Raw genomic sequence first — 115343 nt, forward strand, 5'->3', positions numbered from 1 at the left:
CATCAGGCACAAGATCAGCAGACACCCAGCAGATCCTGCCGACACAACACTCAACTGCCAAGCCAACACACCGATCTCATTCTGAAATGATCAGTAAACCCCGCTGTCACCCAACCCTGCAGCAGTCCCTTCTACACGACCGTTGCTGTTCTGGGTGACACGGTGATCTACTGCATGCTCCGAAGTGGCTTTGGGGGGAACTGTGCGTGCAGGCCATTTTGCCGTGAATCGAAGGTCCAGTGCCGTGGGCCAGTGCACACGAGGCGGCCGTGACTCTCGCGCCTGCTGACGGCGGTCGCCGGAGCAGGCGGGGGTTCGCATATCAGGATGCCGTCACGTTGTTGGACTGCCTGGACATGCTTGAGGGGCAGTGGACGGCGATCTCGTGGGAGGACCTGGAGGACATCCTGTGTCATCGAGACGGCGCACCTGTGTACCGGCAGGTCAAGACGATCGAGGAAGCCGGGACGCGCCACAGTATCGCCAACGTCTGCCGACCGGAGGAGAAGAAGGCCGCAGACAGCAGCTACCTGGGCAAGCTGTTTCTGGGCAAGCCGCTGCCGGACGGCACTCGGTTCACCTTCATCGTCAACGAGACGCCTCAGCGGGACCTTTATGAGTTTGTCGCGGAACGTGATCGTCCTCGCGGCCCTGTAAGCGCGTCCGCCCGCGCGGACATCGTCAGGAGACTCGTAGGGATACAACTGCCGGACAGCAGGGACATCGGGTGGTGTGTCGACCGTCTGGACGTTCTGGTGGAGGCGCGCACCATCGACCAGGTCGAGGCCGAGGCCATGACGAGACTGGCACCACTGGTGGAAGCATGCCTGGGCGAGAAGCCGCTGTACGAGGAAGTCGAGGAGGTCATGATCTGGCTGATCTCCCGGTACATAGCCCGCAGCGCACTTGAGCTGCGACCGAAAACCTTCACTGCGGACGAGTTCGGCCGCGCCCTGGACGACAGCGTGCGCAGAGCAACTGGGCGACGGCGAGACGGTTCCACCGAACTGTTGATGCAACTCAAGTTCAAGCTGCGGGCTGCCGAAATACCTGAGCCCGAGGCGGAAGCCCAGCACGATGCCATGCTCGCCTACCGACGGACCTACCGCGCCAGTGTCGGTACCCGGCGCCGCGCGTACGACAATTTGGCCGATCAGATCAACGCCATCTGCACACTCACGATGGCGAAGCGACGCGCCGGACGTCTCGACGCCGGCTCGGCGGCGTACTTCGAGACGCTGGTGGCGGTGAGCGAGCTGCCCGAGGTGACCAGCCGGCAGTTCACCCTCGCTGAGGCCCACGCAGTGCTTTCCGACATCACGGCACGCTGCCTGAACAGGTACGCCGATGCCTCATAAGATCGGCAGCAGCGCGGTGCCCCCGCCGTATCGCGCCTGGGACCCGGACGACTCCCCCGACTTTCACGCAACACGGCTGCTGCTGCTCATCTACCTCTGTGGTGAGGAGCCCGGTCCCTACATCGAGGGACGGACAAAGTTCGCCAAGCTTGATTTCTTCGTGCGCTACCCAGGATTCCTGGAGCGGGCCCACACCGCGATGCCGGAAGCCGTCGATACCGAAACCGCGTTTCTCGCCCCCGACTCGTCCGAGGTCGAGGCACCGATGATCCGCTACCGCTACGGGCCCTGGGACCAGCGCTACCGGCAGTTCCTCGCCTTCCTCGTTGCCAGGGACCTCGTGACCATCACAAGCCACCGGGTTGAACGAGTGAAACTCAAAGCCGCCGGCAAGAGGACCGCACAACGCCTCACCGAGGCGGCCCAGTTCCAGCCACTCGTGCGGCGCTGTCAGGCCATGCGAGGAAATCTGGCTGCGATGTCGGGTACTGACCTGAAGAACCTGATCTACGACCTGTTCCCAGACGAGGTCGGCAACGCGCCCTTCCGGCAGGAGATCCGGCCATGACAAAACCCGTGACCGCCCACCCCGACCGCGGGATCAGGATCGACTCCGTCAAACTCGTCCACAACACCGCAGAGATCGACGAGTACGCCTTCGGAACCGGCGGGCTAAACATCCTCAGCGGCCCACGCAACAGCTCCAAGACGACCACGCTGAAGATCATCGACTACTGCTTCGGCGACCGTGGCGGGATGATCGATGCTCTCGGCGCCGCCGTATCCGACGAGTACATCGAGGTCTCCACCGCGATACGGCTCAACGGCCACCCTCGCGTCCTGACCCGTCTCCTCCAGCACGGGCGCATGAACAAGGTGTACGTCGACGGAGACGAGCTGACCGACGCCGACTTCTCCGACTGGATCCTGCGCGAACTGGGCTGGCCCAACCTGCGCATACCCAAGGGCCTCCACCCGGCCACAGCCAGTGAACTGATGCCCCTTTCCTTCCGGAATCTGCTGCGCCACTTCTATCGCAACGAGGAATCCTGGACGACCTTCGCCAACAAGGAACAGGAATTCATCCGGCGCGGCGTCGTCAGCATGCTCCTCGGCTTCGCCCGCTCCCGCTACGACACCAAGGACTTCGCCGTCGCCCAGGCCAAGCGGCGCCTTGCCGTAGCCCAGACAGTAGAGCGCGACGTGCAGGACAGCACCTTGCAGGCCGTCACCGCCATCTCTGAACGGCTCGGCATCCCCATCGCCCGCGCCCTCGACCAAGTAGCGGCCGCACGGGAAGAGGTCACTTCCCAACTCGACGGGGTTCGCCAACGACGTCACGAACTGACGCAGGAAATCAACAGCCTCTTGCAGGGAACGTCTACTACCGAGACGGCAGCCGGATACGACTCGTCCCTGACGAGCTTGTACGAAGACATATCCAGGCGGCTGCAACTCGCAGTGGACGAAGTCGTCGCGCTCGAACAACTCGGCAGCGAACACGCCTACTCCGCCCAGACGGTCACCTCCGAGGTAACCCGCATGGAACGCCTCATCGCTTCCGTGGAGATCTTCGACGCCCTCCCCGTACGGCTATGCCCGGCGTGCGAGCAACGGGTCAACCCACACCGAGAGCACGACGAGAGCGCCTGCTACCTGTGCTTCCAACCGGTCAACGACGACCAGCGTCGCCGGCGGGCACAAGTGGAGATCCGGTCACTCAAGTCGGAACTCGCCGACCTCGAAGACGTCACCGCCCGCACTGCCGTCGATCTGCACACAGCCCGCGCCCGCCGAGCGGAGCTTCAAGAGGAACAGACACGACTCGCGCACCGCATCAATGAACAACGCGCCGCGCAGCTGGCGCCTTTCATGGCCACTCTCGAGAATCTGGCCGGCCAGATCGCCCAGCTCGAACAGAAGATGACAGCCTTTCCCGCTATCGAGGAAATCCTACAACGCCGCTTGGTAGCCAGTCAGGCCGTCACCGCTGCACAACAAGCCGTCGACGCGCTCGACCAAGAGCCAGCCACCGTTACCACGGCTTCGCTCACCTCTATCGAACGATGCGCCGTGTTCGCCGAGCGCATGAACGAATTTCTTCACCGCTACCGTGAACGTGGCTGGGTCAAGGGCGCCATCACCATCAATGACAGTGACCTCACCTTTTACGTCGGCACCCGCCCCTGGGATCAAGCCCTTGGGGCAGAGACAAAGGTGCTCTTCTTCTTGGCCTACAGCTACGCCACTCTCTTCCTGGCATCTGACCTCGACGAAGAAGCCGCTTTCCCCGGCCTGCTGCTCCTGGACAACCCATACCAGCAGGGCATCGGCAACACCGTGATCAACGACGTCCTGCGAGACCTGGCAAACGCTGCTCAGGCCACGGGCACCCAGGTCATCAGCACCCAGGCCGTTCCGGTACCGCGGGACCCGGCGAACACACACGTAATCCGCATGCCCACGGAGCATGAAGCGCCGTAGACAGACTTGCAGCAGTGTTGATGGCTTCGCGGTCGACCTGCCGGATACTTCCGGGTCCTGCGACGCCTCCGGCTGCGTTGACCGCGAGTTCCGGGCGCGATGCTCGGGCGTAGCCCTACGACGCCGAAAGTTACTGAACCGTGTGATAGGCCCCATCGGTGCAGCTCAGAGGGGATCCCTGGTTGCCGTGGTCGAACGCGCAAAGAAGAGAAAGCGCGGAGCGACCGAGAGGTGACGCATTCGCCGCTCCTCTGCCGTGTCGCTCGCGGACTGGTGACGCCGTGCTGCGGGAGACATGCAGACCCGCCGCAGGTCAGTTGGCGCCAAGGTTGTCGTCCGTCACGTCGTAAGGGCCTTCGTCCAGGTCTTCGACGGCCCGCATGGAGCTGTCGGAAAGTTCGGGCATCTCGAAGGCGTATCGGCCCTTCATGTGGATGTGCCGATAGAGGAAGGGGGACAAGCTCCTGACGACTTCGTCGGGAACGGGCCGCAGGTGGCTGGCCTTCTTCTGAAGAAACAGGTCGATGTAGGCGGTGTTGAAGAGCACCACCATGTTGACGATCAGTCCGAGTGCGCTGAGTTGTTCCTCCATGCCGGTCTGGTAGCGGTGGATGCGGTCTTCGGTACCGTGATAGATCTTCGCGGCCAGCTCGTGGCGTTGGGCGTGGCGGAGGCTCTGTGTTTCGATCTGACGGCGGTAGTTAGGGTTGTCCATGAGATCCAGGATGTGTGCGGTCTTGAAGATCTTCCCGTAGTGGGCGAGCGCCTTACCCAAGGGGGTGGGGGTGCCGTTGCGGACCACCATGCGGATCGCGTCCGCGGATCGCACACGACCGAGGTGGACAGCTCCGACGAGACGGAGCATGTCGTCCCAGTTTCGTTCGATGAGTGCAGAGTCGATCTTGTTGCGGGTGGCATGCTGCAGGGGGCCATAGTCCTCGCCAGAGGCGGTGTCCATGCGAGCGAGGGTCATGCCGGTGACGTCGGCGGCTGTGGGGGTGTAGGTGTAGCCGGAGAGCGCGAGCAGGCCGAAGATGATCTCTTGGTGTGGCCCGGCCTCGGCGACGATCTTCCGTTGGCGGTTCTCATTTTGGGTGCTGGTGGCTTTGAGGGCGCTGGTGCGTCGGTCGTTGAGGACGTCGAGCACGTGCAGGCAGGTGTGGACGGATCCGGCAACGACCTTATCCGTGAGTCCCATGGCCTGATCCGACAGAAGAGTGAGGTGGGTGACGTGGGCGGTGCCGTGGGCAGACAGGCGCGCCTTGATGGCGGTCGGGGGCGCGACCATACGCTGGCCCTCTACGGATGCCATGTGGCCGCCGTCCCATGTGGCGGCAACAGAAAGCTGTGACTGCCGTGTCAGCAGGCGGTGGTTCAGTGTTTCCAGACGGTCCGGTCGCAGGAAGTTGTCGATGACGTAGGTGATGTGCCTTCGGTCCAGGGCAGGGAAGTTGCTGGCGACGGCCTCGACACCGACGTTGCAGCCGAGCGCGACCAGTGCGGCGGACAGAGTGATGTCAAAGTCGCGTTGGCGTGGGGTCGATCCGCCTGGTGTCGTGAACACCTCGGTGCCCTTGGTCCAGGTGAGGACTTCCAGAATGAGTTGGGGAAGGTCGCCCTTGGGCAACCAGCCCGCGAGTTCCGCGGTCACTTTGCGCAGCCTGGGATCTGGCGAAAGAGGTGCCGTGGACAGGACGAGCCGACCGCCGTCACCGACTTCGACCTGTCGGTCTTTCGGCAGGCGCTCTGCGATCGCATGGGTCTTGGTGTGGAGCTCGTGGCCCAGTCGCTTCAAGTGGGCGACCGCATCCAAGGGAAGCCCCAAGCTCTTGGCCACTGAGACCCGCAACGCCGCCCACTCTGCCGACGACGGCAGGCCCGCTTCCGGGTTACCCCACTTCGATGCCCCCTCGACAAAGATTTCACGCCGCAGGAGGCGAGAGTAGAACCTCTCCACCACGCAGAACGCGTAGGCGGCGGTGTCGACCGTATCGGGCGCCAGGTGCGGCGCGTAGAGCGCCAGCTCTTTCCAGGACCCGGTCAACAAGCGCTCATCGACCTCGGCGCGGCTGATCGCGGGTCGGGCAATCAGGTCCGTCAAAGACCACAGGGCGTCCAGCACATGTCTGGCTTCCTGTGTGCCGGACCGGTACGGCAGCCCTCCGACGATGTGTGGCAGGTAGGTCTTCAGGAGATCGATCCGTTTGATCATTTTGGCGCGGCGAGCCTCCTCTGAGTCCGATCCCGCCGCGGGGGCCAGCTCGCCGGCCACCGTAACGGCTGCCTCGAACGCGGGCAGATCCTCGAGTTGGTCGAGGAATTCGCGCACCGTCAAGGTGTCTGCCGCAGGGGGGATGATCTCTCCCGTCGCAGTGTCAACCTGTTCGTGCCTCGCGTCGAGAAGGTCTTTGCCTACCTCCCTCATGACAGCGGCAGCATGGGCCAGGTCGGGGAAGATCGCGGAACGCTCCTTCTCGGTCTTGCGTCGCGCTCGTCCGATGAGGTCGTTGGCGATCAAGTGCACCAGCATGTCGACCGCGTCGTCCGCAGCAGTCTCGGTAAGGCGGCCCACTGCTGCGACGGTCGCGGCGCGCCGCTTCATCCTCTGCGTCTCTTGGTCTGCGGCGAACCGGGCGAGATGCGAAAGGCGTCGCGGGGAGAAGGCCCGGGTGTCGACGGGCTGCAGTTCTAGAGAGAGGACTTCGTTGTTCCGCTCGATGGCGCGCACGAGGTTCGCCCAGGCGGGCTTGCCGGGCCCTCGCTGCATCTCGGCCAGCGGCGACTTTCGTTCATCATCCGGGACTGCCGTCAGCCGATCGAGTTCGGACAGCTGGTCAGCGTACGGGGCCAAGAGCGCCTGCCACATACCTTGGTCGGCTTCCGCCCGTACCGATCGCACCAGGTCGGTGAGAGTGCGCTCGCCGGGCAGCTCGATACGTTGCTTCCGCAGCCAGTCAATTGCGCGCCGCAGGAGGGCCTTGACTCCTTCCTCCGTGAACGTGGCGCGGGACATCACCATGCTTTTCAGTGCGGCCTCGCCCTTGCTGTACGGCTTCCAGCCACATACCGACCTGATCTCCTGCGCATGCCGCCGCGTCAGCCCGTCGTGCGCGCCGTACACGGACAAGACCGCCATGCCGTCGCTGATGTCGAGCTGGGTCGCCAGGTGCTCCACGACCGGTCGCGGCAGGGAAGCAATCTCCTGGGGTTTGGGGAGCCGGCCCAGGGACCGCAGGCAGGTGAGCTGGATGGCGAAGCCCAACCGGTTCTGCGGCCCGCGTTTCTTCAGGATCAGTTCGGTCTCGGCCTCGGTGAGGTCGAAGAGAGCCAGCAGGCCGTCTGGCAGGTCTCCTTCGGGAATTGACGGGTAATCCCGGCCCAGGGGAAAGCTCGGGCTCGTGCTCATCTTGTACGCCTCGCTGCAAATCCGACTACGACGACGTGCAGATTCGAGGCATACGGTGCTACCAGTCAAACGGCTGCCTCCCCGGTACGGCGCCTAACACACGGTTCTGCAATCTTCGTCGTCGAAGAGATTTCGCCTGGTCCGATCCGGGGATACGCCGCTCCTGCGGCAGCTGGGACCACCTACGGTCCTCGGCCATGGAGAACGTATGGATCAAGCCGGGCGGGATTACCGATCCCGGCTACACCGACGATCAGCTCAGACGCGCGAGAACTTTCGCCGAGACGGACCTCCGGGCCTCCCGGGCACAGCTGGCGGCTCGCTTCGGCCTCGGTGACGTCTGCGCCGAAATCACCGACGGGTCGCCTCCAGGCGCAAGCCTCGCCTTGGAGCAGCTGGCCCAGCAGCTCGGGTACGCGACAGAGACACTGGAGCGATACCTGCGGGTTACCCGCCTCGCGGGAACCGCACTGCGCGAACGTCTGCTCGCCTCTGCCGTCCAGGTCCCATGGAGGTGCGTGACCACCGCCTGCGTCACCGACTCCCAAGAGCGTTCCCGACGTGTCAGTTTGCTGCTGGAACGACTCGACAGCGCGGAACGGGCGGGATGGCCCATGGCTCTGGATGCGGCGCAGTACCGCAGGGCATTGAGCCTGGCGGCCGGAGCGGAACCGCCCGGCGAGATTGTTGCGCAGCTCGACCGAGAAGAGGTCCGGGAGGCGCTCCTGGCCGAGCTGACGAAGAGTCCGGCGGCGGTGCTGGCCGTGCTGCGGGAACCTGCAGTGCGGGAGGTCCTGAAGGACAAGGGCGTCGCCCGCTATGTCCGCGCACAGATGCGACCGGCTCCCAGCCCGGACGAAGCCCTGCTCGACGAGCTCATCGGCAGTGACGAACGCGACCCGCACGCCGACTGGACCATCCGCTACTTCGGCCTGGCCCACAAGGCCAGGGAAATCCTGCTGCTCGGTCCTGAGGACTTCGCGAACGTCAACGACCCCGAAGTGTGGGAGTCCGTCGAGTCCATCCGTGACTCGGTCACTTCCTGGGCCGACCGGGTCTTGCAACAGCGACCCCGTACCATCCGACTCCTGACAGGAAAGTAGAAATCCATGCCCAGCGCCGCAGGCCGCTATTCGAACACCGTGCGCGACGTCCTCGACCGTGAAGCCCTCCGCTGCATCCTCGCCGGCGGGAGCGAGAATGAGCAGTTTGCCCGGCTTCAGGGGATCGTCCGATCCAAGGTCAAGGTGCTGTCGGCCGAGTACCACGCGGTCTTCGACCGCGCGGTGAAGTCGATGTGCACCACGTCCTTCAACAAGGTCACCAAAGAGATCCGAATCGCTGCCATGGCCGGACCGCCCGGCCCAACGCCCACCGAACCGACCCTTCAGGGCCCCGGCTGCGGTGCCACCCCCACCGGCCCGGACGAGGCGAGCGTTCCCGGTCCACGCGCCGGAGTCACCGACGAAAGGGTCGTCGCGAAGGTCGTGCTCGGCGAGGGCGGCGAACTGACGGAGAAGACCGCCCGGCAACTCGTGTTGCAGGACCTCGACCGCATCATCGACGTTCTTCCCCCACTCGCCGAACGCGATTTCAGAGAGGCCGACCGGCTCGACCAGCAGGCCAAGGAGTCCACTCAAGGAGCAAAAAGGCACCGAGCCCGCGGAAACCGCATCATCGCCCTGGTTGAACGCTACGACCGCCTGATCGCCGGCATCGACAACCTCCCCGGCATCTTCACCGTCGCAGACCTGCTCACGGAAGTCGGGCCGCAGGCCCTCGGCCTGGACGAGGACGACGCCGAACTCCTCCGCTACGCAGGTGCCCTGTGACCGAGTCTGCCTGGCACAAGGAGATCAAGGGCTGGGGTGTGGCCACCGAGATTCCCCTCGGCAACCGCCGCGCCGACTGCCAACTACGCTGCGGCAAGCGGGCTGAGGTACAAGCCCGCCCGCTTCCCCCCGGCGAAGTCGCCGGCCGGGAAGCGCACGCCGACTTGTGGTTCCTGGATTGCCGTGCCGCTCACCGCTCGCGGCGCCTGATGGTCTGGAGCGACCCACAGTTCGGCACACTGTTACGCTGGGAGCGGGCCTGGCAGGGGTTCGCCATCTCCAAGCGCCCCATCTTCCTCAACCTTGAGTTCGATCTGCGAACCGGACAGGGCACCTTCCTGGAGGTGACCGGCTGGACCTTCGACGGATACCGTGCCACGGGCACCGGCCAGATCCACACCGCGGCTTCCCTCCAGTCATGGATGCGCTACGGTCTCCCGCTCGCGGGCCACCAGGCAGTGGCGCTATGACCCTCTACCTCCTCCTCCGCCAGCGACACCGCACCGTCACGATCGAACTCGACGGCCTCCTGCAACAGCTGCCCGCCGAGTACCACCCCACCGGTCCGCTGGTGGGACGCATAGTGACCACCCCGGCCTTCCACGCCCAGTGTGTGTTCGGCGAGTGTCCAGTGCCGGTAGCCATGCCCCTACACCGCCCCACCGCTCGCACCGACCCACGGCTGATCGTCGTAGACGACCTGTCCGAGGAGTGGGTCATGGGCTTCCGAGTCCACTACCAGCAACAGCTTTACCGCATCACCGGCTTCTACCCGCGATAGTCCGCACCGCCGTCGCAAACCCCGGCACAACGGAATGCCACACGCTCTGGAGCGCATCCTCAGCACCGGCCTCGCCACTTCGCCCATGCGCATTGCGTGCTACGTGCGCGCCCTGACGCACGTTGGTCCGTCAGGGCGTCGCGCAGCATCCGTCAGCAGTGGGAGCCCTCTGGGACTTCCGATCCCGTCAACCTGACGAACATGAAACAGCTGAATGGCCATTCGCATAGGTCAGCAGCCACCAGCCACTCATCGCGGCAGGTCACCGCGCTGGCTGGTCTCTTCCGCGACATCTGATCTGCAGGACCCGGCGACTCTGGATTGAGCGTCACCAGCCCTTGGCGTTGCATCGTCACTCGCAGGCTTGACGCCGCCTGACCTGCCCAACGTGCTCCTGACAACCCATCAGAACGAGCGTCAAATGAGCGTCACGAGCGTCATTTCAGCGTCAAGATATCGCCCGTAACGCCCACACCGCACATAATGCGCACACGCAAAACCGCAGGTCAGGAGCCCTTCGCGACCGGCTCCAGGATGGCAACGCACTCCACATGGTGCGTCATCGGGAACAGGTCGAACGCCCGCAGGGTCCGTACCCGGTAGCCGCCGTCCCGGAAGTACGCCAGGTCGCGGGCCAGGGCGGCCGGGTCGCAGGCCACGTAGGCGATGCGGCGGGCTCCGAGGGAGGCCAGGTGCTTGACCGTGGCCTTGCCGGCGCCCGCGCGGGGCGGGTCGAGGACGATCAGGTCGCATTCGGTGATGCCCGTGCGCGGGAGGACCTGGTCGACCTTGCCGTGTTCGATGCGGACCCGGTCCAGGTCCTTCAGGTTGTGCCGGGCGTCCTCGACGGCGCGCTTGCCGGATTCGATGCCGAGGACTGCGCCCTTCTCGCCGATGCGCTGGCCGATGGCGCCGGCGAACAGGCCGACGCCGCAGTACAGGTCGAGGGCGGTGTCGTTCTTGCGGGGCAGCAGGCCCTGCATGACGGCGCGGACGAGGGTGTCGGCGGCCTGCGGGTGGACCTGCCAGAAGCCGCCGGAGCCGACCCGGTAGGTGCGGTCGTCGGCGCGTTCGCGGACGAAGGCACGGCCGTGCACCCGGTGGACGCCGCCGTCGCGTTCGTCGACGCGCATCACGGAGACCGGCTTGTCCAGCTCGACGAGCGGGAGGCGGGCGCCCGGGCGCGGGGTGAGGATGACCTGGCGGTCGTGGGAGCCGGTGGCGGCGATGGCCTCCACCGAGGCCATTCCCGGCCAGTCCCGCTTCTCGACGCCGAGCTCCGTGACGCCGGGGGCCGCGATCAGGCAGCGGTCGACGGGCTCCACGTCGTGGGAGCGGTGCTTGCGCAGGCCGGCCCGGCCGTCCTCGTCGACGGCGTACTGGACGCGGGTGCGCCAGGCCGGTACCTCGCCCGCCGGGAGCTTGTCGCCCTCGGCCGGCATGACGGTGCCGTCCCAGCCCGCCTCCTCGGGGGTGAGGCCCGCGAGGCGCTGGAGCTGTTCGGCGATGACCTCGCCCTTGAGGCGGCGCTGGGCGCCCGGCTTGGCGTGCTGCCAGTCGCAGCCGCCGCACTTGCCGGGACCGGCGTACGGGCAGGGCGCCTCGACCCGGTCCTTGGACGCCTCGACGATCCGGACCGCGTCGGCGCGCAGGAAGCGGGAGTCGCTCTCGCCCTCGGTGACCCTGGCGACGACCTTCTCGCCGGGGAGCGTGTGCCGTACGAACAGGACCCGGCCCTCGGAGGTACGGGCGATGCAGTGCCCGCCGTGTGCGACGGGGCCGACCTCGACCTCGTACTCCTCCCCGACCAGCGACGACGTGGGTTCGTTCTGCATGAGGGGGTGGCTCCAGAGCTCAAGAGGAAACGGCGGGGGGAAACGACGGGGCGGGACGGCGAAGAGGAACGGCCGGACAACAACCTACGATTCTACGTGGGTGTCGTCCGGCCGTTTACCACGAGCGGAACACGCGTGGGGCGGGGAGGAGCGGTCAGACCTTGCTGCCGGGTTCCTTGGGCCTGCGCTCCACGGGACCGCGGCGCACCGAGCCCGGCGCGTTCCACTCGGCGCGCTTCCTGGCGCGCTTCTTGGCCGCCTCGGAGGACTCCAGCTGGTACGGCACGGAGGTCACCATCACGCCCGGGGTGAACAGCAGCCGCCCCTTGAGGCGCAGGGCGCTCTGGTTGTGCAGGAGGTGCTCGTACCAGTGGCCGACCACGTACTCCGGGATGTACACGCTCACGACGTCGCGCGGGCTCTCCCGGCGCAGGCCCTTCACGTAGTCGATGACCGGGCGGGTCACCTCGCGGTACGGGGAGTCGAGGATCTTCAGCGGGATGTCGATGCCGCGCCGCTCCCAGTCGTCCTTGAGCGCCTTGGTCTCGGACGGGTCGACGCTGATGGAGAGCGCCTCCAGCCGGTCGGAGCGGATCAGCTTGGCGTAGGCGAGGGCACGCAGCGTGGGCCGGTGGAGCTTGGAGACCAGGACGATCGAGTGGACCCGGGAGGGCCGGATCGTCTCGTCGGACGGGGTCTCGTCGGCGGCGATCTCCTCGGCGACCCGGTCGTAGTGCCGGCGGATCGCGGTCATCGTCCCGTAGAAGATCACCATGCCGAGCAGGGCGACCCAGGCGCCGTGGGTGAACTTGGTGGCGAGCACGACGACGAGGACCAGGCCGGTGAAGAACGCCCCGAAGGTGTTGATCGCACGGGAGCGCATCATGTGGCGGCGCTTGGCCGGGTCCTTCTCCGTCGCCAGGTGGCGGTTCCAGTGCCGGACCATGCCGGTCTGGCTGAGGGTGAAGGAGACGAACACGCCGACGATGTAGAGCTGGATGAGGCGGGTGGAGTCCGCTCCGTAGACCCAGGTCAGCAGGATCGCCGCGCCGGCCAGCAGCACGATGCCGTTGGAGAAGGCGAGCCGGTCGCCGCGGGTGTGGAGCTGCCGGGGCAGGTAGCGGTCCTGCGCGAGGATCGAGCCGAGCAGCGGGAAGCCGTTGTACGCGGTGTTGGCGGCCAGGAAGAGGACGAGTGCGGTGGCGGCCGCGAGGGCGACGAAGAGGAACGTGCCCTCGCCGAAGACGGCGGCCGCGACCTGCGAGATCACCGGGTCCTGGACGAAGCTCGCACCGACCGGGACGCCGTGGTCGATCAGGTCCTTGGCCGGGTTCTCCGCCATCTTCACGTCGGTGGCCATGGCCAGGCCGATGATGCCGCAGAACATGGTGACGGCCAGCAGGCCCATCATCGCGAGGGTGGTGGCGGCGTTCTTGCTCTTCGGCTTGCGGAAGGCGGGCACGCCGTTGCTGATCGCCTCGACGCCGGTGAGGGCGGCACAGCCGGAGGAGAAGGCCCGCAGCAGCAGGAAGACCAGCGCGAAGCCGGCCAGCCCCTGGTGCTCCGGCCTGATCTCGTAGCCCGAGGTCGGGGCGTGCATGGTGTCGTCGAGGACCAGGCCCCGGAACGCGCCCCAGGCGATCATGATGAAGACGCCGGCCACGAAGAGGTACGTGGGGATGGCGAAGAGCTTGCCGGACTCCTTGACGCCGCGCAGGTTCATCAGCGTCAGCAGCACGATGGCCGCGATCGCGCACATCGTCTTGTGCTCGACGACGAACGGGATCGCCGACCCGAGGTTCTCCACCCCGGAGGAGATCGACACGGCGACGGTCAGCACGTAGTCGACCAGCAGCGCGCTGGCCACGGTCAGGCCGGCCTTGGGGCCGAGGTTGGTGGTGGCGACCTCGTAGTCGCCACCACCGCTCGGGTAGGCGTGCACGTTCTGCCGGTACGAGGCGACGACCGTGAACATCAGCACCACGACGGCGAGCGCGATCCAGGGGCTGAAGCTGTAGGCCGACACGCCCGCGATGGAGAGCACCAGGAGGACTTCTCCGGGCGCGTACGCCACCGAGGACAGCGGGTCGGACGCGAAGACGGGGAGTGCGATGCGCTTGGGGAGGAGCGTTTCTCCCAGCTTGTCGCTGCGCAGCGCCCGCCCGATCAGGATCCGTTTGGGCACGTCGGTCAGTTTGGACACGCTGAGGATCGTAAGCGTTCCGTATGGGCCTCACGGGACCTGTCGGGCGCGTGGCCTCGCAATCTCCTGCGCTCGGCGGAAGGAGCCGCGAAATCCTTAACGAAATCCTTGCGCCCGGGGCAGGCCCCGGGCAACCGAACCCTTTGAGCCGTTACACCCGGAATCCGCCGGGGACGGCCCCGCGCTCAGGCATCCGCGAACAGGGCGCTGTAGCCGTTGAGCGCGGGCTGGCCGCCGAGGTGGGCGTAGAGGACGGTGGAATCGCGGGCGATCTCGCCGCGCGCCACCAGGTCGACGGTGCCGGCCATCGACTTCCCCTCGTACACCGGGTCGGTGACCATGCCCTCGGTGCGGGCGGCCAGGCGCATCGCGTCGAGGGTGGTGTCGTCGGGGATGCCGTACGTGCCCGCGTGGTAGCGCTCGTCCAGTTCGACGTCCTCGACGGTGATCTCCCGGCGCACCCCGATGAGCCGGGCGGTGCCGGCCGCGATCCGGGCGATCTGCTCGCGGGTACGAGTGGGTTCGGCGGAGGCGTCGATGCCCAGGACGCGCCGCGGACGGCCGCCCGCCTCCTCGATCGCGGCGAAGCCCGCGACCATGCCGGCCTGGGTGGAGCCGGTCACCGAGCAGACCACCACCGTGTCGAAGAAGACGCCGAGCGCGCGCTCCTGCTCGGCGACCTCGTACGCCCAGTTGGCGAAGCCGAGCCCGCCCAGGGGGTGGTCGGAGGCGCCCGCGGGGATGGCGTACGGCCGGCCGCCACCCTCCTCGACCTCGCACAGCGCCCGTTCCCAGCTCTCCTTGACGCCGATGCCGAACCCGGCGCGCACCAGCCGGACGTCGGCGCCGGCGAGACGGCTGATGAGGATGTTGCCCACCTTGTCGTAGACGGCGTCGGGCCACTCGACCCAGCTCTCCTGGATCAGTACGCACTTGAGGCCGGCGCGGGCGGCGACCGCCGCGACCTGGCGCGTGTGGTTGGACTGGACGCCGCCGATGGAGACGAGGGTGTCGCAGCCCTTGGCCAGGGCGTCGGCCACGAGGTATTCGAGCTTGCGGGTCTTGTTGCCGCCGTAGGCGATGCCGGAGTTGCAGTCCTCCCGCTTGGCCCAGACCGCGGCGCCGCCGAGGTGGTCGGTGAGCCGGTCGAGACGGTGCACCGGCGAGGGACCGAAGAGCAGGGGGTAGCGGTCGTACGAGGAGAGGGAGGCGGATGCGGGCTCGGGTGTGGACGTGGGCGCGGGGGTGGGCGATGCGGCGTTCACGGGGCTCCCTTGGTCGGGGTGGGTGAGCTGCGGGGACGGGGGCGCGGGCGGTGTGGCGTCGGGGCGTTCGGGCCGGAGCCGGCCGGGCCGTTCGGACAATCAGGTCTGTTCGGCGGGTTCGGCCGGCTCGGCGGGTGCGGCGGGTGCGGCGGGTTCGTCGGCGAGTTCTTCCAGCGCACGCCAGATCTCGGCCGTGATCCGGGCCGCGGCCTCGGCGTCCCGTTCGGCGCACGCCTCGATCAGCCGGTCGTGCAGTTCGGCCGAGCCGTGCGCCGCGCTCGCCGTGCCGAACTGCCGCCACTCCAGACGTCGGATCAAGGGGGTGTACCGCTCGACGGTGGCGGCCACGGCGCGGTTGTCGCAGGCGGTGACCAGGACCTCGTGGAGCCGGTCGTCGGCGCGCAGCGCCTCGGCGACGTCACCGCGCCCGGTCGCGTCCCGGAAGCGGTCGTTGGCCTCGCGCATCGCGGTGACGTCCGCGTCCGTGAGACGGGGCACCGCGGTCCTGGCGGCCAGTTCCTGCATGGCCCGTACGACCGCCGCCGCGTCCCGGACGTCGCGCGGCACCAGCCGGGTCACCCGGGTGTAGCTCTGCGGCTTGGACTCGACGAGGCCCTCGCCGGAGAGCCTGGACAGCGCGTCGCGGACCGGGGCCCGGGAGAGGCCGAGGCGTTCGGCGAGATCCGCGTCGCGGACGGGGGCGCCGGGCGGGATGTCGCCGCGGACGATGGCGTCGCGGATCGCCTCGTACGCGGTGTCCCGCAGCAGGGTCCGTCGGACGGGTCGCAGAGTCTCCATGAACTGACATGTTAGATGTCTGTTCGGGTCGCGCTCAAGACCCCGCCCCATGCGGAAAGCCCTTCGTGTCCGGGGCCCCGGCTCCCGCGCGGCGAAAGCGCACTCGGATGAGGTCTCGCACTCCGGGCCGCATAAGCTCATCCTGGGCAACGGGACGAACCGTTGCCCCGTTGTTTGCCCGGCAAGCTGAGAAAGAAGTGTGAGCAGGGTGTTTTCGCAGGTCAGCCGGACGACCAGGAGTGCGAGGTAGGCGCAAGGTGCACATCGTCATCATGGGCTGCGGGCGAGTAGGAGCCGCTCTCGCGCAGACCCTGGAACAGCAGGGGCACACGGTCGCCGTCGTCGACCAGGACCCCACGGCGTTCCGCCGCCTCGGATCCGGGTTCGGCGGACGACGCGTCACGGGTGTCGGCTTCGACCAGGACACCCTCCGCGAGGCGGGTATCGAGGAGGCCGGTGCGTTCGCCGCGGTGAGCAGCGGCGACAACTCGAACATCATCGCCGCCCGGGTGGCCCGCGAGATGTTCGGCATCGAGAACGTCGCGGCGCGGATCTACGACCCCCGGCGCGCCGAGGTCTACCAGCGGCTGGGCATCCCCACGGTCGCCACCGTGCGCTGGACCGCCGACCAGATGCTGCGCAGGCTGCTGCCGTCGGGCGCCGAGCCGCTGTGGCGGGACCCGAGCGGCGGTGTGCAGCTCGCGGAGGTGCACACCACGCCGTCCTGGATCGGCCACAAGATCAGCACGCTCCAGGAGGAGACGGGCGTCCGCGTCGCGTTCCTCACCCGGCTGGGCGAGGCCATCCTGCCCACCTCGCAGACGGTTCTGCAGGAGGGCGACCTGGTCCACGTGATGATGCGTACGGACGAGATCGCGAAGGTCGAGGCGGCCTTCGCCGAGGGTCCTGAGGAGGGCGGTCACTGATGCGTGTCGCGATTGCCGGGGCCGGTGCGGTGGGGCGTTCCATCGCGGGCGAGCTGCTGGAGAACGGGCACGAGGTGCTGCTCGTCGACAAGGCGCCGACCGCCATCTCGGTGGAGCGGGTGCCGATGGCCGAGTGGCTGCTGGCCGACGCCTGCGAGATCACCTCGCTCGACGAGGCGGCGTTGCAGCGCTGCAACGTCGTGATCGCCGCGACCGGGGACGACAAGGTGAACCTGGTCGTCTCGCTGCTCGCCAAGACCGAGTACGGCGTGCCGAGGGTGGTCGCCCGGGTCAACAACCCGAAGAACGAGTGGCTGTTCAACGAGGCATGGGGCGTCGACGTGGCGGTCTCCACGCCGCGGCTGATGTCGGCGCTGGTCGAGGAGGCGGTGAGCGTCGGCGATCTGGTCCGGCTGCTGCGCTTCAGCCACGGCGACGCCAACCTGGTCGAGCTGACGCTGCCGCCGGAGTCGGCGCTGGCAGGCACCCGGGTCGGTCAGGTGGCCTGGCCCGAGGACACCTCGCTGGTCACCATCATCCGCGGGCAGCGCGTGCTGACGCCGAGCACCGAGGAGACCCTGGAGGCCGGTGACGAGCTGCTGTTCGTGGCCGCGCAGGCGCGCGAGGAGCAGTTGGAGGACCTGCTGTCGGTGCGCCGGGGCGACGGTTCGGACGACTGACCGCGTACGACCGACGGGAGGGCCCGGACCGTGTGACACGGTCCGGGCCCTCCCGTCGGTCGTCGTGCGGGACGCGTGACGTCCCGGTGCCTCAGTACTCCCGGTACTCCCCGTCGCGGGCCGCGGCGGCCGCTGCCGCCTCTCGCTCCTTCTCGGCCTTGCGCTCCTTCTCGGCCCGCTCCTCGGCCTCCATCTCGGCGAAGACGTCGATGGGCGGCGGCGCCTTGGCAAGGAAGACCCAGGTCAGATAGACCGCGAGGAGGAACGGCGGGATCTTCAGGGCGACCAGGACCCAGCCGAACTGGGTCGTGTCGGCCCACCAGTACAGCGGGAAGAGGATCGCGCACTTGGCGAGCAGGATCAGTCCCCAGGCATAGCTGGCCTTGGCGTACGCCTTCTTGCGGCCGGGGTTCCTGGTCCGCCAGGAGAGGTTCTCCTTGAAGACCGGGCCCAGGATCAGGCCGATCAGCGGCACCCCGGCGAGGGTGGTGATCAGATAGGCGAGCGCCAGGCCGAGCGTGTAGAGCATGCCCGGCAGATAGAAGTCCTTGGCGTTGCCCGTCATCTTCGCGAAGGCCACGCCGAAGGCCACGCCGAAGACGCCGCTGAAGGCGTGCTTGACGGTGTCCTTGCGGATCAGCCGGACGACGACCAGGGCCAGGGAGACCGCCAGGGCCGCGACGGCCGAGGCGGTCAGATCCTTGTTGATCGTGAAGACGGTGACGAACAGCAGTCCGGGAACGACCGTCTCCACCATGCCCCGGACGCCGCCGAACGCCTCGAAGAGCGCGGCCTCCGTGACGGCCTTCGTATCGGCGTCCTGCGAGTCGGGGCGGGTGGTGGGGTCCGTGTCGGACGACGGCTTGTCGGAAGACGTCACCGGCTACTCCTTGCCGAGCGGTCGGAGTTCGTATTTGGGGTTGAACAGCACCCGGCGCCCGTGGCTCATGGCGATCCGGCCCGAGGCGATGAGCCTGCGGCCCGGTTCTATGCCCACGATGGAGCGCCGGCCCAGCCAGACGACGTCCAGCGGTGCGGTGCCGTCGAAGAGCTCCGCCTCCAGGGCGGGCACTCCGGCGCGCGGCCGCAGGGTGACGGTCCGCAAGGTACCAGTCACCTTCACGATCTGCCGGTCGGTGCATTCGGAGATCCGCGTGCAGCCCGAGGCCTGCGCGTCCTCCTGAAGCTCCTCGGACTCCAGGTCCTCCTGGGAGCTGGACAACCGGTCGAGCATCCGACGGAAGCGGCTCGACGGCTTGTCCGCCTTGCCCTGCTTCTCGGATCGGGGAACAGCACTCATACCCGAAGGGTACCGGTCCCGACTGCTCCGAGCGGGTGTCCCGGGTCTCACCCGACCGGGTGAGAAGCCCGGGTTCACCGCACGGCACGGAAGGGGCACGCGACGGGTCCGGCCCCGGGTCAGCCGCGCTCGAAGCGGTAGCCCATGCCCGGCTCGGTGACGAAGTGCCGGGGGTGCGAGGGGTCGGCCTCCAGCTTGCGCCTCAGCTGGGCCATGTAGACCCGCAGGTAGTTGGTCTCGGTGCCGTACGAGGGTCCCCAGACCTCCTGGAGCAGCTGCTTCTGGCTGACCAGCCGGCCGCTGTTGCGGACCAGGACCTCCAGCAGGTGCCATTCGGTGGGGGTGAGCCGCACGTCGCGTCCGTCGCGGTGGACCTTCTTCGCCGCGAGGTCGACGGTGAACCCCTCGGTCTCGACGAGCACCACGTCGTCGGAGCCCTGCTGTCCGACGGGTTCGGCCCGGCGCACGGAGGCGCGCAGCCGGGCGAGCAGCTCGTCCATGCCGAACGGCTTGGTGACGTAGTCGTCGGCGCCCGCGTCCAGGGCCTCGACCTTCTCGTCGGAGGTGTGGCGGGCGGAGAGCACCAGGATCGGCACCCTGGTCCAGCCGCGCAGCCCCTTGATCACCTCGACGCCGTCCATGTCGGGCAGTCCGAGGTCGAGGACGACGACGTCGGGGTGGCGGGTGGCGGCGAGCTGGAGGGCGGTCGCACCGTCGGGCGCCGCGTCCACCTCGTACTTGCGCGCCTTCAGGTTGATCACGAGGGCGCGTACGATCTGCGGCTCGTCGTCGACCACGAGCACCCGGGTCATGGGGGCCCTGCCTTTCTGCTGTACGGCGGTCTCCCCGGACCTCGTGGGGACCGGGGACTTCGTCGCGGGAATCGTGGGGTCGGGAATCATGGGGCGGGGTGCGCGGGCGCGGCGCGGGGTGCGCGGCACGGCGCGCGCCGGGTGCTCACGGGACGGTCCGCGCGGGCAGGCCGGGGCCGACCGGGACGTGCCCCGGCGCCGCCTTCAGGGTCAGCACCATCGTGAGGCCGCCGCCGGGGGTGTCCTCGGCGTCCAGGGTGCCGCCCATGGACTCGACGAAGCCGCGGGCCACGGCGAGACCCAGTCCGACGCCGACGCCGCGCGGGGCGTCGCCGTAGCGCTGGAACGCCTCGAAGATGCGTTCCTTGGCCTCGTCGGGGACGCCGGGGCCGCGGTCGGCCACCCGCAGTTCGACGCGTTCGCCGAGCGCGCTGGCGGCCACCGTGACGCGCTGCCCGGGAGGGCTGTACTTGACGGCGTTCTCGACGATGTTGGCGACGGCCCGTTCCAGCAGGCCGGGGTCGACCGCGACCATGGGCAGGCTCTCGGGCACGTCCAGGTCGGCGCTGTCCTCCGGTACGCCGCCGAGCGCCATCGGGACCACCTCGTCGAGGTCGATCTCGCGGATCAGCGGGGTGACGGTGCCGGTCTGGAGCCGGGACATGTCCAGGAGGTTGCCGACCAGGTGGTCGAGGCGGTCGGCGCCGTTCTCGATGCCCTCCAGCAGCTCGGCCTCGTCCTCGTCGGACCAGGCGACGTCGTCGGAGCGCAGGGAGCTGACGGCGGCCTTGATGGCGGCGAGCGGGGTGCGCAGGTCGTGGCTGACGGCGGCCAGCAGCGCGGTCCTGATCCGGTTGCCCTCGGCGAGCCGGCGGGCCTCCTCCGCCTCGTCGACCAGCCGCTGCCGGTCCAGTACGACGGCTGCCTGGGCGGCGAACGCGCCGAGCACCCTGCGGTCCTCGGCGGGCAGCACCCGCCCGGAGAGCGCGAGCGCCATGTGGTCACCGACGGGCATGTCCGCGTCGGCGTCCTCCGGCCGGGCCACCGGGCCCGGCCCGACGCTCCCGGCACACGTCCAGGGATCGACGTCGCTCGTGCGCTCCAGCAGGGCGACGGACTCCATGCCGAAGGTCTCGCGGACCCGGTCCAGCAACGCGTCCAGCGTCGTCTCGCCGCGCAGCACGCTGCCGGCCAGGAAGGAGAGGATCTCCGACTCGGCGCGCAGCCGGGCCGCCTGGTGCGTGCGGCGCGCCGCCAGGTCGACGACCGAGGCCACCGCGACCGCCACCGCGAAGAAGATCACGATGGCGACGAAGTTCTCCGGGTCCTGGACGGTCAGGGTGTGGGTGGGCGGCGTGAACCAGTAGTTCAGCAGCATCGAGCCCACCGCGGCCGACGCCAGGGCGGGCAGCAGTCCGCCGATCAGCGCGGCGCCCACGGTCAGGAAGAGGAAGAGCAGGACGTCGTTGGCGAGTCCGGGGCCGCTGTCCAAAGTGGCCAGGAGCAGCGTGAGGAGGGCCGGGCCGCCCACACCGACCAGCCAGCCCCAGATGATCCGGGCCCGGCCCAGCCGGGCCCCGCGGGCGATGGGCAGACCGCGCCCCTTGGCGACCTCCTCGTGGGTGACGATGTGCACGTCGAGGTCGGGTCCGGACTCGCGGGCCACGGTGGCGCCCACACCCGGTCCGAAGACGTACTGCCATGCCTTGCGGCGGCTGGAGCCGAGGACGATCTGCGTGGCGTTCACCCCGCGTGCGAATTCCAGGAGCGCCGACGGTATGTCGTCGCCGATGACGTGGTGGAAGGTGCCGCCGAGGTCCTCCACGAGGGTGCGCTGGACGGTGAGTTCCTTGGGCGAGGCCGAGGTCAGTCCGTCGCTGCGGGCGATGTAGACGGCGAGGATCTCGCTGCCCGAGCCCTTGGCCGCCATCCGGGAGGCGCGGCGGATGAGCGTGCGGCCCTCGGGTCCGCCGGTCAGGCCGACGACTATGCGTTCGCGGGCCTGCCAGGTGGTGCGGATGTTGTGTTCGCCGCGGTACTGCTGGAGGTACTCGTCGACCCGGTCGGCGACCCAGAGCAGGGCCAGCTCGCGCAGGGCGGTGAGGTTGCCGGGGCGGAAGTAGTTGGACAGGGAGGCGTCGATCCGGTCCGGCTTGTAGATGTTGCCGTGGGCCATCCGGCGGCGCAGCGCCTGGGGCGACATGTCGACGAGTTCCAGCTGGTCGGCCCTGCGGACGACCTCGTCGGGGACGGTCTCGCGCTGCCGTACGCCGGTTATCGACTCGACGACGTCGCCGAGCGACTCCAGGTGCTGGATGTTGACCGTGGAGATCACGTCGATGCCGGCCTGGAGGAGTTCCTCGACGTCCTGCCAGCGTTTGGCGTTGCGGGAGCCCGGCACATTGGTGTGTGCCAGTTCGTCCACCAGGGCGACGGCCGGGGCGCGTTCCAGGACGGCGTCGACGTCCATCTCGGTGAAGACGGTGGAGCGGTACTCGATCTCGCGCCGCCGGACCTGCTCCAGGCCGTGCAGCATGACCTCGGTGCGCGGCCGGTCGTGGTGCTCCACGAAGGCGACGACGCAGTCGGTGCCCCGTTCCACCCGTCGATGGGCCTCGGAGAGCATCGCGTACGTCTTGCCGACGCCGGGTGCCGCACCCAGGTAGATCCGAAGCTTGCCGCGTCCCATGGCCCCATTGTCTTCTGCGCGAGCGACTGCGTCCGATCCGGCAGTCGCTTCGACGCTACCCCGAGGATTCCCGGCGAATGGGACACGGGGGTGGGGCCGGGGACCGAATTGACAGGATTCTGACGCCCCGGCCCGGGCGGCGGGGCCGTCCCGCCGCGTCGCGGGCACCTCTCCCCCGCCCCGGCCGTCCCCCGCCCGCCGCCGGCAGGCGTGCCCCTCGCTCAGTTCTCGACGATGTGCCCGTCGCTCAGCTCCAGCACCCGGTCCGCCAGCCCCAGCAGCTGGGCGTCGTGGGTCGCCACCAGGGCGCTGACGCCCTCGCTCCGCACCACCGCCCGCAGCAGTTCCATCACCGCGAGCCCGGTCTCCGCGTCGAGCTGGCCGGTCGGCTCGTCCGCGATCAGCAGCGCGGGCCGGTTGGCGAGCGCCCGCGCGATCGCCACGCGCTGGCGCTGGCCGCCGGAGAGCTCGCCGGGGCGCTGGGCCGCGTGGTCGGCCAGGCCGACCAGGGAGAGCAGCAGGGCCACCCGTTCCTCGCGCTCGCGCGGATCCTCCTTGCGCAGCCGCATGGGCACGCCGACGTTCTCCGCCGCGGTCAGGATCGGGATCAGGCCGAACGACTGGAAGACGAAGCCGATCCGGTCCCGGCGCAGTTCCAGCAGTCCGTCCTCGCCGAGCTCGGCGAGGTCCGTGCCGTCGATGGTGATCCGTCCGCTGTCGGGGCGGTCGAGCCCGCCGAGCAGGTTGAGCAGGGTGGTCTTGCCGGAACCCGAGCGTCCCTTGAGCGCGACGAGTTCCCCCCGCGGCACCTCGAAGGACACCCCGCGCAGCGCGTGGACGGCTCCGGCGCCGGAGCCGTAGGAGCGGTGCAGGTCCTCGACCCGGACCATGGGCCCGCCGGTCGGTGCCTCGGCGACGGCGGTGCCACCCTGTCCGTCCGTACCCGTCCGGCCGTTGGTCTCGGTCATGTCTCTCCCCGTACGTGCGAGATCCCGTCGGCCGCCAGTATGTGCAATGGGTGCGGGCCGGACAATCGCCGGGGCGGTGACCGGCGATCGTCCGCCGCCGGTTTCCTGTCCGCCGGCACCGCTCCGGGCGGGAGGGGCGCGAGGGGTACGGGGCCCCGGGCGGAGCGGCGACAGGCCTCCACCCCATTACTGACTTCCCATCAATTCCCTTTGTTCGCAGGCTCGTACGGCTTCCTCATCGGAGCACTACCGCTTCCCGACAACTTCCTGACACCGGACGGCCAGCCTTGCCCGGGTCCACCGGGGCGCCCCGCCCCGTACCCGAAAGGCTGCGCGATGCCACGAAGAATCCTGTCCCGGCCGGCCGTCGGAGCCCTCGGGCTCGCCCTGGTCCTGTCGGCGGTCCCCGCCGCCGTCGCGGACGCCCGGGCCCCCGCCGCCGCCCCGGCCGGCACGGCCGCCCCGACGGTCCCGGAGCAGCGGGTGATGTCCCACCTCCGTGCCCTCCAGCGCATCGCCGACCGCAACGGCGGCAACCGCGCGCACGGCACGAAGGGGTACGCGGCCTCGGTGGCGTACGTGAAAAGGGCCCTGGACCGGGCCGGTTTCCGTACGGCGCTGGTGCCCTTCGTCCACGACGGCGTCCCCGGGCACAACCTGATCGCCGACTGGCCGGGCGGGGACCCGGACCACGTGCTGCTGACCGGCGCCCACCTCGACAGCGTCGCGGAGGGCCCGGGAATCAACGACAACGGCTCGGGGTCGGCCGCGGTCCTGGCCGCCGCCCTCCAGGTGGCCGAATCGGGGCTGAGGCCCGAGCGGCACCTCCGGTTCGCCTGGTGGGGCGCCGAGGAGCCGGGGCTGATCGGCTCCGCGGACTACGTGAAGAAGCTCTCCGCCACCGAGCGCCGCAGGATCGACGTCTACCTCAACTTCGACCAGACGGGCAGCAGGAACACCGACAAGTGGCTCGTGGTCCACGACGACGAGCACGGCGGGACCGAGGCCCGGCAGGCGTTCGAGGAGTGGTTCGCCGCGCGGGGCGTCCCCACCTTCGAGATCGGGGTCGGCGGCTCGGACCACGAGTCGTTCGGCGACGCGGGCATCCCGTCGTCCGGCTTCAGCACCGGCATCTCCGACTGCATCCACGAGGCGTGCGACGACCTCGCCAACGTGGATCCGGGGACGGAGAAGACCAGCACCGACGCCCTCGTGGGCGTGCTGTGGAAGCTCGCCGCCACCACTCCCCGGAACTGATCCCCCGAATCCCGCAGGAGACAAGACATGCGCAGACCGCTGAACCGGCGCCTCAAGGCCGCCCTCGTGGCCGCGGCCGTGAGCGGCGTCGCCCTGACCACGCTCCCCGCCTCGGCCGCCCCCGGCGGGCCGGGCGTCGGCGACCCGTACTTCCCCGACGACGGCAATCCGGGCTACGACGTGTCCCACTACGACGTCCGGATCGCCTACGACCCGGCGCGCCCGGACCGTCTGGACGGCGTCACCACCGTCACCGCCCGTGCCCTGCACGGTCTGGACCGCTTCGGCCTGGACCTCAAGGGCTTCGCCGTGGCATCGGTCGAGGTGAACGGCGCCCCGGCGAAGTCCTTCTCCCGGTCCGGCGCCCACGAGCTGGTCGTCACCCCGGCCCGCCCGGTCGCGAAGGGCTCGACGTTCGCGGTCCGGGTGGCGTACGCGGGCAGGCCCGACCCGGAGGGCTGGCACACCCTGCGCGACGGCGGCGCGTACGTCGCCGGCGAACCGCACTCGGCGACCTCCTGGTACCCCGCCAACGACCATCCGTCCGACAAGGCCACTTTCGCCCTGACCGCGACCGTGCCCGAGGGCTGGACGGTTGTCGGCAACGGCCTGCCGGGGCCGGTCACCACCGACCGCGGCGAGAAGACCTTCCGCTGGTCCGAGGACCGGCCGATGGCGACGTACCTGAGCACGGTCGCCGTCGACCGGTTCACCGTCCACCGCGGGCTGACGGCCGCCGGGACACCGGTGATCACCGCGTACGGCCGGGACACCGTCATCGATCCGGCGGCGGAGGCCGAGCAGACGGAGATCCTGGACTTCCTGACCACGAAGTTCGGCCCGTACCCCTTCTCGTCGGCGGGCGCCGTCCTCGTCGGTGCCACGAAGGAACCCACCGACGCCCCCCTCGCCCTGGAGACGCAGACCCGCCCCACGTACGGCGGCGGCATGCTCTTCGACGCCTCGGTGGTCCACGAGAACGCCCACCAGTGGTTCGGCGACAGCGTCTCGTTCAAGGACTGGCGGGACGGCTGCATTGCGGAGTGCTTCGCCCAGTACGCCGGGCAGTTGTGGGAGGAGCACAAGGGCGCCGACCTCGACGAGGACTACTACCGGTCCGAGGTCGGGGCGAGCGCGGACGACCCGTCGTTCTGGTCCGTCCGGCTCTACGACCCGGGCCCGGGAAGGGAGTTGGACCCCGCGCTGTACTCCAAGGGTTCGCTGATGCTGCACGCCCTGCGGCGCACGGTGGGCGACGGGGCGTTCTTCGGGATGCTCAGGACCTGGACTCGCGTCCACGCCCACGGCAACGCCTCGTTCCGGCAGTTCGAGGCGCTGGCCGCGAAGGTCTCGGGCAAGGACCTCCGGGGCTTCTTCGCGGCGTGGGTGGACGGCACGGTCGTCCCGCCGCGGAAGTACCTCTACCCCGGCTCCCTGGGCACGCCGGGGCGGTGAACGGGCGGGCGGGGCGCGGGGATCCTTCCCCGCGCCCCGCTGCTCGCGCGCGTCCTCAGCCTCCGTTCACCAGCCGGTCGAGGGCAATGTTGAGCCGGAGGACGTTGACCCTCGGCTCCCCGACGAAGCCGAGGATCCGGCCGTCGGTGTGCTGCTCGACGAGCTTCTCCACCCGGTCGACGGGCAGGTGGTTGCGCTCGGCCACCCGGCGTACCTGGAGCCGTGCGTACTGCGGGGAGATGTCCGGGTCGAGGCCGGAGCCCGAGGAGGTGACGGCGTCGGCCGGCACGTCCGAGGGGCTGACGGGGTGGCCGGGGACGGAGTTGTCCTTCACGACGGCGGCCTTGGCGGCGGTGACCTGGTCGACGAGTTCCTCGCTGTCGCCGGAGCGGTTGGTCGCGCCGGACAGGAGCAGCTTGTACCGGGTGTTGACGCTGTTGGTGCCCAGGCCGTCGGAGGGGCGCGGCTGGAACCACTTGAGGTCCGGGGCCGCGGTCTCCTGTCCCTTCTCCAGCGGGAGGTCGTAGCGCTGGCCGATGAGTTCGGAGCCGACGACCTCGCCGTTCGCGGTGATCTCGGAGCCGTTGGCCCGGTCGGGGAAGACGCCCTGGGCGACGCCGGTGACGGCGAGCGGGTAGAGCACGCCGCAGACGACGGTGAGGACGAGCAGGGCGCGCAGCCCGGCCCAGAGCAACCGGGCGGTGTTTGCTACGGAGTTGTTCATGGCAGGTCAGCCGATTCCTAGATTCAGTGCAGCCCGGGTACGAGGGAGATGATCATGTCGATGATCTTGATGCCGATGAACGGGGCGACCAGTCCGCCGAGTCCGTAGATCCCGAGGTTGCGCCGGAGCATCGAGTCGGCGCCGCTGGGCCGGTAGCGCACGCCCTTCAGGGCGAGCGGCACCAGGGCGACGATGATCAGCGCGTTGAAGATCACCGCCGAGAGGATCGCGGACTGGGGCGAGGACAGCTGCATGATGTTGAGCCTGTCCAGGCCCGGGTACACCACGGCGAACATCGCGGGGATGATCGCGAAGTACTTCGCGACGTCGTTGGCGATGGAGAAGGTCGTCAGCGCGCCCCGGGTGATGAGCAGTTGCTTGCCGATCTCGACGATCTCGATCAGCTTGGTGGGGTTGGAGTCCAGGTCCACCATGTTCCCGGCCTCCTTGGCGGCCGAGGTGCCGGTGTTCATGGCCACCCCGACGTCCGCCTGGGCGAGGGCGGGGGCGTCGTTGGTGCCGTCGCCGGTCATGGCGACGAGCTTGCCGCCCGCCTGTTCGCGCTTGATGAGGGCCATCTTGTCCTCGGGCGTGGCCTCGGCGAGGAAGTCGTCGACGCCGGCCTCCTCGGCGATGGCCTTGGCGGTCAGCGGGTTGTCACCCGTGATCATGACCGTCCTGATGCCCATCCGGCGCAGCTCGGCGAATCGTTCCCGCATGCCCTCCTTGACGACGTCCTTGAGGTGGATGACGCCGAGGACCCGGGCGCCGCGCCCGTCCTCCACGGCCACCAGCAGCGGTGTGCCGCCCACCGAGGAGATCGTGTCGGTGAGTTCCTGCGCCTCCCGCGCGACGGTGCCGCCACGTTCCTCGACCCAGGCGACGACCGAGCCGGTCGCCCCCTTGCGGACCTTGCGTGCGTCCACGTCGACGCCGGACATCCGGGTCCGGGCGGTGAAGGCCACCCACTCGGCGCCGGACAGCTCGCCCCGGTGGCGTTCGCGCAGCCCGTACCTCTCCTTGGCGAGCACGACGATCGAGCGGCCCTCCGGCGTCTCGTCGGCGAGCGAGGACAGCTGGGCGGCGTCGGCCAGTTCGGCCGCGGTCGTGCCCTTCACGGGTACGAACTCGGCGGCCTGCCGGTTGCCGAGGGTGATGGTGCCGGTCTTGTCGAGCAGCAGCGTCGACACGTCCCCGGCGGCCTCGACGGCACGCCCCGACATCGCGAGGACGTTGCGCTGGACGAGGCGGTCCATGCCGGCGATGCCGATGGCGGAGAGCAGCGCGCCGATGGTGGTCGGGATCAGGCAGACCAGCAGCGCGGTCAGCACGATCATCGACTGTTCCTGCCCGGCGTACACCGCGAAGGGCTGGAGGGTGACGACGGCGAGCAGGAAGACGACGGTGAGGGAGGCGAGAAGGATGTTCAGCGCGATCTCGTTGGGCGTCTTCTGCCGGGCGGCGCCCTCGACCAGGGCGATCATGCGGTCGATGAAGGTCTCGCCGGGCCTGGTGGTGACCTTGACGACGATGCGGTCGGAGAGCACCTTCGTGCCCCCGGTGACGGCGCTGCGGTCGCCGCCGGACTCCCGGATGACGGGGGCGGACTCGCCGGTGATCGCGGACTCGTCCACGCTCGCGACGCCCTCGACGACGTCTCCGTCGCCCGGGATGATGTCGCCGGCCTCGCAGACCACCAGGTCACCGACGCACAGCTCGGTGCCGGGCACCCGCTCCTCGTTCCCGCCGGTCAGCCGCCGCGCGACGGTGCCGGTCCTGGCCCTGCGCAGTGTGTCGGCCTGCGCCTTGCCGCGTCCTTCGGCGACCGCCTCCGCCAGGTTGGCGAAGATCGTGGTCAGCCACAGCCAGGCCGCGATCGCCCAGCCGAACCACTCCCCCGGCTCCAGGCACGCCAGCACGGTCGTGAACACCGAGCCGACCAGTACCACGAACATCACCGGGGACTTGGCCATCACCCGGGGGTCGAGCTTGCGCACGGCGTCGGGCAGGGACCGGACCAGCTGCGCGGGGTCGAACAGGCCCCCGCCGACGCGTCCTTGGCCCCGCTGTTCCGCGGGCGCGTCCCGGTGCGGTGCCCGGGTGGGGGTGACGGTGGACACCGGGTCCTCCTGTTCCGTACGAGTGATCATGACGCCAGCCCTTCGGCGAGCGGTCCCAGCGCGAGCGCCGGGAAGTAGGTGAGACCGGTGATGATCAGGATTGTGCCGGCCAGCAGGCCGCTGAACAGCGGCCGGTGCGTGCCCAGGGTTCCCGTGGTGACCGGTACGGGTTTCTGCTCAGCGAACGAGCCGGCCAGCGCGAGGACGAACACCATCGGCAGGAACCGGCCGAGCAGCATCGCGAGGCCGATCGTGGTGTTGAACCACTGCGTGTCCGCGCTCAGCCCGGCGAACGCGGAACCGTTGTTGTTCGCGCCCGAGGTGTAGGCGTAGAGGACCTCGGAGAAGCCGTGCGCGCCGGAGTTCAGCATCGAGTGGGGCGGGGTGGGCAGTGCCATCGCCGCGGCGGTGAAGCAGAGCACCAGCGCCGGGGTGATCAGGATGTAGCAGGCGGCGAGCTTGATCTCGCGGGTGCCGATCTTCTTGCCGAGGTACTCGGGCGTGCGGCCGACCATCAGTCCGGCGATGAACACGGCGATGACCGCCATGACCAGCATGCCGTAGAGGCCGGAGCCGACCCCGCCGGGCGCGATCTCGCCCAGCTGCATGCCGAGCATGGTGATGCCGCCGCCGAGACCGGTGTACGAGGAGTGGAAGGAGTTCACCGCGCCGGTGGAGGTGAGTGTGGTGGCCACGGCGAAGATCGACGAGCCGGCGATCCCGAACCGGGTCTCCTTGCCCTCCATCGCCCCGCCCGCGATGTCGAACGCGGGGCCGTGGTGGGCGTATTCGGCCCACATCATCAGGGCGGTGAAGCCCAGCCAGATGGTGGCCATGGTGCCGAGGATCGCGTAGCCCTGCTTGAGCGAGCCGACCATCCGGCCGAAGGTGCGGGTCAGCGCGAAGGGGATGACCAGGATCAGGAAGATCTCGAAGAGGTTGGACAGGCCGTTGGGGTTCTCGAACGGGTGGGACGAGTTGGCGTTGAAGTAGCCGCCGCCGTTCGTGCCCAGTTCCTTGATGACCTCCTGGGAGGCCACCGCACCGCCGTTCCACTGCTGCGAACCGCCGGTGAACTGCCCGACCTCGTGGATGCCGGAGAAGTTCTGGATCACGCCGCAGGCGACGAGCACCAGGGCTCCGACCACCGCGATCGGCAGCAGGATCCGCACGGTGCCACGCACCAGGTCGGCCCAGAAGTTGCCGAGTTCACCGGTGCGGGACCCGGCGAAGCCCCGTACCAGGGCCACCGCGACGGCTGTGCCGACGGCGGCCGAGACGAAGTTCTGCACGGCCAGGCCGCCGGTCTGCACGACGTGGCCCATGGCCTGTTCGCCGGAGTACGACTGCCAGTTGGTGTTCGCGACGAAGGACGCCGCCGTGTTGAACGCCTGGTCCGGGTCGATCGAGACGAAGCCGAGCGAGCCGGGCAGGGCGCCCTGGAGCCGCTGGAGCAGGTACAGGAAGAGGACGCTCACCGCGGAGAAGGCGAGCACACCCCGCAGATACGCGGGCCAGCGCATCCGGGTGTTCGGGTCGACGCCGATGGCCCGGTAGATCCACTTCTCGACGCGGAGGTGCTTCTTCGAGGAGTAGACGCGGGCCATGTGGTCGCCGAGCGGGCGGTACACCAGTCCCAGCGCCACGACGAGCGCGAGGACCTGGAGCACACCGGCGAGGACGGGGCTCATATCGTGCTCAGAACCTCTCCGGGTACAGAAGGGCGAGGACGAGGTAGCCCAGCAGGGCGGCGGCCACGGCGAGGCCGACGACGTTTTCGACGGTCACAGCCTGGCCACCCCCTTGGCGACCAGAGCCACCAGCGCGAACACCGCGATCGTGGTGACGACGAAGGCCACATCGGCCATCGTGTGCTCCTAGATGAGGTACGGATTTCTCTGACCTCTTGAGCAAACCTCCCGCCGCAGCCGCTCCGGCCTGCGTTGATGGCTTCCTTACGGGGAACGGCGGGCCTTTGACGGCGCGCATACGTGGCCGATACGCGCCCCATACACGCGCCTTCCGCACACCGCCGGTCCTCCGTTCCCGGACGCGGAACGGCCGGTGGGCCGCACCCCCTCGAAGGGGATGCGGCCCACCGGCCGAAGCCGTGCCGGGCGGCTGCCCGGCCCTGCTCAGCGCACCTCGGTGATCTCGGGGCCGCGCTGGAGCCGGCCCATGTCACCGGAGAACCTGGAGCTCTCCTGGTCCTCCTGCTGGACGCCCTCGGGCACCATCTGGGCGTCGTTGGGCAGCTTGAGGACGATCGGGTCGCGCGGGGCCATCGGGCCCTCGCCACGGACGACCACGGTGTCCCGGAAGATCGTCTCCAGCAGCCCGGCGGCCTCCGGCTGGACGGCGCCCTGGCCGGAAATGACTCCGCGCAGGAACCAGCGGGGTCCGTCGACACCGACGAACCGCACCAGCTGCACGCCGTTCGTGCCGTCCGGGAGCTGTACGGGCACCTGGGCACGCAGCTCCCAGCCCAGCGGACCCTCGACCTCGTCGATGATCCCGCCCTGCTGGGTGATGCCGGTGGCGATCTCCTCACGGACCTCGCCCCAGATGCCCTCCTTCTTGGGGGCGGCGAAGGCCTGCAGCTGGATGGCGCTGTCGCGCAGCACCACGGTCGCGGCGACGATCGCGTCACCGGCCACCTCGACGCGCAGCTCCATGCCCTCGACGCCGGGCACGAAGATGCCGCCCAGGTCGACCCGGCCCTCGCCGGGCTGGGAGACCTCGGAGACGTCCCACGGCCCGTCCGGCCGCGGTGCCGGCGGGAGATTCACCCGCTGCGGGCCGCTGTCGGCCCCGTCCGCGTCATCGAGCTCGTCGACGACCTGCTCGGCCTCGCGCGCTTCGCCCGCCACGTCCTCGGCGGAACCACTCTTCTTGCGACGTCCGAACACGTCACTGTCCTTCCCGGTCGGGTACGACCGAAGCGTAGCTGTTCCCGCCCCGGGTGATCCCGTCCCCGACACCATCGACATCACCGGAAGCATGTCCTCCGGTGGATCCGAAGCCTCCGGCGCCGCGAGCCGAGCCGGGAAGCTCCGCCACCTCGTGGAAGCGCACCTTCTCGACCTGCTGGACAACCAGTTGGGCAATCCGGTCGAACCGGTCGAACCGCACGGGCTCACGCGGGTCGAGATTGATGACGATCACCCTGATCTCTCCACGGTACCCGGCATCAACCGTCCCCGGGGCATTCACCAGGGCGACTCCGCAGCGGGCCGCGAGGCCGGAGCGCGGGTGCACGAACGCGGCGTACCCGTCGGGCAGCGCGATCGCCACGCCGGTGGGCAGCACCGCCCGCTCGCCCGGAGCGAGTTCGACGGCCTCGGTGGTCACCAGATCGACTCCGGCGTCGCCCGGGTGCCCGTAGGCCGGAATCGGCACTTCCGGGTCGATCCGGCGGATCAGTACGTCCACGGGGTGGCGCATCAGGGGTTCACCTCGAATGCACGGGCGCGCTTGACCTGGTCGGGGTCGGCCATCGCGGCCCGGATCTCGGCCGGGCGGCCGTTCTCGATGAAGTGGTCGACCTTGACCTCGATGAAGAGGGCCTCGGCTCGGACCGCCACGGGCCCGTCCGGGCCGCCGATCCGGCCGGTCGCCCGTGAGTAGATCTTCCGGCCGTGCACCGCGACGACCTCGGCGTCGAGGTGCAGCACGGTGTCCACCGGCACCGGGCGCACGAAGTCGGTCTCCAGCCGTCCGGTCACGGCGATCACCCGCAGCAGCCAGTTCAGCGAGCCGAGCGTCTCGTCCAGCGCGGTGGCCAGGATGCCGCCGTGCGCCAGTCCCGGGGCGCCCTGATGGGCGGCCTGCACGGTGAACTCGGCGGTGACGCGGACACCGTCGCCGGCCCGCGTCTGGAGGTGCAGCCCATGCGGCTGCCCCTCTCCGCAACCGAAACAGTGTTCGTAGTGCGCACCGAGGAGTTCGCCCGGGGCCGGGGCTTCGGGATGCCGGACCGGTTTCACCGCGTCGGCCGGGGGCTTCAGGGCCTCAGATGTTCCACTCACAGGCGCAGACCTTACCCGCGCGGCTGTCCGCGGGCCGCACCGTGCCAAGCTTGGGACCATGCAGCCTTCCCCGCCGCCTTTCGACGAACGACTGACCGCGCCCCGCTCCTGGTGGCTCATCGCCTTCCTGGTCGGCATCGCCTGCGCCCTGATGCTGCTACCGCTGGGCACCGTGCCGCTGCTGGCCGGTCTGGTGGGCGGCACGGCCCTGACGGCGGTCGCGGTCAGCTCCTACGGTTCGGCCAGGGTCCGGGTGGTGGGGGGCGCCCTGGTGGCGGGCGACGCGCGGATCCCGGTGACGGCGCTCGGCGAGGCCGAGGTGCTGGAGGGGGAGGAGGCGCGCGCGTGGCGCTCGTACAAGGCGGACACCCGCGCGTTCATGCTGCTGCGCAGCTACATCCCGACGGCGGTCCGGATCGAGGTCACCGACCCGCAGGACCCGACTCCGTACGTCTATCTGTCCACCCGTGAGCCGCAGGCCCTGGTGGCGGCGCTCACGGCCGTACGGGCGTAGCCGCCGGGCGGAACCCGCCGGGCCCTTCCAGGGCCCGGCCGCGGCCGTCGCACGCCCTTCCCGGCGTGCCCGGGCCGGCCCGGGGCCCTCAGCCCTCCAGCTCGCCCCGGATCACCTCGTGCGGGTGCTGCGGCTGCTCCAGTGGGGGCAGCGCCGGCAGCCGGTCCCAGGGGACCTGGCGCTCGCGCAGGTCCTTCCTGACCCGTTCGGCGAGCTTCCTGGTGTCGCGCCGGTTCATCACCGCGCCGACGGCGGCGCCGATCATGAAGGGCATCAGGTTGGGCAGGTCGCGCACCATGCGTTTCATGATCTGCTGGCGCAGCTCGCGCTTCATCTGGCCGCCCAGCGCCGCGTTCACCGTCATGGGGCGGCTGACGTCGATGCCGCGTTCCTCCGTCCAGGAGGTGAGGTAGGCGCCGGAACGCTGGACGAGTCCGCCCGGCGGGCGCAGCCCGTAGACCTCGTGCAGCTCGGCGACGAGCTTCATCTCTATCGCGGCCACCCCGGTGATCTCCGCCGTCAGCTCGGCGAGCATGACGGGCGGTACGGGCATCATGGCCGCCGCGCCGATACCTGCGCCGACGGCGGCGGTGCCCTTGCTCGCGCCCGCGATGAGCTTGTCCGCGAGTTCCTCCGGCCCCAGGCCGGGGAACTGCCTGCGCAGTGTGGCGAGGTCGCGCACGGGGACGCGGGGAGCGGTCTCGATGATCAGATCGGCGATGTGGCCGATCACCGCCTTGGCGCTCTCCCCGCTCCTGCGCACACCTCGTTTCATCGAATTCAGACGGCCTGCCCCGGTCACGGGCTCCGTCCTGCCGATCCGTTCGACCCCTCCGGCCGGGCCGGCTCCTTCGGTCGCCATGACCGCCGGGGCCGCTTCGAGCGAGGCCGGTCGGCCCCGCCCGTCGTCCCACCCGTCCGGGGAGTGCGGCAGGGCGGACCGCTCGGCGGACGCTGTCGCGCCCTCTGCCGGGCCTGTGCCGCCCTGATGCGTCTCCGACGACCTCTTGCGCCGCAAGCGTCGCTTCCGGAAGGGTGTGTCGCCTGCCACGGTCGGCGCGACCTAGTCGCAGTCGCGGCAGATCGGCTGGCCGTTCTTCTCGCGCGCGAGCTGGCTCCTGTGGTGTACGAGGAAGCAGCTCATGCAGGTGAACTCGTCGGCCTGCTTGGGCAGGACCCGGACGGCGAGTTCCTCATTGGACAGGTCCGCGCCGGGCAGCTCCAGTCCTTCGGCCGCGTCGAACTCGTCGACGTCGACGGCGGAGGCGGTCTTGTCGCTCCGGCGAGCCTTGAGCTCCTCCAGGCTGTCCTGATCGACGTCGTCGTCGGTCTTGCGTGGGGTGTCGTAATCCGTTGCCATGTCGCTCTCCCCCTCTGGGTGTCTGCGGTGTCTCAGCGCTCGTAACGCGTGAGAGGCCGGACTTGTGCCCGACCCGAGGCGGAGATTTTGCCTCACATCAAGGTCTGTTACTCAATCGACACCCAAAAGGACCGCTCGGGAGCGATCAGCTTGGGTGGCGAAGGGGACCGTACACGGTCCCCGCGTCGTGCTCCACGGGCGCCACCCCGTGTACTTCCCGTGACCCCAAGCCTCGAAAACCCCGACTTTTACGGGTTTTCGGGCAAGGTTCCTGATCACGGAGCGTTGACGGGCAGAAATTCGCTTCTGTGATCGATCACACACGGCACTCCCGGGAGCGACTCCCGAAAATTCCGCTCAAAGCGAACAAACTGCTTCGCCCAAGGATCGGTCCGACCTGCCGGTCAGACCGGCAGTGAGACGCGCATCACAAGCCCCCCGCCCTCGCGGGGCTCCGCGATGATACGGCCGCCGTGGGCGCGCGCCACGGATCTCGCGATCGACAGGCCGAGTCCCACCCCCTTGTCGCTGCCCGTCCGCTCCGTACGCAGCCGTCTGAAGGGCTCGAAGAGGTTGTCGATCTCGTACGCGGGCACCACGGGACCCGTGTTCGAGACCGTCAGCAGGGCCTGCCCGCTCCGCAGCTCGGTGGCGACCTCCACCCAGCCGCCCTCGGGGATGTTGTAGCGCACGGCGTTCTGCACGAGGTTCAGCGCGATCCGCTCCAGCAGGACGCCGTTGCCCTGGACGACCGCCGGGGCCCGCTCGCCGCGGATCTCCACCCCCCGGTCCTCGGCCTCGCCCCGCGTCTGGTCGATCGCGCGCGAGGCCACCTCGGCGAGGTCGACCGGCTTGCGCTCGACGATCTGGTTGTCGCTGCGGGCCAGCAGCAGCAGCCCCTCCACGAGCTGCTCGCTGCGCTCGTTGGTGGCCAGCAGCGTCTTGCCCAGCTGTTTCAGCTCCGGTGGGGCCTGGGGGTCGGAGAGGTGGACCTCCAGCAGCGTGCGGTTGATCGCGAGCGGGGTGCGCAGCTCGTGCGAGGCGTTCCCGACGAACCGCTGCTGGGCCGTGAAGGCCCGCTCCAGTCGGTCGAGCATCTCGTCGAAGGTGTCGGCGAGCTCCTTCAGCTCGTCGTCCGGGCCGTCCAGCTCGATCCGGCGGGACAGATCGGTTCCGGCCACCTGGCGGGCGGTCCGGGTGATCCGGCCCAGCGGGGAGAGCACCCGGCCGGCCATCGCGTAGCCGAAGGCGAAGGCGATGACGCTGAGGCCGACCAGGGCCAGCAGCGAGCGGTTCAGGAGGGTGTCCAGCGCCTGCTGGCGCTGGTGGTTGACGCACGAGTTCATCGCCGCGTTGAAGGCCTCCGGGGACGCCTTCTCGGGCAGGTTGCAGACCTCGCTGGTCACCTGACCGTTGACGATCTTGAACGGCAGCTCGCTGCCCACGTGCAGGGCCTGCGCGGCCAGCATGTAGATGATCGAGAGCAGCAGGATGCCCGCGATCAGGAACATGCCGCCGTAGAGCAGCGTGAGCCGTATCCGGATGGTCGGGCGCAGCCAGTAGGGCGGCTCCTGCGGTTTGGGCTCCCAGGTGGGCTTCGGGGGCGCCGTCGGCGGCGCGGGAACGGGGGGCACGGGCGATCAGATCCGGTAACCGGAACCGGGCACGGTGACGATCACCGGTGGCTCGCCGAGCTTGCGCCGCAGCGTCATGACCGTGACCCGTACGACGTTGGTGAACGGGTCGGTGTTCTCGTCCCAGGCCTTCTCCAGCAGCTGCTCGGCCGAGACGACGGCGCCCTCGCTGCGCATCAGGACCTCCAGCACGGCGAACTCCTTCGGCGCGAGCTGGATCTCCACGTCGTTGCGGAAGACCTCGCGCCGGTTGGGGTCGAGCTTGATGCCCGCGCGCTCCAGGACGGGCGGCAGCGCCACCGTCGTACGCCTGCCCAGGGCCCGGACCCGGGCGGTGAGCTCGGTGAAGGCGAACGGCTTGGGCAGGTAGTCGTCGGCCCCCAGCTCCAGGCCCTCGACCCGGTCGCTGACGTCCCCGGAGGCCGTGAGCATCAGCACCCGGGTGGGGATGCCGAGCTCGACGACCCGGCGGCAGACGTCGTCGCCGTGCACCAGGGGCAGGTCCCGGTCCAGCACCACGACGTCGTAGTCGTTGACCTCGATGCGCTCCAGGGCCGCGGCACCGTCGTACACGACATCGACGGCCATGGCCTCCCGGCGCAGTCCGGTGGCCACCGCATCGGCGAGCAGCTGCTCGTCCTCCACGACGAGTACGCGCACGGCGCTGTCCTTCCTAGGAAAAACTCAGTGAGTGTCGAAGCGAACACGGTCCGCGACACGGACGGTGATCGGCACGGGTCCGTGCGGCTCCATCCTGCCCGCAACGCGCATAAACCGGCGGTAAGGCGACCCCCGCCGACCCGTGCCCCGGGGGAATTCACCGGATTTTCGGGCCAGTTGAGGTTTCCCTGAGCTTTGGCCCGGGGAGGACGCATTCACACCCGCGATCGCGCCTTGAATGTGGCGTGCCACAGGCCACTCCGTCCCCGGAGAGCGCGTGATCACCCGCCCTACCGCCTCGGCGCGGAGGGAAACCCGGGCACACCCCCGTGCCACCGACCCACGATGAGGGGGCGCATTATGGACGCTTTCACCGCAGGTCTGCTGCAACGCATCAGGACCACCGAGTCCGACCTCACGAGAGCCCGCGAGACGGGCGACGACTTCCTCGCGGACGTCGAGCAGAGCGAGCTGGACGATCTGCACCGCCTCGCCGCCGAGCACGGCGTGGAGATCGGCGCCACGAGCGCCTGAGCAGCGCGTGAGGAGGGCCCCCGACGGCGTCGGGGGCCCTCCTCACGCGTGGGGCCCGGGAGGCCCTCCGCGGGCGTTCCCGGCCGGGCCCGCAGGGACGGCCCTCAGTCGTGCCAGGCCCCGTACTCCTCCAGGAGGGCCTGCAACGGCTCGAAGACGCCGGGGGACGCGGCGATCGCCAGGTCGCCGTCGGCGGGCAGCCCGGGACGGCCCCCGGTGAGCGCCCCCGCCTCCCGGGCGATGAGGTCGCCCGCGGCCAGGTCCCAGGGGTGCAGGCCGCGCTCGTAGTAGCCGTCGAGCCGGCCCGCCGCCACGTCGCAGAGGTCCACGGCGGCCGAGCCGCCGCGCCGGATGTCGCGCAGCCGCGGGATCAGCCTCCGGGCCACGTCCGCCTGGTGGGCGCGGACGAGACCGACGTAGTTGAACCCGGTCGAGACGAGCGCCTGGTCGAGCGGCGGCGCGGGGCGGTGGCGCAGCGCGGTGTCCTCGCCGTGCGCGTCGCCCCGTACGTACGCCCCGCCGCCGAGGACCGCGTGGTAGGTCTCGCGGCGCATCGGGACCTCCACCACGCCCACGATCCGCTCGCCGTCGCGTTCGGCGGCGATGGAGACGGCCCAGGTGGGCAGCCCGTACAGGTAGTTCACGGTGCCGTCGAGCGGGTCGACGACCCAGCGGATCCCGCTGCTGCCCTCCGTGCCGCCCCCCTCCTCGCCGAGGAGGCCGTCCTGCGGGCGGTGTCCGGTGAGGAAGTCGGTGATCAGCTTCTCGGCGGCGATGTCCATCTCGGTGACGACGTCGATCGGGCTGGACTTGGTCGCGGCCACGCCCAGGTCGGCCGGGCGGCCGTCGCGGAGCAGCGCGCCCGCGCGGCGGGCTGCCTCCAGGGCGAGGTCGAGCAGTTCGGTCGGGTTCGGGTCGGTCACGGCGCTCCCGGGATCGTGGGCGTACGGCGGTCTCTCGGCGCGGCGGGCGGCGGGGCTACTCCGGGCCCCGCCGCCGGCCGGGCTCACGCGTAGGGGCTGTCCAAGCCCGCCGCGGCGGGCTTGGGGGCCCTGGCCGGGCAGCAGCCGACCGGGCACAGGTCGTAGCCGGGGCCGAGCGCGCCCAGGGCGCAGCGCTCCCGTACCTGTCCCCGCTCGGTGGCGGCCCGTTCCAGCACCAGGTCGCGCACCGCCGCGGCGAACCGGGGGTCGGCGCCCACGGTCGCGGACCGGCGCACCGGCAGGCCCAGCTCGGCGGCCTTCGCGGTGGCCTCCGTGTCGAGGTCGTAGAGCACTTCCATGTGGTCGGAAACGAAACCGATGGGGGCCATCACCGCGGCGGGCACGCCGTCCGCGTGCAGCGCCTCCAGGTGGTCGCAGATGTCGGGTTCCAGCCACGGGATGTGCGGGGCGCCGCTGCGCGACTGGTAGACGAGCTTCCAGGGGTGCTCGACGCCGGTCTCCTCGCGCACCGCGTCGACGATCAGCCGGGCGACGTCGAGGTGCTCGGCCACGTAGGCGCCGCCGTCGCCGTGCGCGTCCGCGGGGCCGGAGGTGTCGGCGGCGGAGATGGGGATGGAGTGCGTGGTGAAGGCGAGGTGCGCCCCGGCCCGTACGTCTTCGGGGAGGTCGGCCAGGGCGGCGAGGACGCCGTCCACCATGGGGGTCACGAACCCGGGGTGGTTGAAGTAGTGCCGGAGCTTGTCGACCCGCGGCACGGGCAGCCCCTCGGCCTCCAGGGCGGCCAGTGACTCCGCGAGGTTCTCCCGGTACTGCCGGCAGCCGGAGTAGGAGGCGTAGGCGCTGGTGGCGAGGACGGCGACGCGGCGGCGCCCGTCCCGGACCATCTCGCGCAGGGTGTCGGTGAGGTACGGCGCCCAGTTGCGGTTGCCCCAGTACACCGGCAGGTCCAGGCCGTGCTCGGCGAAGTCCTCGCGCAGGGCGTCCAGCAGGGCCCGGTTCTGGGCGTTGATCGGGCTGACGCCGCCGAACAGGAAGTAGTGCTTTCCGACTTCCTTCAGCCGTTCCTCGGGGATGCCCCGGCCCCGGGTCACGTTCGCCAGGAACGGGACCACGTCGTCCGGGCCTTCGGGGCCGCCGAAGGAGAGCAGCAGCAGGGCGTCGTAGGGAGCGGGATCGCGCAGATCGGACATGACGTCGATCCTGCCACCCGCCCCGGACGGTGCTCCCACCGACATCGCCGCCGGGCGCCCGTCCCCGCCCCGGATCCGAAGGTTCCGTCGGCCCCTCGCCCTGCTGCCCGCTCCGGGCGAGCCGTAGGCTGTATCGGCCACATACCTGCATGACGGGCGCGGACGGCCGCGCTGTTCCGGAGCTCCCCTTGCCCAGTCCCTATCGCGCGATATTCGCCGCCCCCGGCACCAAGGCGTTCTCGGCGGCCGGATTCCTCGGCCGGATGCCGCTGTCCATGATGGGCATCGGTGTGGTCACCATGATTTCCCAGCTCACCGGCCGTTACGGGCTCGCCGGCGCGCTCTCCGCGACGCTGGCGATGTCCGCGGCGGTGGCCGGGCCGCAGATCTCCCGGCTCGTCGACCGGCACGGCCAGCGGCGCGTCCTGCGGCCCGCCACCCTCGTCGCGCTGGCGGCGGTGGCCGGACTCCTGATCTGCGCGCAGCGGCGCATGCCGGACTGGACGCTCTTCGTCTTCGCGGCGGGCGCGGGCTGCGTGCCCAGTGTGGGCTCGATGGTCCGGGCCCGCTGGGCGGAGATCCACCGGGGGTCGGCGCAGCTGCACACCGCGTACGCGTGGGAGTCGATCGTCGACGAGGTGTGCTTCATCTTCGGGCCGATCATCTCGATCGGCCTGTCCACCGCCTGGTTCCCGGCGGCCGGGCCGCTCCTGGCGGCCGGGTTCCTGCTGGTCGGCGTCTTCTGGCTGACCGCCCAGCACGCCACCGAGCCGGCCCCGCATCCGCGGGCCGCGCACACCGGCGGCTCCGCGATGCGCTCCCCGGGCCTCCAGGTCCTCGTGGTGACGTTCGTGGCCACCGGCGCGATCTTCGGGGCGATCGACGTGGTCACGGTGGCCTTCGCCGAGGAGCGGGGCCACAAGGCCGCGGCGAGCCTCGTGCTGGCCGTGTACGCCCTGGGGTCCTGTCTGGCCGGGGCGGTCTTCGGGCTGCTCCGGCTGAAGGGGAGGGCGTCCACCAGGTGGCTGGTGGGCGTGTGCGCGATGGCCGTGAGTATGATCCCCCTCCAACTGGCCGGGAACCTGCCGTTCCTGGCCGTGGCGCTCTTTGTCGCGGGCCTCGCCATCGCACCGACGATGGTCACCACCATGGCCCTCGTCGAGCAGCACGTCCCGCGCACGGAACTGACCGAGGGCATGACCTGGACCAGCACCGGGCTCGCCGTCGGTGTGGCGCTCGGCTCATCGGCCGCCGGCTGGGTGGTCGACGCGTCGGGTGCCGGCGCGGGGTACGTGGTGCCCGTCGTGTCGGGAGTGCTCGCGGCCGCGGTGGCGTTCCTGGGGTATCGCCGGCTCAACGAACCGGTCCTCACGGAAGGTCGCGCGGAACATGATCGAGACCGACGACACACGGACGACGACGAACGCGTGGCGTAACTGGGCGGGAAACGTCAGTGCCCGGCCGTCCCGGGTCGTGTCCCCCGCCTCCGTCCCCGAGCTCGCCGAGGTGCTGCGCCGGGCGTCCGAGGACGGGCTGCGGGTGAAGCCGGTCGGCACCGGGCACTCCTTCACCGCGACGGCGGCCACCGACGGCGTGCTGATCCGCCCGGACCTGCTCGGCGGCATCCGGGAGATCGACCGCGAGGCGATGACGGTGACCGTCGCGGCCGGCACCCCGCTGAAGCGGCTCAACGCCGCCCTGGCCCGCGAGGGCCTCTCGCTCACCAACATGGGCGACATCATGGAGCAGACGGTCGCCGGCGCCACCTCGACCGGCACCCACGGCACCGGCCGCGACTCGGCGTCCATATCCGCACAGATCCGCGCCCTCGAACTGGTCACGGCCGACGGCACGGTGCTGACCTGCTCGGAGACGGAGAACGCCGACGTCTTCGCCGTCGCCCGGATCGGGCTCGGCGCCCTGGGGGTCGTCACGGCGATCACCTTCGCCGTGGAGCCGATCTTCCTGCTGACCGCCCGCGAGGAGCCGATGGGCTTCGACCGGGTCATGAGCGAGTTCGACGAGCTGGTCGCCGAGAACGAGCACTTCGAGTTCTACTGGTTCCCGCACACCGGCAACTGCAACACCAAGCGCAACAACCGCAGCGCGGGCCCCGCCGCCCCGCCCGGAAAGGTCAGCGGCTGGATCGAGGACGAGCTGCTCTCCAACGGGATCTTCCAGGTGGCCTGTTCGCTCGGCCGGGCGGTGCCCGCCACCATCCCGTCGATCGCCAAGCTCTCCAGCCGTGCCCTGTCGGCCCGTACGTACACCGACATCCCGTACAAGGTCTTCACCAGCCCGCGCCGGGTCCGCTTCGTGGAGATGGAGTACGCGGTGCCGCGCGAGGCCGCCGTGGAGGCGCTGCGCGAGGTCAAGGCGATGATCGAACGGTCGCCGCTGCGGATCAGCTTCCCGGTGGAGGTCCGCACCGCCCCCGCGGACGACATCGCGCTCTCCACTGCCTCGGGCCGCGAGAGCGCGTACATCGCCGTCCACCTCTACAAGGGCACGCCCTACCAGGCGTACTTCACGGCGGTCGAGCGGATCATGACCGCCCACCGGGGCCGTCCGCACTGGGGCAAGGTCAACACCCGCGACGCCGAGTACCTGGCCGGGGTGTACCCCCGGTTCGGCGAGTTCACCGCCGTGCGCGACCGGCTGGACCCGGACCGCCTCTTCGGCAACGACTACCTGCGCCGGGTCCTGGGCGACTGACCGGCCCCGGGCGGCCCCCGGAGCCGGTCACTGCCCGGTCTCCGCTCCGGCGGCGCCCCGGTCGCCCTGCGCCGGGGCCTCGCCCGTGCCCGCGGGCGCCGGGTCGGTGGGCGCCCCGCCGTCGCCGGACGCCGCCGGGGAGGGCGTGGTCGCCGGGGCCGGGCTCGTACGGTCGCCGGTGTCGCCGGACGGGGTGGAACCGGTCGTCGGAGCGGTGGACGGACCGCCGCCCCGCCCGGTCTCCGGGGCCCCGCTCCGGCCGTCCTGCGGGGCCGTGCCGGGCGTCGCCGTGCCGTCGCCCCGTTCCGTCGTCCCCTCCCGGCCGGGGCCGGTGTCCGTCGCCGGTGCCGGGTCGTCCTTGCCGGAACTCCGCTCCCCGCCGCGCACGACGGAGCCGACGGTCGTGCCCTTGCCGCCGCTCAGGTCGCCGCCGGAGAGCAGTTCGTAGGTGGTGATCCCGGCCATCGTCAGCGCGAAGACCACGACCGCCCCGAGCGCGGACCGCTTCCAGCCGCGGACCCGGGTGCCGTGGGTGGTGGCCTCGGAGAACTCCTCGTCCACCACCGGACGGCCGGTGGCGGGCGCCCCGGAGCCGTCGGACACCGGCAGCATCCGGGTGCGCTCCGGGTCCCCCGGGACGCCGCGCAGGAACATCGTGCCGTCCGTGTCGCGCGAGGCCGCCGCGCCGTCCGCACCGCGCAGCAGCATCGTCCCGTCCGCTTCGCGCGGCCCGGTCGCGGCGTCCACGGCGCGCATCACCGCGGTGGCGTCCACGGCCCCGCCCGACGTCCCGCGTGCTCCCTTCGGGTCCCGCCCGACGACCGACTCGCGCGCGTGCACGGACACTTCGCGGTCCGGATGCTTCACCTGGACGGTGACCTCGCGGATCTGCTCCCCCGTACGGCGGAAGAAGTGCTGGAAGACCGAGCCGCCGCAGGTGGCCACGACGCTCATCACACCGGCGCCGAGAACCGTTCCGTACACGCCCAGCTGAGAGGCCGCCACCGCTGCCGCGACCGCCGCCACGGCGCTGCCCGCCACCTGCGGCACGCTCAGATCTATGCGCCTTTCCTTGGGTTCCGTGTCGCTTTCCGGCTTCTGCACCATTCCCAGCCCTTGATTGACATCTCTCCCACCATGCAACAAGAAGGGACATTTGAGCGAAGTCGATAGTTCCGGTTCCGGGGATTGTGTGAAGGAGGACACGCCCGGGGAGTAGCCCGCGCACGGAGGGGTGACCCAACTCCCCCCTCCGGCGAGAACTTGGGCGGCGCGGCGCTCCACCCTCATGGCCCGAATGGAGTACTGTTGCGAGCCCTGGGGCAGGATTCCCTCACGGGCGTCCGGGATCTTCGGGAGGGGGCCGAAGGAGGCACTCGATCCGGCGGCGCCACGGCATCGCACGGGGACTGGCCACACGAAGTGACCGATGGTCACTTTCTGTTGCAGAATGGGTCACCGTGTCATACCGGCGATCAAGGGCTCACGCCCGACACGCCGGGTACCACGGCAATGTTGTGGCAGGCTGCAGCCGGGCAGGCCACACTCGACTAGCGGAAGCAGCGACGCACGTGACGTCGGCAGGCACCACCCGGGAGGTCCCCATGCCCGAACTGCGTGTCGTGGCCGTCTCCAACGACGGCACACGACTGGTGCTCAAAGCTGCGGACAGCACGGAGTACACGCTTCCGATCGACGAGCGGCTCCGGGCCGCCGTGCGCAACGACCGCGCGCGCCTCGGCCAAATCGAGATCGAGGTGGAGAGCCACCTCCGTCCCCGCGACATCCAGGCCCGGATACGAGCCGGCGCCTCCGCCGAGGAGGTCGCCCAGTTCGCCGGTATTCCGGTCGACCGCGTCCGCCGCTTCGAGGGCCCCGTGCTCGCGGAGCGCGCTTTCATGGCGGAGCGGGCCCGGAAGACTCCCGTGCGCCGTCCCGGCGAGAACACCGGCCCCCAGCTCGGCGAGGCGGTGCAGGAGCGGCTGCTGCTGCGCGGCGCCGACAAGGAGACCGTCCAGTGGGACTCCTGGCGCCGGGACGACGGCACCTGGGAGGTCCTCCTGGTCTACCGGGTCGCGGGCGAGCCGCACTCGGCGAGCTGGACGTACGACCCGCCCCGCCGTCTGGTCCAGGCCGTGGACGACGAGGCGCGTTCGCTGATCGGCGAGACCGACGACGTCGCCGCGCCGGAACCGAGCTTCCCGTTCGTGCCCCGGATCGCCCGGCTGCCGCGCGACCGGCCGCTGGACCGGGCCCTGGACCGCCAGATCGAGCGCCCCACGGCCCCCGCGCCCGAGCCCGAGGAGCACATCGCGGGCATCTCCGCCGGCGAACGCGATTCGCTGACCAGCCTGCTGGAGGCGGTGCCGAGCTTCCGCGGCGACATGGTGGTGCCGGAACGGCCCGCGCCGCCCGAGCCGCCCGCGATCGAGCCCGCCGTGCAGGAGCCGGCGGCCGACGAGTCGTCGGCCGCCGCGGCCTCCGCGGGTGCCGGTTCCGCCTACGCCGACGTGCTGATGCCGCGGGCGGTGGCCGGTCACCGCGACCGGCTGACCGGGACGACGGACCGCCAGGCCGAGGCCGACGGGGTCCGTCCGGGCCGCCGGGCCGCCGTGCCGAGCTGGGACGAGATCGTCTTCGGCACCCGCCGGAAGAAGCAGGACTGAGCCGGGGTGACCACGGCGTGACGAGGGCCCGTACGCCGCTGCGTACGGGCCCTCGTGCCGTGTGCGCCTTCCGCACCGCACGATTACCGGGCCCGGGGCCCGGCTTCCGGCGGCCCCGGTCGGCGCACGTTCCGTTACCGGGGTTCGGGCCCCGTGACTACCGGGCGGGACTCGTCGGCGGACCACTCGGACCAGGAGCCCGCGTACAGCGCCGCGGGGATCCCGGCGACGGCCAGGGCCAGCACCTCATGGGCGCCGGAGACACCGGAACCGCAGTAGACACCGACCTCCTTCGCCCCGTCGGCGCCGAGTTCCCCGAACCGGGCGGCGAGCGCCTCCGGGGCCAGGAAACGGCCGTCGTCCCCGGTGTTCTCCGAGGTCGGGGCCGATACGGCGCCCGGGATGTGGCCGCCCACCCGGTCGATCGGTTCCACATCGCCCCGGTAGCGCTCGGCGGCCCGGGCGTCGAGCAGCAGCCCCGAGTCGGCCAGGGCCGCCGCCCCGTCCGCGTCCAGCAGCGGGAGCCCGCCGGGGACGGGCCGGAAGTCTCCCCCGGCCGGGGCGGGGGTCTCCTTCTGGAGTTCGCCCGGCCACGCGGCGAGCCCGCCGTCCAGGACCCGGACGTCGTCGTGGCCGGTCCAGCGCAGCAGCCACCAGGCCCGCGCCGCCGCCCAGCCCTGGCCGCCGTCGTACACGACGACGGGGGTGTCGCCGGACACCCCGGCCCGGCGCATCACCGCACCGAATTCCTCCGGGTCGGGCAGCGGATGACGGCCCCCGCTGCCCGGCGGACCGGCCAGTTCCGCGTCCAGATCCACAAAGACCGCGCCGGGGATGTGCCCGGCCTCGTAATCGGGCCGGCCATGCGGGCCGCCCAACTGCCAACGTACGTCCAGGAGCACCGGCGGACGTGGCCCCGCCGACTCGCTGGCGTATTCGGATGCGGTGATGATGGGCTTCATGGGTGCCATCCTCGCTCAGGAGCCACCCCGCCCGTAGCACCTTCGAGGCGGCCGTACCGCGGCGAATCGATCCTCCGGGGCCGGGATTCCCGGAATCCCGGTGAGTGCGGCGCGGCCGGACGCATCGCGCGCCGGGTGGTGCAACCATCTCCACGGGGCGTACACATCCCGTGCCGCATGACGGCACGCGGGCCCCGATCCCCCGTACGGCCACACAATGGTCCGAGGAGAGAGTGACGATGACCGAGGCTGCCACCGCGCGTACGCCCGGAACGCCCTGCTGGGTGAGCCTGATCGTGCACGGGCTGAGCACGACCCGGAGCTTCTACGCCGATCTGTTCGGCTGGGAGTTCGTGCCGGGTCCGGACCAGCTGGGTCCGTACGTCCGTGCGCTGGTCGACGGGAAAGTGGTGGCGGGACTCGGGCAGTTGCCGCCGGAGCGGCATCTGCCCGTCGCCTGGACGACCTATCTGGCCACCGACGACGCGGACGCCACCGCGGAGACCATCCGGTCCTGCGGCGGCACGGTCGCCGTCGGGCCGCTCGACGCGGGCGAGGCGGGCCGGATGGCCATCGCCTCCGACCCCGGAGGCGGGGTCTTCGGGATCTGGCAGGCGGCCGCGCACATCGGCACGGCACTCGCCGGGGCTCCCGGCACACCCGTCTGGAACGAGCTGGTGACCCGCGAGACCTCGACGGTCTGCAAGTTCTACCAGACGGTCTTCGGCTACGAGGCCGAGGCGGTCGTCTCGGCCGACTTCGATTACCAGACCCTGCGCCTGGAGGGCCGGCCGGTGGCTTCGCTGCACGGCGTCGGCCACGCCCTGCCGCGCGACCGGGGTCCGCACTGGATGACGTACTTCGAGGTCCTCGACACCGACGAGGCCGCCCGGCGCGTGGTGGAGCTCGGCGGGTACGTCCTGCAACCGCCCCGGGAGGGTCTGGGCGGACGGGTGGCGACCGTGGCGGATCCGGAGGGCGCGGCGTTCACGATCATCCGGTCCGCCGAGGGCTGAGGGCCCGCCGGGCGGCGGCCTCCGGGCGCGGTCTCAGCCGGTCCTGACCCGTTCGACGTGCCGCCCGGCGGGACCGGCCAGCCGGGCGTGCAGCTCGCCGAAGAGCTCGGATGCCTCCGTTCCGCTCCATTCGGCCGGCAGCAGCTCGCGCGCGACACCGGGGTCGAGGTAGACGAGCCGGCGCCAGTCGGTGAGCACCCTGATGTACGTCGTGAACGCCTCGCGGTCCGTCACCGTCGCCCCGTTCGCGATCCGCCGGGCGAACGGGCGGTGCGCGTCGAGGAATTCGACGTACAGCCGCTGCAACCGGGCGGTGTCCCACCACGAACCGACCTTCTCCGCGAGCTCCTCGCCCCCGCCGGCCGGGAGGTGTTCGGCGCGGAAGAGGTCGGCGTACGAGCGCAGTCCGTGCCGGGCCAGCACGGCCTCGGCCTCGGCGTGGACATGGCCCGGTGCGATCCACACCCCGGCGGAGACGGAGCCGAAACCGAGCCGGGTCAGCTGGGTGCGCAGGGTGTGCCGCCGGGCACGTTCGGATTCGGGCACCGAGAAGACCACGAGCACCCAGCCCTCGGCCAGGGTGGCCCGCCGGGTCGCGAAGATCCGCGGATCGCCGTCGCGCAGCATCCGCTCGGTCCCGGGCGAGATCCGGTATCCGGCCGCTCCGGAGACCGTCCGGGCCTCCAGCAGTCCGACGCGCTTCAGCCGGGAGACGGAGGAGCGTACGGTCGGTGCCTCGACGCCGAGGTCGGCGAGCAGCCGGATCAGCGAGGCCACCGACATCCAGCCCGCGGTGTCGCGTGCGTACAGCCCGTAGACCGTCACGATCAGCTGTCTCGGCTGCACCTTGCCCGACGGGCCCGGCCCTGACTCGGCCTCTTTCCCGTTCACCCTGTTCACGGCGTCATCCTAAGCATCCGCGCCGGACGCCGTCGGGGGCGGTTCAGGCGTGGGTGACGGGCAGTACGTCCGGTGAGAGGGCGGCGGCGCGGGCGCTCGCGCTGGTGGTCCTGCGCTGGTGGTGGCGCCGGCACAGCACCTCGTAACCGACCTCGCCCGCCTGCTGGTTGACGTCCCCCACGACCACCTGGGCGCCTTCGACGACCATCTCGCCGCCGACCGTCCGGGCGTTGTGCGTGGCCCGTGCGCCGCACCAGCAGAGCGCTTCGACCTGGAGCGTCTCGACCCGGTCGGCCAGCTCGATCAGCCGCTGGGAGCCGGGGAACAGCTTGGTCCGGAAGTCGGTGGTGATGCCGAACGCGAAGACGTCCAGATCGAGGTCGTCGACGATCCGGGCGAGCTGGTCGATCTGCTCGGGGGCCAGGAACTGCGCCTCGTCCACGATCACGTAGTCCGCCCGGCCGCCGCGGCTTATCCGGTCGACGAGATGGGCGAACAGGTTCATGCCCTCGTCGGCCTCGACGGCCTCGGTGACCAGTCCCAGGCGCGAGGAGAGCTTGCCCTCCCCCGCCCGGTCGTCGCGGGTGAAGATCACGCCCTGCAGGCCGCGTGCCGAACGGTTGTGGCCGATCTGGAGCGCCAGCGTGCTCTTTCCGCAGTCCATCGTTCCGGAGAAGAACACAAGCTCGGGCATGAGGAACTGAGCACCTTTCGGGCTGGGCGGAGCGGAGCGGGAACGACGGTGACGAAGGCGGTGGAGGAAAAAAGCGGTTACGAGCGTACTTCGAGGAGGGGCACGAGCTGCTCGACGGGGGTCATCGAGCCGTGCATGCCCACCATCACGGACTCGTGCGGCTCGTTGACGGACGCGGTGATCACCACGTCGTCACGGGCCGCCGCGACGACGTCCCCGATCCTGCCGTGGACCCGTTCGTCGATCCTCGGGCCGAACCAGCCGGCCTCGATCGCCTCGTCCCGGCTCGCCACCCAGAACTGCTCGCCCAGCACTTCCCGCCAGACGGTCAGGACGTCCGCCTCGGCCCCCGGGACCGCGTAGACGTGTCGGGCCCGGCCCTCGCCGCCGAGCAGGGCGACGCCCGCGCGCAGCTCCCAGTCCTCGTCGAAGTCGATCCGGGACTGCTCGTCGAAGGGGATGTCGATCATGCCGTGGTCGGCGGTGATGTACAGCGCCGAGCGGGCCGGGAGCTGTTCGGCCAGGCGCCGGGCGAGACCGTCCACGTACATCAGCTGGCCGCGCCAGGCGTCGGAGTCGATGCCGAAGCGGTGCCCCATGCCGTCGACCTCGCTGTAGTACGTGTAGACCAGCGACCGGTCGCCCGCGGCGAGCCGTTCGGCCGCCGTGTCCATCCGCTCCTCGCCGGACAGCCGTCCCAGGAACGATCCTCCGCTCAGCGCGACCTTGGTGAGCGGGGTCTGCTCGAAGGCCGGGGCGGAGACCTGGGCGGTGCGCACGCCCGCGGCGTCGGCGAGCCCGAAGACGGTGGGGTGCGGCTGCCACGCCTTCGGCGGGGTCCAGGGCCTCCAGCGGAGCTGGTTCATCAGCTCGCCGGTCCCGGGGTCGCGCACGGTGTAGCCGGGCAGGCCGTGCTCGCCGGGCGGGAGGCCGGTGCCGACCGAGGCGAGCGAGGTCGCGGTGGTGGCCGGGAAGCCCGCGGTGATCGGGCGGCCGGTGCCGCCGCGCGAGGTGGGGAGCAGGGAGTGCAGGAACGGCGCCTCGTCGGGGTGGGCCCCGATCTGCTCCCAGCCGAGTCCGTCGATCAGGAACACGCAGTTCCGGTCGGCGGGGGTGAGTTCGGGGATCGCCGCGGTGAAGCCGGGCACGCCCTGTCCGGCGACGAGCGTGGGCAGCAGGTCGCAGAGCGATCCGCTGCCGTACTCCGGGACGGGGGCGGTGTCGACGGGGAGCAGCACGGGCTCCTGCCAGGCCGGCTGCACCATCAGCGGCCGGTCGCCGCGGTCGCGGCCGTGGCCTCGGAGAGCGACTGCGCGAAGGCGAGGGTCTGGCGCACGGTGTCCGGGCCGTCGCCGGCCTCGCTGACCCGCAGGCTCAGGTCGTCGGCGGTGGAGCTGCCGGTGTAGCCGTGGTCGGCCTCGCAGTTGGGGTCGCCGCAGGCGGCGGGCTCCAGGTCGATCCGGGAGACCGCGCCCCAGCCGATGGTGAGGACGACCTCGCGGGGCAGGGTGCCCGGTACGTACTTCTCGGGGTTGGCCACGACCCGGCTGACCACGACCGACGAGATCCGGTCGAGCTTGACCGACTCGGTGGAGGTGGTGGCGTACGGCGTCGGGGAGCTGGTGTCGGCGTTCTGCTCGTCGGTGTGGCTGACGATGAAACGGTTGTCCGTCAGGACCAGGACCGTGACGTGGCGACGCACCTCGTTGGAGTCGAAGGTGGTCTCCTGGTGCACCAGGTACGAAACGACCGGCTCACCGCCCACGGCGGCCTCCACCGCCTCGGCCACGAGGGCCGGGTAGTAGCCGCTGCGCTCGATCGCCGCGCGCAGCCCCTGGGTCGTCGTACCGGTCTTAGCCATGGGCACCATCCTACGGGGGACGGATGGCTGCCGGGGACGTTGCACCGGGGGCGGGACCGGAACCTGCAGCGTACGGGCCTCCGCCCCGCGGGGCCGGGGCTTCCCCGGTCCCGCGGGGTCAGTAGTTGGGGAGGCGGCGGGGGCCGAGGTCGGTGCGGGCCGGGGGCGGCGAGAGGCGGACGCTCGCGCCGAGCACGGTCAGTCCCTGGGTGGCGACCACGACGGGTTCCAGGGCGACGGAGACCACCTCGGGGTGGTCGTCGACCAGCCGGGAGACCCGCAGCAGCAGCTCCTCCAGCGACGCGGTGTCCACGGGCGCCGCGCCCCGCCAGCCGAAGAGCACCGGGGCCGCCCGGATGGACCGGATCAGCTCGGCGGCGTCGCGGTCGGTGGCCGGGACGAGGCGGTGGGCGGTGTCGCCGAGGAGTTCGGAGGGCGCGCCCGCGAGGCCGAAGGAGAGTACGGCGCCCGCCGCCGGGTCGATCGTGGCCCGCACCACGGTGTCGACGCCGCGCGGTGCCATGGCCTGGACGACGGGCTGGAGTTCGACCGGCTTGCCGAGCAGGTCGGTCAGCTCGCCGTACGCCCGGCGCAGCGCGGCCTCGTTGGCGAGGTCCAGCCGGACGCCGCCGAGGTCGGCCCGGTGGCGCAGATGGGGCGCGGTCGTCTTGAGCGCCACGGGGTAGCCGAGCCGGGCCGCCGCGGCGACGGCGGCGTCCGGGTCGGGCGCGGGGAGCGTCGGCCGCACGGTGATGCCGTAGCGGCCCAGGAGCTCGCGCGCCTCGGCGTGGGTGAGCGATCTGCCCCGGGGGTCGGGGTCGGGGCCGAGGAAGGTGTCGATGAGGCCGGCCGCGCCCGGCCCGTCGATGGTGTCGTCGAGGAACTCGGGCACCTTGCCGGGCAGAGCGGCCTGTCGCCGCCACTGCGCGTACCGCACCGCTTCGGCCAGGGCCCGCACGGCCCGTTCGGCGGCGGGGTAGGCGGGGATCCGGCCGGGCCCGGTGCCGGGGGCGGAGTCGTGCCCGCGGTCCGGGCCCGCGGGGGCGGCGGGGTCCGGGGCCGGCGCCGTGGTGGGCGCCGTGGCCGAGGGGGATCCGGTCGCGGTGCCCGGCTGGGTGACGGTGCTGGTGGCCGCGGCGAGGGCCTCCGCCAGTCCGCCGATCTCCACGTGCACGACGGCCACGGGCTTGGCCGGGCCCGCGGCGGCGGCCGTGTGCAGCGCGGCGGCGAGCACCTCCCCGTCGCCCGCCTCCGCCTCGCCGTCCTCGCCCACCCACGGGATCGCCGTCACGATCACCGAGTCGCAGCCCTCGTCGGCCAGCGCCCGGCCCAGGGCGTCCCTGAAGTCCTGCGGGGTGGCCGCGGTGGTCAGGTCGAGGGGCGGGCGCGGGCGCAGCCCCTCCGCGAGGCAGGCGTCGTACGTGAGGAGGCCGAGCGACTCCGAGTTGCCGAGGATCGCGACCCGGGGACCGGCCGGGAGCGGCTGGTCGGCGAGGAGGAGCCCGGCGTCGACCATCTCCGTCACGGTGTCGACCCGGATCACGCCCGCCTGCCGCATGAGCGCCGAGACCGTGGCGTCCGGGATCCGGCTGACCGGCACCGCGTGTCCCGGCGGGGTGGAGCCGCTGTGCCTGGCGCCCTTGACCACGACCACCGGCTTCACGGCCGCGGTGCGCCGCGCGAGGCGGGTGAACTTGCGGGGGTTGCCGATCGATTCGAGGTACAGCAGGGCGACGTCGGTGTTCGGGTCCTCGTACCAGTACTGCAGGAAGTCGTTGCCCGAGATGTCGGCGCGGTTGCCCGCGGAGATGAAGGTGGACAGGCCCGCGCCGCGCCGGTACAGCCCGGAGAGCAGGGCGATGCCGATCGCTCCGGACTGGGTGAAGAGCCCGATGCGTCCGGGGGCGGGTGGTTCGGGGGCCAAGGAGGCGTTCAGCCGGACGGTTTCGGCGTTGTTGATGAGGCCGAAGGCGTTCGGGCCGATGATCCGCATGCCGTACGAGCGGGCCTGGCGGACCAGCTCCCGCTGCCGTTCCCTGCCCTCGGCGCCCCATTCGGCGTATCCGGCGGAGAGGACGACCAGGCCCTGCACGCCGTGCTCACCGCAGTCCTCGACGGCTTCGGGGACCCGGTCGGCGGGCACGGCCACGACCGCGAGGTCGACCGGTTCCCCGATCTCGCCGATCGAACGGTGGGCCGGGACGCCGTCGACCGTGTCCCGGTCCTCGGCGAAGGCGTGGTTCACGGCGTACGTGCGGCCGGTGAAGCCGGCCCCGAGGAGGTTGCGCAGCACCGTGCGGCCGACCCCGCCGGGGGTCCGGCCGACGCCGATGACGGCGACGGATCCCGGGGCCAGCAGGCGCTGCACGGACCGCGCCTCGGCGCGGTGCTCGCGGCCGCGCTGGACGGCGAGGGACTCGGCGGTCGGTTCGAGGTCCAGGGTGAGGTGGACGGAGCCGTCCTCGAAGCTGCGCTGCTGGGTGTAGCCGGCGTCCCGGAACACCTTGATCATCTTGGTGTTGGCGGGCAGCACCTCGGCGGCGAAGCGCCGGATGCCGCGCTCGCGGGCGACGGCCGCGATGTGTTCGAGGAGGGCCGAGGCCACTCCCCTGCCCTGGTGCGCGTCCTGGACGAGGAAGGCGACCTCGGCCTCGTCGGCGGGGGCGGAGGCGGGCCTGCCCCGCCCGTCGATCCGGTCGTAGCGGACGGTCGCGATGAACTCGCCGCCGACCGTGACGGCGAGTCCCACCCGGTCGACGTAGTCGTGATGGGTGAAGCGGTGCACGTCCCGGTCGGACAGGCGGGGGTACGGGGCGAAGAACCGGTAGTACTTCGACTCGTCGGAGACGTGCTCGTAGAAGCTGACCAGCCGTTCGGCGTCGTCCGTGGTGATGGGCCTGATCCGTGCGGTTCCCCCGTCGCGGAGCACCACGTCGGCTTCCCAGTGGTCGGGATAGGCGTGATGCGGGCTCTGCTCCGGCGCGGGCTGCATGGGCAAAGACTACGGCGCCGCCAGCGGTCGCGTGGGGCCCGGGGCCGGGGCAGGCTGAGAGGGCCGTTCGGCGCTGCCGCGGGCGTCGCGGGCATGTTCCGGGCCGTTCGGAGCACCGCGCACCGCGTGAGAGAATGGTCTAGACAACTGTTGATTCATGAAGGGCAGAACCATGGCTGAGCGCCGCGTCAACGTCGGTTGGGCCGAGGGCCTGCACGCCCGCCCCGCTTCCATCTTCGTCCGTGCCGCCACGGCTTCCGGCGTTCCCGTGACGATCGCCAGGGCCGACGGCAACCCGGTGAACGCCGCCTCCATGCTCGCGGTGCTCGGTCTCGGCGCACAGGGGGGCGAGGAGATCGTGCTCGCGTCCGAGGCCGACAACGCCGAGGTCGCCCTGGACCGTCTGGCGAAGCTGGTCGCCGAGGGGCTCGAGGAGCTCCCGGAGACCGTCTGAAACATTTTCTGCGAGAGAGCCGCGGCACCCTGAACCGGAGCCGCGGCTCTTTTGTTTCCTCCGGCCGAAATCATGTGGAGGGACCCGAGTGGGCCCGGCTCCCGGAATGACGGCCCATGGAATCGGGGCAGGGGAATTCGGACGGGTGGAATTATCGCGGACCGGGCCCGCTTCCCTCCGGAATCACACTTCACCCCTTTTTATACGGCCCGATTGTTAATGCCGCGCGCCCGTGGTGTTTACGGGATGTTGCGAGGTCCTCACCCGGTCGGTGCGCGGTACGGCGGGCCGCCGGGCCGTGCGGCCCCCCGGCCGGTCCGTCCGGCGCAGCCGGTGCGCGGCCGCGGCCCGTTCGACGTGCTGGGCGGCCAGCGCCCTGGCCCGGTCCGCGTCACGGCGCGCCACCGCGTCCACGATGGCCCCGCGCTCGGCCCAGGAGTCCATCGGCCGGGCGGGCGGCTCGACCGTGTACATCCAGGCGGTCTTGTGTCGGAGCTGGGTGAGCAGGGCGGTCAGACCGGGGCTGCCCGATGCCTGCACCAGCGTCTCGTGGAACCAGCCGTCCAGCGGGCGCAGGTCCTCCGTCTCGCCCCGCCCGGCCCGGTCCCGGCCGAGCCTGACCAGGCCGCGCAGCACCTTGAGGTGTGCCTCGGTGCGGCGCCGGGCGGCGCGCGCGGCGCCCAGCGGCTCCAGCAGCATCCGGACCTCCAGGAGATCGGCGGCCTCCAGCTCGGTGGGCTCGGCGACACAGGCGCCCGCGTGACGGCGGGTGACCACGAACCCCTCCGACTCCAGGGTCCGCAACGCCTCCCGCACCGGGACCCGGGAAACCCCGTACCGGCGCGCCAGCAACTCCTCGGTGAGTCGGCTGCCCCGCTCGAAGAAACCCGAGACGATGTCGTCACGAATTGCCGTGCATACCGAATGCGCCGGAATGCGCATGTCCGAACCTCCGCCTCGATCCCCCGCACACCGCGGCCGGCCGATACCTGCCCCGTGACTCTATTGCAATGCGACCGTGTTTCCGATGCCGGACGGAAATTCATGAATATCTTTTGGCCGCGGGGCGGTTCGGCGGGCGGGCACCCGCACCGGGCCCCTTGACGGATACGCCGATGGCCCCGGCGGGCTGCCGGGGCCATCGGAAGGGCGTGGAGGGTGCCGCGGGGTGCTCGGGTCAGACGTTGACGCCGTGGGCGCGCAGGTACGCGACGGGGTTCACGTCGGAGCCGTACTCCGGGGTCGTGCGGGCCTCGAAGTGGAGGTGGGGCCCGGTGGAGTTGCCGGTCGAGCCGGAGAGGCCGATCTGCTGGCCCGCGCCGACGCGCTGGCCGACGGAGACGCCGATCGAGGAGAGGTGCCCGTACTGCGTGTACGTCCCGTCCGTCATCCGGAGCACGACGTTGTTGCCGTACGCGCCGCCCCAGCCGGCCTCGACGACCGTACCGGCGCCGACGGCGACGACGGAGCTGCCGGAGGCGGCGTGGAAGTCGACGCCCGAGTGGCTGCCGGAGGACCAGAGCGAGCCGCCGGCCTTGTAGCCGGTGCTGATGTACGAACCGGCGAGCGGCAGCTGGAAGGCGCCCAGCCGGGCACGCTCGGCGGACCGGGCGGCACGCGCCTCCTCGGCACGCTCCTCGGCCGCGCGCTTCGCCTCGGCCCTGGCCTTCGCCACGGCCTTCTTCCTGGCTTCGGCCTTCTTCTCGGCCTCCGCCTTCGCCTTCGCCACGGCATCGGCCTGGTGCTGCTGGGCGTCGGCCTGGGCCTCGATCTGGTCGGCGAGGGTCGCGTCGATGGCGATGACCTGGTTCAGGCCGGCCCCGCTCGCGGAGGGGGCGTCGGAGCCCGCGGCGAGGGCAGGGGAGGCCAGGCCGCCGATGACTCCGGTGGTGGCCAGGGTCGCGACGCCGACGGCCTTCGCGCTCCCGCGCGTCAGGCGGCTCGGGGCACGATGCTTCCCGGTGGCACGGGTGAACGCCATGAAGTGGCTGGTCCTTTCCTTCCTTCTCGCCTACCGGGTTAGCTGACGGGTTCGGAGCAGGAAGGTCTCCTACGGACGCCCCGGCCGTCGCGGCTCGGGCCTCCGATTCACCCCAGGGACTTCATGGGTCCCCGGCTCCCCTGGCTCGCGCCGTACGGGGACTCGGCGATGACTGCCCGGTACGTCGCGGTTGCGGCATACAAGTGGCGGACAGCCGAGCCGACGCTAAGCGGGACCGCTTACGTTCACCAAACGGACAGGCCGTTTTGTAGCGCATCCCACAGGGCAACCAGGCAACCTCTCCCCAAGAGCGGACAAAAGGGAGGGTTGCGGCGAAACCCTCTTCGCCGCAACCCTCCCTTCGTCCCGATATGCGACTATCCGGCCTTCTGTCTTCCGGCAGGGCCGCTCGTCAGCCGGAGACCACCGAGACCTCTCCGATGCCCAGGGCGCGGACCGGCTCCGCGATCCGGGCCGCGTCACCGACGAGGATCGTGACCAGCCGGTCCTCCGGGAACGCGTTGACGACCGCCGCGGTCGCCTCGACCGTGCCGGTCTCCGCGAGCCTGGCGTACAGCTGTGCCTGGTAGTCGTCGGGGAGGTGCTGCTCGACCTGGTCGGCGAGGGTGCTCGCGACGGAGGCCGCGGTCTCGAACTTCAGGGGCGCCACGCCCACGAGGTTCTGCACGGCCGTCTCGCGCTCCTCGTCCGTCAGTCCCTCCGCCGCCAGGGTCCGCAGGACCGTCCACAGGTCCTTGAGCGCCGGCTCGGTGGACTCCGTGTCCACGGATCCGCTGATGGCGATCATCGAGGCACCGGTCGCGCCCGACTCGGAGTCCGGGGCGGACGACCGCAGCACCTGGGCGAAGGCCCGCACGCCGTAGGTGTAGCCCTTCTCCTCGCGCAGCACCCGGTCCAGCCGGGAGGTGAGCGTGCCGCCCAGGCAGTACGTGCCGAGCATCTGGGCCGGCCACACGCTGTCGTGCCGGTCGGCGCCGATCCGGCCGATCAGCAACTGCGTCTGCACCGCGCCCGGACGGTCGACGATCACGACCCGGCCGGTGTCGTCGGCGGTGATCGGCGGGGCGGTCCGGGGCACGGCGGGCTCGCCCGACCAGTCGCCGAGCGTGTCGGCGAGCAGGGCGTCCAGGTCGATGCCGGTGAGGTCGCCGACGACCACGGCGGTCGCGGCGGACGGCCTGACGTGGGCGTCGAAGAACGCGCGCACCGCCGCCGAGTCGATCCGCTCCACGGTCTCCTCGGTGCCCTGACGCGGGCGCGACATCCGCGCCGCGGCCGGGAACAGTTCCTTGGAGAGCTGCTTGGCGGCGCGCCTGGCCGGGTTGGCCTGCTCGTGCGGGATCTCGTCGAGCCGGTTGCGCACCAGCCGCTCGATCTCGCCGTCCGGGAAGGCGGGCGCCCGGAGCGCCTCGGCGACCAGGGCCAGGGCCTTGGCGAGCCGGGAGGCCGGGACCTCCAGGGAGACCCGGACGCCGGGGTGGTCGGCGTGGGTGTCGAGAGTGGCGCCGCAGCGCTCCAGCTCGGCGGCGAACTCCTCCGCCGTGTGCTTGTCCGTGCCCTCGGAGAGCGCCCTCGACATGATCGTGGCCACGCCGTCGAAGCCCTCGGGCTCGGCGTCCAGCGGGGCGTCGAGGAAGATCTCCACCGCGACGACCTGCTGGCCGGGGCGGTGGCAGCGCAGCACCGTCAGGCCGTTGGGCAGGGACCCCCGCTCCGGGGCGGGAAAGGCCCAGGGCCGTGCGACGCCGGGGGCCGGCTGCGGGTGGTACTGCATCGAAACTCCAGTCGCGGCGTCGGTCACTTGCCCGCTCCTTCGTGCGCGTCGGTGTCGTCGGCGTCGGTCTCGTCGGCGGCCTCGGCCGACTCGACCGGCTCGTAGACCAGCACCGCCCGGTTGTCCGGGCGCAGCTGGGCCCCGGCCGCGGCCCGGACCTCCTCCGCAGTCACGTCGAGCACCCGCTGCACGGCGGTCAGGGCGAGCTGCGGGTCGCCGAACAGCACGGCGAAGCGGCACAGTTCGTCCGCGCGGCCCGCGACCGTGCCGAGCCGGTCCAGCCACTCGCGCTCCAACTGGGCCTGCGCCCGCTCCATTTCCTCGGGCGTGGGGCCCTCGGCGGCGAACCGGGCGAGTTCCTCGTCGACCGCGGTCTCGACCTCCGGCACCTCGACCCCGCCGGACATCTTGACGTCCAGCCAGCCGAGCGAGGGCGCTCCGGCCAGTCGCAGCAGTCCGAACCCGGCCGCCACGGCCGTGCGGTCGCGGCGGACGAGACGGTTGTACAGCCGCGACGACTCGCCGCCGCCGAGCACGGTCAGCGCGAGGTCCGCCGCGTCGCACTCCCGGGTGCCGTCGTGCGGCAGCCGGTAGGCGGCCATCAGGGCGCGCGCCGGAACCTCCTCGCGCACCTCCTCGCGCAGCTGCTCACCGATGATCTCGGGGAGCGTGCCGTCGCGCGGCGGCTGCTTGCCGTCGTGGGACGGGATGGAGCCGAAGTACTTCTCGATCCAGGCGAGGGTCTGCTCGGGGTCGATGTCGCCGACGACCGAGAGCACCGCGTTGTTGGGCGCGTAGTACGTACGGAAGAAGGTGCGCGCGTCCTCCAGGGTCGCGGCGTCCAGGTCGGCCATCGAGCCGATCGGCGTGTGGTGGTACGGGTGGCCCTCGGGGTAGGCCAGGGCGGTCAGCCGCTCGAACGCCGTGCCGTAGGGGACGTTGTCGTAGCGCTGGCGGCGCTCGTTCTTGACGACGTCCCGCTGGTTCTCCATGGACTCCTCGTCGAGCGCGGCGAGCAGCGAGCCCATGCGGTCGGCTTCGAGCCAGAGGGCGAGCTCCAGCTGGTGGGCGGGCATGGTCTCGAAGTAGTTGGTGCGCTCGAAGCTGGTGGTCCCGTTGAGCGAGCCCCCGGCCCCCTGCACCAGCTCGAAATGGCCGTTCCCCTTGACCTGGCCGGAGCCCTGGAACATCAGGTGCTCGAAGAGGTGAGCCAGGCCGGTGCGTCCCTTGACCTCGTGGCGCGAGCCGACGTCGTACCAGAGGCAGACTGCGGCGACCGGGGTCAGATGGTCCTCGGAGAGCACCACGCGCAGGCCGTTGGCCAGGCGGTGCTCGGTCGCTGTCAAGCCGCCGGAGCCGGCCTGAGCTGTGGCCGTGTGACCCATGGGCATGTACGTCCCTTCGATCGCGATACTGGATTTCCTGCGAGACCTGCCACTGTAAGCAAGCGCACACGCGCCTGGCGAAGTTCCCGTACCGCGGAAGTTCGCGTGAAAGGGGGGCGCACCCCCGCGCGAGGGGGCGGGAAACCCCGTCGGCGGGCGCCCCGAACGCCCTTTGGGCCGGGTCGAGGTCGGGGATGTCAGTGCGGCGGTCCACAATGGTCCGCGTCAGAACCTGAGGTTGCCCGAACAGAATCCGTGAAGGAGTCGCAGCAGCGATGGCCCGCCGCAGCACGAAGACCCCGCCGCCGGACGACTTCGAGGAGAAGATCCTCGACATCGACGTCGTCGACGAAATGCAGGGCTCCTTCCTCGAGTACGCGTACTCGGTGATCTACTCCCGGGCCCTGCCCGACGCCCGGGACGGCATGAAGCCGGTGCACCGCCGCATCGTCTACCAGATGAACGAGATGGGCCTGCGCCCCGACCGCGGCTTCGTGAAGTGCGCCCGCGTGGTCGGCGAGGTCATGGGCAAGCTGCACCCGCACGGCGACGCGTCGATCTACGACGCGCTGGTCCGTCTGGCGCAGCCGTTCTCCATGCGGCTCCCCCTGGTCGACGGCCACGGAAACTTCGGCTCGCTCGGGAACGACGACCCGCCGGCCGCCATGCGGTACACCGAGTGCCGGATGGCCGACGCGACGTCGCTGATGACGGAGTCGATCGACGAGGACACCGTCGCGTTCCAGTCGAACTACGACGGTCAGGAGACGGAGCCGACCGTTCTCCCCGCCGCGTACCCGAACCTGCTGGTCAACGGCTCGTCCGGGATCGCGGTCGGCATGGCGACCAACATGCCGCCGCACAACCTGGGCGAGGTCGTCGCCGCCGCCCGGCACCTGATCAAGCACCCGGGCGCGGACCTGGAGACCCTGATGCGGTTCGTGCCCGGTCCCGACCTGCCCACGGGCGGCCGGATCGTGGGCCTGGGCGGCATCAAGGACGCGTACGCCCGGGGACGCGGCACGTTCAAGATCCGCGCGACCGCCTCCGTGGAGAACGTGACGGCCCGTCGCAAGGGGCTGGTCGTCACGGAACTCCCCTTCACCGTCGGCCCGGAGAAGGTGATCGCCAAGATCAAGGACCTGGTCTCGGCGAAGAAGCTCCAGGGCATCGCGGACGTGAAGGACCTGACCGACCGCGAGCACGGCCTGCGCCTGGTCATCGAGGTGAAGAACGGCTTCGTGCCGGAGGCCGTGCTGGAGCAGCTCTACAAGCTGACGCCGATGGAGGACTCCTTCGGCATCAACAACGTGGCGCTGGTCGACGGGCAGCCGCTCACGCTGGGCCTCAAGGAGCTGCTGGAGGTCTACCTCGACCACCGCTTCGACGTGGTGCGCCGGCGCAGCGAGTTCCGCCGGGGCAAGCGCCGCGACCGGCTGCACCTGGTCGAGGGCCTGCTCGTCGCGCTGGTCGACATCGACGAGGTCATCCGGCTCATCCGGTCCAGCGACAACTCGGCGCAGGCGAAGGAGCGGCTCATCGAGCGGTTCTCGCTGAGCGAGGTCCAGACGCAGTACATCCTGGACACCCCGCTGCGCCGGCTGACCCGGTTCGACCGGATCGAGCTGGAGAGCGAGCGGGACCGGCTCAACGCCGAGATCGCCGAGCTGACGGCCATCCTCGAATCGGACACCGAGCTGCGCAAGCTCGTCTCCACGGAACTGGCCGCGGTCGCCAAGAAGTTCGGCACCGCCCGGCGCACGGTACTGCTGGAGTCGGCCGGTACGCAGGTCGCCGCGGTGCCGCTGGAGGTCGCGGACGACCCGTGCCGGGTGCTGCTCTCCTCGACCGGTCTGCTGGCCCGTACCGCCAATGACGAGCCGATCGTCCTCGCCGAGGACGCCAGGCGGGCCAAGCACGACGTGATCGTGTCGGCCGTGCCCGCGACGGCGCGGGGCGATGTGGGCGTGGTGACGTCGACGGGCCGACTGCTGCGGCTCCCGGTGATCGACCTGCCCCAGCTGCCGGACACCCACGCGGCGCCCAACCTGTCGGGCGGGGCGATGATCTCCGAGTTCCTCACGCTGGAGAACGACGAGACGGTCATCTGTCTGACGACGCTCGACGAGGCGTCCCCCGGCCTGGCGATCGGCACCCTTCAGGGCGTCGTCAAGCGGGTGGTGCCGGACTATCCGGCCAACAAGGACGAGCTGGAGGTCATCACCCTCAAGTCCGGTGACCGGATCGTCGGTGCCGCCGAGCTGCGGACCGGCGAGGAGGACCTGGTGTTCATCACCTCCGACGCGCAGTTGCTGCGCTACCCGGCGGCGCAGGTGCGGCCGCAGGGCAGGCCCGCCGGGGGCATGGCGGGGGTCAAGCTTGCGGCGGACACCGAGGTGATCTCCTTCACCGCGGTGGATCCGGCGGCGGACGCGATGGTGTTCACCGTCGCGGGCTCGCACGGCACGCTGGACGACTCGGCGCAGACGTGCAAGCTCACCCCGTTCGACCAGTACCCGCGCAAGGGCCGGGCCACCGGCGGGGTGCGCTGTCAGCGGTTCCTCAAGGGCGAGGACGTCCTGGTGTTCGCCTGGGCGGGTGAGGTGCCCGCCCGTGCCGCGCAGTCCAACGGCACGCCGGTCGAGCTGCCGGAGCCGGACCCGCGGCGCGACGGTTCGGGGACGCCGCTGGTCAAGCCGGTCGCGGTGGTCGCGGGCCCGGTGTAGCCGACCGGTCCGACGGCGCGGGGCCGAGCACGGCCTACGCGTCGTCGGGCCGCCGCACGTACCGCAGGACGCCCCACATGCTCCGTTCGTGTGCGGCGTCCTGCGTCGCGTCCGGGCCCGGTGCGGCGCTCTCGCGGCAGCCGTCCAGCTCCTTGCCCAGGGCCTCCGGGTCGATGCCGGAACCGATCAGCACCAGCTGGGTGAGGCGCGGCTCGTCGCGCGTCCACGGCCGTGGGTCGAACCGCAGGAACCTGCCGACCGTGTGCAGGGCGTACTTGTTGGCCCGGTCGCCCACGCCGAAGTCGACGAATCCCTTGATCCGGTAGAGGCCCTGTGGACGGGAGTCGAGGAAGTCCATCAGTCGGCGGGGGTTCATGGGCACGTCCGCGGTGAAGGACACGCTCTCGTAGGCGGCGTGGAGGTGGTGTCCGTGCCCGTCGTGGCCCTCCTCCTCGGCCCGCTCCGCCAGGAGCAGGTCCTCGAAGGTGAGCTGGCGTGCCTTCTCCGCGCCGTCCGGTCGCAGTGCCGGGTCGAAGAGGAGTTCCGGATCGATGCGCCCGTAGGTGGCGCGGATGACCGCGGGTCCGCCGACGGCCGGCCTGCCGTCGGAGGCCGGGATCCCGGCTTCGGTGACGGCCTTCCCGATCCGGTCCAGCTCCTCGCTCCCGACCAGGTCGGTCTTGTTCAGCACGACGAGATCGGCGACGGCGAGATGGCGGTCGATCTCCGGGTGGCGCTGCCGGGTGGCGTCGAATCCGGCGGCATCGACGACCTCCACCAGTCCCCCGTAGACGATGTCCGGGTTGTCGCTGGCCAGCAGCATCCGCACGAGTTCCTGCGGCTCGGCCAGTCCGCTGGCCTCGATGACGATCACGTCGAGGCGGGCGGAGGGCCTGGTCAGCATGGCGAGGAAGGTGTCGAGTTCGCTCGCGTCGACCGCACAGCACAGGCACCCGTTGCCCAGCGAGACGGTGGAGCCGACCTGTCCCGAGACGGTCATGGCGTCGATCTCGATCGAGCCGAAATCGTTGACGATCACGCCGATCCGGTTTCCCGCGCGGTTGGCGAGGAGGTGGTTGAGCAGTGTCGTCTTGCCCGATCCCAGGAACCCCGCGAGGACGATGACCGGAATCTGCTGCTTGCGGGGCGGGGACGACGGGTTCAACGGAAACCTTCCTCGATGGCCTCAGGGCGCCGGGACCGGCTGCGGCGGGGGCGTGCCCACGTAGCGGGCCGCCGGGCGGATGATCTTCGAGTCCTCCGCCTGCTCCAGGATATTGGCGCTCCAGCCGACCACCCTCGCCGCGCAGAAGGTCGGCGTGAACATCTCGCGCGGCAGTCCGCACAGCTCCATGACGACCCCGGCGTAGAACTCCACGTTGGTGTGCAGCTCACGGCCCGGCTTGAGTTCGGCGAGGATCGTCTCGACCTGTCGTTCCACCTCGACGGCGAAGTCGACGAGCGGGCCGCCGAAGCCCTGGGCGATGCCCCGCAGCATGCGTGAGCGGGGGTCCTCGGTGCGGTAGACGGGATGTCCGAAGCCCATGATCCGCCCGCCCGCGAGCACCTGCTCGCGGATCCAGCCGTCGATGCGTTCGGGGGTGCCGATGGCGTCCAGGGTGTCGAGCGCGCGGCTGGGCGCCCCGCCGTGCAGCGGTCCGGAGAGCGCGCCGACGGCGGCCACCAGGCAGGCCGCGACATCGGCGCCGGTGGAGGCGACCACGCGGCCGGTGAAGGTCGAGGCGTTGAAGCCGTGGTCGATGGTGGAGATCAGGTACTGCTCGACGGCCCTGACGCGTGCGGCGTCCGGCACGGAGCCGGTGAGCATGTAGAGGTAGTTGGCGGCGTGGGGCAGGTCGTCGCGCGGCTCGACCGGTTCGAGGCCCCGGCCGAGCCGGTGCAGGGCGGTGAGCACGGTGGGGACGGCCGCGCAGGCGGCCAGGGCGTCCTCGCGGCGCCGGCCGGCGTCGATGTCGTACACCGGCCGGAATCCGGCCGATGCGCCGAGGAGCGAGAGGGCGGTGCGCAGCCCTGCCAGGGGGCCGGAGGCGGCTCCCGCACGCGCTATGGCCGGCAGCGCATCGCGCACCTCGGCGGGGAGCCGGCGCAGGGCGGCGGTACGGGCGGCGAACTCGGCCCGGGCCCCGGCGTCGGGCAGCGTGCCCTCGAACATCAGGTACCAGACGTCCTCGAAGCTGCGGGTCTCCGCCAGCTCGATCGCCGAGTACTGCCGGTAGTGGTAGAAGCCCTCGCGTCCGCGGACGTCGCCGAGGGCCGTGTCGGTGACGACGACCCCCGCCAGCCCTCGGGGTACGTCGAGCGGGGTTTCGCCGGTCGTGGTCGGCATCGTTTCCTCCGTGGTGTCCGGGGTTCATCAATATTGATTCGACCATCTAAGATTGACGCAATCTCTGTCAATATTGATTGAATCAATGTGTATACGGTTGGCGACATGACGGATCGAGCAGCACCCGACGACGGTTCCGGGACGACGGCGCCACGACGGCTCAGCACCCGGGAGACGGCCGAGCGCCTCGGGGTGAAGCCGGAGACGGTGTACGCCTACGTCAGCCGGGGCCAGCTGAACAGCACCCGCGCCCCCGGCGGGCGCGGCAGCACGTTCGACGCGGCGGAGGTAGACGCGCTGGCCCGGCGCACGGGCCGTCGGGAGCCCCCGCCCGCCCCCGGCGACCTGGTCTTTCGCACCGGCATCACCCTGATCGAGGGCGACCGCTACTACTTCCGCGGTGTCGACGCGACCGAACTGGCCCGGGAGTACGCCTACGAGGAGGTCGCCGAGTGGCTCTGGACCGGTGAGCTGCGCCCCGGCAGCCGCCTCGCGGCACCCGGCGAGGCACTGGCCGCGGCACGCGGGGCGGTCGACGCCCTGCCCGCGCACAGCAGCCCGACGGACCGGCTGCGGGTCGCGGTGATCGCCGCGGCGAGCGCCGATCCGTTCCGCTTCGACCTCTCGCGCGAGACCGTGCTCGCCGCTGCGCGCGGCCTCGTGCCGACCCTGGTCGGCGCGCTGCCCCCGGCGGCCGGCGGGGCCGGGGAACGGCCGGAGGAGAGGGACGCCGGGCTGGCCCGGCAGCTGTGGTCGAAGCTCACCGCCCGGCCCGCCGACGCGCCCTTCGTCACCGCGCTGGACGGCGCCCTCGCCCTGCTGATCGACCACGACCTCGCGGCGTCGACATTGGCCGCCCGGGTCGCCGCGTCCGCCCACGCCCATCCGTACGCGGTGGTCTCCGCAGGGCTCGGCGTGCTGGAGGGCCCCCTGCACGGAGCCGCGAGCGGGTCGGCCCACCGGATGCTGGCCGAGGTCCTGGAGCGGGGCAGCGCGGTGCCGGTGGTCGCCGACCACCTCCGCGCCGGGCGCAGGATTCCGGGGCTCGGTCACCGGCTCTACAGGACCGAGGACCCCCGGGCACAGGCGCTGTTCGCCCTGCTCGCGAACGTTCCGCAGGCCGCAGGGGCGCTCGCAGCGGCGCACGACGTGGTCGCCACGACCGCCCGGCACGCGCCCCTGCCCGCCAATGTGGACCTGGCGCTCGCCGTGCTCTCGGTCTCCTCCGGCATGGCCGCGGAAGCCGGGGAGACGGTGTTCGCGGTGTCCCGCACGGCCGGATGGATCGCGCACGCGCTGGAGGAGTACGGGGAACGCCCCCTGCGCATGCGCCCCAGCGGCCAGTACTGCGGCCCCCGTCCCCCTCAGCCGCTGCCCGCCGCCGCGGACGCCCCACGACGGTCCGCGCCGTGACGGGGGCGACCCCAGGACGGACGGACCACACCGTGAACGCGGTGGCCTCGGGACGGCGGCGTGGGAAGAAGCGGGAAGAATTTCCGAAAGGGCCATAACGCCGCTTACCGTTCATACGATGAGCGCCCCACCGCCCGTTCCCGGAAGAGCACGCCGTTTCGGCTGGCCGCAGCGGGTCTTCTCCCAGGTCCTGCTGATGCAGCTGGCCATCGTCACCGGTGTGACCGCGCTGGCCACCGGCCTCTTCCTGGCGCCGCTCAGCGCCCAGCTCGACGACCAGGCGATGCGCCGCGCCCTGGCCATCGCGCAGAGCACGGCGGCCCAGCCACGGGTCACCGAGTCGCTGCTCGCCACGGCCCCGTCCCCCGCCGGGCCCGTGCAGTCGGCGGCCGAACGGGTCCGGCGGGCCACCGGCGCCGAGTACGTCGTCGTCATGGACCGGCGCGGGGTGCGCTGGTCGCACCCCGACACCGGCAAGATCGGCAAGGTCGTCTCCACCGACCCGAGCGACGCGCTCGCGGGCCGGGACGTCATGGAGATCGACAGCGGGACACTCGGCCGGTCGGCCCGGGGGAAGGTCCCGCTCCGTGACGGGTCGGACCGCGTCGTGGGCGCCGTCTCGGTCGGCATCGCGTACGACAGTGTCCGCGCCCGGCTGCTCGCGGCAATCCCGGGGCTGATCGCCTACGCGGGCGGCGCGCTCGCCGTGGGGGCGCTGGCCGCGTACCTGATCTCCCGACGGCTCCAACGGCAGACCCACGACCTCGCGTTCTCCGACATCTCCGCGCTGCTGACGGAGCGCGAGGCGATGCTGCACGGCATCAGGGAGGGCGTCGTCGCGCTGGACCGGGCCGGGCGGGTACGGCTCCTGAACGACGAGGCGCAGCGCCTGCTCGGGCTGGGCCCCGATGCCGCCGGCCGCCCGCTGGACTGCGTGCTCGACGCGGGGCGGACGGCCGACGTGCTGGCCGGACGGGTGCTGGGCGACGATCTGCTGACGGTGCGGGGCAACCGGGTCCTGCTGGTCAACCGGATGCCGACCGACGACGGCGGCGCCGTCGCCACCCTCCGCGACCGCACCGAGCTGGAACATCTCGGCCGCGAGCTCGACTCCACCCGTGGTCTGATCGACGCGCTGCGGGCGCAGGACCACGAACACGCCAACCGGATGCACACCCTCCTGGGGCTGCTGGAACTGGACATGCACGAGGACGCCATGGAGTACGTCACCGAGGTCGTCGGAGTCCACCGGGCGACGGCCGAGCAGGTCACCGAGAAGGTGCGCGACCCCTTGCTGGCCGCACTCCTGGTCGGCAAGGCCACCGTCGCGGCGGAACGCGGGGTCGCGCTGCGCGTGGCACCCGGAACCCTGCTCCCGGACCGGCTGGTGGACCCGCGCGGACTGGTCACCGTCGTCGGCAACCTCGTGGACAACGCGCTGGACGCGACGACCGGCACGGACGGCGCCCTGGTCGAGGTGGGGCTGCGCGCCGAGGGCCGTACCGTGGTGCTGCGGGTCCGTGACAGCGGCCCCGGCATCCCTCTCGGACAGCGCGAAGCGATCTTCACGGAGGGCTGGTCGACCAAGGAGATCCCGGCACACGGCAAACGCGGCCTCGGCCTCGCTCTGGTGCGACGGCTGGCGGAACGGCAGGGTGGCGGCGTGACCGTCGACGAAGCCGTGGACGGCGGCGCCGAGTTCACCGTCGTACTGCCGGAGGCCCTGACCGACGCGGACATGGCGGAACCTGACCGAACCGGTCCCTCGCCCGCGAACGCCCCCGGGACACCCGGCCCCGGGACGACCGCACCGACAACCGGAACCGTGGGAGAAACTCAGTGATCGAGGTCCTGGTCGTGGACGACGACGTCCGCGTCGCGAAGGTCAACGCTGCCTATGTCTCCAGGGTGCCGGGATTCCGGGTGGTCGATGAGGTCCACTCCGCCGCCGAGGCTCTCCTCGCGATCGAGAGCCGACGCGTGGACCTGGTCCTGCTGGACCACTACATGCCCGGCGACAACGGCCTGGCCATGGTGCGCGAACTGCGCAGGCGCGGACATCACACCGACGTGATCATGGTGACGGCCGCACGCGATGTCGCCACCGTGCAGGAGGCCATGCGGCACGGCGCACTGCAGTACCTGGTGAAACCGTTCACGTACTCGGGACTGCGCACCAAGCTGGAGGGTTACGCCGCACTGCGGCACACCCTCGAACGCGGCGGCGAGGCCGAACAGGGCGAGGTGGACCGGCTCTTCGGCGCACTGTGGGCCGCGGGCGAGACCGACCTGCCCAAGGGGCACTCTCCGACCACGGCGGAGCTGGTCAGGCGGGCGCTCCGCAGCGCCGACGGGCCGCTCTCCGCGCAGGAGATCGCGGAGAGCGCCGGCATGAGCCGCCAGACCGCCCAGCGCTATCTGAAGCTGCTGGAGAAGTCCGGCAGGGTGCGGCTGACCCTGCGGTACGGCGAGACGGGCCGCCCGGAGCACCGCTACACCTGGTCCCCCGGCGGACAGGTCTGACCTCCCGGCCCCGGTGCGCCCCGACGGCCCATCCGGCTCTCTACACCGCTCCCGCTCCGGTCAGCGCGCGGACCTCGGTCTCCGCGTGCTTGGCTTCGTCGGGCGGCTCGGGGGACGTGACCGTCCCGATCCAGCCGGCCAGGAAGCCCAGCGGGATGGAGACCAGTCCGGGGTTCTCCAGCGGGAAGAGCTGGAAGTCCACGCCGGGGAACAGCGAGGCGGGGCTGCCGGAGACGACCGGTGAGAGCAGTACGAGCAGCACGGCGGGAATCAGCCCGCCGTAGACGGACCAGACCGCGCCCCGGGTGGTGAAGTTCCGCCAGAACAGGGAGTACAGAAGCACGGGGAGATTGGCCGAGGCGGCGACGGCGAAGGCGAGCCCCACCAGGAACGCCACGTTCAGGTTCTGGGCGATCAGCCCGAGCCCGATGGCGGCGACTCCGATACCGGTCGCCGCCACCCTGGCGACGGCGACCTCGCTGTACTGCTTGGCACCCGGCCGCCTGAGCGAGGCGTAGAGGTCGTGGGCCACGGAGGCGGACGAGGCGAGGGTGATGCCCGCGACGACCGCGAGGATGGTCGCGAAGGCGACGGCGCCGACCACGGCGAACAGGATCGCGCCCCCGGTGGACCCCTCACCGCCGCCGAGTTCCATGGCCAGCAGCGGGATCGCCGTGTTGCCCGCGGCGTTGGACGCCCGTACTTCGGCCGAGCCGACCAGGGCGGCCGCCCCGAATCCGAGCACGATCGTCATCAGATAGAAGCCGCCGATGAGCCCGATCGACCAGACGACGGAACGGCGGGCCGCGCGGGCGGTGGGAACGGTGTAGAACCGCGACAGGATGTGCGGCAGTCCCGCCGTGCCGAGCACCAGGGCCAGGCCCAGGCTGATGAAGTCGATGCGCGCGGTCCAGCTCCCGCCGTACCGGAGGCCGGGCAGGAGGAACCTGCTGCCGTGCCCACTCCGTTCGGCGGCGGAGTTGAGCAGGGCGTTGACGTTGCCGTGGAAGTGGATCAGGACGAGCACGGTCAGCGCGACCGCTCCCGCCATCAGCAGCACGGCCTTGACGATCTGGATCCAGGTGGTGGCGCGCATCCCGCCGAACGACACATAGACCACCATGAGCGCGCCGACGCCGATGACGGTCCAGGAACGGGCCGCACCGCTCGTACCGCCGAGCAGCAGGGCGACCAGGCTGCCCGCTCCCACCATCTGCGCCACGAGGTAGAGCACGGACACGGTGACGGAGGAGGCGCCCACCGCGATCCGGACCGGCCGTTCCGCCATCCGCGCGGCCACCACGTCGGCGAGTGTGAACCGGCCGCAGTTGCGGACCAGTTCGGCGACCAGGAACAAAACGACGAGCCAGGCGACGAGGAAGCCGACCGAGTAGAGCATGCCGTCGTAGCCGAAGAGGGCGATGAGGCCGGAGATGCCGAGGAAGGACGCGGCCGACATGTAGTCGCCCGCGATGGCGAACCCGTTCTCCATCGGGGAGAACAGCCTGCCGCCCGCGTAGAACTCCTCGGCCGATCCGTGGCGGTTGCGGCTCACCCAGGCGGTGATGGCGAGCGTCACCGCGATGAAGGTGCTGAACAGCAGGAGCGCCAACGTCTGATGGTTCCCGTTCAACGCCCGACTCCCCGTGTCATCTCCTGGGTCTCCCACCGCAGTTCGAGCGCGGCCCGGTCCCGGCGCAGACGCGCGTGGCGCGCGTACACCCCGGTGAGCAGGAAGGTCGTGAGGAACTGCCCGAGTCCCGCGACCATCGCGACGTTGACCTCTCCGGCCACCGGCCTGGCCATCAGTCCGGGAGCGGTGATCGCCGTGACGACATAGACCAGGTACCAGACGAGGAAGGCGAGGGTGGCGGGAATGACGAACCGCCGGTACCTGCGGCGTACCTCCTGGAAGGCCCCGCTGCGCTGCACCTCCAGGTAGATGTCGGCCGCGCTGTAACCGTGCCGCGGCTCCGCGGGCGCGGATCGTCCGGCGGGGACGAAGCCCCCCGCACCGCCCGGCCCGCCCGGCCCGGAGGCCGGCTCGTCGTGCCACGGGTCGTCGAGCCGCACCGTTGCGGCCTCACACCCTGCTTCCTTCTCCACGGAACAACTCCCCTTGTCCACGGACCACTTCGGCCGTGTACCCAAGAATGGGCAGATCAGGAAGCCCCCGGGCGTGCCATTCACCGGTCTTCACCTCTTCAGGTGAAGACCGATCCGGGCGGCTGTGCGAGGCCCCGAACGTACGCATAGCGAACGGCCTGAGCCCGGTCCCGTACCCCGGCCTTGGCGAAGAGGTTGTTGATGTGGCTTTTCACTGTGGCCTGCGAGATGTGCAGCTGCCGGGCGATCTCCGTATTGGACAGCCCCTCCGCGATCAGGACCAGCACCTCCAGCTCACGTGGCGTCAGGCCGTCGGGCAACTCCGGTTCGGGCGGCGGGACCGGCGGCAGGGGGATCGTGGTGACCCGCTCCAGCAGACGGCGCTGCACGCTCGGGGAGAGCCCGGCCTCGCCCGACAGCACGGCCTGGACGGCCCGCACGATCTCGTCGCCCCCGGCGTCCTTGGTGAGGTAGCCGCGTGCCCCTGCCCGCAGCGCGGGGAAGAGCGAGTCGTCGTCCGCGAACGTCGTGAGCACCACCACCTGGGTGCCTGGGTGGTCCTTGCGGATCCGCCGCGTCGCCTCGACCCCATCGCACCTGGGCATCCGCAGGTCCATCAGGACCACGTCGGGGGCCAGTTCGGCCACGAGCGCGACGGCCTCCTCCCCGTCCTTCGCCGATCCGACCACCTCGATGCCGGGCAGCAGCCCCAGCAGCATCACGATTCCTTCGCGCACCACCGACTGGTCGTCGGCGACCACGACCCGCGCGTTCACACGGGCACCCGCAGACTCACCACGAATCCCTCCTCGGCGGGACCCGCCTCCAGCGTCCCGCCCATCAGTTCGGCCCGTTCCCTCATTCCCAGCAGACCGTATCCGGATCCGCTGCCCGCGAGTTCACTCTCGGGGACGGCCCCGCCCGAGTCCCTGACCTCCAGGGCGACTTCGTCCGGCAGGTACTCCAGCCGGACGAGCACCCTGGCCCCCGGTGCGTGTTTGCGCACATTGGTCAGGGCCTCCTGTGCCACTCTCCGGACCGTCTGCGACGTTTCGGCCGTCAGCACCCGCCGTTCCCCCTCCACGCTGACCTCCGCGGGATCGGCGGCCACCAGTTGTCTCAGGAAGTCCTCCACGGGAGACACCTCTCCTCTGAGCGCGGAGAGTGCCTGCCGGGTCTCCGCGAGTCCCTCACGCGCCATGGAACGTGCCGCCACGACCCGCTCCAGCACCCCGTCCCGAAACTCCCCCGCGGGCTCCCGCTCGATCAGCAGCCGCGCCGCCTCCAGGTGTACCAGCTGCGCCGAGAGGCTGTGGGCGAGCACGTCATGGATCTCCCTGGCGATCCTGGCCCGCTCCCCCAGGGCCGCCGTCTCGGCTTCCGCAGCGCGGGCCGCCCGCTCCTGCACTAGCAGTCTCTGGGCATTGCCACGGGCCTCGGCGTCCAGCCGGAGCACATAACCGGCCAGTGAGAGGCCGACGGTGGTCGTGGCCGTGGTGAACCAGCCGTCGGTGTTGACGACGGCGTACACGCCGAGCGTGAGGGCCGTCACGGGAAGAGCCGCCGCGAGAGGCAGCCGTTCCAGCGCGGTGACCGCGCAACCGCACCACAGGATCGTCGCCAGCAAAATGGCGTCGGCCTCTCGCGCTGCGAAGGCTGCCAGCAGCAACAGCGTCATCAGACCGAGTGACGGCCAGAGCCGGTGTTCCAGGCTGGTCCGGAAGAACGCCCACGCGACAACCGCGCAGCCCAGCACTCCCAGCAGTCCGGCCGCGATCGCCCAGGGGCCGAACCGTCCGCCTCCGAACGTCCCCCACAACATGGCGGCGATCAGTATCCCCCGGACCGACCAGGTGATCACCTTCCGCGGACGGGTGCGGTTCGCCTCCGAGAGCGCCTCCCGGGAGGGCCAGTTCGTCCAGGTCGCACGCATCACACTCGGTCCTTCCATGCCGACCGCGGTGCCGTCCCGACGGTGAGGACGGCGTACGTCGGCCCCATCCGCCCGCCCCTCCGCGTCCGCACACCCCCGCGTATTCCGGGCATCGCCGCGAGGAGGACGCTCGACAGGCCCCACCGGCGCCGGCCGTCCATGATCTGCCGTGCCCGGGACCGGCGGACCACTGCGGCAACGGCGACCGCGCCGATCGCCAGAACACCGATCACCAGGACATTGACGAGCCCCCACATGGCCGCCTCCGATTCGCGGGAAGGTTGAACGCCTTCGACGCTACGGAAGCGGCCGGGCCGGAGGATCGGCTCAGGGGTGGATCGTGGGTGGAGTCGCCGTCTCCACCCACGGGTGGAGACGGCGATGCTCGGACGTCGATGCGCGAGGCGCTCAGACGTCGATGCGCGAGCGGTCCAGGGTGGCGGCAGAGCTGGTGATGAACTCCTTGCGCGGAGCCACCTCGTTGCCCATCAGCAGATCGAAGACCTGCTCGGCCGACTCCAGGTCGCCGATGTTGATCCGCCGCAGGGTGCGGTAGCGCGGGTCCATCGTGGTCTCCGCCAGCTGGTCCGCGTCCATCTCGCCCAGGCCCTTGTACCGCTGGATCGACTCCTTGTACCGGATGTTCTTCCGCTGAAGCTCCAGCAGCCGCTGACGCAGCTCGTTGTCGGAGTACGTGTAGATGTACTTGTCCTGGCCCTTCTTCGGCTGGACCAGCTCGATGCGGTGGAGCGGGGGCACGGCGGCGAAGACCCGGCCCGCCTCGACCATGGGCCGCATGTACCGCTGGAAGAGCGTAAGCAGCAGGATGCGGATGTGCGCGCCGTCGACATCGGCGTCCACCAGCAGGACGATCTTCCCGTAGCGCGCGGCGTCGATGTCGAAGGTCCGGCCGGACCCGGCTCCTATGACCTGGATGATCGCGCCGCACTCGGCGTTCTTCAGCATGTCCGAGACGGATGCCTTCTGGACATTGAGGATCTTGCCCCGGATCGGCAGCAGTGCCTGGAACTCACTGTTCCGGGCGAGCTTGGCCGTGCCGAGCGCGGAGTCCCCCTCGACGATGAACAGTTCGCTGCGGTCGACGTCGTCGCTTCGGCAGTCGGCCAGCTTCGCCGGCAGCGAGGAGGACTCGAGCGCCGTCTTGCGACGCTGCGCGTCCTTGTGCTGACGGGCCGCAATGCGGGTCCGGGCGGCTGCCACGGCCTTGTCCAGAACCGCCCTGGCCTGGGCCTTGGCGTCGCGCTTCGTCGAGGTCAGGAATGCCTTGAGTTCCTTGGCCACGACGTTGGCGACGATCCGGTTCGCCGCCGAGGTGCCGAGCACCTCCTTGGTCTGGCCCTCGAACTGCGGCTCCGCCAGGCGTACGGTGACGACCGCGGTCAGCCCCTCCAGTGCGTCGTCCTTGACGATGTCGTCCTCGGCGACGCGGAGCAGCTTGGCGGAGCGAAGCACCTCGTTGACCGTCTTGGTCACGGAGCGTTCAAATCCGGTCACGTGCGTGCCGCCCTTGGGGGTGGCGATGATGTTGACGAAGGACTTGAGTGTGGTGTCGTAACCGGTGCCCCAGCGCAGGGCGATGTCCACCGCGAGTTCCCGGGTGACCTCGGTCGCCGTCATGTGGCCGCGCTCGTCCAGCACCGGCACGGTCTCCTTGAACGTGCCCTGCCCGCTCAGACGCAGGACGTCGCAGACCGCCTTGTCCTGTGCGAGGTACTCGCAGAATTCGCTGATGCCGCCGTCGAAGTGGAAGGTGTCCTCGGTCTTGCCCGCGCCGTCGAGACCGCGCTCGTCGCGGACGACGATCGTGAGGCCGGGGACGAGGAAGGCCGTCTGCCGCGCCCGCTGGTGGAGCGTCTCCAGGCTGAGCTTGGCGTCCTTGAGGAAGATCTGCCGGTCCGCCCAGTAGCGCACCCGGGTGCCGGTGCGCGTCTTCGGCACCCGCTTGCCCTTGAGCAGACCGTTGGCCGGATCGAAGGGGCTGTCCGGCCCCTGCTCGGTGAAGATTCCCGGAACTCCGCGGCGGAAGCTGATCGAGTGGGTCGCGCTGTTGCGGTCGACCTCGACGTCGAGCCGCGCGGAGAGCGCGTTGACCACGGAGGCGCCGACGCCGTGCAGACCGCCCGACGCGGCGTACGAGCCGCCGCCGAACTTTCCGCCGGCATGGAGCTTGGTCATCACGACCTCGACGCCGGACAGGCCGGTCTTGGGCTCGACGTCGACGGGAATGCCCCGCCCGTTGTCCCGGACCTCCACGGAGTTGTCGTCGTGGAGAATGACCTCGATGCGGTCGCAGAAGCCGCCCAGGGCCTCGTCGACGGAGTTGTCGATGATCTCCCAGAGGCAGTGCATGAGACCGCGGCTGTCGGTGGACCCGATGTACATGCCGGGGCGCTTGCGAACCGCTTCGAGCCCCTCGAGTACGAGCAGATGCCGCGCGGTGTAGTTGGAACCGTCTCGGTCTGCTCCGGTCAGCAGCGCAGTGGACGGCACGGACGTATCGGCGGTCACGCGGTTCGCTCCTCGCTGAATTTCATTTGGGGCCCAGTGGGTATCGGGCTCGGCTTCGGTAGCCGCTGAGAGCGTACCGAGGCCTGGTAGAGCGGTTGTAACGCCACCCTCCGACAACCCTCACATCAATCCATCCTCGCACATACGTTCGGTCACCCGCAGGAGTGACGCGCACATCACGTTCCCTTCCAGGCATGAACCATTTAGGCTCCGGGCACGTCCTCATGAACGAACCGGCAAGCCAGCCGGGAGGATCCACCAAGACAAGCAACGCGAAACCGTAGCGCTACGCAATACGGCACATTCGCCGCCAACCGTCAATAGACAGCCATCTCGAGAAGAAGTTTCGAAGAAAAGCCACGAGCGGGAACGTTTTCGGCCTGGTTGGATGTTGACCCTGGTACGACAGCTCGTCGAGCTAGAGAAGAGGCGACGTGACTACTGTTCTGACCCCCGCGAGCCCGCTGACCGCAGCAGACCGCTGTGACCGTTGCGGCGCCCAGGCATATCTGCGCGTCGTCCTGATCAGCGGCGGTGAACTGCTCTTCTGCGCCCACCACGGTCGCAAGTTCGAGCCGGAACTCAAGAAGATCGCCGCGGAAATACAGGATGAGACGGACCGGCTCACGGCCGTACAGGCCCAAGCCGCCGAAGAGGAACACTGACACCTCGCATTCCCGACGAGCTCGGGCCAGGTCCCGGACCTGCCGACGGGCGGCTCCCTGCGAGGGGAGCCGCCCGTTCTCGTACGCACGTGGCGCGCCCGCTCAGCCTCCTTCCGGCATCCAGCCAATCGCTGCGGAGATCCGCGTGTACACGCCGGGGTTTCCCGCCCTCGCGCAGCCGTTCCCCCAGGACACCAGTCCGATGAGCCTTCCACCGGCCACCAGCGGCCCTCCGCTGTCCCCCTGACACGCGTCGTACCCGCCCAGCAGTTCGCCCGCGCAGAGCATCGCTGAGGGCTCGTACGTGCCGTTTCTGCCGCCCGGGTACGCCTGCGCGCAGGCACTGTCCGGCAGGACGCTCACTTTCGCGGAGCGGAGCGACGACGCGTAGTCGCCGTTGCCGCTCATGTCGCCCCACCCGTAGACGACGGCTCCGGTGCCGGGCGCGTACGCCGGGTCCCCCGAGCCCGCCATCTGGATCACGCTCTTCTCCGGCAGCGCGTCGGCCAGTGTGAGTACCGCCAGGTCCCCCGCGTTCGTGACGGGGTCGAACGCGGGATTGGTCCACGTCGACCGCACCGATATCTCCTGCCCCCCGGTCTCGCGCAGGTCATCGCGGCCCGTGATGACCCGCAGGTCCCGCACCGCTCCGGCGTCGACGCCGAGCGCCTCGCGGCTCAGGCAGTGCGCGGCGGTCAGCACCTTCTTCGGTGCCACCACGACACCGCCACAGAACTGTCCGGCACGCGCCTCTCCGAACCGGTCGCGGCTGGACAGCGCCACCACCCAGGGGCTGTCCTTGACATGTGCGGGCTGGCCACCGACGACTATGCCGTCCTCGGCCGCCCGGGCGGGGGACGCGAGAGGTATCGCGGCTGCGGCGGCAACCAGGGCGAACGCCCCGGTCAGGGCACGAAAGGCGGTACGGGACATGCGTACTCCTGACTCTGTGTCGAACCGTTCCCACCCAGAGTCGTCCCGCCGCTCGTCCGACGCACCCGTTGATAGGCCGAGGGCCCGGAACCCCAGGGGGTTCCGGGCCCTCGCGCGCTGCTGCTACTAGTCGAGGTAGTCGCGCAGCACCTGCGAACGCGACGGGTGACGCAGCTTCGACATGGTCTTCGACTCGATCTGACGGATACGCTCACGCGTCACGCCGTAGACCTTGCCGATCTCGTCCAGCGTCTTCGGCTGACCGTCGGTGAGCCCGAAGCGCATCGAGACCACGCCCGCCTCACGCTCGGAGAGCGTGTCGAGCACGGAGTGCAGCTGCTCCTGGAGGAGCGTGAAGCTGACCGCGTCGGCCGGCACGACCGCCTCGGAGTCCTCGATGAGGTCACCGAACTCGCTGTCCCCGTCCTCACCCAGCGGGGTGTGGAGGGAAATCGGCTCACGACCGTACTTCTGGACCTCGATGACCTTCTCGGGGGTCATGTCGAGCTCCTTGGCCAGCTCCTCAGGCGTGGGCTCGCGGCCCAGGTCCTGGAGCATCTGGCGCTGCACACGGGCGAGCTTGTTGATGACCTCGACCATGTGCACCGGGATGCGGATGGTGCGGGCCTGGTCGGCCATGGCGCGGGTGATCGCCTGGCGGATCCACCAGGTGGCGTACGTGGAGAACTTGTAGCCCTTGGTGTAGTCGAACTTCTCGACCGCACGGATCAGACCAAGGTTGCCCTCCTGGATGAGGTCCAGGAAGAGCATGCCGCGGCCGGTGTAACGCTTGGCCAGCGACACCACGAGACGGAGGTTGGCCTCCAGCAGGTGGTTCTTGGCACGGCGCCCGTCCTCGGCGATGATCTCCAGCTCGCGCTTGAGCTTCGGGGCGAGCTTGTCGGAGTTCGCCAGCTTGTCCTCGGCGAACAGACCGGCCTCGATGCGCTTAGCGAGCTCGACCTCCTGCTCGGCGTTGAGGAGGGGAACCTTGCCGATCTGCTTCAGGTAGTCCTTGACCGGGTCGGCGGTGGCACCGGCGACGGCGACCTGCTGCGCGGGCGCGTCGTCCTCGTCGTCGTCGGAGAGGACGAAGCCCTTGTTCTCGCCCTCGCCCTCCTCTTCCTCGCCGCCCTTGCCGACCTTTACTTCCTCGATCGCCTCGTCGCCATCGAGAAGCTCGTCGTCCTGCTTTCCGGACTTCTTCGCTGTTGTCTTCTTGGCCGCCGTCTTCTTCGCGGCGGTCTTCTTGGCAGCCGTCTTCTTGGCTGCCGCCTTCTTCGCAGGGCCGGCCGCGGCGGCGTCGGCCGCCGTGTCCACGGTCTCTGCCGACGGGGCGGCGGTGGCCGCGACAGTCCTGGTCACGGTCGTCTTGGCCGCGACGGTCTTGGTGGCGGTGCGCTTGACCGGGCTCTTCGCTGCGACGCTCTTGCGGGCACGTTTGGACGGCTCCGCGGCACTGACCATCAGCGTCACACCCTCTTCCTCGAGGATCTGATTGAGGCTGCGCAGAACATTCTTCCACTGGGTTGGCGGAATCTGGTCAGCCTCGAAGGCCCGACGCACGTCATCGCCGGCGATCTGCCCATCAGCCTTTCCCCGCTCGATGAGCGCCATCACAGACTCGGACTCGGCGATCTCCGGCGGGAGCGTACGGGATGTGCTGGCCGACACGAACAACCTCTCGGAACGATGGAAACGGCTTCCGGCCCGGCCCCCGTGAGGGCTGGAGCCGACGACCGCCGGGCTGGGAAGTACCGGCGGCGCGGGGTTTGGCCTCAGAACTGCACAGCGCACTGAATGGCTGCTGTATTCCTTCCGTGGCGGTCACCTCTTAAGTCATCGCACTGCTTCGAGGAGTGTTACGCCCAATCCACGTGGCCCGAGTCACACCTCATTTGCGACGAACGAGACCAAGAGTGCATTTCTCCCCACAATTGTGCCGCCGGACCATGACGGGCCCGGCGACACGTGGTGCGCACCCCGGTTGTACCGCGCTCAGTGCTCGCGGGGCGCGGGCACCACCCGTTCCACCTCGGGGTGGACGACGAGCAGTTGACGCATGGCCGTTTCGGCACCCGCCGCGTCGCCGGACGCGAGGGCCTCGACGATCCGGGCGTGGTGGCCGAGAGAGGCGTCGGTGGGGCGGTCACAGCCCGTGACCGGGCCGCCCGATACCTGCAGCGCCGCAGCGACGATGCCGGAGAGGTGCTCGAGCATCCGGTTGCCCGCCGCCTGGATGAGCAGGGAGTGGAACTCCGCATCCGCCCGGGAACAGGTAATCGCGTCGCCCTGCCCGACCGAGTGCCTCATGATCTCGACCATGTCACCGAGGCGCTGCTGAATGTCCTCGCGCCCGTGGCCCGCGGCAAGACGCGCGGCGAGCGGCTCGATCGTCCAGCGGAGCTCCCCCAGCTCGCGGCGCTGGTCCTCGCGCTGGGGACCGAAGGCGCGCCATTCGATGATGTCGGGGTCCAGCAGATTCCAGTCGCTGACGGGGCGGACCCTGGTGCCCACGTTGGGCCGGGCGCTGACCAGCCCCTTGGCTTCGAGGACACGCAGGGATTCGCGCACGACGGTACGGGAGACCTCGAAACGCTGACCGATCTCTTCCGGAACGAGGGGGCGGTCGGCACCCAGGTCACCGGAAACGATCATCTGACCCAGCTGCTGAACGAGTTGGCCATGGAGGCCGCGGCCCCGGCTGGCCGAGCCCCGCCGGCCCACCCGACCGAGCTCGGCGTCGGGACCGTCCCAGGTGCGAAGAGCGGCGCGCTCGCCGGCCGGCGCCTCCGCATACGGGTAGCGATCGAGTTCACCCGGGCCGGCGAGGCCGGAATCGGCGGAGCGGGCGGCGGTCATCATGGTGTGCGCAAGGGTACTCACGCATCCTTTGTCGGCGCAGCTCACGCAGCTCTTGAGGTCTTTGGTGAAAAGCACACGAAAGGGTGATCGGCACCCACCCCCCAATTGACGTCTAACCGGTATAAACCGGTCATTCTCTTGGGAGTTGCGGGCCCTAACTCGGCCCGACACCGCTCTGCGAGCGCCAACGGACCCGACCGTGAAGGCCGGTGAACAGGTACGCGCAGACCAGGACCGACAACGACAACGACAGCGCGACCCCCACCGGATGGGCCACGAGCCGCCCGGCCGCCGCCACCCATCGGTCCATCTCGTGGGGCCAGCTCGGCCACACCAGTTCACGGAGCCTGCCCGGCAGCCCGACGGTCGAGCGGGAGCCCGGCCCCGCCGACAGAGCCTTCCGGACAAGCGGAGCCACAAGCACCGGCACGGCCAGCACCGCGGCAACACCACCCGTGGCCACCCGGAAGATCCCGGCGGCCAGAAGCCCCGTCCACGCGCAGCCCACGACCAACCCCACCCAACCGACGCACAGCGAAACCGAGTTCGGTGGAATATCGATCAGATCGGGGCCGTACACAACCCGCAGGGCTTCGGTGGAGAGCAGGACGACAGCCAGGGCCAGCACCACGGCGACACCTGCGGACACCGTCAGCTTGGCAAGGAGCAGCCCCGGCCGACGGGGGATCACACCTCGTCCCACGGCGAGCGCGGGATAGCGGAATTCGTCACCGAACGACAGGGCGCCGAGAATCCCGGCACCGACCGCCGCGGGCGGCAGGGGCAACAGCGACGGCCAGGCCGCCAACATCTTCGGCAGCGGCGTCTGACCGGTACGGGCCAGCAGTACGGAAAGCCCGGCCGAGAGCACCATGACAACGGCCATGACCAAGAGCGTTGTCCTGACACCGAACATGCGGCGCAGCTCGTACCGCAGCGGGTGGAGCGGGCCGCGGGCGGGACGGCGCCCGATGGGAGGCGGCAGTGCCGGGCTCGACGCCCGTACGGTCCGCCGAGAAAGGCCCGGCTCCCCGTTTTCGACGGACACCGCAGGGGTTGCCGGACCCCCTGGGGACACGGCAGCCGCAGGGCGTGTGGAGCCTCCGCGACCTGTCGGATTCGCCCGAGCCGTGAGGTCCGCGTGACCCATGAGGCCCTTGTCGCTGATGGGGTGCGCGGGACCGATGATCTGCTCCCGTCCCGTCGCCCCCGCGGGTTCCACCGGCACGGCGGGTTCCATTGCCTCCGTCGGTTCTGCCGGTGCGGTGGAACCGGTGTCACCGATCTCGTCGGCGAGCTGGTGCACCGGCAGCCCGTGCCGGAACGCCGTGTCACCGATCTCCGCGCATGTGGAGCCGTACACCGAGAGTCGGCCGCCCGCTTCGGTGACCACCTCGACCGAGCGCCGGGCCACCCGGGCCTCCCGGCTGACGACTGCGGCAAGGCGGGCCGCGTGCGGAGTACGGACTGCGACCCTGGGGCGCAGCCGGGTCCGGGAGAATTCGTCGATGCCCTGGTCGGCGACAAGCCTGCCACCGTCGATGGTGATCACTCGGTGGGCGTTGCGCGCGGCCTCCCTGGGGTCGGTCGTGGTGTACAGAACAGTTCCGCCCCGCGCCGCGTGAGCTCGCAACAGTTCGTGCAGCCAGCCGGCCTCGCGCGGCGAAAGACCCTCCGCCGGATCGTCGAGGACGAGCGCGTGCGGGTCGCCGAGCAGCGCCGAGGCGAGTGCGAGCCGACGGTCCATGCCGGGCGAGAGCGCGCCGATGCGCCGGTCCCCGAGCCCGGCCAGCCCCACGGCGTCGAGCACTTCGTCGGCCCGCGTCACCGACACCCCCGCAGCGGCGCAGAGCATCCGGAGCTGTCCACGGGCGGTGCGGGCAGGGTGCCCCGGGACGTCCCCGAGGAGCACCCCCACCTCGCGGGCCGGATGCGGGATCCGGTGCAGCGGTCTGCCCCGGAAGTAGGTGATGCCCCGCCCCGGGTCGAGTTCGAGCATGAGGCGGAGGGCCGCGGTCTTCCCGGAGCCGGGAGCACCCAGAAGTGCGGTGACACGGCCGGGCCGGGCTTCGAGGGTGAGGTCGTCCACGGCGGCCGGAAGGCCGCGGCGGGGGGCACTGGTGAGTCCGATGGCCTGGAGCATCGCTTCTCTCGCGGAAGGTGAGACCGCTCGGCGGCAGAGTGGGTACCGCAGCAAGATAACGCGACAAATCAGACTTTTTATGTAGCTTCGATACCGCGGGTGTTCCGCGGACTCAGACCTCCGGCCTCAGCATCGGAGGGTTGAGCACCGTGGCCGCACCGGCCCGGAACAGCTGGGCCGGGCGTCCGCCCTGACGGGTGGTCGTACCGCCCGAGGGCACCAGGAAGCCGGGCGTGCCGGTCACCTTGCGGTGGAAGTTCCGCGGATCGAGAACCACGCCCCATACCGCCTCATACACCCTCCGGAGCTCGCCGACGGTGAACTCCGGCGGGCAGAAGGCGGTGGCCAGGGAGGAATATTCGATCTTGGACCGGGCCCGTTCGACCCCGTCGGCAAGGATCCGCGCATGGTCGAAGGCCAGTGGGGCCTGGCTCTCGCCCTCCTGGCCGAAGCCCCCTTCCGCCCCGAGCAGATCCTCGACGGGTGCCCACCTCGCGCTGTTCGCGTCACCGCCCGCCCGCGGGGCCGGCAGATCGGGAGCCAGTGCGAGATGGGCGACGCTGACGACCCTCATTCGCGGGTCGCGACCGGGGTCCCCGTAGGTGGCGAGCTGTTCGAGGTGGGCGCCGTTGCCGACTGCCGGAGCCGCCGGATCCTGGGCGCACAGGCCGGTCTCTTCCACGAGCTCCCGCGCCGCCGCCGCGCCGAGATCCTCATCGGCTCTCACGAACCCGCCGGGCAATGCCCATCGCCCCTGGAAAGGCGGCTCACCACGGCGTACGACCAGTGCGCAGAGCGCATGGCGGCGCACCGTGAGCACGACCAGGTCGACAGTGACGGCGAAGGGCGGGAAAGTCGACGGGTCGTAGGGCGGCATGCCGTGATCATAGTCGTCTGCCTGACGATAAACACTCCCTTCGAAGATCTCTTCTCGATCCCGCGCGCATCTCCTCTTCGTTGGCTTCGCGGTCCGCCCCCGCCTCGTGCCGGGTACCGCCCGCCCCCGGACCGCGCTTCCCCGGCACCGGCTTCTCTCCCCCATGGACCACTCCCTGCCCGAGCCGATGCTGTACGAAGCGTCGCGGTCCGTGCCTCTCTTCCACGTCTCAGCGGCAAGGTCTGTTCAGTGACGAGGCCCCCGGGTCATCCATCACTCCTGTGGGTGCGTCGGCTCGGTGTGGTTCGCCCGGACCCGCGCCGGGCGGCCGTTTCGGGGCGGGAGGGGCCGGACGGCGCCTTCCGTCGATGCGAGGGGGCCGGGCGTGTGGTGCGGGATCGGGCGCCAGGGGTGGCCCGATGGCTCCGCCGTCCCGTTCGGGCGCTGCGCTCCCCGCGCAGGCAACGACGCAGCGTCTCCGGGTCGAGGCCCTGGTTGCACGCTTCGTGGAGAAGCTGGGCGAAGGTGTAATCGGGATCCATCCGCAGGGCGAGCCCCAACGCGACTCGCGCGGCCGGTTCGTCTCCCGTCGACCAGGAAACCCAGCCGGCCAGGGCCAGTGGAGCCGCGGCGTGTTCCTCGTACGGTGAGACACAACGGCGGGACAGTGCCCGCCAGAGCCGGAGCGCGGAATCGGCCTCCGGGCCTTCCATCCATTCCGCCGCCCTGTCACGGGTCTCCCGGTCCTGCAGGCCGAGGATCACCGAGGCCGCCTCGTCGTGGCTGATCAGCCGGTCGTCGTTGATGTCCGCGAGGGAGGGAGTCGTCGGTTGCTCCTCCCCGAGACGCTTCATGAGCCTCCTGGCAAGGTCCAGGGTCTCCCTGCCGACGGCCTTGCGGCCCGCTTCGTCGAGGAGTTTGGGCATCATTTCGACCCCTACCGAATCGAGCGCGCGTTGCTGATCCGCCTCGGCAGCTGTGCCCATAGGCATGAGCCTGGACTCCATCTCTCGCAACGATCCGCGCACTTGGATGCCCGCGTACGCGGCGGCGGCCGCCATCACCGAGGTGCCGGGCATGGCCATCCGGTTGCCCTCCGCCGGGCAGCAACGCCCGTCCGGGCAGCAGTAGGACCAGTACCGGCCGTCGGAGATGCAGAGCGCTTCGAGCACCGGCACATCGAGCGCGCCGCAGGCCGTACGCAGGCTCTGGGCCAGGGGCCGCAGCCGCTCCATGACCCGGCCGGCGGGCTCGCCCTCGGCAGGATCCTGGCAGAGGAAGATCACGATCGCGTCGGGAGGGCTGCCGCGCCGCTCGCTCCCCTTGATCAAGCACTCGGCGAGCTGCTCCGCGACGGCCGGCCATTCCTCGGGCGTCTGCGGGATGCCGACCCTGAGCCGCCCGCCGAAGCGGCCCCTGCCGCCGTGCAGGGCGACCATGACCACGCTGTCGTTCGGATGGAATCCCATGAGGTAGGGAAGGGCGTCTGCGAGCTCGGCGGGGCCCCGCAGAGTGACCTGCTGCTCGTCGACCGGACCGTTGGATTCGTGGCGCTGGTTCATGGCATGACCGTCCCGCGAACGGCAAAATTCCGCGACCCCTGTGGATAACTTTTTCCACAGGCTGGAGCGACCGTTCGCGGTTTGTCGTAGCCATCGGGTTGCATGGGGGCATGACCCAAGCAACCCGTGCAGACCTCAGGGCCTCGGCCGACTCCGTACTTGCCCGCCTCGTCGGCGACCCCACAGGCGCTGCGCGGCTGCGGGAGGACCAGTGGCTGGCCATCGAGGCGCTCGTCGCCGACAAGCGCCGGGCCCTGGTCGTCCAGCGGACCGGTTGGGGCAAGTCCGCGGTGTACTTCGTCGCGACGTCCCTGATCCGCGCGCAGGGCGGCGGGCCGACCGTGATCGTCTCGCCGCTGCTCGCGTTGATGCGCAACCAGGTCGCGGCGGCTGCCCGCGCCGGAATCAGCGCCCGCACGATCAACTCCTCCAACACCGAGGAGTGGGAGACCGTGCAGGCCGAGGTGGCGGCCGGTGAAGTGGACGTGTTGCTGGTCAGCCCCGAGCGACTCAACAATCCCGACTTCCGGGACCAGGTCCTGCCCCGGCTCGCCGCCGCCACCGGACTGCTCGTGGTTGATGAGGCGCACTGCATTTCCGACTGGGGTCACGATTTCCGGCCCGACTACCGGCGTCTGCGGACCATGCTGGCCGATCTGCCCGCCGGTGTGCCCGTCCTGGCGACCACCGCGACGGCGAACGCCCGGGTGACCGCGGATGTCGCAGAACAACTGGGTACCGGCGCGGGAACCGACGCGCTCGTGCTCCGGGGCTCCCTGGACCGGGAGAGCCTCAGCCTCGGTGTTCTGCAACTGCCGAACGCCGCGCACCGGTTGGCCTGGCTGGGCGATCACCTCAAGGAGCTCCCCGGCTCGGGAATCATCTACACCCTGACGGTCGCCGCCGCCGAAGAGGTCACCGCGTATCTGCGTCAGTGCGGGCACACGGTGGCGTCCTACACCGGTCGCACCGAGAACGCCGACCGGCAGCAGGCGGAGGACGACCTGCTCGCCAACCGGGTCAAGGCCCTCGTGGCGACGTCCGCGCTGGGCATGGGGTTCGACAAACCCGACCTCGGATTCGTCGTCCATCTCGGCTCGCCCTCCTCCCCCATCGCCTACTACCAGCAGGTGGGGCGTGCGGGGCGTGGTGTCGAGCACGCGGAGGTGCTGCTCCTGCCGGGCAAGGAGGACGAAGCGATCTGGGAGTACTTCGCGTCGGTCGCCTTTCCTCCCGAGGAGCAGGTACGACGGACGATCGACGCCCTCGCCCACGCCGGCCGGCCGCTCTCGCTGCCCGCCCTGGAGCCGTTGGTCGATCTGCGGCGCACCCGGCTGGAGACCATGCTCAAGGTGCTGGACGTCGACGGCGCCGTCAGACGCGTCAAGGGCGGCTGGATCGCCACCGGTGAGCCCTGGGTGTACGACTCGGAGCGCTACGCGTGGGTGGCCCGCCAGCGGACTGCCGAGCAGCAGGCGATGCGCGAGTACGCGACGACGACGGGCTGCCGGATGGAGTTCCTGCGCCGTCGGCTGGACGACGAGGAGGCGACCGCCTGCGGACGCTGCGACAACTGTGCGGGGGCCCGCTTCGACGACCAGGTGTCCAGCGTGGCCCTCGACGGTGCGCGGGGCGAGCTGAGCAGACCCGGTGTGGAGATGGAGCCCCGCAAGATGTGGCCGACCGGCCTCGCGGCCGTGGGCGTCGGCCTCAAGGGCCGCATCCCCGCGGGGGAGGTGTCGTTCACCGGTCGCGCCCTGGGGCGACTCTCCGACATCGGCTGGGGCAACCGGCTGCGCCCGATGCTGGCGCCCCAGGCCCCGGACGCCCCTGTTCCGGACGATGTGGCGAGCGCCGTGGTGAACGTGCTGGCCGACTGGGCCAAGGGCCCCGGGGGCTGGGCCTCGGGGGCCGAGGACGCCGCGCCCAGGCCGGTCGGCGTGGTCACTGTCGCCTCGCAGAGCAAGCCTCGGCTCGTCCAGTCCCTGGGTGGGCGTATCGCCGAGATCGGCCGGATGCCGCTGCTCGGCAGCGTCACCTACGCGCCGGGCGCGACGGACCTGCGGATCTCGCGGACCAACAGCGCACAACGGGTCCGGGCCCTGCACGAAGCACTGGTGGTAGAACCCGGTCTGGCCGACGCGCTGGCCTCGGCGGGCGGTCCCGTGCTGCTCGTGGACGATCTCGCGGACACCGGCTGGACTCTGGCGGTGGCGGCACGACTGCTCCGGCGGGCCGGAGCCCAGGGCGTGTTTCCGCTGGTCCTCGCTGTTCAGGCGTGACAGGAGGCGTTGTTCGGGCAAGGCGTGGGCAGGGATATCAGAGTCATTCCGGCTGATTACCGTCACCTGCGCCAATTGCTCGTTGCCGCCTGCCGATACGCCAGGAAGAATTGGACTCGCTCCCCGCGCAGTCCCTTTCGCGGCCCGGAAGGGTTGTGCCGCGGTGCGCCCTCACTCGACCCTGCCCGCATCATGGGCGCGTATGCGAAGGGAGGACCGTGACCTTCGGATTCGCTCCGTCCGCAGCCACTTCGATGTCGGCATCCGCCGACTCCGCCAACCGTCTTGCCAGGATGCTCGAACCGGCCGAGTGGGCTGAAGCGGGAATACCGCTGCTGCGCAACCCCCGCGAGGTTGTCAGCGGCTTGCACGCCCGGCACAGACCGACCCCGACGACCGCCGTCGTGGCCGTGCTCGACCACGAGGAACGCCTCACGGCCAGCGCTTCGTTCACTCGTCGCCCCACGGCCGCGGACGGCTGGGAGTTCCGCAACGCGCTGCTGGCGCATCTGCGCCGGGTGATCCCGCACGACCTCCGCCGCCGCACGCCCGTCCGGACCGCGGTGCTGCTCTACTGCCGCGAGGGCGACGAGCGCTGGACGGAGGAGGACGGTGCCTGGATGTGGGGCCTGCGCGACGCCTGCACCCTGCACGGGCTGCGCTGCGGCGCGTACATCACGCTGACCAGCGGCGGTTGGCAGGTGCTGGGCGAGGGCCGGGGCGGTCGCCGCCCCAACTCCACGTCCGGCCCGTCCGCGCTCGCCGACATGCCGCTCGGGCCCGACCCGGCCCCGCTGCGCACCGGTGGTGGCGCGGCGCAGGCCCTGCGGCACACCGCCGCCCGCTGATCACGGACGCGGGCCCGACCACCCTGTCGGGCAGCCGGGCCGTCGTGGTTCCGGGGGCCCTGCGGATCAGACCCCGGCGCCGAGCACCGCGTTGATCCGCTGCGGGTCACCGCACACGATCAGGAGTGCTCCGGCACGCTCCCGTGCGTCGGTCAGCGCAGGTGCGACCTCGCCGCCTCCGTTGACGGCGACGATCACCACGGGGCGGGGCTTCAGCCGGTCCGCGGCCGCGGCACCGGCGAAGAAGACGTCGTCGCCGGCCTCGTGCTGCGCCCAGTAGGCGGCCTCGCCGAAGGAGAGTTCGTGCGCGGCCCACGGGTGCTGCTCACCGGTGGTGAGCACCAGGATCTCGCCCGGCGCGCGGCCGGATTCGAGCAGCAGGTCCACCGCTTCGTCGGCGGCGTCGAGAGCGCCGGCCGCCGAGGCGGGGATCAGCTGGATCTGCGGTGCGGAACGATTCTCCTGCTGACCTGCCTGGGGTCGGCCGGGAGTGGGGTGCGGGCGCTGCGCCGGGGGCGCGGGCTTCGCGGGGCCGGGCCCGGGGCGACCGGGGCGCGGCGTGGCCGCTGAACGCGGGCCGGGTACGGGACGGGGGGTCGACGCGGTACGGCCTGAGGCCGGAGTGACGCGGGGACCCTGGGCGCTCTCGTGAATCTGAGGCTCCTCGGGGATGAGAGGCATGAGTGGTTGTCTATCAAACGCCGTCGCTCGGGGCATCGGCGGGTGGGTACAGGTGCGCGATCAGAAGTCGAAGCCGAGCTGGCCCCCGCTTTCCAGTGCAGCCGCCTCGGCGGAGATACGGACTTTCTTGAGGTGCTGCCACCTGGGCACCGCGTCGAGGTAGGACCACGAGAGGCGGTGGTGGGGCGTGGGCCCCCGCTCCTCCAGTGCGGCCCGGTGCGCGGGCGACGGGTAACCGGCGTTGGCGCCGAAGGCGAAGTCGGCGTACTCACCGGATTCCGCGCCCAGTTCGGCCATCATCGTGTCCCGGCGGACCTTCGCGATCACCGAAGCGGCCGCGACCGCGATGCAGGACTGGTCGCCCTTGATCACGGTGCGGACCTGCCAGGGCGCTCCCAGGTAGTCGTGCTTGCCGTCGAGAATCACCGCGTCCGGCCGGACCGGCAGGGCTTCGAGGGCACGTACAGCGGCCAGGCGCAGTGCGGCGGTCATCCCGAGCTCGTCGATCTCCCGGGGAGAGGCGTCGCCGAGACCGAAGGCGGTGACCCAGCTCTCCAGCAGCGGCGCCAGCTCCGCGCGACGCTTGGGACTGATCAACTTGGAGTCGGTGAGTCCGGCGGGAGGTCTGCGGAGGCCGGTGACGGCCGCGCAGACAGTGACCGGTCCCGCCCACGCTCCGCGTCCGACCTCGTCGACACCGGCGATGATCTTGGCACCGGTGGTGGCGCGCAGTGAGCGCTCGACGGTGTGCGTGGGTGGTTCGTACGGCATGGCGCCTGTCAGCGTACGCCGATGACGACGCCGGCAAAACCCCGGGGCTCCTGTCAGTCGCCGGAACCTCGCGGCGGATCGTGGAGCGGGTGGCGACACGTCCGCGGGAGCATGGCCCGCGCGTGGGGCCGCACCGGTACGGTGCGGTGCCGCCACCTCGGGATACCCGGCCGGTACGACCCGAACGCGTGGGCAGGGCCGGTCAGTACGGGTCGTAGGGATCGTATTGGTCGACGCCTGTTTCGCCGTCGCCGCCTGTGCGTGAAGCCGTGCAGGACTGCACCGGATCGCCGGAGATCGGCTTCTTCCGCAGGATGTCCCGGGCCCGCGCCTCGCCCAGGTCGGTGGCGTACCAGGGCACGTCGTCGGAGCGCAGTGACCGCTCGATGTCCATGAGGGCGCAGGAGCGCAGTGGTTCGGGCAGTGTGTCCAGGGCCGGTGCGGCATCGGCCGACAGGCCCCGGAGGTAGGAGATGTCGATGGAGCGGTCGTCGCGGTAGCGCTGGACGTTCTGCTCCGCGATCAGTCCGTCCGGCGAGACGAGTCCGAAGGTGAGGACGGCGACGGCGGCGCTGACCGCGACGGCTCGCGGCAGCAGGCGGGCGCCGAAGACTCCCGCGACCAGGATCAGGACGATCACCACGCCGAGCCAGAGTTCGACCGCGGCCACGGATATGCGCAGCCGTGTCAGCCCGTATTCGTCGACGTACAGATCCATCCTCCTCAGTGCGGAGGCCACGACGGTGAGGGTGAGCAGGCACAGCACGCCGAGCACGCTCCGGACGAGCGTGCGGTCGCCTTCCCGTCCGCGCGGGGCCCAGCGCAGGGCGAGCGCGATGACCAGCAGGGTGAGCAGCGTCGCCCAGAGGAGCTGCCAGAAACCCTGGCGGGCGTACTGGGCGTGGCTGAGGCTCGTCTCGGCCATCACCTTGTCGTATCCGCCGAGCAGCACGGTGAGCTGGACGGCGATGAAGACGGCGAACAGCAGGTTCAGCACGATGAGGGGCAGGGCCCATTCCAGCCGCCCGCGCGCCTTGCCCCGGCGGATGGTGATGCCGTCCCAGCGCACCGGGGCGGCCGCGGTGTACGCGGCGGCGAGTGCACCGATCAGACCGGTGACGAAGAGGAGGACCCGCCAGGGGCTGTCCTTCATCGACACATCGGGCATCAGGTCGCCGAGCACGTCGGCGAAGGCTGCGTCGGCACTGGCGAACAACGCCCCGAACACGATGAGCAGAACGAGCGCCACGCCGGTGCTGCGCAGGACGACGCCCAGACGTCCCCGGGAATCCGCGACCCTGGCGTGCACGCCCCGTCCGCCCCAGGCCAGCCCGTCGGCGATGGAGCTGAACAGGCCCAGCGAGCCGAGGAACACCCCGAGCCAGCTGCGGCTTCCGTGCAGGGCGAGCGAGCCGAGTGCGATGGCCGAGACGACGGCGAGGAACACGGGCCATCCTGCGGCCCTGAGGGCGGGCACCGCGAGGAGTGCCAGGCCACCGACCGCCCAGCAGGCGGTCCACGGGCGGAGGCGGCGGCCGGCCGCCCGCGCGGCGTAGAAGGCCCCGAGCGAGGCGGGAACGGCGACGATCAGCAGATTCGGCCCGAGGCCGTCCCCCAGCAGCAGGGAGCTCAGCAGCGCCGTGACGAGGACGCAGCAGAGCGTCGCGCCGCGGATGGCGGCCGGTGCGGCCGGGCGCAGTCGCGCCAGCGCGGGTTCCTGGGGTCTCTGTGGCTGCCAGTGGCTGGGCGGTGGTTGCCGTCTGCCCTGTGGTTGTGCGTACTTCGGTGTCCGCGGCGGCTCGGGTATGTCATCGCGAAGCTCCGGCACCTTCACCGGTGCGGCCTGCTCGGACGTTCCGCCCCGTTCCGTTGGCCCGGACGCCTCGGGGACTTCTTCCGGCCCGGCGGTTCCTGGTGTGCGATCGGACATGGGACCCCTCCCCTGCCGAGGCCCGCACGCACCACCCGCAGGGCAGCTGCTTGGGGCACCCCGGCGTCTCGATTCGGCGCACGCGCGTCAAAATGATCATCGACGGCGGCGTGGCCGAAAGAGTAGCCCCTCCTTTGCCGCTTCCGGCAGGGAGGGAGGGGCTGTGGCAGTACCGTGACAGACGGACGGCACCGGGGCGACGCCTCACGCGTCGGTGGCTCAGGCGGCGTCGCCGGACGGGCGCGGGAGCCAGTCCGGCAGTTCCTCCGTCTGTGCCGACCAGTCGGCGGGCGGGGCGCCGTTCCTGCCCGCGGCGACAATCCCGCCGACGATCGCGCAGGTGGTGTCTACGTCTCCGCCCGCCTGGGCCGTCACCCAGAATGCCTGCTCGAAGTCGCCGAGGCCCCGTGCCGCCGACCAGAGGGCGAACGGGACGGTGTCGTGCGCGCTGGTGCGGCGGCCGTTGCCGAGGACCGCCGCAACGGTGCCGGCGTCGTCGTAGTCGAGCATGTCCCGGGCCCGGCGCAGCCCGGCACCCACCGCACTGCGCGGCACGAGGGCGATCACGCCGTCGAGCAGGTCCGCCGGGGCGGGCGGGCCGCTGTCCGCCGCCACCAGGGAGGCCGCGGCCGCGACCGCCATGGCGCCCACGACCGCCTCGCGGTGCTGATGCGTGGTGTAGGAGGAGATCTCGGCCTGATGGGTGGCCTGCTCCGGGTCGTCCGCGTACCAGGCGCCGAGCGGCGCGATGCGCATCGCGGAGCCGTTGCCCCAGGAGCCCTGGCCCTGGAACAGCGCGGACGCCAGCTCCCGCCAGTCGCCGCCTTCACGGACCAGCCTGAGCATGCGGTTCACCGCGGGGCCGTATCCCCGGTCGAAATCATGGTGCTCGGCGAAGGAGCCGGCCAGTGCGTCCTGATCGATTCGCTGGTGCTCCCCCAGCACAGCCAGGACCGAGACGGCCATCTCGGTGTCGTCCGTCCATTGCCAGGGGCCCGGCGGGAGTTCGCGCCGCTTCAGCAGCGGATAGTTGACGGGAACAAAGAACTGGGAGCCCAGTGCGTCTCCCACGGACAGTCCGTGCAGGCTGGCGAGGGCTCGTGCGAAACGTTGGTCGGAAGCAGAGTCGGCAATTGTCATCGCTCGTCCACTCTATCCGGTGATGCCGTAGGGCTCAGGGGTTCTCCAGCGCTCGAAGGGCCGGTCGAGGGTGTACCGCCCGTCCTCGCCGAGCATCAGCGTCCGGGTCTCCCCGTTGCCCGGATTGGACAGCGACTCGAACTCGGCCACCGACCAGTGGAACCAGCGCATGCAGAACAAACGCATGGTCAGCCCGTGCGTGACGAGCAGGACGTTCTCCGGGTGGTCGGGGGCTTCGAAGCTGCGGTACAGGCTCTCCAGGAAGGCCCCGACCCGGTCGTACACATCGGCTCCGGACTCCCCCTGCGCGAAGCGGTAGAAGAAGTGGCCGTACGCGTCGCGGTACGCCTTCTGCAGGCGCACGTCGTCCCGGTCCTGCCAGTTCCCCCAGTCCTGCTCCCGCAGTCGTGGTTCCTCCCGGACCCGCACCCGTTCGAGATCGAGGCCGAAGGACCGGAAGGTGTCGTGGGTGCGGCGGTAGGGCGAGATGTACACGCTGACGCGCTCGTGCCCGAACATCTCCCGCAGCCGCAGCCCCGTCTCCCTGGCCTGCCTCAGCCCTGTCGCGGTGAGCTTCAGCGCGTGGTCCGGCACGCGCTCGTACACCGTGTCGTCTGCGTTGCCCTCGGACTCCCCGTGCCGGACGAGGACGATGCGTTGCGGTCGTGCCATGTACCGACCCTAGATCGAGCACGGCTCATTCGAGCAGTTGTCCGGACTCCATCCGACGGATGTCACCGGTGAAGCGACGGCGCAGCAGCCGGTCGTGGGAGACGACGACCAGCGCGCCCCGCCAGTGGGCCAGTGCTTCCTCCAGCTCCTGCACGAGGCCGAGCGCCAGATGGTTCGCGGGCTCGTCGAGCAGCAGCAGGTCCGCGGGCCGGGCCAGCAGGCGGGCGAGGGCGAGCCGTCTGCGCTGCCCGGCGGAGAGCGATCCGACCGGCACCCCGAGGTCCCGGGGGCGGAACAGCCCGTACGAGAGCAGCAGTTCCGCCTGCTCCTCCTCGGTGAGGGGCAGTCCTCGGCCGAATGTCGCGAGCACGCGCTCCGCCGGGCGGTTCACCGGCACCTCCTGCGCGAGGTAGCCGATCCGGCCCCGCCGGATCACACGCCCCGCGTCCGGTTCGAGCACGCCCGCCATGACGCGGAGCAGGGTGGACTTCCCCGCTCCGTTGCCGCCGTGGATCAGGATCCTGTCGGCCGCCGTCACGGAGAGCCGGTCGATCGCGAGCCGGTCGCCGACGCGTATGTCCGTCAGCGAGACGAGCTCGCCCCCAGTCGTACCGGCGGTGGGCAGGGCGGCGAAGCGCAGTGGATCGGGCGGCCTGGGGACCGGCTGCTCCCTCAGTCGCTCAAGGCGCTTCTCGGCGTTGCGGATTCGACCGGACACCGATGCCTGGACCCGGCCACCGGCCCGGTCGTAGGCCATCTTGTTGTTGTCCTTGATGGCGCGGCCGGCCGCGACGCCGTGGGCGGTGGTCGTCGTGTACTCCTCCAGCCGCGCGGTCTCCTCGCACCACTGGGCGTAGGACTGTTCCCACCGTCGCCGTGCGGCGTCCTGCTCCGCCCGGAATCCCGAGTAGCCGCCCCCGTAGCGCACGACCGTGCGCCGGTCGGCGTCGACCTCCAGCACCGCCGTGGCCACCCGTTCCAGGAAGACCCGGTCGTGGGAGACCGCGACCACCGTGCCGGTATGTGCCAGCAGGGCGCTCTCCAGCCAGTCGAGAGCCGCCCCGTCCAAGTGGTTGGTGGGTTCGTCGAGCAGCATCACCTCGGGGCTCGCCGCGATCAGGCAGGCGATGCCGAGCCGCGCCTGCTCGCCGCCGGAGAGGCTGCCCAGCCTCCTGTCCGGTCCTATGTGGGCGAGACCGAGACCGTGCATCGCCTTGTCGACACGGGCGTCCGCCTCGTATCCGCCGCGTGCCTCGAACTCGGTGAGCAGGTCCCCGTAGGAGGCGAGCGCGGTCCGGTCGGCCGTACCGAGCTCCGCCTCGGCCTCGCGCAACCGCCGTTCCATCGTGCGCAGTTCGGCGAGCGCGTCGTCGATCACGTCCTGGACCGTGCTGTCGGGCGGCAGTCTCGGGGTCTGGGCCAGCAGGCCCGTACCTCCGTCCGCTGCCGTGAACGCGCTTCCGGCGTCGGGCCGTTCGAGGCCCGCGAGCAGGCGGAGGAGGGTCGTCTTCCCCGCGCCGTTCTCCCCCACGATGCCGATCCGTTCGCCGGGGCGCACGGTCAGCGAGACATCGTCGAGCAACAGCCTTTCACCTCGGGACATGGACACATCGCGCAATGAGATCTGCGTGGGCAAGAGCGCCTCCGGACTCGGTCGTTCGGGAAATAAATCGATCTGAGGACAAGGAGCGACAGCGGCCGCCGGCCGGGCCGCCCCTGGACGGACCGGCGAGCACAAACAAACGCCACCGTTGTCGCATTAAGGCGAGTGTGGCACACTGAAATCCACTAATGCAACTGGAGTAGCAATTGAACGAGCAAGGAAACACCTCGACGGCCGGGGCATCGACGGCCCCGCTCGCGCCCGGCACCCGCCGCCCCGGCGGTCGCACCGCCCGGACCCGGGCCGCGGTCCGGGACGCCGTTCTCACCGGCCTGGTGGAACACGGATACCCGGGCCTCACCGTCGAATACGTCGCGGAGCACGCCGGTATCCACAAGACGACCCTCTACCGGCGCTGGGAGAACGTCGAAGGGCTGGTCGCGGACGCCCTCGACCTGGCCGGGGAGGACAGTTGGGCGCCGCCCGACACCGGAGGTCTGGAAGGGGATCTGCGCGCGCTGGCGCACACGACGGCCGAGTCCTTCACCGCCCCCGCCACGGCGGCCGCGCCGACCGCCTTCATCGCCGCCGCGTTCCAGTCCCGCCGCGCCGCGGAGGCGCTGAACACCTTCTACGCGGGGCGGTTCGCGCGCTGCGAGGCCATCGTCGAGCGCGCCGTGGCCCGGCGCGAGCTGGACCGGAGAACGGATGCGGGGGCGCTCGTCAGAGCCGTCGTGTCACCGCTGTTCCTCAGACTGTTCATCACCCGCGAGCCCGTCGACGGGGAATTGGCCGACCAGTGTGCCGCCGCTGCGCTGGCCGCCGCCCGAGCCGGGGTCTTCGCCACCGCGGCCGCCCCAGAAGACACCGACGCCCCGGCCGGGACTACCTGATCAGCGGCCCGTGGCATCCGCGGCCCGCCGTCCCGGACACCGGCGCGGCCGGATCCGCCGCGCCGACCCGTCACACCGTCCAGGAGGGTTCCAGTTGCACGACGTCTCCCGCCAGCTCCGCCACGTCGTCCTCGATCCGAGCCCGTTGCGACAACCGCTCGATGCTCCCCGCCCGGTACTTGCCCCGCTCGGCGCTCGACTGCCACATGGACAACACCAGGAACTCATGCCCCGGAGCCTCGCCGAACACCCCTCGCAGCATGCCGGGCGATCCGGCCATCGCCGGGTTCCACACCCGTTCCTGCATCAGCGCGAAGTGCTCCACCCGGTCCTCGCGCACCTTGCTGTGCGCCACCCTGACGACGTCCGCGTCGGTGAAGCGCGGCTCAAAACCGGTCTTCACATCGAAGCGGTACTCGAACAGCTTGACCTGGATTCCGCTGTACGTACCGGACTGTGCGGCTGCCAGGTCGTCATGGGCCCGCGCCATGAACGAGTCGTAGAAGACACGGTTCTCCCAGAAGGCGAAGACGTGCGCCACATCCGGGCGTTCCCGGCTCCACCCGCCGCCCTGCCCCCTGAATCCGGGCTCGCCCAGCAGCTCCGCCCACTTCCGCTGCCCCCGTTCAAAGCCTCGACGGTCCACCACGGTGCAACGAATCCACTTGACCAGCACTGCGCCATCGTACGGCGCCGGGCGTGGCGCGGGTCACCCTCCGACGGGGCGGCAGTGGCCCGATTCCGCCATCGAGAGCCAAGTCGGTTGGCTCCACGGTCGGTTACGGACATGATCGGGTGGAACGAACGCCCCGACGGCCCGGCGGCAAGCCAGGGAGGCAAGTCCGATGAGCACGCCCAACAAGGACATCGAGAAGGTCGAAGTCAGGCTCAAATGGGATCCCAGTCCTTCGGGCGCCCCCGACCACGACCTCGACATCATCGCGGCGACGTACCTCGCGGACGCGCCGTACGGCAGCCCCGCTTATCTGGTGCACTTCGACAGCCGTTCGCCGGACGGCACCATCAACCTCAACCGCGACAGCAGGACCGGCCAGGGCTTCGGCTTCGACGAGGTGATGACGCTGGAGCTGAGCCGGTTGTCATCCGCGTACGCCCGGGTCGTCGTCGGGGTCGCCATCCAGCAGCGCGACGGTCGCAAGGCGTTCGCCGACATACCGAACACCGGCGTCCAGATCCGGGAGGGCTATACGAACCTGGCGGAGGACGACTTCTCCGCGGTCGGCACCGCCACCGCGGCGACCGTCGCCGAGTTCGTCCGCGGCACCTCCGGTGCCTGGGAGTTCCGCAGCATGGTTCGCGGCTTCGACGGGGACCCCGACTCGTTCGCCGGTGCGATGGGAAGCCGTACGCCCGGAGCGTGACGCGTCACGGCAGGCCGAGGGGACGGCGGGGGGAAGCCGGCCGGCATGCCGAAGGGGACCCGCCACCGAGCGGTCCCCTTCGTACCGCGGGCCGCCGTTCGGCCACTCTCCGTCCGGACCGTCCCGCGCTCAGCCCCGTTCGAAGCAGTGCATGCGGCCGATGGCGGAGAAGCCGCGGCGCTCATACCAGTGGCGCGGCCACTCCTCCTCGTCGGCCGACAGGAAGCGGGTGCCGCAGCCCTCGGCGGCGGCCAGGCGCAGGGCGGTGGTCAGGACGGCGTCGGCATGACCGCGCCCGAGGTGGGCCTTCGAGGTGACCAGGTCCTCGATCTGGGCCGTGCCGGTCGCCGGGTCCAGATAGAGGTCGGCCCACGAGGCGACCTCGCCCTCCTCCGTGCGGGCGCCGATGAAACGCACGATGTCGGCCCCGCGCCGACGGGCCTCGCGCCGGTCGACGAGGTGGCGGACGACCTCGTCGTCCACGTCCGGGAGGAATACCCGCCACTGCCGGGCGAGCGGAGTGCGCAGTGCGTCGAGGTCCACCTCCTCCGCGGGCCCGCCGGCCGGCACCGGCCCCGCGTGCAGCATGAGCAGACAGGTGGAGCGGGTGTATCCGGCCCGGATCAACGGCTCCGCGCACGCCGTCGCGAGACCGTCGTCGAGCACGGAGATCATCCGGTGGTTCAGATGCCCCAGTGCCTTCTCCGCGACGGCGGGCAGCGCCCCGGGATCCACGGCCGTGTCGATGAAGACCTGGTTGTTCGCACGGGAATGGGCGAACGTGTCGTCAAGTACGACGAATCCGCCCGGGAGTTCGACGACGCGCTCGGCCTGACGGCGGGCGAAGTCGGTCAAGAAGGCAGTGATCCGCTGGAGTTCCGGGCTCGGCATGGGGGAAATCTACGCAGCCGTACGCTGCGGGCGCCTTCGAATTATTCCCCAAGGGCTGTCCCCGGTGCTCCCATCCGCTTCGCCGCCGGAGGCCGGTGACGCACCCCGTGCGGCCTCGGCGCACGAAGGGCACGGCGTGTCCGGACCTTCGCGGGGTCCGGACGCCGGAAAGGGTGCCGGCCATGGCCGGCACCCTTCCTCATGCGCGGTTCGGTGTCCTCAGCGGCGGGCGCTCAAGGCCGCTTCGGACGTGATCGCATCCGGTATCAGCTGCAACCGCTGGTGGAGCCGCAGCCCTCGCAGATGTAGCAGGATCCGGCGCGCTGCATCTTCGTGCCGCAGGAGAAGCAGAGCGGCGCGTCCGCGCTGATGCCCAGCTGCATCTCGACGAGTTCCGCCGAGGTGTGCGCGGTCTTCGGCGCGGGCTTCTCCGCCTCCTGCACCGCGGCCACCGCCTTCAGCGGCTCCGTCCGCAGCGGCGCGGACTGGGCCAGGCCCTCGACGTCCAGTTCCTCGTCCTCCAGGGAGGGCTCGTACGAACCGGTGTCGAGGTGGCGCTGACGCTCCTCGGCCGAGTGGATGCCCAGGGCGGAGCGGGTCTCGAAGGGCAGGAAGTCCAGCGCGAGGCGGCGGAAGATGTAGTCGACGATCGACTGCGCCATCCGCACGTCCGGGTCGTCCGTCATGCCGGCCGGTTCGAAGCGCATGTTGGTGAACTTCGAGACGTACGTCTCCAGCGGGACGCCGTACTGCAGACCCACCGAGACGGCGATGGAGAAGGCGTCCATCATGCCCGCGAGAGTCGAACCCTGCTTGGACATCTTCAGGAAGACCTCGCCGAGACCGTCGTCCGGGTAGGAGTTGGCGGTCATGTAGCCCTCGGCGCCGCCCACCGTGAAGGAGGTGGTGATGCCGGGGCGGCCCTTGGGGAGGCGCTTGCGGACCGGGCGGTACTCGACGACCTTCTCGACCGCGGTACGGATGGTCTCCTCGGCCTTGGCCGTGACCTCTGCCTTCTCCTTCTCCTTGGTCTTCGCGGAGAGGGGCTGGCCGACCTTGCAGTTGTCGCGGTAGATGGCGAGCGCCTTGACGCCCATCTTCCACGCCTCGAAGTAGACCTCCTCGACGTCCTCGACGGTGGCCGTCTCCGGCAGGTTCACCGTCTTGGACAGGGCACCGGAGATCCACGGCTGGATCGCGGCCATCATGCGGACGTGGCCCATCGCGGAGATGGAGCGCTCGCCCATGGCGCAGTCGAAGACCTCGTAGTGCTCGGTCTTCAGACCGGGGGCGTCGATCACGTTGCCGTGCTCGGCGATGTGGGCGACGATCGCCTCGATCTGCTCCTCCTGGTAGCCCAGGCGGCGCAGGGCCTGCGGGACGGTGCCGTTCACGATCTGCATCGAGCCGCCGCCGACCAGCTTCTTGAACTTGACCAGGGCGAGGTCGGGCTCGAGACCGGTGGTGTCGCAGGACATCGCGAGACCGATGGTGCCGGTGGGCGCGATGACCGAGGCCTGCGAGTTGCGGAAACCGTTCTTCGCGCCGAGGCGGATCACGTCCTGCCAGGCCTCCGTGGCGGCGGCCCAGATCGGGTTGTCCAGGTCGTCCATGCGGACGGCCGCGGCGTTGGCGTCGGCGTGCTGCTTCATGACGCGCTGGTGCGGCTCGGCGTTGCGGGCGTAGCCGTCGTACGGGCCGACGACCGCGGCGAGTTCGGCGGAGCGCTTGTACGAGGTGCCGGTCATCAGCGAGGTGATGGCGCCGGCGAGGGCGCGGCCGCCGTCGCTGTCGTAGGCGTGGCCGGTCGCCATCAGCAGGGCGCCGAGGTTGGCGTAACCGATGCCCAGCTGGCGGAAGGCGCGGGTGTTCTCGCCGATCTTCTGGGTCGGGAAGTCCGCGAAGCAGATGGAGATGTCCATCGCGGTGATGACCAGCTCGACGACCTTGGCGAAGCGCTCGGACTCGAAGGACTGGTTGCCCTTGCCGTCGTCCTTGAGGAACTTCATCAGGTTCAGCGAGGCGAGGTTGCACGAGGTGTTGTCCAGGTGCATGTACTCGCTGCAGGGGTTCGAGCCGTTGATCCGGCCGGACTCCGGGCAGGTGTGCCACTGGTTGATCGTGTCGTCGTACTGGATGCCCGGGTCGGCGCACGCCCAGGCCGCCTCCGCCATCTTGCGGAAGAGGGACTTGGCCTCGACCTCCTCGATGACCTCACCGGTCATCCGGGCGCGCAGCCCGAACTTGCCGCCGGTCTCCACGGCCTTCATGAACTCGTCGTTCACCCGGACCGAGTTGTTGGCGTTCTGGTACTGGACCGACGTGATGTCGTCGCCGCCCAGGTCCATGTCGAAGCCCGCGTCGCGCAGGGCGCGGATCTTCTCCTCCTCCTTGACCTTGGTCTCGATGAAGTTCTCGATGTCGGGGTGGTCGACGTCGAGGATGACCATCTTGGCCGCGCGTCGGGTGGCACCGCCGGACTTGATCGTGCCCGCGGAGGCGTCGGCGCCGCGCATGAAGGAGACCGGACCGGAGGCGTTGCCGCCGGAGGACAGCAGCTCCTTGGAGGAGCGGATGCGGGAGAGGTTCAGGCCGGCACCGGAGCCGCCCTTGAAGATCATGCCCTCTTCCTTGTACCAGTCGAGGATCGACTCCATGGAGTCGTCGACGGACAGGATGAAGCAGGCGGAGACCTGCTGCGGCTGGGGCGTGCCGACGTTGAACCAGACCGGCGAGTTGAAGCTGAAGATCTGGTGCAGGAGGGCGTACGCCAGCTCGTGCTCGAAGATCTCGGCGTCCGCGGGAGAGGCGAAGTAGCCGTGGTCCTCGCCGGCCTTGCGGTACGTCTTCACGATCCGGTCGATGAGCTGTTTCAGACCGGTCTCGCGCTGCGGGGTGCCGACGGCCCCGCGGAAGTACTTGCTGGTGACGATGTTGACCGCGTTCACCGACCAGAAGTCGGGGAACTCGACGCCACGCTGCTCGAAGTTGATCGAGCCGTCGCGCCAGTTGGTCATGACGACGTCACGGCGCTCCCACGTCACCTCGTCGTACGGATGCACGCCGGGGGTGGTGTGGATGCGCTCGATGCGCAGACCCTTGCTCGCCTTGGATCCCTTGGTACGGGAACCTCGTGCCGGGCCGCTCGCCGTCTCTGTCATGCCGCCTCCCATATGTGGGCAAAAACGCCCTGAAGTGCCCAGAACTTCCCGGGGCACAGTCTGTCTCTGATGCTTCAGGCACCGCAAAGCGCCCGAAACAGGTTCATGAAGCCGCCCCGCCGCCGGTCCACGGACCCGTGCCGGCAGGCCGGCGCCGCTCTAGTCGGCGGCGACGGCGGGAACGGGGACCGCGGGGGTCTCGCCCTTCCCGCGCTCTTTCGCGGGAGGCCGCTGCTCACGGAGTTCCGCGATGGCGGCCTCGAAGTCTTCGAGTGTGTCGAACGCCCGGTACACGGACGCGAAACGCAGGTACGCGACGAGGTCGAGTTCCTGCAGGGGGCCGAGGATGGCCAGCCCCACGTCGTGCGTGGTCAGCTCGGCACTGCCGGTGGCGCGCACCGCCTCCTCGACACGCTGGCCGAGCTTGGCGAGGGCGTCCTCGGTGACCGGCCGACCCTGGCACGCCTTGCGCACGCCGGAGATGACCTTGGTGCGGCTGAAGGGCTCGGTCACGCCGCTGCGCTTCACCACCATCAGCGAGCAGGTCTCCACCGTGGTGAAACGGCGGGAGCAGTCGGGGCACTGGCGGCGGCGTCGGATGGACGTGCCGTCATCGGTGGTGCGACTGTCGACGACCCGGCTGTCGGGGTGCCTGCAGAAGGGGCAGTGCATGGCTCCCAACCCTCCTTCACAGCACGACTGAATAGCCTCTGCAGGGCCCTCAGGGGCCCCTCGAAGCAGTGACAAGCATAGGCGATGGCCACACCCCCGGCAGACCGGGGACCACAACTTCTGGGCGGCCGAGGCAATCCAACCACTAGATCTTGGGTTTGGTTGCACATCCAGCCCTACCGCGTGTCGCGCATCACGAGCGATCGGCAGGCAGCGTACGGCCGTGGACGAGGGTACGGGAACGGCGGGGCGGCCAGGATCGCGGGGCTCCCGCTGTCGGACCCCGACAACACCCCGGGCCCCTCCCGCGCGACCGCCCCGACCCGGCCGCCCCGCGCCCCGGCGGGCACTACCGTGAACCGCCCGGATCACCGGTGGGCCCGCGGTGGATCATGACACCCGGCCACCGCTCATACACCCAGCGGTCAGCACTGGACAGACTTTTATTCGTTTTTCACTCGAACGTGTGTTTGGCGCAACCTTTCGAAAGCTACTACCGTTGTCCAGCCAGGGAGACCATTCGAGAGGGGCCGACGTGACCACCACCGCAGACAGCGCCACCATCACCGCCCAGGACCGCTCCCAGAGCCGATTCGAGCCGGTGCATGCCATGAATGACTCAGTCACGAACATGGAGGGGCCAGAGCCCGCGCGCCCAGCGCGCTCCTTGCCCGGCCGACCTCCCGGCATCCGGGCGGACAGCTCGGGGCTCACGGACCGGCAGCGGCGGGTGATCGAGGTGATCCGGGACTCCGTGCAGCGGCGCGGGTATCCGCCCTCGATGCGGGAGATCGGCCAGGCGGTGGGCCTGTCCAGCACGTCCTCCGTCGCCCATCAGCTGATGGCCCTGGAACGCAAGGGATTCCTGCGCCGCGACCCGCACCGCCCGCGGGCGTACGAGGTCCGCGGCTCGGACCAGCCCAGCTCGCAGCCCACCGACACGACCGGCAAGCCCGCGGCGTCGTACGTACCGCTGGTCGGCCGGATCGCGGCCGGTGGCCCGATCCTCGCCGAGGAGTCGGTCGAGGACGTCTTCCCCCTCCCCCGCCAACTGGTCGGTGACGGAGAGCTGTTCGTCCTCAAGGTCGTCGGCGACTCGATGATCGAGGCGGCGATCTGCGACGGCGACTGGGTCACCGTGCGCCGCCAGCCCGTCGCGGAGAACGGTGACATCGTGGCCGCCATGCTGGACGGCGAGGCCACGGTCAAGCGCTTCAAGCGGGAGGACGGCCATGTGTGGCTGCTCCCGCACAACTCCGCGTACCAGCCGATCCCCGGCGACGAGGCGACGATCCTCGGCAAAGTGGTGGCGGTACTGCGGCGGGTGTGACCACCCGCCCGCTCAGACCGGGCCCCGGGATCCACTGCGCCGATCCCGGGGCCCTGCCCATGCCCCGGCCCCTCGCCGCCCGGACGACACCCGTACACCGGACGCCCGTACCCGAGCGCCCGGGTGCCCGTGCTTGACCGCCCTGTCCGGCCTACTTGCCGTCGGCCTTGGCCGCCGCGTCGATCGCGGCGAGCGAGCGACGCGCCTGATTGCGGTCGGTGGTGTACCAGAAGTCGGGCAGCGAGGCGCGCAGATAGCTGCCGTACCGGGCGTTGGCCAGGCGCGGGTCGAGTACCGCGACCACTCCCTTGTCCCCCGTGGCCCGTACGAGCCGACCGGCGCCCTGGGCCATCAGCAGCGCCGCGTGTGTCGCCGCGACCGCCATGAACCCGTTGCCCCCCGCCTCCTCGACCGCCTTCTGGCGGGCGCTCATCAGGGGATCGTCGGGACGCGGGAACGGGATCCGGTCCATGACCACCAGCTGGCAGCTGGCCCCCGGCACGTCGACGCCCTGCCAGAGCGACAGCGTCCCGAAGAGGCAGGTCTCCGGATCGGCCGCGAAATTCTTGATCAGCTCGCCGAGCGTCTCCTCGCCCTGCAGCAGAATCGGCTTGTCGAGTCGGCCCCGCAGCTCCTCGGCGGCGGCCTGGGCCGCCCGCATGGAGGAGAACAGCCCGAGGGTGCGCCCGCCGGCCGCTTCCACCAGCTCGGCGAGCTCGTCCAGCATGTCGGTGCGGGACGCCTCCCGGCCCGGCGTGGCCAGGTGCCGGGCGACGTACAGGATGCCCTGCTTCGGGTAGTCGAACGGGGAGCCGACGTCCAGCCCCTTCCACTGCGGGAGGTCGTCGCCCGCGGTGCCCTCGGGGGCGAGCCCCAACGAGGCCCCCACCCCGTTGAAGTCCCCGCCGAGCTTGAGCGTGGCCGAGGTGAGGACGACGGACCGCTCGGTGAAGAGCTTCTCGCGCAGCAGCCCCGAGACGGAGAGCGGGGCGACTCGCAGGGAAGCGCCGAAGCGGTCGTGGCGCTCGTACCAGACGACGTCGTACTCCGAGCCCTGGGTGATGCGCTCGGCGACGCCGTGGATCGTCTCCACCGACGCCAGGGCCTGCTTGCGGACGGCGTCCTCGTCCTGGACGGACTTGTCCCGGGTGGCCCCCAGCGCCGAGATCACCGTACGCGCGGCGTCGCGGAGCGCCAGCAGCGCGTAGTTGAGGTCCTCGGGAACCTCCTCCAGGCGGCCGGGGAGCGCCAGCTCCATCACCCGCTCGAACCCTTCCGACGCGGTCTGCAGGGCGTCGGCCGCCTTCTCGTTGACCAGCTTCGCCGCCCGGCGCACGGCACGGTTGACCTGGCCCGGGGTGAGCTCGCCGGTGGCCACTCCGGTGACCCGGGAGACCAGCTCGTGGGCCTCGTCGACGATCAGCACCTCGTGCTGCGGAAGGACCGGGGCGCCCTCGATGGCGTCGATGGCGAGAAGGGCGTGATTGGTGACGACGACCTCGGCGAGCTTGGCCCGCTCCCGGGCCAGCTCGGCGAAACACTCCGCGCCGTACGCGCATTTGCTCGCGCCGAGACACTCGCGGGAGGAGACCGAGACCTGTGCCCAGGCGCGGTCGGAGACGCCGGGGGTCAGGTCGTCGCGGTCGCCGGACTCGGTCTCGTCGGACCAGTCCCGCAGTCGCAGCAGGTCCTGGCCGAGCTTGCTCGACGGGGCCGCGGCCTCGAACTGGTCGAAGAGCCCCTCCTCCTCGTCCTGCGGCACCCCTTCGTGGAGCCGGTGCAGGCAGAGGTAGTTCGAACGGCCCTTGAGCATCGCGAACTGGGGGCGTCGGCGCAGCAGCGGGTGCAGGGCGTCGACCGTACGCGGAAGATCCCGCTCCACGAGCTGCCGCTGCAGCGCCAGGGTCGCCGTGGCGACCACGACGCGCTCCCCGTGCGCCAGCGCGGGCACCAGGTAGCCGAGGGACTTGCCGGTGCCGGTGCCGGCCTGGACGAGCAGATGGGAATTGTCGTCGACGGCCTCGGCAACGGCCTCGGCCATGGCGGCCTGGCCCGGCCTTTCCGTACCGCCGACGGCGGTCACGGCGGCGTGCAGGAGATCGGGGAGGGATGGCTTCGTCATAGCCCGACCACCCTACGGGGCGCCACTGACAACGGCGATCACTCCCGGCCTCAGGAGGAGGGGTGCAGCGGATTGGGAACGGTCCCGTGGATGGCGGCGTGCGGGCGTTCGGGGCGGTCCCGGTATCCGTCGACGTGCAGGCGGTTGCGGTTGAGACAGAGCCGCGCGATCCGGGGTGCGAGCAGGTCGAACGTCTCGAACCGCTCCTTCAGCTCGGGGAAGCGGGCGTGGTACTGGAGGATCTCGGCGCGGACAAGTGACCAGAAATCGGCCTCCGGGACCCCCAGCTGTTCCTCGCACAGCGGGGACAGGAAGCGGAACACCCCGATGAACAGTCCGGCCTGGATGAACTGGGTGAGGAAGGAGGGTTCCTCGGTGAGCAGGATGCGGCGCACGTCCTCGGGCATCGACTCGTGCTCCGGCAGCCGCCGGGCACTGACGTTCACGTCGTCCACGAAGTCCTTGATCGCCAGGCGCACCGGCACGTCCCCCTCGTCGAAGACGACGATGGCGTTCTCGCCGTGCGGGGAGAAAACCGTGCCGTAGCGGTAGAGGAAGTGCAGCAGCGGCGGGAGCAACGCGGCGAACAGCCGGGTCAGCCAGGCGGTGGGGGCGAGTCCGGAGCGGGCGACGAGTTCCGCGGTGAAGGCACGTCCCTGCGGGTCTGCATGGAGCAGCGAGGCGAGGGTCCGGGCCCGCTCGCCCGGTGCGAGCCGGGGCTGGAGGGGTTCGCGCCAGATCGCGCCGAGGATCTCCTTGAACTGGTACGGGGTCTCGGGGAGGCGGTCGTAGAGCGGGTGCTCGACCGTGACCGAGGCGACCTCGCCGAGCAGGATGACCCCGCAGGTGTCGCGGAGGAAGGCGTCCTGGTCGCGCAGGCCCTGGACCCAGGTGGTGACGGCGGGGGCCGCGAGGGTGCGTTCGGTCGGCAGTCCCCGCCAGACCAGCGTGTTGAGGATCGACAGGGGCAGCTTGACCGTGTGCCGGTCGGTGCGGGTCACGTTGGAGAAGGTGCGGATGGACTGCTGCGGGAGCCGGCGGTCCGGGTCGGCGGGGAGCGGCACGATGTCGTCGGCGGCGATGGCGGGGGCGAAGACCGGGACGATCCATTCGTCCCACTGCCAGGGGTGCACGGGGAGGAAGAGGTAGTGGTCGGGGTCGAGACCGCGGCCGCGGAGCTCGGCGGCGAAGGAGTCGCGGACCGCCGGGTCGAGTTCCCGGGTGTACAACCGCTCGGGGTCGGCCAGGGAGCCCGCCCCCCGGTAGGCGGCGATCTTCGTGGAGACCGCGATCCACGGCAGCCTGACGGGGTTGCGGGCCTCGGGGGTGTGGCGGGAGGCGTCGGTGGCGGAGAGACCGAGGCGGCCCTTGTTGGCGACGAGCCAGGGGTGGCCGGTCTGGTGTCCTTCCAGCTCGGCGTAGTCGAGTTCGGCCAGCCGGGCCGCGGGGAGGGCGGTGTGGGCGAGCCGGGCGTCGGCGGCGAGGGTGGTGGTGATCTCGCGGATGAGGTGGCCGAGGGTGGCGCCGTCGATGTCCAGGAGGTGGCGGGCCCGTACGAGGAACCGCAGCGGATCCCGGAACGGAACGGGGCCGGTCTCCCCGTCCCCGAGGGGTGCGCCGGGCGTGTTCGGGGCGTGGTCCGCACCCTCCGGGTTCTTCGGGGCGCTCGCCCGTGTCTCGACGATCGAGTCGGGGTCGACCCGCCAGCTGTCGTACACGCCCCGGCGGGCCCTGAAGCCGAGGACGGCGCCGTCGTCGAGCCCGAGGGTGTAGGTGTCACCGTCCCCGCCCTCCTGGGCGACCGGCTCGACGAGTTCCTCGTAGGCGAATTCGGCGAGCATCTTCGCGAGCAGCCGGGCGGCGGCCCTGTCCCAGACCGTCCGGTTCAGTTCCGGCGTGCTGAGCAGCTCGACGGGCTCCGTCGAATCATGGCTCGTGGGATATTTCGGCACGGTGACTCCTCGGGACGGAACCGATGGGGTTCGGGCGATATGAGTTGCGTGGCAGTTCGTTCACAGGTGGGCACGGTCGTTCACAGGTGGGCACGGTGGGCACGGTCGCGGACCATGAGGGCGGCTCGCTTGTCGGGAAGTTCGAGTTCGGCGGAGAAGCGGAATCCTGCGCTCAGGAAGGCGGAGACCGACGGGGTGTTGCGGAGGTCGGGTTCGGCGACGACCCGTGCGCACCGCGGGCGGTTGTCGAGCACGAGGTCGGCGACGGCCCGCAGCAGGGTGGTGCCGATGCCGCGTCCGCGGTTGTCCACGCCGCCGATGAGCAGGTGGATTCCGGTGTCGTGCGGTCGGGCGGGGTAATGGCGCGCCAGCGGGTCGAGATCCGCCCGGTAGATCTCCCAGTAGCTCATGGGGACGCCGGCCAGTACGCCCAGGCACGGGACGCTGCGTCCGTCGCCCTCGATCTGGGGACGGAGGTGGTCGGCCGTGACGGTCTCGGGTCCGGCGAGTTCCCAGAAGGCCGCGACGGCGGGATCGTTCATCCAGCGGCTCAGTACGGCGAGGTCGCGCTCCAGTCGTACCGGGACGAGCTGGAACACCCCGGCCGGGGTGGTGACCGGTCCCCAGTCGGCCGGGCGGTCGAGCAGCTCGGAGGGGGCCGCCCCGCCCGTAACCGGCCGGGAAGCGGCCGCGCCCGCGCCGTCCGTTCGGGACGACGCGGGCGCGGCCGGTGCCGGGGTGGCCGCCGGGTCCTCCCCGAACAGGGCGAGGAGTTCTCCGGAGAGCGGCAGGTCCAGGGTGTCCTCGGCGCCTGTGTCGGCCTGTGCGGCGGAAGCGGGGTCCGCGTCGGCGTGCGCATCGGCGGGAGCCATGGTGGCGCTCTCCTCTCGGCGGTTCAGGGGGTGGTCATGTTCCCTCAGGCACACAGGGGGTTGGCAATGGTGACGTAGACGGACTGGGTGTCCACCGGGCCGACGAGTTCGTCCAGGCCGTGCAGCCGGGTCAGCAGGTTGGCCTTGCACCGCAGCCGGGTCTTCTCCAGCAGCTGCGCGGGCAGCGGGGAGCCCAGGGCGGCGGCCGAGCCGAGGAACCTGCGGAACGCCGCGAGGAGTACCCGTTCGTCGGCGAGCTGCTGGGCGCCGAACGCCCCGATCAGGCCGAACACGTTGTTGATGCCGAGGTAGTAGGCGAAGCGCTCGTCGGTGACTTCGTCGGAGACGAAGGTGTCGCTGTCCGATCCGATGCCGGGGAGCCGGTGCTCCAGCACCGTGCGGTGGGACTCCCGGAAGTAGTAGCCCTGGTTGTCGCGGTAGCGGCCGCCGGCCGGCCAGCCCTCCGGGTCGAGCAGCACCAGGGTGTTCTGCTGGTGGGCTTCGAGGGCCACGCCCGCGTGCGCGTCGAGCCAGAGCACCGGGCGCACGACGCGGTCCAGGTAGCGCAGGAACCACTCGGCCGCGACCTCCGGCACGGCCCTCCCGGTGGCGGTGGCCAGGGAGCGGACGGTCTCGGCGAGGCGCGAGCGCATCCCCGTCCTGCCCGGCCACGGACGGGGAGCGGTCAGCGCGGCGATGCAGACCGCGTCGTCGTGCGGTCCGAAGGGGTTGTGGCGGATCATCACGTCGAACCCGGGGAGGGGGGTGCCGTCCACGTGGTCGACGGCGATCCAGGCGGGGTCGCGGACGATGTCGAAGCCCGGATGGGCCGCGTGCCACTGGGTCGCGAGGCCGCTGCGGAGCAGCCGGTGCACCTCCACCCCCCGGTGGAGTTCCTTGCGGAGGTTCTCGCGGCGGGAGTTGGTGATGCGTACGCCGAGGGAGAGCTTGAGCATGAATCCGGCGCCGGGGCGGTGCACGGTGCGGACGGAGGAGGTGGGGTGCCAGGGCTGCCCGTGGGTCCCCAGGTCGTGGAGGAGTCCGGCGTCGAGCAGGGCGGCCACTTCGGGCCGGTGGCGGAGTTCGCGGGCCTGCCAGGGGTGGAGCGGGATCGGCTCGGTGGCGACGGGGAGGCGCAGCCCCTCGGCGTACGGGGCGATCAGCTCCCCGGCCCGGACGGGGCGTCCCTTGTCGGTCCAGGCGGAGTCGTCGTCCAGCACGGACCGGTCGGCGGCCATCCAGTGCAGCTGGAAGGACCCGTGCGACTCGGGCGAGTAGCGGCGGGACTCGGAGTCGGAGAGTCCCTCGCGGCTCTTGGGGGTGGGGTGGAGCGGGTGGCCGAGGAGCAGTGACTGCTCGGCGGTGAGGAAGAGGTCCGCTCCGGCGGGGTCCTCGGGGGCCCGGCGCCGTTCCTCGATGAAGCCGGCGGTCCGTCGTACCGAGTCGGCCACCCGGGCCACCATGTCGGCGCCCTCGTCCCGGTCGGCCTCGCGGCCCAGGAGCGCGGCGATCGTGACGGCGTCGGCGGTGGGGGCTCCTTCGGGCGCCCCTTCCAGGGCCGGTGCCCCGAAGCGGTGCCAGCCGGTGGCCGACCAGTAGTGGACGGGGACGAGCAGGGCCGTTCCGCTGGCGGGGAGGGGGATGCGGAGGGTGTCCCCGTCCGGCCGGGACAGGTCGCACTCCCGGGCCCAGCAGCGCAGCAGGTTCTCGACGCCCGCGGCGTCGGCGGCCCGTCGTGGGTCGGGGTGGTCGAGGAGGTCGGTCGGCACCGGGCCGTCGGCCGTCGCGTCGAGGAGGTACCACTCGTCGTACGGTGCCGCTTGCTGGCACGGCACGACGGGCGGCTCGACGGGCGGCTCGACGACGAGGTTTCCGGCGGGGCCGGCGGGCCCTCGCTGCTGGGTGGGGGAAGGGCCGTCGGTGTGGGGGGCGGAGGTGGGGTTCACGGCGGTCTTTCTCGTGAGGGTGGCCGGGGTCAGCGGACCGACCCGGTCGTGGTCCGGCGGAACGACAGCCGCTCGGCGGCTGCCAGGGCGTCGGCGAGGCGGTCCACGACCGCTGTTGCCTGTTCGTCGGTGAGGGTGAGGGGTGGCAGGAGGCGTACGACGGAGTTGTGGCGCCCGCCGAGTTCGACGATGAGTCCCCGGTGCAGGCACTCCTGCTGGACGGCTGCGGCGAGGGCCGGGGCGGGCGGGGGTTCGGGTCCGTCGCCGGGCGCGGCGGCCTCGGGGTCGACCAGTTCGATCCCGAGCATCAGGCCGCGTCCCCGTACGTCGCCGACAGTGGGGTGGTCGGCGGCCAGCGACCGGAGGCCGGCGAGCATGCGGGCCCCGAGCACGGCGGCCCGCTCGTCCAGGCGGTTCTCCCGTACGTGGGCCAGGGTGGCCGTGCCCGCCGCCATCGCGAGCTGGTTGCCCCGGAAGGTGCCGGCGTGGGCGCCCGGTTGCCAGGTGTCGAGCTCGGAGCGGTAGACGATCACGGCGAGCGGGAGGGAACCGCCGATGGCCTTGGAGAGCACCATCACGTCGGGCACGATCCCGCTGTGCTCGACGGCCCAGAAGGCACCGGTGCGGCCGACGCCCGTCTGGACCTCGTCGACGACGAGCGGGACGGACCGGGCCGCGGTGATCTCCCGCATCCGGCGCATCCAGCCGTCGGGGGCGGGGTTCACTCCCCCCTCGCCCTGCACCGGTTCGAGGATCATTCCGGCCGGCGGGGGCGTGCCCCCCTTGGGGTCGTCCAGGAGGTTCTCGGTCCACCGGGCGGCGATCTCCGCGCCGCGCTCGCCGCCGATGCCGAAGGGGCAGCGGTAGTCCCGCGGGAAGGGCAGCCGGGTGACCCGTACGTCCTCGGCGCCGCCCGAGGCGGCGAGGGCGCCCGCCGTCATCCCGTGGTAGGCACCGGTGAAGGCGAGGATCCCGCTGCGGCCGGTCGCCCCGCGGACCAGTTTGAACGCCGCCTCGACCGCGTCCGTCCCGGCCGGCCCGCAGAACTGGATGCGGGCGTCGTCGGCGAACCTCTTCGGCAGCGTGGCGAAGAGTTCCGTGGTGAAGGCGTCCTTGACCGGGGTGGCCAGGTCGAGCACGTGCAGCGGGGCGCCGGAGTCGAGGACCTTCTTGATCGCCTCCAGGACGACCGGGTGGTTGTGCCCCAGCGCCAGGGTGCCCGCCCCGGAGAGGCAGTCGAGGTAACGCCGTCCGTCCGCGCCCTCGATGGTCAGTCCCCGCGCCCTCACCGGCACGATCGGCAGTGAGCGCGCATAGGTCCGGGCGGCGGATTCGCGCAGCGACTGGCGGCGCAGGATCCCCTCGTGCACCGCCGGTGCTGCCACCGGAGCTGGTTCGGTCACGGCCACTGCTGTCGGTCCTCCCGCGGTAACGGTTGCGTTGCACATCCGTGCGTCGGCGCACGGACGGACTGCGGGGGTGAACACCGTCCGGGGTCCCCCCGCCCGTACCAACGACGCCGGGCACGCCGGATCACGGGTAAATCGGAAGATCCTTGTGGCGGCGGAACCGCGGCCCTGCCGCACGCCGTCCCCATCGGCACCGGCATAGTGGGGGCCGCACAGGATCCCGAACAGTCTTCCGGCGATCCGTCGGACGTTCGGAGCAGGTGGCTCGGAGCAGTACCGCAGTGCAGTACAGAAGTGTTGAGTTACGAAGAAGTCCCAGGGGGATCACCACATGCGACTCATACGACCGGCCCGCGCCGCACGCCGGGGGACGGCACTCCGCCGGTCCTCCTCGGTGCTCGCCGCGGCCGCGGCCGCCACCGTCCTGGCGCTCACCGCCACCGCCTGCGGGCCGGAGGAGGACAACGCGGGCGGCGAGCCGAGCGCCTCCACCGGCCAGTCCTCGGACGGCAAGATCACCATTCCGGACGACCTCAAGAACCGGCTCAAGGAGCACGGGATCGATCCGGACAAGTGGCGGAACGGCGAGTGGAAGAACTGGGACAAGGACAAGTGGCTGCGCGAGGCCAAGGACTTCGTCAACCCGATCATCGAGGACCTGTGGGACCCGGACCGGATGCGGGACGCGGACAAGGCGCCGCAGAAGCCGGTCGACAACGACATCTCGGGTGACCAGGGCGTCACCGACCCGACGCCCGCCCCGGTCCGGGCCACCGGGGTGGAGACCCCGTACCACACCAACGCCGCGGAGTCCGGGAAGCTGCTCTTCGACGGCCCCAAGGGCTCCATGGTCTGTTCCGCGACCGTGGTGAAGGACCCGGCGCACCCGGGGAAGTCCAACATGGTGTGGACCGCCGGGCACTGCGTGCACGCGGGCAAGGAGGGCGGCTGGTACCGCAACATCGCCTTCGTGCCCTCGTACAACAACGCCGGGCTCTCGCTGGCCGAGCTGAAGAAGGCGACCAAGCAGCAGATCGCGCCCTACGGCGTGTGGTGGGGCGTCTGGGCCCAGACCTCCGAGCAGTGGATCTCGCAGGGTGCCTCGACCGGCGGCCTGGGTGCTCCGTACGACTTCGCCGTGCTGCAGGTCGCACCGGAGAAGGGCTCGACGGGCAAGTCCCTGGAGGAGACGGTGGGCTCCGCGCTGCCCGTCGAGTTCAACGCCCCGGCCGTACCGAAGATCGAGAGCATGACGGCGACCGGCTACCCGGCCGCCCCGCCGTACGACGGCCAGAAGGCGTTCCAGTGCGCGGACAGGCCGGGCCGGCTCTCGCTGGTCGAGCAGGATCCCACGATGTACCGCATCGGCTGCAGCATGACCGGCGGTTCCTCCGGCGGCGGCTGGGTGGCCGCGGGCCAGGACGGCAAGCCCGCGCTGGTGTCCAACACCTCCATCGGTCCGGTCACGGCCGGCTGGCTCGCCGGACCGCGGCTCGGCAAGGAGGCCAAGGGCGTCTACGAGGCGGTCAGCAAGAAGTACGCGGGACAGTGACGGCGAACCTTCGCCCGGACCGGTCCGGGCGAAGGTTCGCCGTCATCTCGGGGCCCCGGCGCGGCAGTTGTGCGCCGGGGCCCCGGCATGTGCGCCGCCCCTCCCGGCCGGGTCCGTGGCAAAAAGCGCCTCCGGAACCGTCATAGGGTGGGGCTGCGTCCTGGGCGGCCAGTGGATCCGGCCGCCCTTCAGTGTGACAAGTTCATGGCAATTTCAGTTATTTCAGGGGGAATTCCTTCCATGCGATCCATACGTTCGCTGCTCGCCGCGACCGGCATCGCCACCGCGCTCGCGCTGACGGCCACCGCCTGCGGGCCGGAGGAGGACAACGCGGCCGGCAAGCCGGCCGGCGCCGAATCCGCCGGTGGCGAGAACGGCGGCGGTTCCCTGTCCGACGAACTGGCCGAGCAGCTGAAGAAGCACGGCGTCGACCCGGACAAGTGGCGGAACGGCGAGTGGAAGAACTGGGACAAGGACAAGTGGCTGCGCGAGGCCAAGGACTTCGTCAACCCGGTCATCGAGGGGCTGTGGAAGCCCGAGCGGATGAAGTCCGCCAAGGACCCGGCGAAGACCATGGCGGCCGGTGACGTCTCCGGCGGCCAGGGCGTCAGCGACCCGGAGCCCGCCCCGGTGACGGCCGTGCGCGAGAAGACCCCGTACCACAACTACGCGGCCCCGGTCGGCAAGGTGTTCTTCGACTCCCCCGAGGGCTCGATGGTCTGCTCCGGCACGGTCGTCAAGGACCCGGAGAACCCGGGGAAGTCCAACATGGTGTGGACCGCCGGGCACTGCGTGCACGCCGGCTCGAAGGGCGGCTGGTACCGCAACATCGTCTTCGTGCCCGCCTACAACGACGAGGGCAAGTCCGCCGCCGCGCTGAAGAACGCGCAGCCGCAGGAGGTCGCCCCGTACGGCGCGTACTGGGCGGACTGGGCGACCACGTCCGGGGAGTGGATCGCCGACGGCGGTCCCACCGGGGGCGAGGGTGCTCCCTACGACTACGCGGTGCTGCACGTGAAGCCGGAGCGCGGCACCAAGTCGCTGGAGGAGACCGTCGGCAACGCCCTGGCGGTCGACTTCGAGGCCCCCGAGATCTCGCGGATCAGCGGCATGGGCGCCTGGGGCTACCCGGCCGCCCCGCCGTACGACGGCCTGATCATGCACAAGTGCGTCGACCGTCCGGGCCGGCTCTCCATCAGCCCGAGCACTCCGGCGATGTACCGCATCGGCTGCACCATGACCGGCGGTTCCTCCGGCGGCGGCTGGTTCGTGCAGGGCCGTGACGGAAAGTCCGTGCTGGTCTCCAACACCTCCATCGGGCCGGTGACCTCGGGCTGGCTGGCCGGTCCCCACCTGGGCGCGGGCGCCGAGGAGGTCTTCACCGCGATGACCGACAAGTTCGCCGGTCGGTAACGGACGGCGGCCGTACGCCCGAAGGCCCGCCCCCCTTGGAGGGGGCGGGCCTTCGGTTTTTCCGTGAAGCGGTGCGGTCGTGCGGTCAGTGCGCCACGGGGACGAACGAGGAGAGCTCCGCGGCCAGCTCCTCGTGCACCCGCGCCTTGAGCAGGGTGCCGTCCGAGGTGTGCTCCTCGGAGATCACCTCGCCCTCGGCGTGCACCCGGGAGACGAGTCCGCCCTGGATGTACGGCACGAGCGCCTCGACCTCGACCGACGGCCGGGGCAGTTCGGTGTCGATGAGCTCCAGCAGCTCCTCGATGCCGGCACCGGTACGCGCCGAGACGGCGATCGCGTGCTTCTCGATGCGCAGCAGCCGCTGCAGCACCAGCGGATCGGCCGCGTCCGCCTTGTTGATCACCACGATCTCGGGCACGTCGACCGCACCCACTTCGCGGATCACCTCGCGCACCGCGGCGAGCTGCTCCTCCGGCGCCGGGTGGGCGCCGTCCACCACGTGCAGGATCAGGTCGGACTCGCCGACCTCCTCCATCGTGGAGCGGAACGCCTCGACGAGGTGGTGCGGCAGATGCCGTACGAACCCGACGGTGTCGGCCAGGGTGTAGACCCGGCCGGTCGGCGTCTCGGCCCGGCGGACGGTCGGGTCCAGGGTGGCGAACAGCGCGTTCTCCACCAGGACACCCGCGCCGGTCAGCCGGTTGAGCAGCGAGGACTTGCCCGCGTTGGTGTAGCCGGCGATGGCGACCGACGGCACCTTGTTGCGCTTGCGCTCCTGGCGCTTGATCTCGCGGCCGGTCTTCATCTCCGCGATCTCCCGGCGCATCTTCGCCATCTTCTCGCGGATCCGACGCCGGTCGGTCTCGATCTTGGTCTCACCGGGACCACGGGTGGCCATGCCGCCACCGCCGCTGGAACCGCCGCCGCCCATCTGACGGGACAGCGACTGACCCCAGCCGCGCAGGCGCGGCAGCATGTACTGCATCTGGGCCAGCGAGACCTGTGCCTTGCCCTCTCGGGACTTGGCGTGCTGGGCGAAGATGTCGAGGATCAGGGCGGTCCGGTCGACCACCTTCACCTTGACGACGTCTTCCAGATGGATCAGCTGGCCGGGGCTGAGCTCACCGTCGCACACGACGGTGTCCGCCCCCGATTCGAGGACGATGTCGCGCAGCTCCAGCGCCTTGCCCGAACCGATGTAGGTGGCCGGGTCCGGCTTGTCGCGGCGCTGGAAGACGGCGTCGAGCACCTGGGCGCCCGCCGTCTCCGCGAGCGCGGCCAGCTCCGCGAGGGAGTTCTCCGCGTCGTGCACGGTCCCCGAGGTCCAGACGCCGACCAGCACCACGCGCTCCAGGCGCAGCTGCCGGTACTCGACCTCGGTGACGTCCTCGAGCTCGGTGGAGAGGCCGGCCACCCGCCGCAGCGCTGCGCGCTCCGAGCGGTCGAACTGCTCGCCGTCCCGCTCTCCGTCGATCTCGTGGCTCCAGGCGACGTCCTCTTCCATCAGGGCGTCGGCCCGAAGGCTCTCGGTGAGGCTTTCGGTGACATTCTCCGTAGCACTCTGCGCGTCCTGCGCGTCCTGGGGAAGGGAAGAAGAGGAGGTCATTGGATCCTTACGTCGTTGGAAATCCGGGGAAGTCCGGTACATCAGTCACAACGCGTGACCTCTCCCGATGATTCCCGCTGTGGGGAATCTCCGTTCCGGCCGCCGCGGCGACCCCTCGATAGTGGCACGCACCACCTCGCGCGTCACTGGATTTATCGCTGTGCGGCGGGCTCGTCGCTGTGCCAGTCGGGGTGTCCCGGCATCGGCGGCGTCTTCTTCCCGTACAGCCAGCCGTCGAGGAACGGGGCCAGGTCCCGTCCCGCGGTCCGTGACGCCAGCCGGACGAAGTCCTCGGTGGTGGCGTTGGAGTCCCGGTGCTTTCGCACCCAGTCCCGCTCCAGCCGGTCGAACGCGTCCTTGCCGATCTCCTGGCGCAGCGCGTACAGGATCAGTGCGCTGCCGTCGTACACGACCG

94 protein-coding genes and 1 riboswitch (1 of these 95 running past the window's edge) are annotated in these 115343 nt (G+C 70.7%); of the genes, 30 read left to right on the forward strand and 64 right to left on the reverse strand.

Annotation, left to right across the window (positions count from 1 at the left end):
* Positions 1-269 precede the first annotated feature (269 nt).
* From ACFYW1_RS26320 to ACFYW1_RS26330, 3 genes are read left to right on the forward strand one after another with little or no spacing between them, the layout of a single operon-like run.
* A complete protein-coding gene (locus ACFYW1_RS26320; protein ID WP_388998028.1) occupies positions 270-1358 on the forward strand; it encodes a dsDNA nuclease domain-containing protein in 1089 nt (362 codons plus the stop codon).
* On the forward strand, positions 1348-1926 hold the full coding sequence (locus ACFYW1_RS26325) for a hypothetical protein (protein ID WP_388998031.1): 579 nt from the start codon (positions 1348-1350) through the stop codon (positions 1924-1926). Before ACFYW1_RS26320 ends, ACFYW1_RS26325 begins: the two co-directional genes overlap by 11 nt.
* Positions 1923-3842, forward strand: a complete 1920-nt coding sequence (locus ACFYW1_RS26330; protein ID WP_388998034.1) for a hypothetical protein — start codon at positions 1923-1925, stop codon at positions 3840-3842. The genes ACFYW1_RS26325 and ACFYW1_RS26330 overlap by 4 nt, the downstream gene beginning before the upstream one ends.
* Before the next feature lie 313 nt (positions 3843-4155).
* On the opposite strand, the gene ACFYW1_RS26335 is transcribed toward ACFYW1_RS26330, so the two are convergent.
* Positions 4156-7248 carry a Tn3 family transposase gene (locus tag ACFYW1_RS26335; RefSeq protein WP_388998037.1) on the reverse strand — a complete coding sequence of 1031 codons (3093 nt, stop codon included), beginning with the start codon at positions 7246-7248 and terminating at the stop codon, positions 4156-4158.
* 197 nt (positions 7249-7445) lie between these two features.
* Here ACFYW1_RS26335 and ACFYW1_RS26340 point away from each other — a divergent pair, with 197 nt between their 5' ends.
* The 4 genes from ACFYW1_RS26340 to ACFYW1_RS26355 are packed head-to-tail and all read left to right on the forward strand — an operon-like array spanning position 7446 to position 9861.
* The gene (locus ACFYW1_RS26340) at positions 7446-8351 is read left to right on the forward strand and encodes a hypothetical protein (RefSeq protein WP_388998040.1); all 906 of its coding nucleotides are present in this window, start codon (positions 7446-7448) and stop codon (positions 8349-8351) included.
* Between the two features lie 6 nt (positions 8352-8357).
* A complete protein-coding gene (locus ACFYW1_RS26345) occupies positions 8358-9080 on the forward strand; it encodes a hypothetical protein (RefSeq protein ID WP_388998043.1) in 723 nt (240 codons plus the stop codon).
* Entirely contained in the window at positions 9077-9550 is a 474-nt protein-coding gene (locus ACFYW1_RS26350) for a hypothetical protein (protein ID WP_388998046.1), read from the forward strand. Before ACFYW1_RS26345 ends, ACFYW1_RS26350 begins: the two co-directional genes overlap by 4 nt.
* A complete protein-coding gene (locus tag ACFYW1_RS26355) occupies positions 9547-9861 on the forward strand; it encodes a hypothetical protein (RefSeq protein ID WP_388998049.1) in 315 nt (104 codons plus the stop codon). Before ACFYW1_RS26350 ends, ACFYW1_RS26355 begins: the two co-directional genes overlap by 4 nt.
* A gap of 506 nt (positions 9862-10367) precedes the next feature.
* On the opposite strand, the gene ACFYW1_RS26360 is transcribed toward ACFYW1_RS26355, so the two are convergent.
* The 4 genes from ACFYW1_RS26360 to ACFYW1_RS26375 all read right to left on the reverse strand — a co-directional run bounded on the left by ACFYW1_RS26360 (position 10368) and on the right by ACFYW1_RS26375 (position 15962).
* The gene (locus ACFYW1_RS26360; protein WP_388998052.1) at positions 10368-11696 is read right to left on the reverse strand and encodes a class I SAM-dependent RNA methyltransferase; all 1329 of its coding nucleotides are present in this window, start codon (positions 11694-11696) and stop codon (positions 10368-10370) included.
* Positions 11697-11850: 154 nt separating this feature from the next.
* Positions 11851-13899, reverse strand: coding sequence for an APC family permease (locus ACFYW1_RS26365; RefSeq protein WP_388998055.1), 2049 nt, complete (start codon positions 13897-13899; stop codon positions 11851-11853).
* Between the two features lie 185 nt (positions 13900-14084).
* On the reverse strand, positions 14085-15164 hold the full coding sequence (locus ACFYW1_RS26370; protein WP_388998058.1) for a 1-aminocyclopropane-1-carboxylate deaminase: 1080 nt from the start codon (positions 15162-15164) through the stop codon (positions 14085-14087).
* A 99-nt stretch (positions 15165-15263) separates the two neighbouring features.
* On the reverse strand, positions 15264-15962 hold the full coding sequence (locus ACFYW1_RS26375; RefSeq protein ID WP_388998061.1) for a GntR family transcriptional regulator: 699 nt from the start codon (positions 15960-15962) through the stop codon (positions 15264-15266).
* A 257-nt stretch (positions 15963-16219) separates the two neighbouring features.
* Between ACFYW1_RS26375 and ACFYW1_RS26380 the strand changes: the two genes are divergently transcribed.
* On the forward strand, positions 16220-16888 hold the full coding sequence (locus ACFYW1_RS26380) for a TrkA family potassium uptake protein (protein ID WP_124721011.1): 669 nt from the start codon (positions 16220-16222) through the stop codon (positions 16886-16888).
* Complete coding sequence (locus ACFYW1_RS26385) at positions 16888-17568, forward strand: potassium channel family protein (RefSeq protein WP_388998065.1); 681 nt, start codon at positions 16888-16890, stop codon at positions 17566-17568. Before ACFYW1_RS26380 ends, ACFYW1_RS26385 begins: the two co-directional genes overlap by 1 nt.
* A gap of 91 nt (positions 17569-17659) precedes the next feature.
* Here the strand turns inward: ACFYW1_RS26385 and ACFYW1_RS26390 are convergent, their stop codons facing one another.
* The 5 genes from ACFYW1_RS26390 to ACFYW1_RS26410 all read right to left on the reverse strand — a co-directional run bounded on the left by ACFYW1_RS26390 (position 17660) and on the right by ACFYW1_RS26410 (position 23337).
* Positions 17660-18448, reverse strand: coding sequence for a DUF3159 domain-containing protein (locus ACFYW1_RS26390; protein ID WP_388998068.1), 789 nt, complete (start codon positions 18446-18448; stop codon positions 17660-17662).
* 3 nt (positions 18449-18451) lie between these two features.
* A complete protein-coding gene (locus tag ACFYW1_RS26395; RefSeq protein WP_187438874.1) occupies positions 18452-18868 on the reverse strand; it encodes an OB-fold nucleic acid binding domain-containing protein in 417 nt (138 codons plus the stop codon).
* 119 nt (positions 18869-18987) lie between these two features.
* Complete coding sequence (locus tag ACFYW1_RS26400) at positions 18988-19680, reverse strand: response regulator (RefSeq protein WP_388998071.1); 693 nt, start codon at positions 19678-19680, stop codon at positions 18988-18990.
* 145 nt (positions 19681-19825) lie between these two features.
* Positions 19826-22369, reverse strand: a complete 2544-nt coding sequence (locus ACFYW1_RS26405; RefSeq protein WP_388998074.1) for an ATP-binding protein — start codon at positions 22367-22369, stop codon at positions 19826-19828.
* A gap of 221 nt (positions 22370-22590) precedes the next feature.
* The gene (locus tag ACFYW1_RS26410) at positions 22591-23337 is read right to left on the reverse strand and encodes an ABC transporter ATP-binding protein (RefSeq protein WP_388998077.1); all 747 of its coding nucleotides are present in this window, start codon (positions 23335-23337) and stop codon (positions 22591-22593) included.
* 336 nt (positions 23338-23673) lie between these two features.
* On the opposite strand from ACFYW1_RS26410, the gene ACFYW1_RS26415 reads away from it, so the two are divergent.
* A complete protein-coding gene (locus tag ACFYW1_RS26415) occupies positions 23674-24594 on the forward strand; it encodes a M20/M25/M40 family metallo-hydrolase (RefSeq protein ID WP_388998080.1) in 921 nt (306 codons plus the stop codon).
* A 27-nt stretch (positions 24595-24621) separates the two neighbouring features.
* Positions 24622-26049, forward strand: a complete 1428-nt coding sequence (locus ACFYW1_RS26420) for a M1 family metallopeptidase (protein ID WP_388998083.1) — start codon at positions 24622-24624, stop codon at positions 26047-26049.
* 55 nt (positions 26050-26104) lie between these two features.
* Here ACFYW1_RS26420 and ACFYW1_RS26425 read toward each other — a convergent pair whose 3' ends face one another.
* From ACFYW1_RS26425 to ACFYW1_RS26455, 7 genes are all read right to left on the reverse strand, one after another.
* Entirely contained in the window at positions 26105-26773 is a 669-nt protein-coding gene (locus ACFYW1_RS26425) for a potassium-transporting ATPase subunit C (RefSeq protein WP_388998086.1), read from the reverse strand.
* 23 nt (positions 26774-26796) lie between these two features.
* Complete coding sequence (gene kdpB, locus ACFYW1_RS26430; protein ID WP_388998089.1) at positions 26797-28923, reverse strand: potassium-transporting ATPase subunit KdpB; 2127 nt, start codon at positions 28921-28923, stop codon at positions 26797-26799.
* On the reverse strand, positions 28920-30584 hold the full coding sequence (kdpA, locus tag ACFYW1_RS26435) for a potassium-transporting ATPase subunit KdpA (protein ID WP_388998092.1): 1665 nt from the start codon (positions 30582-30584) through the stop codon (positions 28920-28922). Before kdpA ends, kdpB begins: the two co-directional genes overlap by 4 nt.
* A 7-nt stretch (positions 30585-30591) precedes the next feature.
* Entirely contained in the window at positions 30592-30681 is a 90-nt protein-coding gene (gene kdpF, locus ACFYW1_RS26440) for a K(+)-transporting ATPase subunit F (RefSeq protein WP_388998095.1), read from the reverse strand.
* Positions 30682-31028: 347 nt separating this feature from the next.
* Entirely contained in the window at positions 31029-31802 is a 774-nt protein-coding gene (locus ACFYW1_RS26445; RefSeq protein WP_388998098.1) for a DUF3710 domain-containing protein, read from the reverse strand.
* A gap of 1 nt (position 31803) precedes the next feature.
* Positions 31804-32337 (reverse strand): dUTP diphosphatase, encoded by a 534-nt coding sequence (gene dut, locus ACFYW1_RS26450; protein WP_388998101.1) that lies wholly within the window; start codon positions 32335-32337, stop codon positions 31804-31806.
* Complete coding sequence (locus ACFYW1_RS26455) at positions 32337-32921, reverse strand: PaaI family thioesterase (RefSeq protein WP_388998104.1); 585 nt, start codon at positions 32919-32921, stop codon at positions 32337-32339. The genes dut and ACFYW1_RS26455 overlap by 1 nt, the downstream gene beginning before the upstream one ends.
* A gap of 58 nt (positions 32922-32979) precedes the next feature.
* On the opposite strand from ACFYW1_RS26455, the gene ACFYW1_RS26460 reads away from it, so the two are divergent.
* The gene (locus tag ACFYW1_RS26460; RefSeq protein WP_388998107.1) at positions 32980-33435 is read left to right on the forward strand and encodes a DUF3093 domain-containing protein; all 456 of its coding nucleotides are present in this window, start codon (positions 32980-32982) and stop codon (positions 33433-33435) included.
* Between the two features lie 88 nt (positions 33436-33523).
* Here the strand turns inward: ACFYW1_RS26460 and ACFYW1_RS26465 are convergent, their stop codons facing one another.
* The 4 genes from ACFYW1_RS26465 to ACFYW1_RS26480 form a co-directional block, all read right to left on the reverse strand.
* On the reverse strand, positions 33524-34486 hold the full coding sequence (locus tag ACFYW1_RS26465) for a hypothetical protein (RefSeq protein ID WP_388998110.1): 963 nt from the start codon (positions 34484-34486) through the stop codon (positions 33524-33526).
* Between the two features lie 12 nt (positions 34487-34498).
* Positions 34499-34795, reverse strand: a complete 297-nt coding sequence (locus tag ACFYW1_RS26470) for a DUF4193 domain-containing protein (RefSeq protein WP_003965732.1) — start codon at positions 34793-34795, stop codon at positions 34499-34501.
* Positions 34796-35199: 404 nt separating this feature from the next.
* A complete protein-coding gene (locus ACFYW1_RS26475; protein WP_388998114.1) occupies positions 35200-36429 on the reverse strand; it encodes a sensor histidine kinase in 1230 nt (409 codons plus the stop codon).
* Positions 36430-36435: 6 nt separating this feature from the next.
* On the reverse strand, positions 36436-37089 hold the full coding sequence (locus ACFYW1_RS26480; RefSeq protein WP_148839883.1) for a response regulator transcription factor: 654 nt from the start codon (positions 37087-37089) through the stop codon (positions 36436-36438).
* 360 nt (positions 37090-37449) lie between these two features.
* Here ACFYW1_RS26480 and ACFYW1_RS26485 point away from each other — a divergent pair, with 360 nt between their 5' ends.
* Positions 37450-37623, forward strand: a complete 174-nt coding sequence (locus ACFYW1_RS26485) for a hypothetical protein (protein ID WP_187438873.1) — start codon at positions 37450-37452, stop codon at positions 37621-37623.
* A 104-nt stretch (positions 37624-37727) separates the two neighbouring features.
* On the opposite strand, the gene ACFYW1_RS26490 is transcribed toward ACFYW1_RS26485, so the two are convergent.
* Together ACFYW1_RS26490 and ACFYW1_RS26495 are read right to left on the reverse strand one after the other, a co-directional pair.
* Positions 37728-38546, reverse strand: a complete 819-nt coding sequence (locus ACFYW1_RS26490; RefSeq protein WP_388998119.1) for an inositol monophosphatase family protein — start codon at positions 38544-38546, stop codon at positions 37728-37730.
* 83 nt (positions 38547-38629) lie between these two features.
* The gene (locus ACFYW1_RS26495) at positions 38630-39757 is read right to left on the reverse strand and encodes a ferrochelatase (protein ID WP_388998122.1); all 1128 of its coding nucleotides are present in this window, start codon (positions 39755-39757) and stop codon (positions 38630-38632) included.
* A gap of 188 nt (positions 39758-39945) precedes the next feature.
* Here ACFYW1_RS26495 and ACFYW1_RS26500 point away from each other — a divergent pair, with 188 nt between their 5' ends.
* Both ACFYW1_RS26500 and ACFYW1_RS26505 read left to right on the forward strand, forming a co-directional pair.
* Positions 39946-41193 (forward strand): MFS transporter, encoded by a 1248-nt coding sequence (locus tag ACFYW1_RS26500; RefSeq protein WP_388998125.1) that lies wholly within the window; start codon positions 39946-39948, stop codon positions 41191-41193.
* The gene (locus tag ACFYW1_RS26505) at positions 41147-42472 is read left to right on the forward strand and encodes a D-arabinono-1,4-lactone oxidase (RefSeq protein WP_388998128.1); all 1326 of its coding nucleotides are present in this window, start codon (positions 41147-41149) and stop codon (positions 42470-42472) included. Before ACFYW1_RS26500 ends, ACFYW1_RS26505 begins: the two co-directional genes overlap by 47 nt.
* Positions 42473-42499: 27 nt before the next feature.
* On the opposite strand, the gene ACFYW1_RS26510 is transcribed toward ACFYW1_RS26505, so the two are convergent.
* The gene (locus ACFYW1_RS26510; protein ID WP_388998131.1) at positions 42500-43579 is read right to left on the reverse strand and encodes a hypothetical protein; all 1080 of its coding nucleotides are present in this window, start codon (positions 43577-43579) and stop codon (positions 42500-42502) included.
* 497 nt (positions 43580-44076) lie between these two features.
* Here ACFYW1_RS26510 and sepH point away from each other — a divergent pair, with 497 nt between their 5' ends.
* Positions 44077-45138, forward strand: coding sequence for a septation protein SepH (gene sepH / locus ACFYW1_RS26515; protein WP_388998134.1), 1062 nt, complete (start codon positions 44077-44079; stop codon positions 45136-45138).
* Positions 45139-45272: 134 nt separating this feature from the next.
* Here the strand turns inward: sepH and ACFYW1_RS26520 are convergent, their stop codons facing one another.
* A complete protein-coding gene (locus ACFYW1_RS26520) occupies positions 45273-46100 on the reverse strand; it encodes a sulfurtransferase (RefSeq protein ID WP_388998137.1) in 828 nt (275 codons plus the stop codon).
* A 239-nt stretch (positions 46101-46339) separates the two neighbouring features.
* On the opposite strand from ACFYW1_RS26520, the gene ACFYW1_RS26525 reads away from it, so the two are divergent.
* Positions 46340-47116, forward strand: a complete 777-nt coding sequence (locus ACFYW1_RS26525) for a VOC family protein (protein ID WP_388998140.1) — start codon at positions 46340-46342, stop codon at positions 47114-47116.
* Positions 47117-47149: 33 nt separating this feature from the next.
* Here the strand turns inward: ACFYW1_RS26525 and ACFYW1_RS26530 are convergent, their stop codons facing one another.
* From ACFYW1_RS26530 to ACFYW1_RS26550, 5 genes are all read right to left on the reverse strand, one after another.
* Positions 47150-48016 (reverse strand): PaaX family transcriptional regulator C-terminal domain-containing protein, encoded by an 867-nt coding sequence (locus tag ACFYW1_RS26530; RefSeq protein ID WP_388998143.1) that lies wholly within the window; start codon positions 48014-48016, stop codon positions 47150-47152.
* Positions 48017-48059: 43 nt separating this feature from the next.
* Positions 48060-48710, reverse strand: a complete 651-nt coding sequence (locus tag ACFYW1_RS26535; protein ID WP_388998146.1) for a thymidine kinase — start codon at positions 48708-48710, stop codon at positions 48060-48062.
* Between the two features lie 77 nt (positions 48711-48787).
* Positions 48788-49975, reverse strand: a complete 1188-nt coding sequence (locus tag ACFYW1_RS26540) for an alkaline phosphatase family protein (protein WP_388998149.1) — start codon at positions 49973-49975, stop codon at positions 48788-48790.
* Positions 49975-50571, reverse strand: a complete 597-nt coding sequence (locus tag ACFYW1_RS26545; protein ID WP_148839862.1) for a DUF5998 family protein — start codon at positions 50569-50571, stop codon at positions 49975-49977. The genes ACFYW1_RS26540 and ACFYW1_RS26545 overlap by 1 nt, the downstream gene beginning before the upstream one ends.
* Positions 50572-50689: 118 nt before the next feature.
* On the reverse strand, positions 50690-53563 hold the full coding sequence (locus ACFYW1_RS26550) for a GNAT family N-acetyltransferase (RefSeq protein ID WP_388998152.1): 2874 nt from the start codon (positions 53561-53563) through the stop codon (positions 50690-50692).
* A 172-nt stretch (positions 53564-53735) separates the two neighbouring features.
* Between ACFYW1_RS26550 and ACFYW1_RS26555 the strand changes: the two genes are divergently transcribed.
* Positions 53736-54017 (forward strand): HPr family phosphocarrier protein, encoded by a 282-nt coding sequence (locus ACFYW1_RS26555; RefSeq protein ID WP_356933045.1) that lies wholly within the window; start codon positions 53736-53738, stop codon positions 54015-54017.
* Between the two features lie 216 nt (positions 54018-54233).
* Here the strand turns inward: ACFYW1_RS26555 and ACFYW1_RS26560 are convergent, their stop codons facing one another.
* The 4 genes from ACFYW1_RS26560 to ACFYW1_RS26575 all read right to left on the reverse strand — a co-directional run bounded on the left by ACFYW1_RS26560 (position 54234) and on the right by ACFYW1_RS26575 (position 59184).
* Entirely contained in the window at positions 54234-54959 is a 726-nt protein-coding gene (locus ACFYW1_RS26560) for a GntR family transcriptional regulator (protein WP_388998156.1), read from the reverse strand.
* A 235-nt stretch (positions 54960-55194) separates the two neighbouring features.
* On the reverse strand, positions 55195-55998 hold the full coding sequence (locus tag ACFYW1_RS26565; RefSeq protein WP_388998159.1) for a M23 family metallopeptidase: 804 nt from the start codon (positions 55996-55998) through the stop codon (positions 55195-55197).
* A gap of 13 nt (positions 55999-56011) precedes the next feature.
* Positions 56012-56176, reverse strand: a riboswitch (cyclic di-AMP (ydaO/yuaA leader).
* Positions 56177-56410: 234 nt separating this feature from the next.
* Positions 56411-57793 (reverse strand): M16 family metallopeptidase, encoded by a 1383-nt coding sequence (locus ACFYW1_RS26570; protein WP_388998391.1) that lies wholly within the window; start codon positions 57791-57793, stop codon positions 56411-56413.
* Positions 57794-57816: 23 nt separating this feature from the next.
* Positions 57817-59184 carry a M16 family metallopeptidase gene (locus tag ACFYW1_RS26575; RefSeq protein WP_388998162.1) on the reverse strand — a complete coding sequence of 456 codons (1368 nt, stop codon included), beginning with the start codon at positions 59182-59184 and terminating at the stop codon, positions 57817-57819.
* Positions 59185-59453: 269 nt separating this feature from the next.
* On the opposite strand from ACFYW1_RS26575, the gene ACFYW1_RS26580 reads away from it, so the two are divergent.
* Entirely contained in the window at positions 59454-61904 is a 2451-nt protein-coding gene (locus ACFYW1_RS26580; RefSeq protein WP_388998165.1) for a DNA topoisomerase (ATP-hydrolyzing) subunit A, read from the forward strand.
* 34 nt (positions 61905-61938) lie between these two features.
* Here the strand turns inward: ACFYW1_RS26580 and ACFYW1_RS26585 are convergent, their stop codons facing one another.
* On the reverse strand, positions 61939-63069 hold the full coding sequence (locus ACFYW1_RS26585) for a CobW family GTP-binding protein (RefSeq protein WP_388998168.1): 1131 nt from the start codon (positions 63067-63069) through the stop codon (positions 61939-61941).
* Positions 63070-63090: 21 nt separating this feature from the next.
* The gene (locus ACFYW1_RS26590) at positions 63091-64251 is read right to left on the reverse strand and encodes a citrate synthase/methylcitrate synthase (RefSeq protein ID WP_388998171.1); all 1161 of its coding nucleotides are present in this window, start codon (positions 64249-64251) and stop codon (positions 63091-63093) included.
* 105 nt (positions 64252-64356) lie between these two features.
* Here ACFYW1_RS26590 and ACFYW1_RS26595 point away from each other — a divergent pair, with 105 nt between their 5' ends.
* From ACFYW1_RS26595 to ACFYW1_RS26605, 3 genes are all read left to right on the forward strand, one after another.
* The gene (locus tag ACFYW1_RS26595) at positions 64357-65664 is read left to right on the forward strand and encodes a citrate/2-methylcitrate synthase (RefSeq protein ID WP_388998174.1); all 1308 of its coding nucleotides are present in this window, start codon (positions 64357-64359) and stop codon (positions 65662-65664) included.
* 118 nt (positions 65665-65782) lie between these two features.
* A complete protein-coding gene (locus ACFYW1_RS26600) occupies positions 65783-67507 on the forward strand; it encodes an ATP-binding protein (protein ID WP_388998177.1) in 1725 nt (574 codons plus the stop codon).
* Positions 67504-68187, forward strand: a complete 684-nt coding sequence (locus tag ACFYW1_RS26605) for a response regulator (RefSeq protein ID WP_388998180.1) — start codon at positions 67504-67506, stop codon at positions 68185-68187. Before ACFYW1_RS26600 ends, ACFYW1_RS26605 begins: the two co-directional genes overlap by 4 nt.
* Positions 68188-68227: 40 nt before the next feature.
* Here the strand turns inward: ACFYW1_RS26605 and ACFYW1_RS26610 are convergent, their stop codons facing one another.
* The 5 genes from ACFYW1_RS26610 to ACFYW1_RS26630 form a co-directional block, all read right to left on the reverse strand.
* Positions 68228-69820 carry a cation acetate symporter gene (locus ACFYW1_RS26610; RefSeq protein ID WP_388998183.1) on the reverse strand — a complete coding sequence of 531 codons (1593 nt, stop codon included), beginning with the start codon at positions 69818-69820 and terminating at the stop codon, positions 68228-68230.
* Positions 69817-70260: a DUF485 domain-containing protein gene (locus tag ACFYW1_RS26615; protein WP_388998394.1), complete on the reverse strand. Its 444-nt coding sequence runs from the start codon at positions 70258-70260 to the stop codon at positions 69817-69819. Before ACFYW1_RS26615 ends, ACFYW1_RS26610 begins: the two co-directional genes overlap by 4 nt.
* Before the next feature lie 131 nt (positions 70261-70391).
* Positions 70392-71069 (reverse strand): response regulator, encoded by a 678-nt coding sequence (locus ACFYW1_RS26620; protein WP_388998186.1) that lies wholly within the window; start codon positions 71067-71069, stop codon positions 70392-70394.
* Complete coding sequence (locus ACFYW1_RS26625; RefSeq protein WP_388998397.1) at positions 71066-72229, reverse strand: sensor histidine kinase; 1164 nt, start codon at positions 72227-72229, stop codon at positions 71066-71068. Before ACFYW1_RS26625 ends, ACFYW1_RS26620 begins: the two co-directional genes overlap by 4 nt.
* Before the next feature lie 405 nt (positions 72230-72634).
* Positions 72635-74755 (reverse strand): type IIA DNA topoisomerase subunit B, encoded by a 2121-nt coding sequence (locus ACFYW1_RS26630; RefSeq protein ID WP_388998189.1) that lies wholly within the window; start codon positions 74753-74755, stop codon positions 72635-72637.
* Between the two features lie 434 nt (positions 74756-75189).
* Between ACFYW1_RS26630 and ACFYW1_RS26635 the strand changes: the two genes are divergently transcribed.
* A complete protein-coding gene (locus ACFYW1_RS26635; RefSeq protein WP_018105354.1) occupies positions 75190-75420 on the forward strand; it encodes a hypothetical protein in 231 nt (76 codons plus the stop codon).
* A gap of 102 nt (positions 75421-75522) precedes the next feature.
* On the opposite strand, the gene ACFYW1_RS26640 is transcribed toward ACFYW1_RS26635, so the two are convergent.
* From ACFYW1_RS26640 to ACFYW1_RS26665, 6 genes are all read right to left on the reverse strand, one after another.
* Positions 75523-76353 (reverse strand): S1 family peptidase, encoded by an 831-nt coding sequence (locus tag ACFYW1_RS26640; RefSeq protein ID WP_388998192.1) that lies wholly within the window; start codon positions 76351-76353, stop codon positions 75523-75525.
* A gap of 126 nt (positions 76354-76479) precedes the next feature.
* Entirely contained in the window at positions 76480-78027 is a 1548-nt protein-coding gene (locus ACFYW1_RS26645; RefSeq protein WP_388998195.1) for an RNA polymerase sigma factor, read from the reverse strand.
* A gap of 324 nt (positions 78028-78351) precedes the next feature.
* Entirely contained in the window at positions 78352-79218 is an 867-nt protein-coding gene (locus ACFYW1_RS26650) for a FadR/GntR family transcriptional regulator (protein ID WP_388998400.1), read from the reverse strand.
* Positions 79219-79372: 154 nt separating this feature from the next.
* The gene (locus tag ACFYW1_RS26655) at positions 79373-81361 is read right to left on the reverse strand and encodes an ATP-binding cassette domain-containing protein (protein ID WP_388998198.1); all 1989 of its coding nucleotides are present in this window, start codon (positions 81359-81361) and stop codon (positions 79373-79375) included.
* Between the two features lie 112 nt (positions 81362-81473).
* Positions 81474-82238 carry an NUDIX domain-containing protein gene (locus ACFYW1_RS26660; protein WP_388998201.1) on the reverse strand — a complete coding sequence of 255 codons (765 nt, stop codon included), beginning with the start codon at positions 82236-82238 and terminating at the stop codon, positions 81474-81476.
* Between the two features lie 266 nt (positions 82239-82504).
* Positions 82505-83800 (reverse strand): DUF4192 domain-containing protein, encoded by a 1296-nt coding sequence (locus tag ACFYW1_RS26665; RefSeq protein ID WP_388998204.1) that lies wholly within the window; start codon positions 83798-83800, stop codon positions 82505-82507.
* Positions 83801-83910: 110 nt separating this feature from the next.
* Between ACFYW1_RS26665 and ACFYW1_RS26670 the strand changes: the two genes are divergently transcribed.
* Both ACFYW1_RS26670 and ACFYW1_RS26675 read left to right on the forward strand, forming a co-directional pair.
* Entirely contained in the window at positions 83911-86082 is a 2172-nt protein-coding gene (locus ACFYW1_RS26670) for a RecQ family ATP-dependent DNA helicase (protein ID WP_388998207.1), read from the forward strand.
* A 218-nt stretch (positions 86083-86300) separates the two neighbouring features.
* Positions 86301-86930, forward strand: coding sequence for a hypothetical protein (locus ACFYW1_RS26675; protein ID WP_388998210.1), 630 nt, complete (start codon positions 86301-86303; stop codon positions 86928-86930).
* A 66-nt stretch (positions 86931-86996) separates the two neighbouring features.
* On the opposite strand, the gene ACFYW1_RS26680 is transcribed toward ACFYW1_RS26675, so the two are convergent.
* From ACFYW1_RS26680 to abc-f, 6 genes are all read right to left on the reverse strand, one after another.
* Positions 86997-87611, reverse strand: coding sequence for a hypothetical protein (locus ACFYW1_RS26680; protein WP_388998213.1), 615 nt, complete (start codon positions 87609-87611; stop codon positions 86997-86999).
* 60 nt (positions 87612-87671) lie between these two features.
* Complete coding sequence (locus ACFYW1_RS26685; protein WP_388998216.1) at positions 87672-88382, reverse strand: ribonuclease HII; 711 nt, start codon at positions 88380-88382, stop codon at positions 87672-87674.
* Between the two features lie 202 nt (positions 88383-88584).
* Positions 88585-90312, reverse strand: coding sequence for a DUF4153 domain-containing protein (locus tag ACFYW1_RS26690; protein ID WP_388998219.1), 1728 nt, complete (start codon positions 90310-90312; stop codon positions 88585-88587).
* A 219-nt stretch (positions 90313-90531) separates the two neighbouring features.
* Positions 90532-91452 carry an ADP-ribosylglycohydrolase family protein gene (locus tag ACFYW1_RS26695; protein ID WP_388998222.1) on the reverse strand — a complete coding sequence of 307 codons (921 nt, stop codon included), beginning with the start codon at positions 91450-91452 and terminating at the stop codon, positions 90532-90534.
* A gap of 12 nt (positions 91453-91464) precedes the next feature.
* Positions 91465-92124, reverse strand: a complete 660-nt coding sequence (locus ACFYW1_RS26700; RefSeq protein WP_388998225.1) for a histidine phosphatase family protein — start codon at positions 92122-92124, stop codon at positions 91465-91467.
* Between the two features lie 25 nt (positions 92125-92149).
* A complete protein-coding gene (gene abc-f, locus ACFYW1_RS26705; protein ID WP_388998227.1) occupies positions 92150-93760 on the reverse strand; it encodes a ribosomal protection-like ABC-F family protein in 1611 nt (536 codons plus the stop codon).
* Positions 93761-93933: 173 nt separating this feature from the next.
* On the opposite strand from abc-f, the gene ACFYW1_RS26710 reads away from it, so the two are divergent.
* Positions 93934-94620, forward strand: a complete 687-nt coding sequence (locus tag ACFYW1_RS26710) for a TetR/AcrR family transcriptional regulator C-terminal ligand-binding domain-containing protein (RefSeq protein ID WP_388998230.1) — start codon at positions 93934-93936, stop codon at positions 94618-94620.
* Between the two features lie 70 nt (positions 94621-94690).
* Here the strand turns inward: ACFYW1_RS26710 and ACFYW1_RS26715 are convergent, their stop codons facing one another.
* Positions 94691-95296 carry a YdbC family protein gene (locus ACFYW1_RS26715; protein ID WP_388998233.1) on the reverse strand — a complete coding sequence of 202 codons (606 nt, stop codon included), beginning with the start codon at positions 95294-95296 and terminating at the stop codon, positions 94691-94693.
* 169 nt (positions 95297-95465) lie between these two features.
* Here ACFYW1_RS26715 and ACFYW1_RS26720 point away from each other — a divergent pair, with 169 nt between their 5' ends.
* Positions 95466-96002, forward strand: a complete 537-nt coding sequence (locus tag ACFYW1_RS26720) for a TerD family protein (RefSeq protein WP_388998236.1) — start codon at positions 95466-95468, stop codon at positions 96000-96002.
* Between the two features lie 129 nt (positions 96003-96131).
* Here the strand turns inward: ACFYW1_RS26720 and ACFYW1_RS26725 are convergent, their stop codons facing one another.
* From ACFYW1_RS26725 to nrdR, 3 genes are all read right to left on the reverse strand, one after another.
* Positions 96132-96893 carry a GNAT family N-acetyltransferase gene (locus ACFYW1_RS26725; RefSeq protein ID WP_388998239.1) on the reverse strand — a complete coding sequence of 254 codons (762 nt, stop codon included), beginning with the start codon at positions 96891-96893 and terminating at the stop codon, positions 96132-96134.
* Between the two features lie 266 nt (positions 96894-97159).
* Entirely contained in the window at positions 97160-100054 is a 2895-nt protein-coding gene (locus tag ACFYW1_RS26730; protein WP_388998242.1) for a vitamin B12-dependent ribonucleotide reductase, read from the reverse strand.
* Between the two features lie 159 nt (positions 100055-100213).
* Positions 100214-100726: a transcriptional regulator NrdR gene (nrdR, locus tag ACFYW1_RS26735; RefSeq protein WP_148839803.1), complete on the reverse strand. Its 513-nt coding sequence runs from the start codon at positions 100724-100726 to the stop codon at positions 100214-100216.
* A gap of 535 nt (positions 100727-101261) precedes the next feature.
* On the opposite strand from nrdR, the gene lexA reads away from it, so the two are divergent.
* Positions 101262-102056, forward strand: coding sequence for a transcriptional repressor LexA (lexA, locus tag ACFYW1_RS26740; protein ID WP_072488421.1), 795 nt, complete (start codon positions 101262-101264; stop codon positions 102054-102056).
* 151 nt (positions 102057-102207) lie between these two features.
* Here lexA and ACFYW1_RS26745 read toward each other — a convergent pair whose 3' ends face one another.
* The 5 genes from ACFYW1_RS26745 to ACFYW1_RS26765 all read right to left on the reverse strand — a co-directional run bounded on the left by ACFYW1_RS26745 (position 102208) and on the right by ACFYW1_RS26765 (position 110357).
* Complete coding sequence (locus ACFYW1_RS26745; protein ID WP_388998246.1) at positions 102208-104178, reverse strand: ATP-dependent DNA helicase; 1971 nt, start codon at positions 104176-104178, stop codon at positions 102208-102210.
* 50 nt (positions 104179-104228) lie between these two features.
* On the reverse strand, positions 104229-106130 hold the full coding sequence (locus ACFYW1_RS26750; protein ID WP_388998249.1) for an IucA/IucC family protein: 1902 nt from the start codon (positions 106128-106130) through the stop codon (positions 104229-104231).
* Positions 106131-106210: 80 nt separating this feature from the next.
* A complete protein-coding gene (locus ACFYW1_RS26755) occupies positions 106211-107002 on the reverse strand; it encodes a GNAT family N-acetyltransferase (RefSeq protein WP_388998252.1) in 792 nt (263 codons plus the stop codon).
* 44 nt (positions 107003-107046) lie between these two features.
* Positions 107047-108948, reverse strand: coding sequence for an IucA/IucC family protein (locus ACFYW1_RS26760; RefSeq protein ID WP_388998255.1), 1902 nt, complete (start codon positions 108946-108948; stop codon positions 107047-107049).
* A 29-nt stretch (positions 108949-108977) separates the two neighbouring features.
* Positions 108978-110357, reverse strand: coding sequence for a diaminobutyrate--2-oxoglutarate transaminase family protein (locus ACFYW1_RS26765; protein ID WP_388998258.1), 1380 nt, complete (start codon positions 110355-110357; stop codon positions 108978-108980).
* Between the two features lie 331 nt (positions 110358-110688).
* On the opposite strand from ACFYW1_RS26765, the gene ACFYW1_RS26770 reads away from it, so the two are divergent.
* Positions 110689-111909 carry a trypsin-like serine peptidase gene (locus tag ACFYW1_RS26770; RefSeq protein WP_388998261.1) on the forward strand — a complete coding sequence of 407 codons (1221 nt, stop codon included), beginning with the start codon at positions 110689-110691 and terminating at the stop codon, positions 111907-111909.
* Positions 111910-112149: 240 nt separating this feature from the next.
* Positions 112150-113322 (forward strand): trypsin-like serine peptidase, encoded by a 1173-nt coding sequence (locus ACFYW1_RS26775; RefSeq protein ID WP_388998264.1) that lies wholly within the window; start codon positions 112150-112152, stop codon positions 113320-113322.
* 85 nt (positions 113323-113407) lie between these two features.
* Here the strand turns inward: ACFYW1_RS26775 and hflX are convergent, their stop codons facing one another.
* Positions 113408-114928 (reverse strand): GTPase HflX, encoded by a 1521-nt coding sequence (hflX, locus tag ACFYW1_RS26780; protein WP_388998267.1) that lies wholly within the window; start codon positions 114926-114928, stop codon positions 113408-113410.
* A gap of 152 nt (positions 114929-115080) precedes the next feature.
* Positions 115081-115343, reverse strand: partial view of a M1 family metallopeptidase gene (locus ACFYW1_RS26785; protein ID WP_388998270.1) — the end only. It continues 1192 nt past the right edge of the window; only the last 263 of its 1455 coding nucleotides appear in the window; the start codon falls outside the window, past its right edge; its stop codon occupies positions 115081-115083.

Source organism: Streptomyces sp. NPDC002669, from assembly GCF_042889165.1.
GTDB lineage: Bacteria > Actinomycetota > Actinomycetes > Streptomycetales > Streptomycetaceae > Streptomyces.

What these genes read in the sequence shown, in the direction of transcription:
- ACFYW1_RS26325 (WP_388998031.1), top strand. Translation starts at nt 1,348, where the DNA reads ATGCCTCATAAGATCGGCAGCAGCGCGGTGCCCCCGCCGTATCGCGCC.
- ACFYW1_RS26330 (WP_388998034.1), top strand. Translation starts at nt 1,923, where the DNA reads ATGACAAAACCCGTGACCGCCCACCCCGACCGCGGGATCAGGATCGAC.
- ACFYW1_RS26335 (WP_388998037.1), bottom strand. Translation starts at nt 7,248, where the DNA reads ATGAGCACGAGCCCGAGCTTTCCCCTGGGCCGGGATTACCCGTCAATT.
- ACFYW1_RS26340 (WP_388998040.1), top strand. Translation starts at nt 7,446, where the DNA reads ATGGAGAACGTATGGATCAAGCCGGGCGGGATTACCGATCCCGGCTAC.
- ACFYW1_RS26345 (WP_388998043.1), top strand. Translation starts at nt 8,358, where the DNA reads ATGCCCAGCGCCGCAGGCCGCTATTCGAACACCGTGCGCGACGTCCTC.
- ACFYW1_RS26355 (WP_388998049.1), top strand. Translation starts at nt 9,547, where the DNA reads ATGACCCTCTACCTCCTCCTCCGCCAGCGACACCGCACCGTCACGATC.
- ACFYW1_RS26360 (WP_388998052.1), bottom strand. Translation starts at nt 11,696, where the DNA reads ATGCAGAACGAACCCACGTCGTCGCTGGTCGGGGAGGAGTACGAGGTC.
- ACFYW1_RS26375 (WP_388998061.1), bottom strand. Translation starts at nt 15,962, where the DNA reads ATGGAGACTCTGCGACCCGTCCGACGGACCCTGCTGCGGGACACCGCG.
- ACFYW1_RS26385 (WP_388998065.1), top strand. Translation starts at nt 16,888, where the DNA reads ATGCGTGTCGCGATTGCCGGGGCCGGTGCGGTGGGGCGTTCCATCGCG.
- ACFYW1_RS26395 (WP_187438874.1), bottom strand. Translation starts at nt 18,868, where the DNA reads ATGAGTGCTGTTCCCCGATCCGAGAAGCAGGGCAAGGCGGACAAGCCG.
- ACFYW1_RS26400 (WP_388998071.1), bottom strand. Translation starts at nt 19,680, where the DNA reads ATGACCCGGGTGCTCGTGGTCGACGACGAGCCGCAGATCGTACGCGCC.
- ACFYW1_RS26405 (WP_388998074.1), bottom strand. Translation starts at nt 22,369, where the DNA reads ATGGGACGCGGCAAGCTTCGGATCTACCTGGGTGCGGCACCCGGCGTC.
- ACFYW1_RS26410 (WP_388998077.1), bottom strand. Translation starts at nt 23,337, where the DNA reads ATGACCGAGACCAACGGCCGGACGGGTACGGACGGACAGGGTGGCACC.
- ACFYW1_RS26415 (WP_388998080.1), top strand. Translation starts at nt 23,674, where the DNA reads ATGCCACGAAGAATCCTGTCCCGGCCGGCCGTCGGAGCCCTCGGGCTC.
- ACFYW1_RS26420 (WP_388998083.1), top strand. Translation starts at nt 24,622, where the DNA reads ATGCGCAGACCGCTGAACCGGCGCCTCAAGGCCGCCCTCGTGGCCGCG.
- ACFYW1_RS26425 (WP_388998086.1), bottom strand. Translation starts at nt 26,773, where the DNA reads ATGAACAACTCCGTAGCAAACACCGCCCGGTTGCTCTGGGCCGGGCTG.
- kdpB (WP_388998089.1), bottom strand. Translation starts at nt 28,923, where the DNA reads ATGATCACTCGTACGGAACAGGAGGACCCGGTGTCCACCGTCACCCCC.
- kdpA (WP_388998092.1), bottom strand. Translation starts at nt 30,584, where the DNA reads ATGAGCCCCGTCCTCGCCGGTGTGCTCCAGGTCCTCGCGCTCGTCGTG.
- dut (WP_388998101.1), bottom strand. Translation starts at nt 32,337, where the DNA reads ATGCGCCACCCCGTGGACGTACTGATCCGCCGGATCGACCCGGAAGTG.
- ACFYW1_RS26460 (WP_388998107.1), top strand. Translation starts at nt 32,980, where the DNA reads ATGCAGCCTTCCCCGCCGCCTTTCGACGAACGACTGACCGCGCCCCGC.
- ACFYW1_RS26470 (WP_003965732.1), bottom strand. Translation starts at nt 34,795, where the DNA reads ATGGCAACGGATTACGACACCCCACGCAAGACCGACGACGACGTCGAT.
- ACFYW1_RS26485 (WP_187438873.1), top strand. Translation starts at nt 37,450, where the DNA reads ATGGACGCTTTCACCGCAGGTCTGCTGCAACGCATCAGGACCACCGAG.
- ACFYW1_RS26495 (WP_388998122.1), bottom strand. Translation starts at nt 39,757, where the DNA reads ATGTCCGATCTGCGCGATCCCGCTCCCTACGACGCCCTGCTGCTGCTC.
- ACFYW1_RS26505 (WP_388998128.1), top strand. Translation starts at nt 41,147, where the DNA reads ATGATCGAGACCGACGACACACGGACGACGACGAACGCGTGGCGTAAC.
- ACFYW1_RS26510 (WP_388998131.1), bottom strand. Translation starts at nt 43,579, where the DNA reads ATGGTGCAGAAGCCGGAAAGCGACACGGAACCCAAGGAAAGGCGCATA.
- sepH (WP_388998134.1), top strand. Translation starts at nt 44,077, where the DNA reads ATGCCCGAACTGCGTGTCGTGGCCGTCTCCAACGACGGCACACGACTG.
- ACFYW1_RS26520 (WP_388998137.1), bottom strand. Translation starts at nt 46,100, where the DNA reads ATGAAGCCCATCATCACCGCATCCGAATACGCCAGCGAGTCGGCGGGG.
- ACFYW1_RS26525 (WP_388998140.1), top strand. Translation starts at nt 46,340, where the DNA reads ATGACCGAGGCTGCCACCGCGCGTACGCCCGGAACGCCCTGCTGGGTG.
- ACFYW1_RS26535 (WP_388998146.1), bottom strand. Translation starts at nt 48,710, where the DNA reads ATGCCCGAGCTTGTGTTCTTCTCCGGAACGATGGACTGCGGAAAGAGC.
- ACFYW1_RS26540 (WP_388998149.1), bottom strand. Translation starts at nt 49,975, where the DNA reads ATGGTGCAGCCGGCCTGGCAGGAGCCCGTGCTGCTCCCCGTCGACACC.
- ACFYW1_RS26545 (WP_148839862.1), bottom strand. Translation starts at nt 50,571, where the DNA reads ATGGCTAAGACCGGTACGACGACCCAGGGGCTGCGCGCGGCGATCGAG.
- ACFYW1_RS26550 (WP_388998152.1), bottom strand. Translation starts at nt 53,563, where the DNA reads ATGCAGCCCGCGCCGGAGCAGAGCCCGCATCACGCCTATCCCGACCAC.
- ACFYW1_RS26555 (WP_356933045.1), top strand. Translation starts at nt 53,736, where the DNA reads ATGGCTGAGCGCCGCGTCAACGTCGGTTGGGCCGAGGGCCTGCACGCC.
- ACFYW1_RS26560 (WP_388998156.1), bottom strand. Translation starts at nt 54,959, where the DNA reads ATGCGCATTCCGGCGCATTCGGTATGCACGGCAATTCGTGACGACATC.
- ACFYW1_RS26565 (WP_388998159.1), bottom strand. Translation starts at nt 55,998, where the DNA reads ATGGCGTTCACCCGTGCCACCGGGAAGCATCGTGCCCCGAGCCGCCTG.
- ACFYW1_RS26570 (WP_388998391.1), bottom strand. Translation starts at nt 57,793, where the DNA reads ATGCAGTACCACCCGCAGCCGGCCCCCGGCGTCGCACGGCCCTGGGCC.
- ACFYW1_RS26575 (WP_388998162.1), bottom strand. Translation starts at nt 59,184, where the DNA reads ATGCCCATGGGTCACACGGCCACAGCTCAGGCCGGCTCCGGCGGCTTG.
- ACFYW1_RS26580 (WP_388998165.1), top strand. Translation starts at nt 59,454, where the DNA reads ATGGCCCGCCGCAGCACGAAGACCCCGCCGCCGGACGACTTCGAGGAG.
- ACFYW1_RS26590 (WP_388998171.1), bottom strand. Translation starts at nt 64,251, where the DNA reads ATGCCGACCACGACCGGCGAAACCCCGCTCGACGTACCCCGAGGGCTG.
- ACFYW1_RS26595 (WP_388998174.1), top strand. Translation starts at nt 64,357, where the DNA reads ATGACGGATCGAGCAGCACCCGACGACGGTTCCGGGACGACGGCGCCA.
- ACFYW1_RS26600 (WP_388998177.1), top strand. Translation starts at nt 65,783, where the DNA reads ATGAGCGCCCCACCGCCCGTTCCCGGAAGAGCACGCCGTTTCGGCTGG.
- ACFYW1_RS26640 (WP_388998192.1), bottom strand. Translation starts at nt 76,353, where the DNA reads ATGTCCCGTACCGCCTTTCGTGCCCTGACCGGGGCGTTCGCCCTGGTT.
- ACFYW1_RS26650 (WP_388998400.1), bottom strand. Translation starts at nt 79,218, where the DNA reads ATGATGACCGCCGCCCGCTCCGCCGATTCCGGCCTCGCCGGCCCGGGT.
- ACFYW1_RS26655 (WP_388998198.1), bottom strand. Translation starts at nt 81,361, where the DNA reads ATGCTCCAGGCCATCGGACTCACCAGTGCCCCCCGCCGCGGCCTTCCG.
- ACFYW1_RS26660 (WP_388998201.1), bottom strand. Translation starts at nt 82,238, where the DNA reads ATGCCGCCCTACGACCCGTCGACTTTCCCGCCCTTCGCCGTCACTGTC.
- ACFYW1_RS26665 (WP_388998204.1), bottom strand. Translation starts at nt 83,800, where the DNA reads ATGAACCAGCGCCACGAATCCAACGGTCCGGTCGACGAGCAGCAGGTC.
- ACFYW1_RS26670 (WP_388998207.1), top strand. Translation starts at nt 83,911, where the DNA reads ATGACCCAAGCAACCCGTGCAGACCTCAGGGCCTCGGCCGACTCCGTA.
- ACFYW1_RS26680 (WP_388998213.1), bottom strand. Translation starts at nt 87,611, where the DNA reads ATGCCTCTCATCCCCGAGGAGCCTCAGATTCACGAGAGCGCCCAGGGT.
- ACFYW1_RS26685 (WP_388998216.1), bottom strand. Translation starts at nt 88,382, where the DNA reads ATGCCGTACGAACCACCCACGCACACCGTCGAGCGCTCACTGCGCGCC.
- ACFYW1_RS26690 (WP_388998219.1), bottom strand. Translation starts at nt 90,312, where the DNA reads ATGTCCGATCGCACACCAGGAACCGCCGGGCCGGAAGAAGTCCCCGAG.
- ACFYW1_RS26695 (WP_388998222.1), bottom strand. Translation starts at nt 91,452, where the DNA reads ATGACAATTGCCGACTCTGCTTCCGACCAACGTTTCGCACGAGCCCTC.
- ACFYW1_RS26700 (WP_388998225.1), bottom strand. Translation starts at nt 92,124, where the DNA reads ATGGCACGACCGCAACGCATCGTCCTCGTCCGGCACGGGGAGTCCGAG.
- ACFYW1_RS26720 (WP_388998236.1), top strand. Translation starts at nt 95,466, where the DNA reads ATGAGCACGCCCAACAAGGACATCGAGAAGGTCGAAGTCAGGCTCAAA.
- ACFYW1_RS26725 (WP_388998239.1), bottom strand. Translation starts at nt 96,893, where the DNA reads ATGCCGAGCCCGGAACTCCAGCGGATCACTGCCTTCTTGACCGACTTC.
- ACFYW1_RS26730 (WP_388998242.1), bottom strand. Translation starts at nt 100,054, where the DNA reads ATGACAGAGACGGCGAGCGGCCCGGCACGAGGTTCCCGTACCAAGGGA.
- nrdR (WP_148839803.1), bottom strand. Translation starts at nt 100,726, where the DNA reads ATGCACTGCCCCTTCTGCAGGCACCCCGACAGCCGGGTCGTCGACAGT.
- ACFYW1_RS26745 (WP_388998246.1), bottom strand. Translation starts at nt 104,178, where the DNA reads ATGACGAAGCCATCCCTCCCCGATCTCCTGCACGCCGCCGTGACCGCC.
- ACFYW1_RS26755 (WP_388998252.1), bottom strand. Translation starts at nt 107,002, where the DNA reads ATGGCTCCCGCCGATGCGCACGCCGACGCGGACCCCGCTTCCGCCGCA.
- ACFYW1_RS26770 (WP_388998261.1), top strand. Translation starts at nt 110,689, where the DNA reads ATGCGACTCATACGACCGGCCCGCGCCGCACGCCGGGGGACGGCACTC.
- ACFYW1_RS26775 (WP_388998264.1), top strand. Translation starts at nt 112,150, where the DNA reads ATGCGATCCATACGTTCGCTGCTCGCCGCGACCGGCATCGCCACCGCG.
- hflX (WP_388998267.1), bottom strand. Translation starts at nt 114,928, where the DNA reads ATGACCTCCTCTTCTTCCCTTCCCCAGGACGCGCAGGACGCGCAGAGT.